Annotated in this window: 113 protein-coding genes and 1 tRNA gene (2 of these 114 cut by a window edge); 72 read left to right on the top strand and 42 right to left on the bottom strand. The window is 63.9% G+C overall.

Going from position 1 to position 113583, the window contains the following annotated elements; translation table 11 throughout:
- The 24 genes from B015_RS0123790 to B015_RS0123680 all read left to right on the top strand — a co-directional run.
- On the top strand, positions 1-422 hold the 3' portion of the coding sequence (locus tag B015_RS0123790; RefSeq protein ID WP_018430256.1) for an aldehyde dehydrogenase (NADP(+)). 1096 nt of this gene lie to the left of the window's left edge; only the last 422 of its 1518 coding nucleotides appear in the window; the start codon falls outside the window, past its left edge; it ends in the stop codon at positions 420-422.
- A 188-nt stretch (positions 423-610) separates the two neighbouring features.
- Positions 611-1417: a transporter substrate-binding domain-containing protein gene (locus B015_RS0123785; RefSeq protein ID WP_018430255.1), complete on the top strand. Its 807-nt coding sequence runs from the start codon at positions 611-613 to the stop codon at positions 1415-1417.
- 70 nt (positions 1418-1487) lie between these two features.
- Positions 1488-2153, top strand: coding sequence for an amino acid ABC transporter permease (locus B015_RS0123780; protein WP_018430254.1), 666 nt, complete (start codon positions 1488-1490; stop codon positions 2151-2153).
- 12 nt (positions 2154-2165) lie between these two features.
- A complete protein-coding gene (locus B015_RS0123775; RefSeq protein ID WP_026227651.1) occupies positions 2166-2819 on the top strand; it encodes an amino acid ABC transporter permease in 654 nt (217 codons plus the stop codon).
- On the top strand, positions 2812-3534 hold the full coding sequence (locus B015_RS0123770; RefSeq protein WP_018430252.1) for an amino acid ABC transporter ATP-binding protein: 723 nt from the start codon (positions 2812-2814) through the stop codon (positions 3532-3534). The genes B015_RS0123775 and B015_RS0123770 overlap by 8 nt, the downstream gene beginning before the upstream one ends.
- A 7-nt stretch (positions 3535-3541) precedes the next feature.
- Positions 3542-4786 (top strand): FAD-binding oxidoreductase, encoded by a 1245-nt coding sequence (locus tag B015_RS0123765; protein ID WP_040457090.1) that lies wholly within the window; start codon positions 3542-3544, stop codon positions 4784-4786.
- A 14-nt stretch (positions 4787-4800) separates the two neighbouring features.
- Entirely contained in the window at positions 4801-5802 is a 1002-nt protein-coding gene (locus tag B015_RS0123760) for a 4-hydroxyproline epimerase (RefSeq protein ID WP_018430250.1), read from the top strand.
- On the top strand, positions 5799-7490 hold the full coding sequence (locus tag B015_RS0123755; RefSeq protein ID WP_018430249.1) for an aconitase X: 1692 nt from the start codon (positions 5799-5801) through the stop codon (positions 7488-7490). The genes B015_RS0123760 and B015_RS0123755 overlap by 4 nt, the downstream gene beginning before the upstream one ends.
- A 61-nt stretch (positions 7491-7551) precedes the next feature.
- On the top strand, positions 7552-8580 hold the full coding sequence (locus B015_RS0123750) for a proline racemase family protein (protein WP_018430248.1): 1029 nt from the start codon (positions 7552-7554) through the stop codon (positions 8578-8580).
- A 204-nt stretch (positions 8581-8784) separates the two neighbouring features.
- On the top strand, positions 8785-9345 hold the full coding sequence (locus tag B015_RS0123745; RefSeq protein WP_018430247.1) for an RNA polymerase sigma factor: 561 nt from the start codon (positions 8785-8787) through the stop codon (positions 9343-9345).
- Positions 9342-9902 (top strand): hypothetical protein, encoded by a 561-nt coding sequence (locus tag B015_RS0123740; RefSeq protein WP_018430246.1) that lies wholly within the window; start codon positions 9342-9344, stop codon positions 9900-9902. Before B015_RS0123745 ends, B015_RS0123740 begins: the two co-directional genes overlap by 4 nt.
- 303 nt (positions 9903-10205) lie before the next feature.
- The gene (locus B015_RS33435; protein ID WP_157632820.1) at positions 10206-10373 is read left to right on the top strand and encodes a hypothetical protein; all 168 of its coding nucleotides are present in this window, start codon (positions 10206-10208) and stop codon (positions 10371-10373) included.
- A gap of 478 nt (positions 10374-10851) precedes the next feature.
- Positions 10852-12843: a methyl-accepting chemotaxis protein gene (locus B015_RS0123735; RefSeq protein WP_018430245.1), complete on the top strand. Its 1992-nt coding sequence runs from the start codon at positions 10852-10854 to the stop codon at positions 12841-12843.
- Between the two features lie 7 nt (positions 12844-12850).
- Positions 12851-13153: an STAS domain-containing protein gene (locus tag B015_RS0123730; protein ID WP_018430244.1), complete on the top strand. Its 303-nt coding sequence runs from the start codon at positions 12851-12853 to the stop codon at positions 13151-13153.
- Complete coding sequence (locus B015_RS0123725) at positions 13150-13515, top strand: response regulator (RefSeq protein WP_018430243.1); 366 nt, start codon at positions 13150-13152, stop codon at positions 13513-13515. The genes B015_RS0123730 and B015_RS0123725 overlap by 4 nt, the downstream gene beginning before the upstream one ends.
- A 24-nt stretch (positions 13516-13539) precedes the next feature.
- Positions 13540-15705: a chemotaxis protein CheA gene (locus B015_RS0123720; RefSeq protein WP_026227649.1), complete on the top strand. Its 2166-nt coding sequence runs from the start codon at positions 13540-13542 to the stop codon at positions 15703-15705.
- A gap of 4 nt (positions 15706-15709) precedes the next feature.
- Positions 15710-16174 (top strand): chemotaxis protein CheW, encoded by a 465-nt coding sequence (locus B015_RS0123715; RefSeq protein ID WP_026227648.1) that lies wholly within the window; start codon positions 15710-15712, stop codon positions 16172-16174.
- Entirely contained in the window at positions 16171-17067 is an 897-nt protein-coding gene (locus tag B015_RS0123710; RefSeq protein WP_018430240.1) for a protein-glutamate O-methyltransferase, read from the top strand. Before B015_RS0123715 ends, B015_RS0123710 begins: the two co-directional genes overlap by 4 nt.
- Complete coding sequence (locus B015_RS0123705) at positions 17064-18134, top strand: chemotaxis response regulator protein-glutamate methylesterase (RefSeq protein WP_018430239.1); 1071 nt, start codon at positions 17064-17066, stop codon at positions 18132-18134. The genes B015_RS0123710 and B015_RS0123705 overlap by 4 nt, the downstream gene beginning before the upstream one ends.
- Positions 18112-18501 carry a response regulator gene (locus B015_RS0123700; protein ID WP_018430238.1) on the top strand — a complete coding sequence of 130 codons (390 nt, stop codon included), beginning with the start codon at positions 18112-18114 and terminating at the stop codon, positions 18499-18501. Before B015_RS0123705 ends, B015_RS0123700 begins: the two co-directional genes overlap by 23 nt.
- Positions 18498-19040 (top strand): hypothetical protein, encoded by a 543-nt coding sequence (locus tag B015_RS0123695; RefSeq protein ID WP_018430237.1) that lies wholly within the window; start codon positions 18498-18500, stop codon positions 19038-19040. The genes B015_RS0123700 and B015_RS0123695 overlap by 4 nt, the downstream gene beginning before the upstream one ends.
- Before the next feature lie 23 nt (positions 19041-19063).
- The gene (locus B015_RS0123690) at positions 19064-19441 is read left to right on the top strand and encodes a hypothetical protein (protein WP_157632819.1); all 378 of its coding nucleotides are present in this window, start codon (positions 19064-19066) and stop codon (positions 19439-19441) included.
- 153 nt (positions 19442-19594) lie between these two features.
- Entirely contained in the window at positions 19595-20569 is a 975-nt protein-coding gene (locus tag B015_RS0123685) for an AraC family transcriptional regulator (RefSeq protein WP_245262259.1), read from the top strand.
- 325 nt (positions 20570-20894) lie between these two features.
- Positions 20895-22067 carry a MalY/PatB family protein gene (locus tag B015_RS0123680; RefSeq protein ID WP_026227647.1) on the top strand — a complete coding sequence of 391 codons (1173 nt, stop codon included), beginning with the start codon at positions 20895-20897 and terminating at the stop codon, positions 22065-22067.
- An 81-nt stretch (positions 22068-22148) separates the two neighbouring features.
- Here B015_RS0123680 and B015_RS0123675 read toward each other — a convergent pair whose 3' ends face one another.
- From B015_RS0123675 to B015_RS0123615, 14 genes are all read right to left on the bottom strand, one after another.
- Positions 22149-23600 (bottom strand): M81 family metallopeptidase, encoded by a 1452-nt coding sequence (locus B015_RS0123675; protein WP_018430233.1) that lies wholly within the window; start codon positions 23598-23600, stop codon positions 22149-22151.
- A 19-nt stretch (positions 23601-23619) separates the two neighbouring features.
- Positions 23620-24534 (bottom strand): CobW family GTP-binding protein, encoded by a 915-nt coding sequence (locus B015_RS0123670; protein WP_018430232.1) that lies wholly within the window; start codon positions 24532-24534, stop codon positions 23620-23622.
- Positions 24531-26024: an amidohydrolase family protein gene (locus B015_RS0123665; RefSeq protein ID WP_018430231.1), complete on the bottom strand. Its 1494-nt coding sequence runs from the start codon at positions 26022-26024 to the stop codon at positions 24531-24533. Before B015_RS0123665 ends, B015_RS0123670 begins: the two co-directional genes overlap by 4 nt.
- A complete protein-coding gene (locus tag B015_RS33940; RefSeq protein ID WP_018430230.1) occupies positions 26017-26838 on the bottom strand; it encodes an ATP-binding cassette domain-containing protein in 822 nt (273 codons plus the stop codon). Before B015_RS33940 ends, B015_RS0123665 begins: the two co-directional genes overlap by 8 nt.
- Positions 26831-27658, bottom strand: coding sequence for an ABC transporter ATP-binding protein (locus B015_RS33935; protein WP_018430229.1), 828 nt, complete (start codon positions 27656-27658; stop codon positions 26831-26833). Before B015_RS33935 ends, B015_RS33940 begins: the two co-directional genes overlap by 8 nt.
- A 2-nt stretch (positions 27659-27660) precedes the next feature.
- Positions 27661-28548 carry an ABC transporter permease gene (locus B015_RS0123650; RefSeq protein WP_018430228.1) on the bottom strand — a complete coding sequence of 296 codons (888 nt, stop codon included), beginning with the start codon at positions 28546-28548 and terminating at the stop codon, positions 27661-27663.
- Positions 28541-29530, bottom strand: coding sequence for an ABC transporter permease (locus B015_RS0123645; protein WP_018430227.1), 990 nt, complete (start codon positions 29528-29530; stop codon positions 28541-28543). Before B015_RS0123645 ends, B015_RS0123650 begins: the two co-directional genes overlap by 8 nt.
- A gap of 13 nt (positions 29531-29543) precedes the next feature.
- Positions 29544-31145 (bottom strand): ABC transporter substrate-binding protein, encoded by a 1602-nt coding sequence (locus B015_RS0123640; RefSeq protein WP_018430226.1) that lies wholly within the window; start codon positions 31143-31145, stop codon positions 29544-29546.
- Between the two features lie 27 nt (positions 31146-31172).
- Positions 31173-32729, bottom strand: coding sequence for a serine hydrolase domain-containing protein (locus tag B015_RS32285; RefSeq protein WP_198292876.1), 1557 nt, complete (start codon positions 32727-32729; stop codon positions 31173-31175).
- Positions 32730-32734: 5 nt separating this feature from the next.
- Entirely contained in the window at positions 32735-32863 is a 129-nt protein-coding gene (locus tag B015_RS34095; protein WP_267321273.1) for a hypothetical protein, read from the bottom strand.
- A 189-nt stretch (positions 32864-33052) separates the two neighbouring features.
- Entirely contained in the window at positions 33053-34264 is a 1212-nt protein-coding gene (locus tag B015_RS0123625; RefSeq protein WP_018430223.1) for an alanine racemase, read from the bottom strand.
- Positions 34265-34307: 43 nt separating this feature from the next.
- Positions 34308-35264 (bottom strand): ATP-binding cassette domain-containing protein, encoded by a 957-nt coding sequence (locus B015_RS33930; protein ID WP_018430222.1) that lies wholly within the window; start codon positions 35262-35264, stop codon positions 34308-34310.
- Positions 35261-36181, bottom strand: a complete 921-nt coding sequence (locus B015_RS33925) for an ABC transporter ATP-binding protein (protein WP_245262257.1) — start codon at positions 36179-36181, stop codon at positions 35261-35263. Before B015_RS33925 ends, B015_RS33930 begins: the two co-directional genes overlap by 4 nt.
- Positions 36182-36433: 252 nt before the next feature.
- Positions 36434-37387 (bottom strand): LysR family transcriptional regulator, encoded by a 954-nt coding sequence (locus B015_RS0123615; RefSeq protein ID WP_018430220.1) that lies wholly within the window; start codon positions 37385-37387, stop codon positions 36434-36436.
- 122 nt (positions 37388-37509) lie between these two features.
- On the opposite strand from B015_RS0123615, the gene B015_RS0123610 reads away from it, so the two are divergent.
- The 6 genes from B015_RS0123610 (at position 37510) to B015_RS0123585 (ending at position 45036) form a co-directional block, all read left to right on the top strand.
- A complete protein-coding gene (locus B015_RS0123610; protein WP_245262256.1) occupies positions 37510-39441 on the top strand; it encodes an ABC transporter substrate-binding protein in 1932 nt (643 codons plus the stop codon).
- A gap of 76 nt (positions 39442-39517) precedes the next feature.
- A complete protein-coding gene (locus tag B015_RS0123605; protein ID WP_026227644.1) occupies positions 39518-40555 on the top strand; it encodes an ABC transporter permease in 1038 nt (345 codons plus the stop codon).
- Complete coding sequence (locus B015_RS0123600; RefSeq protein ID WP_018430217.1) at positions 40552-41424, top strand: ABC transporter permease; 873 nt, start codon at positions 40552-40554, stop codon at positions 41422-41424. The genes B015_RS0123605 and B015_RS0123600 overlap by 4 nt, the downstream gene beginning before the upstream one ends.
- A 22-nt stretch (positions 41425-41446) precedes the next feature.
- Positions 41447-43123 (top strand): serine hydrolase domain-containing protein, encoded by a 1677-nt coding sequence (locus B015_RS0123595; RefSeq protein WP_018430216.1) that lies wholly within the window; start codon positions 41447-41449, stop codon positions 43121-43123.
- Between the two features lie 8 nt (positions 43124-43131).
- The gene (locus B015_RS0123590; RefSeq protein ID WP_018430215.1) at positions 43132-44223 is read left to right on the top strand and encodes a pyridoxal phosphate-dependent aminotransferase family protein; all 1092 of its coding nucleotides are present in this window, start codon (positions 43132-43134) and stop codon (positions 44221-44223) included.
- Between the two features lie 15 nt (positions 44224-44238).
- Entirely contained in the window at positions 44239-45036 is a 798-nt protein-coding gene (locus B015_RS0123585) for a M55 family metallopeptidase (RefSeq protein ID WP_018430214.1), read from the top strand.
- 80 nt (positions 45037-45116) lie between these two features.
- On the opposite strand, the gene B015_RS0123580 is transcribed toward B015_RS0123585, so the two are convergent.
- The 3 genes from B015_RS0123580 to B015_RS0123570 form a co-directional block, all read right to left on the bottom strand.
- Complete coding sequence (locus B015_RS0123580) at positions 45117-46760, bottom strand: ABC transporter substrate-binding protein (protein ID WP_018430213.1); 1644 nt, start codon at positions 46758-46760, stop codon at positions 45117-45119.
- Between the two features lie 102 nt (positions 46761-46862).
- The gene (locus tag B015_RS0123575; RefSeq protein WP_081623526.1) at positions 46863-47660 is read right to left on the bottom strand and encodes a fumarylacetoacetate hydrolase family protein; all 798 of its coding nucleotides are present in this window, start codon (positions 47658-47660) and stop codon (positions 46863-46865) included.
- Positions 47653-48642: a zinc-binding dehydrogenase gene (locus tag B015_RS0123570; RefSeq protein ID WP_018430211.1), complete on the bottom strand. Its 990-nt coding sequence runs from the start codon at positions 48640-48642 to the stop codon at positions 47653-47655. Before B015_RS0123570 ends, B015_RS0123575 begins: the two co-directional genes overlap by 8 nt.
- 144 nt (positions 48643-48786) lie before the next feature.
- Here B015_RS0123570 and B015_RS0123565 point away from each other — a divergent pair, with 144 nt between their 5' ends.
- Positions 48787-49644: a LysR substrate-binding domain-containing protein gene (locus tag B015_RS0123565; RefSeq protein WP_018430210.1), complete on the top strand. Its 858-nt coding sequence runs from the start codon at positions 48787-48789 to the stop codon at positions 49642-49644.
- Positions 49645-49912: 268 nt separating this feature from the next.
- Here the strand turns inward: B015_RS0123565 and B015_RS31490 are convergent, their stop codons facing one another.
- The 3 genes from B015_RS31490 to B015_RS33660 form a co-directional block, all read right to left on the bottom strand.
- Positions 49913-50368, bottom strand: a complete 456-nt coding sequence (locus tag B015_RS31490) for a cupin domain-containing protein (RefSeq protein ID WP_018430209.1) — start codon at positions 50366-50368, stop codon at positions 49913-49915.
- Between the two features lie 69 nt (positions 50369-50437).
- The gene (locus B015_RS33665) at positions 50438-50812 is read right to left on the bottom strand and encodes a cupin domain-containing protein (protein ID WP_018430208.1); all 375 of its coding nucleotides are present in this window, start codon (positions 50810-50812) and stop codon (positions 50438-50440) included.
- 40 nt (positions 50813-50852) lie between these two features.
- On the bottom strand, positions 50853-51026 hold the full coding sequence (locus B015_RS33660; protein ID WP_018430207.1) for a hypothetical protein: 174 nt from the start codon (positions 51024-51026) through the stop codon (positions 50853-50855).
- Between the two features lie 227 nt (positions 51027-51253).
- Here B015_RS33660 and B015_RS0123550 point away from each other — a divergent pair, with 227 nt between their 5' ends.
- Genes B015_RS0123550 through B015_RS0123520 form a run of 7 tightly spaced genes read left to right on the top strand, consistent with a single transcriptional unit; the run spans position 51254 to position 58935 of the window.
- Entirely contained in the window at positions 51254-52465 is a 1212-nt protein-coding gene (locus B015_RS0123550; RefSeq protein ID WP_018430206.1) for an ROK family transcriptional regulator, read from the top strand.
- Positions 52465-53718, top strand: a complete 1254-nt coding sequence (locus B015_RS0123545) for a M20/M25/M40 family metallo-hydrolase (RefSeq protein WP_018430205.1) — start codon at positions 52465-52467, stop codon at positions 53716-53718. The genes B015_RS0123550 and B015_RS0123545 overlap by 1 nt, the downstream gene beginning before the upstream one ends.
- A gap of 36 nt (positions 53719-53754) precedes the next feature.
- Positions 53755-54816 carry a substrate-binding domain-containing protein gene (locus B015_RS0123540; protein ID WP_018430204.1) on the top strand — a complete coding sequence of 354 codons (1062 nt, stop codon included), beginning with the start codon at positions 53755-53757 and terminating at the stop codon, positions 54814-54816.
- A 59-nt stretch (positions 54817-54875) separates the two neighbouring features.
- Complete coding sequence (locus B015_RS0123535) at positions 54876-55940, top strand: substrate-binding domain-containing protein (RefSeq protein WP_026227642.1); 1065 nt, start codon at positions 54876-54878, stop codon at positions 55938-55940.
- Between the two features lie 47 nt (positions 55941-55987).
- The gene (locus B015_RS0123530; RefSeq protein ID WP_018430202.1) at positions 55988-56965 is read left to right on the top strand and encodes an ABC transporter permease; all 978 of its coding nucleotides are present in this window, start codon (positions 55988-55990) and stop codon (positions 56963-56965) included.
- Positions 56966-56976: 11 nt separating this feature from the next.
- The gene (locus B015_RS0123525) at positions 56977-58176 is read left to right on the top strand and encodes an alanine racemase (RefSeq protein ID WP_018430201.1); all 1200 of its coding nucleotides are present in this window, start codon (positions 56977-56979) and stop codon (positions 58174-58176) included.
- 9 nt (positions 58177-58185) lie between these two features.
- Positions 58186-58935 (top strand): ATP-binding cassette domain-containing protein, encoded by a 750-nt coding sequence (locus tag B015_RS0123520; RefSeq protein ID WP_018430200.1) that lies wholly within the window; start codon positions 58186-58188, stop codon positions 58933-58935.
- Between the two features lie 152 nt (positions 58936-59087).
- Here the strand turns inward: B015_RS0123520 and B015_RS0123515 are convergent.
- Positions 59088-59163 (bottom strand) — tRNA-Ala (locus B015_RS0123515).
- 232 nt (positions 59164-59395) lie between these two features.
- Between B015_RS0123515 and B015_RS0123510 the strand changes: the two genes are divergently transcribed.
- The 3 genes from B015_RS0123510 to B015_RS0123500 all read left to right on the top strand — a co-directional run bounded on the left by B015_RS0123510 (position 59396) and on the right by B015_RS0123500 (position 60727).
- Entirely contained in the window at positions 59396-59686 is a 291-nt protein-coding gene (locus B015_RS0123510) for a YggT family protein (RefSeq protein ID WP_026227641.1), read from the top strand.
- A 10-nt stretch (positions 59687-59696) separates the two neighbouring features.
- Positions 59697-60011: a DUF167 family protein gene (locus B015_RS0123505; RefSeq protein WP_018430198.1), complete on the top strand. Its 315-nt coding sequence runs from the start codon at positions 59697-59699 to the stop codon at positions 60009-60011.
- A 107-nt stretch (positions 60012-60118) separates the two neighbouring features.
- Positions 60119-60727, top strand: a complete 609-nt coding sequence (locus tag B015_RS0123500; RefSeq protein ID WP_018430197.1) for a hypothetical protein — start codon at positions 60119-60121, stop codon at positions 60725-60727.
- 62 nt (positions 60728-60789) lie between these two features.
- Here B015_RS0123500 and ppa read toward each other — a convergent pair whose 3' ends face one another.
- The 5 genes from ppa to B015_RS0123475 form a co-directional block, all read right to left on the bottom strand.
- Positions 60790-61326, bottom strand: a complete 537-nt coding sequence (ppa, locus tag B015_RS0123495) for an inorganic diphosphatase (protein ID WP_018430196.1) — start codon at positions 61324-61326, stop codon at positions 60790-60792.
- 104 nt (positions 61327-61430) lie between these two features.
- Positions 61431-61937 carry a GNAT family N-acetyltransferase gene (locus tag B015_RS0123490; protein ID WP_018430195.1) on the bottom strand — a complete coding sequence of 169 codons (507 nt, stop codon included), beginning with the start codon at positions 61935-61937 and terminating at the stop codon, positions 61431-61433.
- 148 nt (positions 61938-62085) lie between these two features.
- Positions 62086-62724 carry a TPM domain-containing protein gene (locus B015_RS0123485; protein ID WP_018430194.1) on the bottom strand — a complete coding sequence of 213 codons (639 nt, stop codon included), beginning with the start codon at positions 62722-62724 and terminating at the stop codon, positions 62086-62088.
- A 6-nt stretch (positions 62725-62730) separates the two neighbouring features.
- Positions 62731-63588, bottom strand: a complete 858-nt coding sequence (locus B015_RS0123480) for a YgcG family protein (RefSeq protein ID WP_018430193.1) — start codon at positions 63586-63588, stop codon at positions 62731-62733.
- Between the two features lie 32 nt (positions 63589-63620).
- Positions 63621-64256 (bottom strand): LemA family protein, encoded by a 636-nt coding sequence (locus B015_RS0123475; protein WP_018430192.1) that lies wholly within the window; start codon positions 64254-64256, stop codon positions 63621-63623.
- Between the two features lie 102 nt (positions 64257-64358).
- On the opposite strand from B015_RS0123475, the gene B015_RS0123470 reads away from it, so the two are divergent.
- The 5 genes from B015_RS0123470 to B015_RS0123450 are packed head-to-tail and all read left to right on the top strand — an operon-like array spanning position 64359 to position 66935.
- Positions 64359-64616 carry a hypothetical protein gene (locus tag B015_RS0123470; protein ID WP_018430191.1) on the top strand — a complete coding sequence of 86 codons (258 nt, stop codon included), beginning with the start codon at positions 64359-64361 and terminating at the stop codon, positions 64614-64616.
- Entirely contained in the window at positions 64616-64840 is a 225-nt protein-coding gene (locus B015_RS0123465; protein ID WP_018430190.1) for a hypothetical protein, read from the top strand. Before B015_RS0123470 ends, B015_RS0123465 begins: the two co-directional genes overlap by 1 nt.
- Positions 64840-65742, top strand: coding sequence for a pyridoxal kinase PdxY (gene pdxY / locus B015_RS0123460; protein WP_018430189.1), 903 nt, complete (start codon positions 64840-64842; stop codon positions 65740-65742). The genes B015_RS0123465 and pdxY overlap by 1 nt, the downstream gene beginning before the upstream one ends.
- Positions 65739-66497, top strand: a complete 759-nt coding sequence (locus tag B015_RS0123455) for a DUF429 domain-containing protein (protein ID WP_018430188.1) — start codon at positions 65739-65741, stop codon at positions 66495-66497. The genes pdxY and B015_RS0123455 overlap by 4 nt, the downstream gene beginning before the upstream one ends.
- 33 nt (positions 66498-66530) lie before the next feature.
- Entirely contained in the window at positions 66531-66935 is a 405-nt protein-coding gene (locus tag B015_RS0123450) for a nuclear transport factor 2 family protein (RefSeq protein ID WP_018430187.1), read from the top strand.
- A 17-nt stretch (positions 66936-66952) separates the two neighbouring features.
- Here the strand turns inward: B015_RS0123450 and B015_RS0123445 are convergent, their stop codons facing one another.
- Together B015_RS0123445 and B015_RS0123440 are read right to left on the bottom strand one after the other, a co-directional pair.
- Positions 66953-68203: a multidrug effflux MFS transporter gene (locus tag B015_RS0123445; RefSeq protein WP_018430186.1), complete on the bottom strand. Its 1251-nt coding sequence runs from the start codon at positions 68201-68203 to the stop codon at positions 66953-66955.
- Positions 68200-68676: a MarR family transcriptional regulator gene (locus B015_RS0123440; RefSeq protein ID WP_018430185.1), complete on the bottom strand. Its 477-nt coding sequence runs from the start codon at positions 68674-68676 to the stop codon at positions 68200-68202. The genes B015_RS0123445 and B015_RS0123440 overlap by 4 nt, the downstream gene beginning before the upstream one ends.
- Before the next feature lie 130 nt (positions 68677-68806).
- On the opposite strand from B015_RS0123440, the gene B015_RS0123435 reads away from it, so the two are divergent.
- The 3 genes from B015_RS0123435 to typA all read left to right on the top strand — a co-directional run bounded on the left by B015_RS0123435 (position 68807) and on the right by typA (position 73787).
- A complete protein-coding gene (locus B015_RS0123435; RefSeq protein ID WP_040457073.1) occupies positions 68807-70855 on the top strand; it encodes a M3 family metallopeptidase in 2049 nt (682 codons plus the stop codon).
- A 19-nt stretch (positions 70856-70874) separates the two neighbouring features.
- Entirely contained in the window at positions 70875-71834 is a 960-nt protein-coding gene (locus B015_RS0123430) for a small ribosomal subunit Rsm22 family protein (RefSeq protein WP_018430183.1), read from the top strand.
- Positions 71835-71966: 132 nt separating this feature from the next.
- A complete protein-coding gene (typA, locus tag B015_RS0123425; protein WP_018430182.1) occupies positions 71967-73787 on the top strand; it encodes a translational GTPase TypA in 1821 nt (606 codons plus the stop codon).
- Positions 73788-73848: 61 nt separating this feature from the next.
- Here typA and B015_RS0123420 read toward each other — a convergent pair whose 3' ends face one another.
- Positions 73849-74163, bottom strand: coding sequence for a YciI family protein (locus tag B015_RS0123420; protein ID WP_018430181.1), 315 nt, complete (start codon positions 74161-74163; stop codon positions 73849-73851).
- 214 nt (positions 74164-74377) lie between these two features.
- Between B015_RS0123420 and B015_RS0123415 the strand changes: the two genes are divergently transcribed.
- The 3 genes from B015_RS0123415 (at position 74378) to B015_RS0123405 (ending at position 81474) form a co-directional block, all read left to right on the top strand.
- Positions 74378-74992, top strand: a complete 615-nt coding sequence (locus tag B015_RS0123415) for a LysE family translocator (protein WP_018430180.1) — start codon at positions 74378-74380, stop codon at positions 74990-74992.
- A gap of 184 nt (positions 74993-75176) precedes the next feature.
- Positions 75177-79982 (top strand): NAD-glutamate dehydrogenase, encoded by a 4806-nt coding sequence (locus B015_RS0123410; protein ID WP_026227639.1) that lies wholly within the window; start codon positions 75177-75179, stop codon positions 79980-79982.
- Between the two features lie 115 nt (positions 79983-80097).
- Positions 80098-81474, top strand: a complete 1377-nt coding sequence (locus B015_RS0123405; RefSeq protein WP_026227638.1) for an MFS transporter — start codon at positions 80098-80100, stop codon at positions 81472-81474.
- 43 nt (positions 81475-81517) lie between these two features.
- On the opposite strand, the gene purH is transcribed toward B015_RS0123405, so the two are convergent.
- The 4 genes from purH to htpX all read right to left on the bottom strand — a co-directional run bounded on the left by purH (position 81518) and on the right by htpX (position 87509).
- Complete coding sequence (purH, locus tag B015_RS0123400) at positions 81518-83134, bottom strand: bifunctional phosphoribosylaminoimidazolecarboxamide formyltransferase/IMP cyclohydrolase (protein ID WP_018430177.1); 1617 nt, start codon at positions 83132-83134, stop codon at positions 81518-81520.
- Positions 83135-83254: 120 nt separating this feature from the next.
- Complete coding sequence (locus tag B015_RS0123395) at positions 83255-84985, bottom strand: heparinase II/III family protein (RefSeq protein ID WP_018430176.1); 1731 nt, start codon at positions 84983-84985, stop codon at positions 83255-83257.
- Between the two features lie 104 nt (positions 84986-85089).
- Positions 85090-86493, bottom strand: coding sequence for an RsmB/NOP family class I SAM-dependent RNA methyltransferase (locus B015_RS0123390; protein ID WP_245262353.1), 1404 nt, complete (start codon positions 86491-86493; stop codon positions 85090-85092).
- Positions 86490-87509 (bottom strand): zinc metalloprotease HtpX, encoded by a 1020-nt coding sequence (gene htpX / locus B015_RS0123385; RefSeq protein WP_026227637.1) that lies wholly within the window; start codon positions 87507-87509, stop codon positions 86490-86492. The genes B015_RS0123390 and htpX overlap by 4 nt, the downstream gene beginning before the upstream one ends.
- 185 nt (positions 87510-87694) lie before the next feature.
- Here htpX and B015_RS0123380 point away from each other — a divergent pair, with 185 nt between their 5' ends.
- From B015_RS0123380 to B015_RS0123370, 3 genes are all read left to right on the top strand, one after another.
- Positions 87695-87907: a DUF1674 domain-containing protein gene (locus B015_RS0123380; RefSeq protein WP_026227636.1), complete on the top strand. Its 213-nt coding sequence runs from the start codon at positions 87695-87697 to the stop codon at positions 87905-87907.
- Positions 87908-87972: 65 nt separating this feature from the next.
- Positions 87973-88242, top strand: coding sequence for a PepSY domain-containing protein (locus B015_RS0123375; protein WP_018430172.1), 270 nt, complete (start codon positions 87973-87975; stop codon positions 88240-88242).
- Positions 88243-88286: 44 nt separating this feature from the next.
- Positions 88287-88742: a thermonuclease family protein gene (locus tag B015_RS0123370; protein WP_018430171.1), complete on the top strand. Its 456-nt coding sequence runs from the start codon at positions 88287-88289 to the stop codon at positions 88740-88742.
- Between the two features lie 300 nt (positions 88743-89042).
- On the opposite strand, the gene B015_RS0123365 is transcribed toward B015_RS0123370, so the two are convergent.
- From B015_RS0123365 to B015_RS0123355, 3 genes are all read right to left on the bottom strand, one after another.
- Positions 89043-89438 (bottom strand): carboxymuconolactone decarboxylase family protein, encoded by a 396-nt coding sequence (locus B015_RS0123365; RefSeq protein ID WP_018430170.1) that lies wholly within the window; start codon positions 89436-89438, stop codon positions 89043-89045.
- On the bottom strand, positions 89401-89802 hold the full coding sequence (locus tag B015_RS0123360; protein ID WP_018430169.1) for a MerR family transcriptional regulator: 402 nt from the start codon (positions 89800-89802) through the stop codon (positions 89401-89403). The genes B015_RS0123365 and B015_RS0123360 overlap by 38 nt, the downstream gene beginning before the upstream one ends.
- A gap of 118 nt (positions 89803-89920) precedes the next feature.
- Positions 89921-90745, bottom strand: coding sequence for a creatininase family protein (locus B015_RS0123355; RefSeq protein WP_026227634.1), 825 nt, complete (start codon positions 90743-90745; stop codon positions 89921-89923).
- 155 nt (positions 90746-90900) lie between these two features.
- Here B015_RS0123355 and B015_RS0123350 point away from each other — a divergent pair, with 155 nt between their 5' ends.
- A complete protein-coding gene (locus B015_RS0123350; RefSeq protein ID WP_245262254.1) occupies positions 90901-91233 on the top strand; it encodes an excalibur calcium-binding domain-containing protein in 333 nt (110 codons plus the stop codon).
- 50 nt (positions 91234-91283) lie between these two features.
- Here B015_RS0123350 and acs read toward each other — a convergent pair whose 3' ends face one another.
- Positions 91284-93239: an acetate--CoA ligase gene (gene acs / locus B015_RS0123345; protein ID WP_018430166.1), complete on the bottom strand. Its 1956-nt coding sequence runs from the start codon at positions 93237-93239 to the stop codon at positions 91284-91286.
- A gap of 309 nt (positions 93240-93548) precedes the next feature.
- Between acs and B015_RS0123340 the strand changes: the two genes are divergently transcribed.
- From B015_RS0123340 to B015_RS0123330, 3 genes are all read left to right on the top strand, one after another.
- Entirely contained in the window at positions 93549-93821 is a 273-nt protein-coding gene (locus B015_RS0123340) for an usg protein (RefSeq protein WP_018430165.1), read from the top strand.
- Positions 93822-93928: 107 nt separating this feature from the next.
- Positions 93929-95059 carry a DUF2235 domain-containing protein gene (locus B015_RS31480; protein ID WP_018430164.1) on the top strand — a complete coding sequence of 377 codons (1131 nt, stop codon included), beginning with the start codon at positions 93929-93931 and terminating at the stop codon, positions 95057-95059.
- A gap of 217 nt (positions 95060-95276) precedes the next feature.
- Positions 95277-96383, top strand: a complete 1107-nt coding sequence (locus B015_RS0123330) for a branched-chain amino acid ABC transporter substrate-binding protein (protein WP_018430163.1) — start codon at positions 95277-95279, stop codon at positions 96381-96383.
- 80 nt (positions 96384-96463) lie between these two features.
- Here the strand turns inward: B015_RS0123330 and B015_RS0123325 are convergent, their stop codons facing one another.
- Positions 96464-97126, bottom strand: coding sequence for a YggS family pyridoxal phosphate-dependent enzyme (locus tag B015_RS0123325; RefSeq protein ID WP_018430162.1), 663 nt, complete (start codon positions 97124-97126; stop codon positions 96464-96466).
- A gap of 143 nt (positions 97127-97269) precedes the next feature.
- Here B015_RS0123325 and leuS point away from each other — a divergent pair, with 143 nt between their 5' ends.
- From leuS to B015_RS0123310, 3 genes are read left to right on the top strand one after another with little or no spacing between them, the layout of a single operon-like run.
- Positions 97270-99888, top strand: a complete 2619-nt coding sequence (gene leuS, locus B015_RS0123320) for a leucine--tRNA ligase (RefSeq protein WP_018430161.1) — start codon at positions 97270-97272, stop codon at positions 99886-99888.
- Positions 99875-100438: an LPS assembly lipoprotein LptE gene (lptE, locus tag B015_RS0123315; RefSeq protein ID WP_018430160.1), complete on the top strand. Its 564-nt coding sequence runs from the start codon at positions 99875-99877 to the stop codon at positions 100436-100438. Before leuS ends, lptE begins: the two co-directional genes overlap by 14 nt.
- A 24-nt stretch (positions 100439-100462) precedes the next feature.
- The gene (locus B015_RS0123310; RefSeq protein ID WP_018430159.1) at positions 100463-101596 is read left to right on the top strand and encodes an AAA family ATPase; all 1134 of its coding nucleotides are present in this window, start codon (positions 100463-100465) and stop codon (positions 101594-101596) included.
- Here the strand turns inward: B015_RS0123310 and B015_RS0123305 are convergent.
- Positions 101593-102492 (bottom strand): DMT family transporter, encoded by a 900-nt coding sequence (locus tag B015_RS0123305; protein WP_018430158.1) that lies wholly within the window; start codon positions 102490-102492, stop codon positions 101593-101595. The genes B015_RS0123310 and B015_RS0123305 overlap by 4 nt on opposite strands.
- Positions 102493-102624: 132 nt before the next feature.
- Here B015_RS0123305 and B015_RS0123300 point away from each other — a divergent pair, with 132 nt between their 5' ends.
- Positions 102625-103062: an Lrp/AsnC family transcriptional regulator gene (locus B015_RS0123300; RefSeq protein ID WP_018430157.1), complete on the top strand. Its 438-nt coding sequence runs from the start codon at positions 102625-102627 to the stop codon at positions 103060-103062.
- Positions 103063-103123: 61 nt separating this feature from the next.
- Here B015_RS0123300 and fsa read toward each other — a convergent pair whose 3' ends face one another.
- Positions 103124-103777, bottom strand: coding sequence for a fructose-6-phosphate aldolase (fsa, locus tag B015_RS0123295; RefSeq protein ID WP_026227632.1), 654 nt, complete (start codon positions 103775-103777; stop codon positions 103124-103126).
- A gap of 90 nt (positions 103778-103867) precedes the next feature.
- On the opposite strand from fsa, the gene B015_RS0123290 reads away from it, so the two are divergent.
- Positions 103868-106051 carry a primosomal protein N' gene (locus tag B015_RS0123290; protein WP_018430155.1) on the top strand — a complete coding sequence of 728 codons (2184 nt, stop codon included), beginning with the start codon at positions 103868-103870 and terminating at the stop codon, positions 106049-106051.
- 1 nt (position 106052) lies between these two features.
- Here the strand turns inward: B015_RS0123290 and B015_RS31475 are convergent, their stop codons facing one another.
- Positions 106053-106571, bottom strand: a complete 519-nt coding sequence (locus B015_RS31475) for a class I SAM-dependent methyltransferase (protein ID WP_018430154.1) — start codon at positions 106569-106571, stop codon at positions 106053-106055.
- A 130-nt stretch (positions 106572-106701) separates the two neighbouring features.
- On the opposite strand from B015_RS31475, the gene B015_RS0123280 reads away from it, so the two are divergent.
- The 8 genes from B015_RS0123280 (at position 106702) to B015_RS0123245 (ending at position 113318) form a co-directional block, all read left to right on the top strand.
- Positions 106702-107406, top strand: coding sequence for an aspartate/glutamate racemase family protein (locus B015_RS0123280; RefSeq protein ID WP_018430153.1), 705 nt, complete (start codon positions 106702-106704; stop codon positions 107404-107406).
- A gap of 69 nt (positions 107407-107475) precedes the next feature.
- Positions 107476-107871 carry a DUF4345 family protein gene (locus B015_RS0123275; protein WP_018430152.1) on the top strand — a complete coding sequence of 132 codons (396 nt, stop codon included), beginning with the start codon at positions 107476-107478 and terminating at the stop codon, positions 107869-107871.
- Positions 107872-108098: 227 nt separating this feature from the next.
- Entirely contained in the window at positions 108099-108659 is a 561-nt protein-coding gene (locus B015_RS0123270; protein ID WP_018430151.1) for a F0F1 ATP synthase subunit delta, read from the top strand.
- Complete coding sequence (gene atpA, locus B015_RS0123265; RefSeq protein WP_018430150.1) at positions 108659-110188, top strand: F0F1 ATP synthase subunit alpha; 1530 nt, start codon at positions 108659-108661, stop codon at positions 110186-110188. The genes B015_RS0123270 and atpA overlap by 1 nt, the downstream gene beginning before the upstream one ends.
- A gap of 16 nt (positions 110189-110204) precedes the next feature.
- A complete protein-coding gene (locus B015_RS0123260) occupies positions 110205-111083 on the top strand; it encodes a F0F1 ATP synthase subunit gamma (RefSeq protein ID WP_018430149.1) in 879 nt (292 codons plus the stop codon).
- 65 nt (positions 111084-111148) lie between these two features.
- The gene (gene atpD, locus B015_RS0123255; protein WP_026227631.1) at positions 111149-112678 is read left to right on the top strand and encodes a F0F1 ATP synthase subunit beta; all 1530 of its coding nucleotides are present in this window, start codon (positions 111149-111151) and stop codon (positions 112676-112678) included.
- A gap of 2 nt (positions 112679-112680) precedes the next feature.
- Complete coding sequence (locus B015_RS0123250; protein WP_018430147.1) at positions 112681-112920, top strand: hypothetical protein; 240 nt, start codon at positions 112681-112683, stop codon at positions 112918-112920.
- Entirely contained in the window at positions 112920-113318 is a 399-nt protein-coding gene (locus tag B015_RS0123245; RefSeq protein WP_018430146.1) for a F0F1 ATP synthase subunit epsilon, read from the top strand. Before B015_RS0123250 ends, B015_RS0123245 begins: the two co-directional genes overlap by 1 nt.
- 80 nt (positions 113319-113398) lie before the next feature.
- Here the strand turns inward: B015_RS0123245 and B015_RS0123240 are convergent, their stop codons facing one another.
- A protein-coding gene (locus B015_RS0123240) for a CaiB/BaiF CoA-transferase family protein (protein ID WP_018430145.1) crosses the window boundary here: on the bottom strand, positions 113399-113583 show its end. 913 nt of this gene lie beyond the right edge of the window; the window shows 185 of its 1098 coding nt (coding positions 914-1098); its start codon lies beyond the right edge, outside the window; its stop codon occupies positions 113399-113401.

The raw sequence follows: 113583 nt of genomic DNA, 5'->3' as shown, positions 1-113583 counted from the left end.
GCAGCGCGACGCCGAACTTGTTCGAGACGACGGGCGCGCAGTTCGTGTCCGACCATCTGCTCGGCGAAGAGGTCTTCGGGCCGCTTGGCATGGTCGTTCGTGTCGGCTCGCTCGACGAGATGGAGCAGATCGCGCGCGGCTTCGAAGGTCAGCTGACCGCGACAATCCATATGGACGCCGCCGACCTCGAAGCGGCCCGTCGCCTGCGCCCGGTGCTCGAGCGCAAGGCTGGCCGTGTGCTGGTCAACGGCTTCCCGACCGGTGTCGAGGTGGCCGATTCGATGGTGCATGGCGGGCCCTATCCGGCCTCGACCAATTTCGGCGCAACCAGTGTCGGCACCATGTCGATCCGCCGCTTCCTGCGCCCGGTTTCCTACCAGAACATGCCGGAAGGCCTGCTGCCCGAAGACTTCCTCGGCTGATCTCTCGATTTGCCGGCTAAGTCCGGACCTCCCCTTGCGGGAGGCCCGGCGCCGGTGGCGTCGTAAGCCGACATTTCGGATACTTTTTGTATACGACTTGTATTTTTAATTTGATTTACGCTCTCCGACGCGGAATAGTGCGCCGCCGTCAACCGACAGACAGACCTACTCAGGGAGAGAGTGTGACAATGAAGACTTCGGTTCTCGCCTTCGGCCTCATGGCCGCCACCGCACTGACCGGCCAGGCTCACGCCGACAAGCTGGACGACATCATCGCTTCGGGCACGCTGCGCTGCGCCGTCGTGCTCGACTTCCCGCCGATGGGTTCGCGCGACGCGAGCAACAACCCGATCGGCTTCGACGTCGACTACTGCAACGATCTGGCCAAGGCGCTCGGCGTCACCGCCGAGATCGTCGAGACGCCGTTCCCCGAGCGCATTCCCGCGCTGATGTCGGGCCGCGTCGATGTCGGCGTCGCCTCGACCTCGGATACTCTGGAGCGCGCCAAGACCGTCGGCATGACGGTTCCCTACTTCGCATTCCAGATGGCCGTCACCTCCAACGACAAGACCGGCATCAAGTCATTCGAGGACATGAAGGGCAAAGTCGTGGGCGCCACCGCCGGCACCTATGAAGCCATCGCTCTCGAAAAGCAGGTCAAGGAATGGGGCGTGGGCGAGTTCCGTCCTTACCAGACCCAGGCCGACGTGTTCCTGGCTCTGAGCCAGGGTCAGCTCGACGCCACCGTGTCGACCTCGACGGTTGCCCAGGCCAACGTCAAGACCGGCAAGTTCCCCGGCATCTCCGTGGTCGGCAACGCGCCATTCGACATCGACTATGTCGCGCTGTTCACCAACCGTGAGGAATACGGCCTCATCAACTACCTGAACCTGTTCATCAACCAGCAGGTCCGCACCGGCCGTTACAAGGAACTTTACGAAAAGTGGGTCGGCGGCGAGCTGCCGTCTCTTGCGGTGAACGGCGTTTACCGCTGATCTGACCGTTTCTATGGCGGCGCGAGGCTAAGCCTCGCGCCGTTGATCCTTTTCGAAAGGTGAGACGGCAATGTTCAACTACACCTTCCATTGGAATCAGGCCCTCAAGGCCCTGCCGCAGATGCTTGATGGCGCGCTGGTCACCCTGCAGATCGCGCTGCTGTCGATGATCATCGGGATGGCGATCGCCATCGCGCTGACCTTGTTCCGGTTGTCCGGCAATCGCCTTCTTGGCGGTTTCGCCACCGCCTGGGTCGAAATCGCGCGCAACACGCCTGCGCTGTTCCAGATCTACATGGCCCATTTCGGCCTCGGCAATTTCGGCATCCACCTGAGCCCATTCATCGCGCTCCTGGTCGGCATCGCCTTCAACAATGCAGGTTATCTGGCTGAGAATTTCCGTGGCGCGCTCAAGGCGATCCCGGAGACGCAGACACGCGCCGGCCGCTCGCTTGGCATGACATCGCTGCAGGCTTTTCGACTGATCGTGATGCCGCAGATGTTGCGCGTCGCATTCCTGCCGGCCACCAACCAGATGGTCTGGGCGATCCTGATGACCTCGCTTGGCGTCACCGTCGGCATGAACACCGACCTCGCCGGCGTCACGCAGGAGCTGAATGCGCGCTCGTTCCGCACCTTCGAGTTCTTCGCCATCGCAGCAGTCATCTACTACCTCATCGCCAAGGCGGTGACGCTGGCTGCCCGCGTCTTCGCCGCGCGCATGTTCCGCTACTGAGAGAGGTGAGAGATGTTCAACACTGCCCTCTCGTGGAGTGACCTGGCCTTCCTTGCGCAAGGCGCGGGGATGACGCTTGCCGTCACCGCCGTGTCCGTCGCCGCCGGTACCGTGCTCGGCATCCTGTTCGGTATCATCCGTTTCCAGATCGGCCCTTACTGGGCCGCCCCGCTGACCTTCATCCTCGACGTCTTTCGTTCGGTCCCACTGCTCATCCAACTGGTCCTGGGCAATGCGCTGCAGGCCATCATGAAGCTGGGGTGGGCGCCGTTCACCACCTCCTGCGTGGTGCTGTCGCTCTACACGGCCGCTTATTGTACAGAGATCGTGCGCGGCGGCATCGATTCCGTACCGACGAACACGCGCCGTGCCGCACGCTCGCTCGGCATGACCTGGTGGCAGGACATGCGTTACATTGTGGCGCCGCTCGCCATCCGCGTTTCACTGCCTTCGTGGATCGGATTGACGCTGGGCGTGATGAAGGACTCCGCACTGGTGCTGTGGCTCGGGCTGATCGAGTTGTTGCGCGCCTCGCAGATCCTCGTCACCCGCCTGCAGGAGCCGCTGTTTATCCTGCTGATCTGCGGCGCCATCTATTTCATCATCAGCCTTCCCATCGCCCGACTTGGCGGGTATCTCGAGAAACGGTGGTCCCCCAATGATTGAGATCGAAAACGTCCGCAAATCCTTCGGCCAGCTGGAGGTCCTCAAGGGCATCAACCTCACCGTCCAGAAGGGTGAGGTCGTCACCATCATCGGCGGTTCGGGCTCGGGCAAGTCGACGCTTCTGACCTGCATCAACGGTTTGGAGTCGATCGCCGCGGGCCGTGTGGTGATCGACGGCACCGACGTGCATGCCAAGGGCACAGACCTCAACAAGCTGCGCCAGAAGGTCGGCATCGTGTTCCAGCAGTGGAACGCCTTCCCGCATCTGACGGTGCTGGAAAACGTCATGCTTGCCCCCCGCAAGGTGCTTGGCCTCTCCAAGGAAAAGGCTGAGGAAATGGCGGTGAAGCAGTTGACCCATGTTGGTCTTGCCGAGAAGCTTTCGGTCTACCCGAACCGCATGTCAGGCGGCCAGCAGCAGCGCATGGCCATTGCCCGTGCGCTCGCCATGTCGCCCACCTACATGCTGTTCGACGAGGTGACCTCGGCGCTCGATCCGATGCTTGTGGGCGAAGTGCTCGACACGCTGCGCATGCTCGCTTCCGAGGGCATGACAATGATCTGTGTGACGCATGAGATGAAGTTTGCGCGCGAGGTTTCCGACCGCGTCGCCTTCTTCCACCAGGGCATCATGGCCGAGATCGCGCCGCCGGAGCAGCTGTTCGACGCGCCCCAGCACGCCGAGACCAAGAAGTTCCTTGCGGCAACGCATTGAGGGCATGATGAACGAGCAGGCCGACGTCATCGTCATCGGAGCGGGAGTTGTCGGGCTCTCGGCGGCGATCGCCGCGCAGGCGCGCGGGCTGAAGGTTACGGTGCTGGACCGCGAGGGGCCGGCAGCCGGTGCCTCGGCCGGCAACGCCGGGGCCTTTGCCTTCACCGATATCCTCCCATTGGCCTCTCCAGGTATTCTGAAGAAAGCGCCGAAATGGCTGCTCGATCCGCTCGGCCCGCTGTCGGTGCCGCCAGCCTATGCCTTCCAGATCGCGCCTTGGATGTTCCGTTTCTGGCGGGCCTGCTCGGCGAAGCGCGTGGTGCATTCTACCACCGCCCAGACGGCGATGATGGACCTGTCCAAGGCCGAGCTCGAGCCCTTCCTGCACCAGACCGGCACGGCGCCGATGCTGCGCAAGGAAGGCAATCTCCAGGTCTATGAAGGCGAGGCCGAACTCAAGGCATCGCTGCCGGGCTGGCAGGCGCGTGAAGTGCATGGGATCGAGTTCCATCACCTCAACGCGGCCGACATGGCGGAGATTCAGCCGGGTCTCGCCAAACGCTTTACCCATGGCACGTTCACGCCGGGCTGGTTTTCGATTTCCGATCCCAGGCTCTATGTGCTGGCGCTTGCCGAGTATTTCCTGACGTCGGGCGGTTCCATCGAACGCGCCGAGGTGACGGCATTGCGGCCGGTCGAGGGCGGGGTCGAACTCGCCACGGCAGACGGCAGTGTCCGCCGTGCCGGCAAGGTCGTGCTGTCTGCTGGAGCCTTCTCGCACCGGATCGCCAAGACCCTTGGCGAGAGCATCCCGCTGGAGACCGAGCGCGGCTACAACACCACGCTGCCTTCCGATGCCTTCGACCTGCGCACGCAGGTGACCTTCGGTGGCCACGGCTTCGTCGTCACCAGGCTTTCGACGGGCATCCGCGTCGGCGGTGCGGTCGAACTCGGTGGCCTGAAGCTCGCGCCGAACTTCCGCCGCTCCGAAGCCATGCTGAAGAAGGCGCAGGCCTTCCTGCCGGGCCTCAAGCCGGGCGGCGGCGTGCAATGGATGGGTTTCCGCCCGTCGCTGCCCGACAGCCTGCCAGCCATCGGTGCTGCGCGCGCCACCGACCGCGTCATCTATGCATTCGGCCATGGCCATCTCGGCCTGACCCAATCGGCAGGCACTGCTCGGATCGTCGCCGATCTTCTGACCGGCAAGACGCCCGCCATCGACATCGCATCCTTCTCGCCTCAAAGATTCTGACAGGGGTCTAAACTATGGCCAATCATACTTTCTCGTGCCTCGACGGACACACATGCGGCAATCCCGTCCGTCTCGTTTCGGGCGGCGGCCCGCGCCTCGAGGGCGCCAACATGCTGGAAAAGCGCGCGCATTTCCTGCGCGAGTTCGACTGGATCCGCACCGGGCTGATGTATGAGCCGCGCGGCCACGACATGATGTCGGGCTCGATCCTCTATCCGCCGACGCGCCCGGACTGCGACGTTGCCGTGCTGTTCATCGAGACTTCGGGCTGCCTGCCTATGTGCGGACACGGCACCATCGGCACCATCACCATGGCCATCGAGAACGGCCTGATCACCCCGCGCGAGCCCGGCAAGCTGTCGATCGACGCGCCGGCCGGCAAGGTCGACATTACCTACCGCCAGGAAGGCCGTTTCGTCGAGGAAGTGCGCCTGACCAACGTTCCCGGCTTCCTCTATGCAGAGGGCCTGACCGCTGAGGTCGAGGGCCTGGGCGAGATCGTCGTCGACGTCGCCTATGGCGGCAATTTCTACGCCATCGTCGAGCCGCAGAAGAATTTCCGAGATATGGCCGACCACACGGCCGGTGAAATGGTGGGCTGGAGCCCGAAGCTGCGCGCAGCGCTCAACGCCAAATACGAGTTCGTCCACCCCGAGCACCCGGAGATCCAGGGACTCAGCCACATCCAGTGGACCGGCAAGCCGACGGTCGAAGGCGCGCATGCGCGCAACGCCGTTTTCTACGGCGAGAAAGCCATCGACCGCTCGCCCTGTGGCACCGGCACGTCGGCGCGCATGGCCCAGCTCGCGGCCAAGGGCAAGCTGAAGGTCGGCGACGAGTTCTGGCATGAATCGATCATCGGCTCGATCTTCAAGGGCCGGGTCGAAGCGGCGACCAAGGTGGCCGACCGCGACGCGATCATCCCGTCCATAGCCGGCTGGGCTCGGCAGACCGGCATCAACACCATCTTCATCGATGACCGCGATCCATTCGCACACGGCTTCGTGGTGAAATGAGCCAGGAAGCACCCGCTCGCAGCATCCTGGGCGGCGCGGCCAGCGGGCCGGTCATCGCCTCCCGCGAAGCGTTGAGTTTCTGGGGCGGGGTTAATCCCGCCACCGGAAGCGTCATCGACGTTCACCATCCGCTGCACGGTACGTGCCTGACCGGCAGCATCCTGATGATGCCGTCGAGCCGGGGCTCGTGCACAGGCTCGGGCGTGCTTCTGGACCTCGTCCTGACTGGCCGCGCGCCGGCGGCGCTTGTGTTTTCCGAAGCCGAGGATGTGCTGACGCTTGGCGCGCTGATCGCTTCCGAGCTGTTCGGCAAGCCGCTGCCGGTGCTTCGCCTGGCGCCCGAGGCTTATGAGGCTCTGTCGCGGGCCAAGTCGGCGAGCATCACCGACGCGGCCATCGAGGCCGACGGCCTCGTGCTGCCGGTCAGTCCGCCTGCCACATCCGAACTCGAACTTACCGAGACCGACCGCGCCATGCTCGACGGCGACGAGGGCGTGGCCGTGCAACAGGCGATGCGCATCATCTCGGCCATGGCAGCGCAACAGGGGGCGCGCCGACTGGTTGATGTGACCCAAGTCCATATCGACGGCTGCATCTATGCCAGCCCGGCGAACCTGACCTTTGCCGAAAAGATGGCCGACATGGGCGCGCGCGTCCGTGTTCCCTCGACGATGAACGCCATCTCTGTCGACCGCGCCAACTGGCAGGTGCAGGGCGTGCCCGACGACTTTGGCGATCCGGCCGCAAGGCTGGCCGATGCCTATGTCCGCATGGGCTGCCGGCCGACCTTCACCTGTTCGCCCTATCTGCTCGACAGCGCGCCCGGACGGGGCGAGACGATCGCCTGGGCGGAATCCAACGCGGTGATCTTTGCCAACACCGTACTTGGCGCTCGCACGGCGAAGCACCCTGATTTCCTCGACCTCTGCATCGCGCTGACGGGCCGTGCGCCGCTATCGGGCGTCTATCTCGACATCCACCGCAAGGCTATGCGCGTCATCGACGTCGAATTGCCCGAAGCCGTGGATGACGCGTTCTGGCCGCTGGTCGGCTATCTCGCCGGCAAGGCGGCGCCCGATCGCATCCCGCTATTGCGTGGGCTCGCCGCCGGAAGCCCGTCGCGTGACGACCTCAAGGCACTCTGCGCGGCCTTCGGCACGACATCGGCGGCCCCCATGCTGCACATTGATGGTGTGACGCCGGAGGCAGAAGGTGCTGCTGACAGGGAGGCGGAGCGCGTGGCGATTACGCGAGCCGACATGACTGCCGCATGGAAGGTGTTGAACGCCGGACCGGCAGAGGTTGAGCTGGTGGCCATCGGCAGCCCTCACGCTTCACTCGACGAATGCCGCTCGCTTGCTGCAGCGCTCGACGGCCGCAAACGCAGGCCCGATGTGTCAGTGATCGTTACTGCCGGCAACCAGGTGATTTCGGATGCCCGTGCCGACGGCACGCTGGCGCAGCTTGAGGCGAGCGGCGTGCAGGTGCTCCCCGACCTGTGCTGGTGCTCGATCTCGGAGCCGGTGTTTCCGACGCGGACGCGGGCGCTGATGACCAATTCCGGCAAATACGCCCATTACGGCCCTGGCCTTTCCGGGCGCGCTGTACGTTTCGGCAACCTCGCCGATTGCGTCACCGCAGCCCTAACCGGGCATGTGCCCGAGCGTTTGCCGGCCTGGCTTTCCTAGTTCGTCTTACGCAGTTCTGTCCGGGAACCGCTCCGATCAGGAATTGCCCCGAGGAGGTAACATGCGCAGTACAAAGACCATCCATGTGATTTCGGCCCATGCCGAGGGCGAGGTCGGCGACGTCATCGTCGGCGGCGTGACGCCGCCGCCAGGCGATACGATCTGGGAGCAGAGCCGCTGGATCGCCCGCGACAACACCTTGCGCAATTTCGTGCTGAACGAGCCGCGTGGCGGCGTGTTCCGCCATGTCAACCTGCTGGTGCCGCCGAAGCATCCGGAAGCAGACGCGGCCTTCATCATCATGGAGCCGGAAGATACCCCGCCCATGTCTGGCTCGAACTCGATCTGCGTGTCGACGGTGCTGCTCGACAGCGGCATCGTGCCGATGCAGGAGCCAATCACGGAAATGACGCTCGAAGCGCCCGGCGGCCTCGTCCGCGTCCGGGCCGAGTGCCGCAATGGCAAGGCCGAACGCATCTTCGTGCGCAACCTGCCGAGCTTCGCTGATCGACTGGATGCCAAGCTCGAAGTTGAGGGCCTTGGCACGCTCACTGTCGACACCGCTTATGGCGGCGACAGCTTCGTCATCGTCGACGCTGCTGCCCTGGGCTTCAGCCTGAAGGCGGACGAGGCTCACGACATTGCCAGGCTTGGCGTGAAGATCACCAATGCTGCCAATGCGTCACTCGGCTTCCATCACCCTGAGAATCCAGACTGGAAGCATTTTTCCTTCTGCTTGTTCGCTGGCCCGGTCGAGCGCACGGCCGAAGGCCTGCGTGCAGGGGCGGCAGTCGCGATCCAGCCCGGCAAGGTCGACCGCTCGCCGACGGGTACGGCGCTTTCTGCCCGCATGGCGGTGCTGCATGCCCGCGGCCAGATGGGGCTGGAAGACAGCCTGACGGCGGTTTCGGTGATCGGCTCAACCTTCACTGGCCGTATCGTTGGTACCACTGAAGTCGGCGGCCGCCCGGCCGTGCTGCCGGAAATCTCCGGCCGCGCCTGGATCACCGGCACGCACCAGCACATGCTTGACCCGTCGGACCCATGGCCGGAGGGCTATCGCCTGACCGACACCTGGGGCGCCCGGTAGAGCGCCATACATCGAGCCATACAGAGAAAGGGCGGGGCATTCCCGCCCTTTCTTGTTTTCGTAAAGGAGTTGCGGCCGGGCCTGTTTCAGCAAAGCGGCGGGGTACCCAAGTTAAAGGCGCCTCCACTTCGATTGTTGGGGTGGGTGGCAATTCAATAAGAAGAAATCCCGTAAGAAATCCTGTCCGAAGGCGACTACCTATTCATGACGACAGCGCCGGCAGATCTGAAGGACATCAGCGGCATCCCTGGGGATGCAGACGGGCGTTATCGTCTTGCCATCGACCTGCTCGGCACTGCGCTGGCTCGCCTGGCGGCAGGGTATGAGGCGAATGCGGCGGACCGGCAGGATCTGTTGCAGAACATCCATCTGCAGGTCTGGCGTAGCATGGCGTCCTTCGACGGCCGCTGCTCGCTGAGAACGTGGGTTTACCGTGTCGCCCACAATGTCGCCGCGGATCATGTCGCCATACAGCGGCGGCAGGGTGGCACGATCAGCCTCGGGGATCCCGACGGGGCCGGCGTAGAGGGGCGGGTGGAGTCGCATGAGGCTGTGGTCTCCGATCGCCTCGCTTTGGAGCAGATTCATGACCTCCTGCACCAGATGGCGCCAATCGACCAGCAGGTGATGCTTCTCTACCTGGAAGATGAAAGTGCCGCGACCATCGCCGAGGTCACCGGTCTATCGGCCGGCGCGGTCGCAACCCGAATCCATCGTCTCAAGCGCCGTTTGGCGGGCACCTTCGGCACGGAGGCAGGCTTATGAAGAAACTTCAGGACCATTGGAAGGATCAGGAGATGACCACGATCAGCCCCTCGCTTGATGATCTCAGGCAGCGCGAGGCGGAACTCGGCCTGATCACGCGCCGTCGCAACACCAGGGAGTATGTCGCCGGCGGCGTTGCAGCGGCCTTCTTGGCTGTGATGGGCGTGCTTGCTTTCGTGCGCGGCGAGGCGCCTGCCGACTTTGTCATGGCAGCCGGCTTCCTCGCGCTCACGGTGGGGCTGCTGCTGGCAGGCTGGCATCTGTTCCGCAGCAGCGGTCCTGTTGCTGGCGACCTCGCCGTCAGCGGCCGGGCGCATCTGCGCGCCCGGCTGGAACGGGAACACCGGCTGCTTGCCAGCGCCTGGCTGTGGTATGTCGGCCCGATGGTGCCTGGTTTCGTGCTGATCTATCTCGGCGCGTGGATGATCGATCCGGGCAAGCCGCTCTTTGTTGCCATCGCTGGCGGCCTGACACTGGTGCTGATGGCTGGTGTCGTGCTCGCCAATCGCCATGCCGCCAGGAATATCGAGCGCGAGATCCGCAAGCTCGACGAGTAGGAGGCGATTTATCGACATGTATAGGTTGCCGTCGAGATATCCGCTGCCTGTGTCGCCGACGGTAAAAACCCTTTGCGGCACAACCGTTTGGTGGGTTCGTTCTTGATGGATTCAACCGGCGGCAGCGGAAGGCAAAAGCCTTGATTCCACGCAATGGAGAGTCCCCCGAGCCGGCTTACAACCCCGGCGCGCAGGGGGCTCCTGGTGCGGCTGACTCAACGTCACCGACGAGGGCTGACGACGAAAAAAATCTGGCCCGGCCGGCGGAATCTTTGTCGCTCTGGCAGTGTGGATACAATCAAGTTGACATCCGTATTCATCAAGATCGCTGCTGATGTCGCCTTGCCTTTACGTGGAGTCATCCGTCAGCATCCGTCCGACGATGTATGCAAGGCGAAAGCCTCGACTATCGCTTTCGGAATGAATGAATCGTCGGCGACTGCGATTCAACGCGATTCAATTGATGAATGACCTTATCAGTGTATTGGATTTTCTTGAGGCATTCATTGCGGATACCGGAAGTTTATCTTCTTGTCGTTTCTTCGAGATTGCTAAAATTGCTTGCCGTACAAGTACCGAAGACTCGAAGCCTTCGCGGTGTTGTCGCTAATTTACAATTGGGTAATTTCTTGTGACTACGCCGAGGCATCGGGATTGCTAAATTTTTAAGTACAGGGAGGGGTTCCTGTCGGCGCTCTCGGGGGAACGGATACGCAGGCAAAGCATGAGCAGCTTTTGACAAGCCACGTTTGAAAACCTTCTTTTAGATCTCCCTTTTCGAAGAAAATCCACACGCTGGCGCCGCCGCCGGCGTCGCCTTTCCAATCACATTCTGCATGTCCTCAGCCGGTGCGAAGCAAAAAAGCTTTTCCCCGGACGGCCGAGATTTGCCGGCAAACAAGGTGTGCAGCCAGGCCAATTCGCTATCTCTACGGCAAGGAAACGCCACATGAGTATCACCTTCGACCAATCAACAGCCCACTATGGCGCACCGCCGCAGAGACGGGGTTTCTCACCCACCAATCTCAGCATCACGCGCAAGCTGGTGATGAGCTTCTCGGCGATCGTGCTCGTCAGCATCGTCGTCGCGCTGCTGCTGATGCGGGCGCTCAACCAGCTCGATGCCGCCAGCGCCGAACTGCAGGTGGCGAGCCGCGTGCTTACCACCATCGGCAAGGCGGAAGCGCTTCATCTCGATCGCGCCAACATCGCCCGTACCTACGTGCTGAGCCTGCGCGAGGACGTTGCCAAGCGCTATCACGACACGTCGCTGGCCGTCGACAAGACGATCGCCGATGCAAGGAACCAGCCGATCACGGACAAGGACGTGATCACGGCGATCGACAATTTCGAGACCGTTGCCAACAACTGGCGCATCGAGATCGGCGACCCGATCGTGCAGCTCGCCGGCAAGCCGGAAACCTATGAGCGCGGACGCGAGCTTGCAGCCTCGACGCGTGCATCAGAGGTGCAGAACACTGTCCGCAAGGCAGTCGCGGACATGCAGACCGAGATCTCCCGCTGGGAACAGCAGATCGCTTCGGTCAAGGACGAAGCCATCGCAACGGCGAAGTATCTGCAGCTTGGCGGCGCCGGCGTGACCATCGCCATTCTCATTGTCATCGCCATGTGGCTGTCGAGCCAGATCGCAACGCCCGTCAACCGCATGACCCAGGCCATGCGCAGCCTGGCTGCCGGCGATCACAAGGTTGCCGTTCCGGCGATCGGTCGCCAGGACGAGGTCGGCCAGATGGCGGCCGCCGTGCAGACCTTCAAGGAAGCAGCGATCGAAAAGGTGCGCCTCGAGGCTGAAGCCGCCGACACGCGTCGCCGCGTCGAGGAAGACAATGCAGCCCGTGCTGCACAGAAGGCCGAGGAAGACCGCCAGGATCACGTCGCCATCGTTGCGCTCGGCAATGGTCTCGATGCCCTGTCGAAGGGCGACCTGATGCACCGCATCGACGCACCGTTCCCCGACAAGCTGGTCAAACTGCGTTCGGACTTCAATGAATCGGTCGAGAAGCTGCAGCAGACCATGCTCAGCATCACGTCTTCCGTGAAGGCGATCCACGCCGGCACCGGCGAGATCTACACCGCAGCCGACGACCTGTCGCGCCGCACCGAACAGCAGGCAGCCAGCCTCGAAGAGACCGCAGCCGCGCTCGACGAGATCACCGCGACCGTCAAGAAGACGGCCGAAGGCGCGGTGCATGCCCGTGACGTCGTCTCCACGGCCAAGACCGATGCCGAGACCAGCGGCGTTGTGGTGCGCAAGGCAATCGATGCCATGGGCACGATCGAGAAGTCGTCCGAGCAGATCAGCCGCATCATCGGCGTGATCGACGAGATCGCTTTCCAGACGAACCTGCTGGCGCTCAACGCCGGCGTCGAAGCGGCACGTGCCGGCGATGCGGGACGCGGCTTTGCCGTGGTTGCCTCGGAAGTGCGTGCACTGGCTCAGCGTTCGGCCGAAGCCGCTCGCGAGATCAAGAGCCTGATCTCGGCGTCGACGACCCAGGTTGGCGAAGGCGTCAAGCTTGTCGCCGAAACAGGCAAGGCACTGGAACGCATCGTGCAGCAGGTGGCCGAAATCAACTCGGTGGTCACCAACATCGCGGCCAGCGCGCATGAGCAATCGACTGGCCTCGACCAGGTCAACTCGGCGGTCAACCAGATGGACCAGGTTACCCAGCAGAACGCTGCGATGGTCGAGGAATCGACTGCCGCCAGCCACTCGCTGTCGCAGGAGACCGAAGAGCTGTCGCGCCAGATCAGCACCTTCCGGCTCGGCAAGCTCTCGGTCGTCGAGACGAGCCGTCCGGCCAGTGCAAAGGCACCGGTGCGCGCGCCGCGGCCTGAGCTGAAGGTTGCGGTTGCCAGCTACGGCTCCAATGCCGCCCGGGCGATCGCCCCGGCCGCCGACGACTGGCAGGAGTTCTGAGCCGGCCATGACGACCGTTTCCGATCCATCGCCACGGATACTCGAGCTTGCCGCAGTGCTGGACTTCAGGGCGGCAGCGCCCCTGACAGAAAGCCTGCTGGCAATGCGCGGAACCGCGCTGACCATCGATACCTCGCGTGTGGAGCGGATCGGCGGCCAATGCCTTCAGGTTCTTCTGTCGGCAAAACAAACCTGGAGCGCGGATGAAACCGCGCTCTCCTTCACCAACCTGACGCCCGGCTTCGTCGAAAGCCTGAGGCTGCTGGGAATAGCCGAAGCGGATCTCACTAGGGAGGCAATGTCGGAATGAGCGCGACCATTTTGACCGTCGATGATTCTCGCACCATGCGCGAAATGCTCAAGCTCGCGCTGACGCAAGCCGGCTACCGGGTCGTCCAGGCCGAGGACGGCGTCCATGGCCTCGAGGTGCTGAAGGGCGAGACCCCGCAGGTGATCGTCACCGATATCAACATGCCCAGGATGGATGGCTTCGGCTTCATCGAGCATGTCCGCGCCGACGAGGCCTATCGCGGCATTCCGATCCTGGTCCTGACGACCGAGAGCGATGCCGAAAAGAAGGATCGCGCCCGGCGAGCCGGGGCGACCGGCTGGATCATCAAGCCCTTCGACCCTGCCAAACTGATCGACGCCATCCGCCGCGTGTCGGCCTGAACGAACGAACTGGGGAACATGTCCGTGGACGCAATGGCAGCGGTCAAGCAGACCTTCTTCCAGGAGTGCGAGGAGCAACTCGCCGAACTGGAAGCTGGCCTCCTCGCTATGGAGCGCGGGGAAGCCGAATCCGACACCGTGAATGCGGTCTTCCGCGCGGTGCATTCGATCAAGGGCGGCGCAGGCGCCTTCAGCCTCGAAGATCTGGTGCAGTTCGCCCATGTCTTCGAAACCACCCTCGACCATGTCCGCAATGGCGGTCTGGAGCCCACGGCCGACGTGATGGCCGTCATGCTGCGCGCCGCCGATCTTCTCGCCGACCTGGTTGTGGCGGCTCGCGACGGCCTTTCGGTCGATGGCGAGCGCAGCGCCGTGCTGGTTGCCGAGCTCAACGCGCTCTGCCCGGGCGGCTCCGCCGATGCGGCCGAAGAAGAAGACGACATGAGCGACTTCTCCTTCACGCCCGTCGGCGTGTCGTTCGACTTTTCCGATGCCGTGCCCGATGCAGGGCGCAGCTACACCATCACCTTCAAGCCCAGGCCGGAACTTTATGCCAAGGGCAACGAGACGTCGTTGGTGCTGCGCGAGCTGGAACGCCTTGGCGAGCTGGACATCACCTGCGACGCAAGCGGCCTGCCGTCGCTCGCCGAACTCGATCCGGAAGGCGCCTATCTCGAATGGACGATCAGGCTCACCACGGAAAAGGGCGAGGACGCGATCCGCGAAGTCTTCGAGTTCGTCGAGTGGGACAGCAGCCTGACCATCCAGGCCGACGGCGCCGAGGTCGGTTCGACCGAGGACGCGTTCGCCGCCTTGATGCGGTCGATCCAGGCGGATGCGGAGGTCGTTTCGGCTGAACCTGCAAACGTCATTTCGCTGCCGCTGGCCGAGGAGCCGGAAGCCGTGGCCGAGCCCGAGGCGCAGCCGGCCAAGGCAGCAGCTGCACGCAACAACGAAGGCGGTGCCAATGCCGGCGCTGCCGCCCCCCAGACAATCCGCGCCGATCTCGAACGTGTCGACCGTCTGATCGATCTCGTCGGCGAGCTGGTCATCAACCAGGCGATGCTGTCGCAGCGTGTCATGGAAGCCGGGCACGTTCCCGGGTCTGCCGTGGCTCTGGGTCTCGACGAACTCGAGCACCTGACGCGCGAGATCCAGGATTGCGTCATGGCGATCCGCGCCCAGGCGGTGAAGTCGGTGTTCCAGCGCATTCCGCGCCTGGTGCGCGAAGTCGCCGGCATGACCGGCAAGCAGGTTCGCCTGATCACCGAGGGCGAGGGCACCGAAGTCGACAAGACGGTGATCGACCGCCTTAACGACCCGCTGACCCACATGATCCGCAATGCCATCGACCATGGCCTGGAAAAGCCCGAAGTGCGCATTGCCAACGGCAAGCCGGCGGAGGGCGTCGTGCGCCTTTCGGCGATGCATCGCTCGGGCCGCATCGTCATCGAGGTCGCCGATGACGGCGCCGGCATCAACCGCGCGCGGGTCAAGGCGATCGCCGCCGAGAAGGGCCTGATCGCAGCCGATGCGGTGCTCTCCGACGAGGAGATCGACAATCTGATCTTCCTGCCGGGCTTCTCCACGGCGTCGGAAGTTTCGAACATCTCGGGCCGTGGTGTCGGCATGGATGTGGTCAAGCGCTCGATCCAGTCACTGGGCGGCCGCCTGTCGATCACCTCGCGGCCGGGCAAGGGCTCGACCTTCACCATGAGCCTGCCGCTGACGCTTGCGGTGCTCGACGGCATGGTGGTGACGGTGGCAGACCAGACATTGGTCGTTCCGCTCACCGCCATCATCGAGACGTTGCAGCCCAAGGCTCCCGATGTGCACGGCCTTGGCGGCAGCGCCCGTGTCATTGCCATTCGCGATGCCTTCACGCCGCTGGTCGACGTCGGCCGCGAGCTCAGCTTCCGCAGCCAGGCAACCGATCCGCTGGCGTCGGTCGCCATCCTCGTGGAAACCGAAGGCGGCCGCCGCAGCGCCCTGCTCGTCGACACGATCCAGGGGCAGCGCCAGGTCGTGATCAAGAGCCTTGAATCGAACTACAGGCACGTGCCGGGCATCGCCGCCGCCACCATCCTCGGCGATGGCCGCGTCGCCCTGATCATCGATGTCGACGCAGTGATCGCCAACTCGCAGTCCGACGCGACCATTCTTGAACCCGTTCTTGCAGCAGCAGGGTGAGGCCATGACCGAGACCACCAAACACGACAACAGCAGCCGCGAACTCATCGCGTTTCGTATCGGCGAGCAGGAATTCTGCGTCGACATCATGTCGGTGCGCGAGATCAGGGGCTGGGCGCCGGCCACCGTGCTGCCGAAGTCGCCGGCCTATGTCCGCGGCGTCATCAACCTGCGCGGCGCGATCCTGCCGATCGTCGACCTCGCAGCGCGTCTCGGCTTCCAGCCGCCGGAGCCGACCGTGCGCCATGTCATCATGGTGGCCCAGGTCGGCACGCAGGTGGTTGGCCTCCTGGTTGATGCGGTTTCCGACATCCTGTCGGTGACCGACGACGCCATCAAGCCGACGCCCGACGTCGCCTCCGACATGGCCAAGACCTTCGTGCGCGGCGTGCTTGCCATCGAAGGCCGCATGATCAGCCTGATCGCGCTCGACAACGTCCTGCCGACGCTTGAGCCGATCGCGGCATGACGAGTCTGCAGAACGTCGACAAACCGCGCAACCAGCGCCAGAGTCTGGTGGCCGGTGAGTTCGTGCTCACCGGCGAGGACATGCGGCAGATCGCGGCGATGCTGCATGCCGATGCCGGCATCCATCTGACAGAGGCCAAGGCGGCCCTGGTCTATTCGCGACTGTCCAAGCGCTTGCGTGCGCTTGGACTTGAAAGCTTCCGCGATTACTGCGCGCTCATCGCTTCCCGCGAAGGTCTCGACGAGCGCCAGAAAATGCTGGCGGCGCTGACCACCAACGTCACCAATTTCTACCGCGAGCCGCATCATTTCGAGCATCTGGCCAAGCAGGTCCTGCCGCCGCTGCTCGATGCGGCGCGGCGCGGCGGACGCGTCAGGATCTGGTCGGCGGCCTGCTCCAACGGCGCCGAACCCTATTCGATCGCGCTCACCATCCTGTCGCTGATGCCTGAAGCCGCCAACTACGACATCAGGGTTTTGGCGACCGACATCGACCCCAACATGGTCGCGATGGGCCGAGAGGGCGTCTACAGCGAGGCAGCGTTGCGCCCGGTGCCTCCGGATCTGCGCCGGCGCTGGTTCGCTCCGGTGCGTTCGGGCGACGGCAACTCGTTCGGCGCAAGCGAGGAAATGCGTACGATCGTGGCCTTCCGCGAACTCAACCTCATCGGCGCTTGGCCAATGAAGGGCCGGTTCCAGGCGATCTTCTGCCGCAACGTGGTGATCTATTTCGAAGAGGCGACCCAGTCGCGCATCTGGAGCCGTTTCGTGCCTCTGCTGACAGCGGGGGGTACCCTCTATATCGGCCACTCCGAACGCGTCTCGGGACCCGCCTCCGACGACTTCCAGCCGGAAGGCATCACGACCTACAAGCTGCGCGAGGGCGCCGCATGAAGCCGGTTCGCGTTCTTATCGTCGACGATTCCGCCACGATGCGCACCTTGCTTTCGGCGGTGCTGCGTCTCGACCCGGCCATCGAGGTGGTCGGCCATGCCGCTGACCCGCTGGAGGCACGCGCCAAGATCAAGGAGCTCAATCCCGACGTAATCACCCTCGACGTCGAGATGCCGAACATGAACGGTCTAGAGTTCCTCGAGAAGATCATGCGCCTGAGGCCGATGCCCGTCATCATGGTGTCCAGCCTGACATCGAGGGATGCCACGGCCACGATCACTGCGCTCGAGATCGGCGCTTTCGACTGCATCTCCAAGGCGTCGTTCAGCGATGACCGGGCCTTCGGCGCATTGCAGGCGACGGTGAAGGCGGCGGCACGTGCGCAGATCCGACCGCTGGCAACGAGCCAGCCGAGTGCCGTGCGCGAGCAGCCCGCTGCGAATGCCGACTATGTGCCCAACGGCAGCGTGGTTGCCATTGGCTCGTCCACCGGCGGCGTCGAGGCTCTGATCACTGTTCTGTCGCAGTTCCCGGAGAATTGCCCGCCGACCGTGATTACCCAGCATATGCCGGCCGCGTTCACCAAGAGTTTCGCCGACCGCCTCAACCGCATGTCGAAGCCACGCGTCAGCGAGGCCGTGGATGGCGCTCCGCTGACCACCGGACAGGTCTACCTCGCTCCGGGCGGCGCCACGCATCTCGAGATATCGGGGCCAGGGCAGCTGCGCTGCCGGCTGCGTGCCACCGATCCGGTCAACGGCCACCGGCCCTCGGTCGACGTACTGTTTGCCTCGGTCGCCAAGGCAACGGGCTCCAAGTCCGTCGGCGCGATCCTGACCGGCATGGGTCGCGACGGTGCCGCCGGCATGCTGCAGATGCGGCAAGCCGGTGCTCACACGCTCGGCCAGGACGAAGCCACCAGCCTCGTCTACGGCATGCCCCGGGTCGCCTTCGAAATCGGCGCGGTCGAGCGGCAGGCGCCGCTGGAGAAGATCGCCTCCCACATCCTCGCGCTGACGCGCTCGAATTCCAATGGAGCTAAAAATGTCCTTCCTCGAACACTTTAAGGTTCTCGTCGTCGACGACACGACGACCAGCCGCATTCTGATCACCGACGCGCTGCAGGAAATGGGCATCCGCAAGATCGCAATCGCTAAGGATGGCGAGCAGGCGCTGCGCGCGATGATGGAACAGCCCGCGCATATGGTGATCTCCGACTTCAACATGCCGAAGCTCGACGGACTGCAGCTGCTCAAGGCAATCCGTTCCTATGGTCCGACCCGCGCGACGCCGTTCATCCTTTTGACTGGCAAGGGCGACCGCAAGCTGCTGGAAGCCGCGGTTGCGCTTGGCGTCAACAACTTCCTGACCAAGCCGTTCACCGTTGAGCAGCTGAAGAAGGCCATCGAGGCCATCGTCGGAGTGCTTAAGTGACGCTTGCCGGCAAAAGCCACCGCGTCACCGTCATGCGCGGCGAGTATCATGTGGTCGATGAAGGGGACGTCGTGCTGACGACCATCCTGGGGTCGTGTGTTGCTGCCTGCATCCGCGACCCCTTCGCCCAGACCGGCGGCATGAACCACTTCCTCTTGCCCGGAAACAATGGTCGCGCCTCGCTCGATGCCCAAAGCTATGGCGTTCACCTGATGGAACTGCTCGTCAACGGCCTGCTGCAGCGCGGCGCTCATCGCCACCGGCTGGAGGCCAAGCTGTTCGGCGGTGCGCGCACCATCGAAGGCCTGTCCGACATTGGCGCGATGAATGCCGAGTTCGCCGAAACCTTCCTGCGCAACGAAGGGATCAGCATCGTCGGTGGCGATCTTGGGGGGGATCGCGGCCGCCGTGTCGAATATTGGCCTCAGTCCGGTCGCGCCCGCCAGGTTCTGCTCTCCGGCGACAAGGGCTTCGTCGCCCCGGCTCAGCCCAAGCAGCCGCTTGTTGCGCCGTCGAGCGGCTCTCTCGAACTCTTCTGATCTCCTGAACAGGTCATCCCGCCATGCCTTTGCGAGCCAGCATGTTACCCCAGCCGACGCTTACGCCCGTTGCCGAGATGCTCGGACGGGTAAGTTCCGAGCTGCAAGACCTTGCCGCCCAGGTGGAGCGGCTGCATCCGCTGGTTTCTGCCCAGGGCGGACAGGCTTCCAGCGAACCGCAACTGGTGCAGGCGCTGCAAAGCTTCGATCACATCGAACAGAAGTTGCGTTGCCTGGCCGGTTTTCTTGCTGACCTTGGCGATGCGGCGGCGCCTGGCTGGCAGCTCGACCCGGAGGCTGCCCTGGTTGCCGTGAACCTTTCGGAGCTCGCCACGCGCCTGGCCGGCAGGAGGCCCCTGGCGCAGGATGATGCGTCCTTCGGCGACTACGAGTTGTTCTAAGCTGAGCGACGGCCGAATGGCGGGCGCGGTAGAGCGGCGCGATCATGTGCTATTCATGGTTGCAATTTGGTGTTTCGGCAATTAAGAGTGGCGCGCATCGTCGATGGTGACTGCCCTCACCTGAGCTAGTCTTGGATTGCAGGAGCACACGCGTTGACCGCATATGAATTTGCGATGCAGCGCCTGACCACCGAGGATGTTCCCCGGCGCGAGCGGATGGCGTTCGTGCACGATTTCGTCGGTCGTCACATTGGCGGGTTGGATTTTCGGCCGCTCGACCGCGACAACATCCGCATCGACCTGGAGGCCATGTTCCTGCCGGGCGGGCTGACGGTCGGGCAGGGCCGGTTCGCACCTGTGCATGGCGCGCGCACCCGCGACCTGCTCCAGGACGGGCGCCAGCATTTCCTCATGTCCATTCACTATGAGGATTACGAGATCTCCGCCGACGGCAAGGCGCCGATCAAGGTGACCGCCGGCGACGTTACGCTGGTCGACGAGGGCGTGTGCTCGGAGTTCTGGTTCGGTCAGCCGATGGCGGTCGATGTCGTCGCGCTCGACCGGCGGCTGCTTGCCAAGCTGGCGCCGCGCGTCGACATGGAGGCGCTCTACATCCTTCCGGCTTCCGGGGCCGACATGCGGCTCCTGACGAGCTATGTCGGCGTGCTCCGCGCCAATCCACCGGGTTCGGAGAAAGCGCGCGAACTCGCCTCCCGCCATCTCTACGACCTCACCGCAATGGTTCTCGATAAGGTCGTTCGCGGCGGGGCCGAGCGCAACGAGCGCAGCATCGCCACAGCACGGTTAAAGATGATCCGGAGGGATATTCTCGAGCGCCTTTCCGACCAGGACCTGCACATCGACGCTGTCGCCCGGCGCCAAGGCGTCACGGCGCGCTACGTCCAGCGGCTCTTCGAACGCGAGGGCACGACATTCTCGGATTTTGTCCGCGAGCAAAGGTTGGACCTTGCATCCAAGCTGCTGCAAACGCGCGACCTCGCGGCCTCCACCATCACCGAGATAGCCTTCGACGCCGGGTTTTCGGATATCTCGGCTTTCAACAGGGCGTTTCGCCGTCGCTTCGACGCCACACCCTCCGACATCCGCGCAACGATCCTCCCCAGATAACATTTTTTTGGGAGCAGCCCGGGAGTTGCGCCATGCGGCCTCGCCAGCGCGCGCGATGCCGTATGCCACGCGCCCTGATGGGCCGTGTTCTTGCTGCCGACCTTTCCTGCATGACCGAAGCCAGCGCGGGCACCTCGCACCCGCGTGACGGCAAACGCTGTGCGGGGACGGTTTGCCGTGAGCCTGCTTCGGCGGCAGTCTGTCTGTCGTTTTCGCCCTGCCGTTGTCACGGACGGGGTTGCGGGCTCAGGCAACACGCGATCTAAGGCTTACCTTCACTGAAGACGATCGCCATTCCAGAATTCTGTGCATCCCGGAGAAACCCATGATTTTTGACGAGCAAATAGATCGTCGCGGAACCAACTGTTCGAAATGGGACATGATGGAGCCGCTCTACGGCCTGTCGCCCGACGATGCGTTGCCGATGTGGGTTGCCGACATGGATTTCCGCCCTCCGGCGGCGGTGCAGCAGGCCCTGGAGCGGATGCTTCGCCATGGGGTCTATGGCTATTTCGGCGACGAAACCGCCTATCGGGAGGCAATCTGCTGGTGGATGGCGAACCGTCATGGCTGGCAGCTGGACCCAGCCACGATCTTCACGACCCACGGCCTCGTCAATGGCACGGCCCTTTGTGTCGACACCTGGACCCAGCCGGGCGACGCAGTGGTTCTGATGACGCCGGTTTACCATGCATTCGCCCGCGTTGTGCGTGCGGCAGGGCGTGAAGTGCGCGAGCTTCCGTTGGTCCAGCAGGATGGCCGTTATCGGATGGACTTCGACAATTGGCACGGGCGCATGACCGGTCGGGAGAAGATGCTGATCCTGTGCTCGCCTCACAATCCCGGCGGACGCGTCTGGACGCTGGAGGAACTGCGCGGGGTGGCCGATTTTGCCGCGCGTCACAACCTCATTCTGGTGTCCGATGAGATCCATCAGGATCTGGTGTTCCCTGGCCAGCGGCACATCCCCATGACCATCGCGGCGCCCGAGGCGGCCGAGCGCCTGGTCATGATGACCGCCTCGACCAAGACGTTCAACATCGCAGGCGCCCATATCGGCAATGTCATCATCGCCGATGAAAAACTCAGGAAGGCCTTTGCGGGGCGTCACTCAGCGCTTGGGATCTCGCCCAACTCCTTTGGCATGCACATGGTCACGGCGGCCTATTCGCCTGATGGGGCGGCGTGGCTCGACGATCTGGTCCGGTACCTGGACGGCAACCGGAAGGCCTTCGACGCGGGCATTGCCGCCATCCCGGGCCTGCGGTCCATGCCGCTGGAAGCGACCTACCTGGCCTGGGTGGACGGTTCAGGCGCAGGTCTGAGCAGCGAAGAGTTCATCGCGCGCGTCGAAAAGGAAGCCCGCATCGCGTCAAACCATGGCCACACGTTCGGCATGGGCGGCGACGGTTTCCTGCGCTTCAACTTCGCCTGTCGCCGGGCAATGGTCGATGACGCGATAGCGCGCCTGAAGGCCGCGTTCTCGGACCTGCAGTAGTCAGGATTGGCAGCAAATGCTGCACCCGTCACGCCAACGGGTGCAGTGCCACAACCGGTGCATCAATAGCTCCCCGCGACGTCAAGCGCGCTCAATCGGCCATTTCGGCAGCTTGATGCGGGTGTAGGGGAGGCTGGAGAGGTTGCTTGTGAGCGTGCCGGGCGAGGCCGCGTAGATGACGGCGCTGGCGACGCGCTCGTAGGAGGCGCGGAAGTGCTGGGTCGATTTAACCACCACGATCCGCTTCTTGCCGAGATCGCAGCCAATGCCCGTGAACAGGTCGGTGTCGATTGCTTGCGACCGCTCGGAGGAAATCAGCACCTCGACGCCGCCACAATCGAGCCAGGCGCAGTCGCCCATCGGCTGGGGCACGCCGCCGAGGCCGGTCATGACAAGGCCGCGCTTGAGGCCGAGCACGCGGCAGTTGGCATCGACCGGATCGCCAGAGGATGGGCCGACCTTGCCGCCTATGCGCAAGGGCAGAACCGCGCCTGCGCCCGCCTCGAAAGCCATGCGCACCGCGCCGGGATCCCACAGCGGCCCGACGATCGCATCGGTCATCTTGCGCTCAATCATGCGCCGCAGGAAGAAGGTCGAGTCGCTGGCCGCGCCACCTCCGGCATTGTCCGACGTATCGGCAACGACCACCGTGCCGGCCGATGAAGCCAGCGCCTCGTCGAGGGCCTCGTCGATCGACGGCATGGCCGGCGCGATCTGGTGGCGGTTGTCGTAGAGGTCCCGCGCCAGGTCCTTGGCGAGCGTTTGCGCCAGCGCCTGGTCGCCATCGGTGTAGACCACCACGCGGGTACCCATCTCCGGCACGTCGGCCCAAGGGAAGCCCTGCGCGATGGAAACCGACAGCACCTTGTCCTGCTTTTCGAGCTCATGCATGCGGCGGACGATGGAGAGGCCCGGCTCGGTGGTGGTGCGGATCAGGGTGATCATGCCGGTGTCGGCCAGCGCCGCAACGGGCTTGGCGCCGCCGGCCGCGATGCGCGCGCAGAGGTCGACCAGCTGGCCCCCGCATTCATAAACGTCGGTATGGGGATATTCCTTGTAGGTCAAAAGCACGTCGACGCTGTCGATCATCAGAGGAGTCATGTGGCAATGCGGATCGAGTTCGCAGCCAACCACGACATCGGGCCCAACGATCTCGCGAATGCGAGCCAGGGTGTCGCCTTCGCAATCGTCGTAACCGTCGGCGACCATGGCGCCGTGCATCGACATCAGCACCATGTCGACCGGCAGGACGGCGCGCAGGTCGTCGAGCAGCTGGTCACGCAAGGTCTCGTAGGCATGGCGGGTGGTTGTGCCGCCGGGTTCGGCCGAGGCGCTCAAGCCTTCGAACAGGGTCCAGCCCTCGCGCTTGCCGCGCTCGCGCGCCGCCCACAGCTGGCCGCCATAGAGCGTCATGTGATCGGGGTGCTGGCCCGCCGGATAGTAGTCGCCGCCATCGATGAAGGCCGTCAACCCGGTGGGGATGGGCGAGAATGTGTTGGTCTCGGTCGCCAGGACGGCACTGAACACGCGCATTTCCAAACTCCGTTTGCGGCTACTGCGCCGCTTCAAACATGTCCGACAGCAGGGTATAGGCCGCTTCGGAATTGAAGATCGTGGCTTCGCCGATCAGCACCAGGCGGCACTCCGGCTCACATCTCGAAAAGGGCTGCAGCGAGGCGCGACGGCCGACCATCTGCAAAAGAAAGCTCCTGCCCGGCTGCTCGACAAAATTGACGATGCCCTTGGCGCGGATCAGTTGGGTGGCGAGTTCGCCCATGGCCGCCTGGAAGCGGTCGAGATGCACGGCCCCGGTCGATTGCCATTCAACCGAAGTGAAACGCGATGCAACGACGGAAGAAGCGTCCTGCGTCGGCTGCGAACGGCCAGCGACGAACAGGGCCTCGATGGGCAGGTCGTCGTCGGCATCGAAGACCAGCGCTTTGGCTGCAAGCTCCGACCGCAACAGATTTGCGGTCTCATCGGCCTCAGGTGAAAGCCGGGTCTTGGACAGGGCGACGAAATCGGCCGCGGCAAGCTGGGCGTGCCAGAGTTCGTCTTGCCGGCGCCCCGGCGTGGCGGCGATGTCGTCGGCATCGACGACGGATAGCACGGCGTCCAGCCGGGTCGCGTCCCACAGGATTGGGTCCATCAGCGCGTCGACGATGCCTCGGGGGTCGGCGACCCCCGAGGCCTCGACGATGATGTGGTCGGGTTTCACCGGCTGCGATAGCACCAGCTTCAGCGTGCGCAGCAGATCGCCTTGCAGCGAACAGCAGATGCAGCCGTTCTTGAGACCGACCACCGTGTCGGCGGCATCAGCGATCAGTTCGGCATCGATATTTATGGCGCCGAAATCATTGACGATGGCGCTGATGCGCCGGCCTTCGGAGCGGGCCAGAAGGCGGTTGATGAAGGTGGTCTTGCCGGCGCCCAGGAAGCCGCTGACCACCAGCACCGGGACGGTCATGCGTCGCCTCGCCGGATGGGCCGGCCCGGCGCAGCGGAGACGTCGAGAACGCCGTCGGCGACGACCGACTGACCGTTGACGATGACATGGCGCATGCCCTCGGCTGGCAGGTTCATTTCGGCGAACGTCGCGCGGTCGGCGCTGCTGGCGAGGTCGAAGACGACGATGTCGGCATCGCAGCCAGGTTGCAGGCGGCCCTTGCGGCGGAACAGCGGGGCGCAGCTCTCGACGATCCTGGCCGGGATCACAGTGCATTTGGCGATCGCCTCGACAAGCGGGATCGCGTCGCGCTCGCGAACCCATTGGCGCAGGAAGCGCGTGAAGGTGCCCGACGAGCGCGGATGCGCCGTCTTGTCGGGACCGAGCGGCCACTCGTCGCCCTCATAGGGCGTGCCGTCGGCCTGGCTCCACGGCATGGCATCGGAGGCGATGGCGCCGCCGGGATACATGACCGAGACGTCGAGCAGGGCGCGGTGGCGCGGATTGTCTTCGGTGTCGAGGAAGTGCCACAAAACCAGCGCGGAGGGATCGGCCTGCCGGACAGCCTTCAGGTCGTCCACGCCTTCGAGGCGTCGATGGCTGGCGACCAGCTCGATGGCGTTGTAGCCGGTGCCGGTGCGCGCCGAAAAAGCCGGGTCGACAAAGAAGCCGGCGCTGACCACGGTCGAGCCGGTGCCATAGGGATAGGCCTCGGTGGTGATCTTCAGCCCTTGCGCCTGCGCCCTGGCGATGACGGCCGCGGCACGCTCGACATCCTGCAGGCTGGTCGAGTTGAGGTGGCAGATGTGCATATGCGCGCCGGTCGCTCCGGCCAGCCCGATCAGCGTGACATAGGCCTCGATGGAACTCTTGGGGTCGATGTTCGACATCTGGGCGATGTGGGTATAGGTCGGCGTGTCGGTCTCGGCGGCGAGATCGCAGACGAGGCTCATTTCCTTGGCGCCTGCGCCCGGCGCATAGCCTGCGGGAATGCCGATGCCCAGCCCGCCCTCGTCGATGCCCTTTCGGGTCAGCGCAACGATCTCGGCGGCCTGCAATTCGGTGGCGGCATCGGTCGACCAACGCGGATCGTCAAAGCCGCGCCCCATGACGGTGATCGGCGCTTCGCCGGCCTTGAGCTCCAGTCCGATCATCACGGCCTTGCGGGCAAAGATCCATGCGGATGCGGTGCCGTAATTCAGCAGGCGCGCAGTCTTGGCCTGCGCCTCATACCAGCCGCCGACCGGCAAGGCGCCGACCTCTAGCTCCAGCGCCGTCGTCACGCCGTCGAAAGCCTGCATGCGGTCGGCGGGCACCGACTGACCATGGGCGTGCAGATCGATGAAGCCGGGCGCGACGACGAGGCCGGTCGCATCGATCACCTTGCGCGCCGGGCCAAGATCGGTGCCGATGGCGCTGATGCGGCCGCCTGAAATGGCGACATCTGCCATCTCGTCGCGACCGGTCTCAGGGTCGATGACGCGGCCGCCCTTGATCAGCAAATCATGCATGGGCGGTCTCCTCGACGGTGCGGCGCTTCCTGCCGGGGACGGCATCGATCAGCCGCCGGGTGTAGTCGGTCCGGGGCGAGCGGAAGATTTCCGATGTCGGCCCCATCTCCTCCAGGACGCCGTGATTGAGCACGCCGACACGCTGGCAGAGATGATCGACGACAGACAAGTCATGTGAGATGAACAGCATCGCCAAGCCATGCTCCTGGCAGATACGGCGCAGCAGCTTGAGCACTTGTGCCTGACTGGAGACATCGAGCGCCGATACCGGCTCGTCCGCGATCAGCAGGCGCGGGTTGGAGGCAAGCGCACGAGCAATAGCGATGCGCTGGCGCTGGCCGCCGGAAAACTGATGCGGGAAGCGGTCGAGCCAGTCGGGGTTGAGACCGACCTGATCGAGCAGTTCGGCGGCTCGATGCGTCAGCGCCGCGCCCGTGAGATCGGTGTAGGATTTGAGCGGTTCGGCGAGGATGTCGCGCACCCGCCAGCGTGGATCAAGCGAGGCATAGGGGCTCTGGAACACCATCTGCACGTCACGGCGCTTGTCGCGCAGGGCCCGGCCGCGCAATGCCAGCCAATCCATGCCGTCGAAAGTGACTGATCCGGCGGTGGGTTCGGTCAGGCGGGCAACGATCCGGCCGATGGTCGACTTTCCGGACCCGCTTTCGCCGACCAGTCCGAAGGCTTCGCCGCGCCGGATCGAGAAGCTGACGTCGTTGACGGCAGTCAGGGTACGTGGCTTCTCGAACAGCCGGCCGGACAAGGTGAAGGTGCGGACAAGGCCGCTGACTTCAAGCAGCACGTCGTCAGACATGGACGGCCTCCGCCATATGGCCGGCGCCGAAGCTCGGCCGCGCCGAAAGGAGCTCGCGCGTGTAGGCATGCCGCGGACGGCCGAGCACATCATCGACACGACCCGTCTCGACGATCACGCCGTCCTTCATCACGGCCACGTCCTGGCAGACGTCGCCGACGACATCGAGGTCGTGGCTGATCAGGATCATGGCGGTGCCTTGTTCGCGGCTGAGGTCGTTCATCAGTTTCAGGATCTGCGCCTGGACAGTGACATCGAGTGCCGTGGTGGGCTCGTCGGCGATCAGCAGCGCCGGCTTGAGCGCGATGGCTGCAGCGATCACCACGCGCTGGCGCATGCCGCCGGAGAGCTGGTGCGGGTAGGCATCGATGCGGCGCGACGCCTCCTGGATGCCGACGCGTTCGAGCAGCTCCAGGCTGGCGGTGCGGATCGCCTTGCGCGACATGTCGGGGCGGTGCCAACGGAACACCTCGCCGATCTGGTCGCCGACAGGCATGACCGGGTTCAGCGTCGCCATCGCGTCCTGGAACACCATGGCAATGCGGTTGCCACGCAGCTGGCGCCATTCCTTGCGCGACAGGGCGAGCAGGTCGCGGCCTTCGAAGCTGACACGGCCGCCCAGCGTTGCTTTCGAGGCATCGGTCAACCCCATCAGCGCATAGCCGATGGAGGATTTGCCGGAACCGCTTTCGCCGACTACGCCGAGCACGGAGCCCGGCGCGACGGAGAAGCTGACGCCATTGACGGCGCGCACCGGACCGCTGCGGCTGGGGTAGTCGACGGTCAGGTCGCGGACAGACAACAAGGACGAGGCTGTCATCGTCACATCCTCTCCAGTCGCGGATCGAAATAGTCGCGCAGGAAATCGCCGAACAGGTTGATGCCGACAGACGAGATCAGCACGGCTATGCCGGGTGCAATCACGATCCAAGGCTGCTCGTAGAGGAAGTCGCGGCCTTCCGAGATCATGACGCCCCAGGATGCGGTGGGCGGTTGCACGCCGAGGCCGAGGAACGACAGGGCTGCCTCGGAGATGATGACCAAAGCGATGTCGAGCGTGGCCACCACCAGCACCGCCGGCAGCACGTTGGGCAGGACGTGGGTGAAGATGATGCGGAGCTGCGACACGCCCATGGTGGTGGCCGCGTCGACATAATCAAGGGTGCGGATGCGCATGGTTTCGCTGCGGACGATGCGGGCGAAGTTGATCCACAGGGCGAAGGCCAGGGCCATGACCAGCGTGGCAAAGCCGGGGCCGAGCACCGCCATGAAGATCAGCGCGAGCAACAGGAACGGGAACGCGAGCTGGAAGTCGACCAGCCGCATGATGATGGTGTCGATCAGTCCGCCGAAATAGCCGGCCAGCGCGCCGAGGAGCGATCCGACGACCAGTGCGATCGACACGACGATCAGCGCGACCTGAACGGAGACGCGCGCGCCCATGACAGTCCGGCTGAAGATGTCGCGGCCCATATTGTCGCCGCCGAAGAGGTTGGTCAGGCTGCCGCCGTCCTGCCAGGCCGTCGGCACATAGCGCCATTCGATGACCTGCTGGGCATGGTCATGCGGGGCAATAACGGGGGCAAAGATGGCGCAGAACACGATGATGCCGATCAGTGCCAGTCCGGTCGTTCCCTTGACGCTGCGGCCGAGGCTGCGGAGGAAACGGCGCTCGCCCTTGGCGGCAGGTATGACAGCGGCCTCACTCATCACGCACCCTCGGATCGATGAAGCGGTAAAGGATGTCGACGATCAGGTTGAGCGAGATGAACAGGATCGCCGAGATCAGCACCACTGCCTGGATGATCGGATAGTCGCGCACGTGGATGGAATCGACCGCGAGGCGGCCGATGCCCGGCCAGGCGAACACGGTTTCGATGACCACGGTTCCCGACAGCAAGGCACCCATCTGGAGGCCGGCAAGCGTGACGATCGGCAGCAGCGCATTGCGCAAGGCATGGCGCAGGATGATGGTTCGCCTCGGCACACCCTTGGCCGTGGCGAAGGTGATGTAGTCCTGCTGCAGCACTTCGAGCATGGCCGAGCGGATCAGCCGCGCATTGACGGCGACCAGCACGAAGGCGAGCGAGATCGACGGCAAGATAAAGTAGCGGAAGGCGTTCCAGAAGATCGAGGCATCGCGCTCGACCACGGCGCGCCCGAGGGCGGCAAGTGCCGAGCCGCGATAGCCCGATGCGGGCAGCCAGCGCAGCTCGATCGAGAACCACAGGATCATCAGCACCGCCAGCAGGAAGCCGGGCATCGACACGCCGAGCACGGCAATGAAGGTGCCGGTGTAGTCGAGCCAGCTGTCGCGCTTCAGCGCCGTGGCGATGCCCAATGGGAGGGCAATCGCGAAGGCGACGAGCAAGGTCCAGAAGGCCAGTTCGGCCGTCGCCGGCAGACGCTCGGCGATCAGCGTGCTGACCGGCACGCCCTGGCGGATCGACATGCCGAGGTCGCCCTGGATGGCATGGCCGAGATAGGTGACGAACTGCTCCGGCACCGAACGCGTCAGCCCCATCTTCTCGCGCAGGCCGTCCATGTCCTGGACACTCATGCCGGGATTGCCCGCCGCAATCACGTCGACGGGGTCGCCGGGCACGAGCTTGACCAGCGAGGCCACCACAAGGATGACCCCGAGCAGGATGACGCAGGCATAGAGCAGCCTGGAGACGATCAGCCTCAGCATTCTGTGGCGCGGACTATGACGACATGCCGAGCAGGTCGATGCGCAGCTCGCCGCCGGCATTGATCTGCCCGTCAACAACGTCCTTGGAGACGACCGCGAAGTTGAGCGGCTCGAACAGCGGCTTCCAGTAGGCTTCGGTCACCACCTTGGCCTGGATCTTGTCGAGCAGTGCCTGCCGCGCCGCCGGATCCGAGGTGACGCGCTGCTCGGCGATCATGCCGTCTAGCTCCGGGTTCTCGTGGAAGGCGCGGTTCAGCGCGCCCTTGGTGTGGAGCACCGGATAGAGGATGTCGGCGTCGGTGTAGGAATAGGTGCTGATCACCATGTCCTGCCCGCCCTTGGCGGTGAGTGCCGCCCATTGTGCGATCGGCAGCGTCTCGATGGCGATCTCGACGCCGATCTCGCGCAGTTGTGCCTGCACGACTTCGGCGGTACGGCGGATGACCGGTGTGTCATTGGCGACCAGCGTGGCCTTCAGGCCGCTGCCGACACCGGCCTCGGCCAGCAGGGCCTTGGCCTTTTCGGGATCGTAGCCGTAGCTGAGTTCGGCAGTCTTGGCGGAATAGCCGGGAATGGCGCTGGCCACCGGTGACGTTGCCGGCACGGCAAGGCCGTCGAGCGCAAATGCGATCAGGCGCTTCTGGTCGATGGCATGGGCAAAGGCCTGACGTACCTTGGGATTGTCGAAGGGTGCATGCTTCTGGTTGAAGACGAGCGCGCGCATCATCTGGGCAGGACGTTCGAGCAGCACCGCATCCGGGTTACCGCGCAGGCGACGGACGCTGTCCAGAGGAACGGACGAGCCGCCATAGATGGCATTGATCTCGCCGGTTTCAAACGCGGCGAGGCGCGTCGAATCCTCGGGGTAATGGAAGAACTCGACAGCATCGATGCGCGCCGGCGTGGTTGCCTTGTAATCATTGTAACGCTCCAGCCGCATGCCGCGATCGGTTGACCACGAGACGAAGCGGAAGGGGCCTGCGCCAACAGGATTGCGGCCGTACTGGTCGCCGGACGCTTCGACCGCCTTGCGCGAGACAGGCGCGGAATAGCCCAGCGTGAGCCCGACCCAGACCGGCACGAACGGTTCCTTGAAATGATAGGCAACGGTGAGCGGATCGACGGCCTCGGCGCTTTCGAGCGGTCCGAGGAAGAAGGCGCTCGGGGAGGCGGCTTCCGGCGCGAGGTGACGCGCAACCGTCCAGGCCACTGCCTCGGCATCGCATGGCGTGCCGTCATGGAAGGTGATGCCGGGTTTCAGCTTGAAGGTCAGCGTCTTGTTGTCGTTGGAGAATTCCCAGCTTTCGGCGAGGCCAGGCACGACTTCGCCCTCAAGGCTCATGCGCGCCAGCGGCTCGTAGATCAGGTCCATCGTGGTCGACGAGACCGACAGCGTGGTCTTGTGCGGATCGAGCGTATCGGGCTCTTCGGAACGGCCGACGCGCAGCGTGCCGCCGGTCTGCTGCGCCAAAGCATCGCCGGGCAGGCCAATGGCGGTCGCGGCGGCAAAGGCCGCGGCACCCGCCAGGAAGCTGCGCCGCGACAGGGTCGCCTGGCGCAGGTAGTCGCGCGCCAATGCGTCGAATTCCTTGGGAGAAAGGCTCTTCAGAGACATGGTGGACCTCGCCGTGATGATTATTGGTCAGGCGCGCGTGAAGCGCAGTTTCTTGATCCGGTCCGAGTTCATTTCGAACCCGTCGGCAGTTACGCTCAGCGTTGCGTTCCAGGGCAGGCCCGGGCGCATGTCGGTGCCGGGCTGGAGCAGGAACCAGAGATCGCTGTCGGCCGCGACGATGGGGGCTGACATCGCGCCCAGACCCGAGCGCAGGCGGAATTCGCCCTGCTGGGCATCGCCTGAAATCTCGACCTCAAGGTCCTGGGCCTTGTTGGTGTAGTGCCCGGCCAGCGGGCGGGCGGCGGTGGCGTTTGCCGGAAGCGGTGTATAAAGGCGCGGCGTGCCGCAGAACATGCCGTCGACCTTGCCGTCGGCGCGCGGGCTCAGCACCAGATCGGTGATGGCGCGTTCGGGTTTGGCGCCGCCTTCATGACCGAAGTCGAAACCGCCGACACCGCCGGAGTTGAGGAAGGTCGGCACGCCGTCCTTGGCGACGATCTCGAAGACGTCGGGGCCGCCTTCCTGGCGATAGCGACCGGGAGCAAGTGCGATGGGTGCAGGCGACTTGTCGCCGAAATAGATGTCGGCGATGCGCCGGCCAAGCGCGAAGGAGGCGACCTGGTCGTTGTTGGCGATGATGACGACGCCGAAGCCATCATCGACGAAGCGGGTCGATTCCGATTTGCCGCCGGCGACCGTGCCGCCATGGCCAATTGCACGGCGTCCGCGATAGACGTCGGTGACAAGGCCGAGGCCATAGAAGCCGGTGGCGCCATTGTCGAAGACGCAAGGCGTGGCCATGCGTTCGTACATCTCGATAGTGCCGACCTTGGGATCGAACAGGTTCTGCTGCCAGACGATCATGTCATCGAGGGTCGAGATCATGCCGCCCTCGCCACCGAGATCGAGGCCCCAGTTGAGGTTGGCCCAGCCTTCCGTACGCTTGGTGTAATGCGCTGCAAGCCGCTTCATCGCCGCGCCGTCGCGGATCAGAAGCGATGTGTCGTCCATGCCGAGCGGACCGGTGATGCGCTTGCGCAGCACCTCGTTGAAGGTGGCGCCCTCGATCTGCTCGATGATCTCCGACAGCATGAAGAAGCCGGCATTGCAGTAGGTCATGGCGCTGCCGGGCTTGAAATTCAGCGCGTCCTGGCGGGCGATAACATCACGGCCGGTCTGCCGGTCGGACGGGGTGAAGATCGACATGCCGGCGAAGATCATGGCTTCGAGATGGTCGCGGAAGCCCGACGTGTTCGACGCGAGATGCGCCAGCGTGACCGGCCGCTCGAGCCGCGGCACGTAAGGCAGGTGCTTCTGCACTTCATCCGACAGGCTGAGCTTGCCCTCGGCTTCCAGCATCAGGATCAGCAGGACGGTGAACTGCTTGGTCTGCGAGCCGATGCGGATGATGGTCTTTCGTCCCATCGGTACATCGTTGTTGATGTTGGCGAGACCATAGGCATTGGCGAAGATCTCGCGGCCGTTCTCGGTGACCGCAACGACTGCGCCTGGCATCTCAGGGCCGGTGAACTCGCTGAACAATGCGTCGATGCGCTTGGCAAAATCGGCGGGTGCCCTGGTCATGGTCGTCATTCCTCGGTGATGATGCTGGTGGAGGCGCTTCCCGCCCGGCGGTTGGCAAGGTCGGTGGCGGAAAACAGGCAGAGGACCGCGCCGAATATGCGCGCCGGAAGGTGCCTGTGGTGTTCGCTGTGCATGAATTTGCCTCCCGGCCGGCGCAGCGCGCACGACATCCCTCGGCGCAGGAGCAACCCCACGCTTCCTCTCGATTTCCAGTTCCCGGTTTCTTGTTGCCTAATCGGTAAGTCGTATTTTTCTATACGTCAATAATTTTCGTAAACGCTAAATCCTGCAGTGATCAGGAAAGTGCTTCCAACGCCGGTAGCTCAGGTCTGGCCGGAGCGGGCGTCGACAGGGAGAGTGACGGCTTCGCCGTCGGCACGGCGCAGGGTAAATCGATCGAAATTGGCGATCGTGGCGCAGGAGTGGTTGGGAAAGATGCGGACCCGGCTGCCAAGAGGCAGCGGGCGGCCGGCGACAGATACAAAGCCGTGCTCTTCGGAAAGACGCTCGAGCGTCCAGACTTGCCCGTCGGTATTGTCGTCCACGGCCACCACCATGCCGTAGCCGGGGCCGCCCAGGCCATGAGCGCCACGATCCGAACTCATGCTCTTCGAGCCGGCATCGACAATGAAGTGATGCTCGTTGGCGGCCACGACGCGGGCAACGACCGACAGCGCCAGATCGTCTTCCGAGCAGATGCCCAGCCTGAGTGCCGTGCCATCCAGAAACACGTAGTTGCCGGGGCGGATGCATTGAGCGCCGGCCGGGAGCGGGGCGGCAAGGCAGGTCGGCGTGGCCCCGACTGATATGCAGGGGACGGCGATTCCCGTGCTTCGCAGTTGTTCGGCGAGTGCCGATAGCGAGGCCGCTTCGTCGTTGGCGATCGATGCCAACTGCGCGCGGTTGGCAGCTGCATAGGCGTGGCCGGCATGTGAAAGCAAGCCGGCAAAGTGCAGGCCTTTTGCAGCAACGATGCGCTGGCACAGCGCCACTGCCAATGGGTCGTGCGGCTTCACGCCGACGCGGCCGAGGCCGACATCGACCTTGAGGAATACGCCGATTTCGACGCCATGGCGCATGGCAGCGGCTGACAGCGCGTCAACGCCTGTTTCGCTTGCCGCGATCGTGCGCAGCTCGGTGCCATGCGCCTTTACCGCCGGCAGCAGGCGATCGAGCGAACCGGCACTGACGATCGGGTAGGCGACGATGATCGAGGGGATGCCGGCCTCGACAAATACCAGAGCCTCGCTCGGCTTGGATGCGGTGATGCCCCTCGCGCCGAGCTGGAGCTGCTGCTTGGCGATGTGTACGCTCTTGTGGGTCTTGATGTGCGGAAACAGGGCCACGTCTGCCGCATTGGCGCGGTCCTGCATGACGCGCATGTTGCGCTCGAGCCGCAACGCGTCGACTTCGACGTAGGGCGTGGGGAGGTCGGCGGGAAGGGAGCGCCTGAGTCCGTTCGTTGCAGGCTTGTCGTGAACGCGTGTTGCCGCGCCGGCCGCCGCAGGCGGCCGCGATACTTCGGAAGTGGCCATTTTCGGAATTCTCGATCTGGAGGTTGGTCTGGCGGCCCGGCCGTCAGGTCGCGGCAGCCTGTCTTGCAAAATGGGTCGAGGAAATCTGCAGCATCGGAAGCTCGACCGGGACAAAATCCGGTGCCCGCAAGGCACTCGGTATTTCGTCCGACATCGGCTGTCGCAGCTCCGGCCTCAACTTGGGATCGGCGACCGGAACCGTCGACAGGAGTTTGCGGGTGTAAGGATGCTGCGGGTTGTTGAAGACCGAGCGGCGATCGCCGATCTCGACGATTTCGCCGAGATACATCACCGCGACCCTGTGTGCGATTCGCTCGACCACGGCCATGTCGTGGCTGATGAACAGAAGCGCGATCTGCATGTCGCGCTGCAGGTCCATCAGAAGGTTGATGACCTGCGCCTGGATGGTCACATCAAGCGAAGCGACCGCCTCATCGGCAACGATGAGGCGCGGGTTGAGCGCCAGGGCACGGGCAATGCAGATGCGCTGGCGCTGGCCGCCGGAAAACGCGTGCGGATAGCGCTCCAGATGCTCCGCCGAGAGCTCGACCTTGGCAAGCAACTCGGCAGCACGGGCACGCAATGCCTCCGCCGAGCCCAGCTTGTGGACCCGCATCGGATCCATCAGCGACTGGGCGATGGTCATGCGCGGGTTGAGCGACGAAAACGGATCCTGGAAGATCATCTGCGCTTCACGCCGGAAGCGCGTCAGCACCGGTCTTGGGGCGCCAACAAGCTCGACGCCGTCGAAACGGATGGAGCCGGAGCGTGGCTTGTCGAGTTGCATGATGCTGCGGGCGACCGTCGACTTTCCGCAACCGGATTCGCCAACAAGAGCGAGCGTTTCGCCAGGAAAAATGTCGAAGGAGACATTCTCCACCGCATGGACGCGACCCGAGACATGGCCGAACAGACCTGCCTTGAGATCGAAACGCGTAACCAGATTGCGGACTTCGACGAGCGGGCGGCGGTCGCCGGCAACGCGCGAGGGGGCTGTCATTGTGCGGCCTCCACAGCCAGGGGCTCGGGCTGGTAGACGACCAGCGGAAATTTCTCCGGCGCGTCCTTGTCCTTCATGCTGCCAAGACGGGGCACCGCCGAGATGAGTGCGCGGGTGTAGGCATGCTTCGGCGCTGCAAAGATGTCGTAGACCGAACCCGTCTCAACGATCTCGCCTTTCAGCATGACGCAGACCCGGTCGGCGATTTCGGCGACCACGCCCATGTCATGGGTGATGAACAGCACCGACATGCCGATCTCCTGCTGCAAGGCGCGCACCAGATCGAGGATCTGTGCCTGGATGGTGACGTCGAGCGCTGTCGTCGGCTCGTCGAGGACCATCAGCGACGGGCGACAGGCCAGCGCCATGGCAATCATGACGCGCTGGCGCATGCCGCCGGAGAGCTGGTGAGGGTACTGGTCGAGGCGGCGTTCGGCATCGGGAACGCGCACCAGCTTGAGCGTATTGAGCGCGATCTGGCGGGCCTGATCCGGCGTCTTGTCCTGGTGGTGGGTAACAGCCTCGGCAATCTGGTCGCCGATGGTGAACACCGGATTCAAGCTCGACATAGGGTCCTGGAAGACGATCGAAATCTCGGACCCGCGAAGGGATTCGACGCGCTTTTCGGAAAGCTTGACGAGATCGGCGACGTTGCCGTCCTTGAAGCGCATCATGATCCGGCCGCCGGTGATCGATGCGCCATCATGTTCCGTCAGCCGCATGATGGTCATGGCGGTCACGGATTTGCCCGATCCCGATTCTCCGACCAGCGCCAAGGTTTCACCCCGGGCGATCGAGAACGACACCCCGCGTACCGCACGGACGCTGTTTCTTGCTCTGGCGGCGAAGCAGACCTCGAGATTCTCTACCGACAGGATCACATCTGGCGGCAATCGGTTGGCTTCGGTGGATGTCATCGGCACATATACCCGCATCTGCGATTGGTGGGTCGTGGATGCCGCCATCGAAGGCAACGGGGCCTGTTGCTGTCAATAGGCCGGCAGGTGCCGGAAAGGTCGACGGCCGCCGGGTGGGGATCTGTCGACTTTCTGAGTTCGACCTAAAAGCGAGGGAAATCAAAGCGTCAGGGCATATTGCGCGCAAACTATGCGTGTCACGCATTGCATCGTCTGTCTTCGCATATCGACTTCGGCGACGTGGCAGCTGCTTCAGGCTGCGTCAGAAGCCGGCTCCAGGCTGTTCCGATACTGGGGAAGCTCGGCGCATTGCTTGAGATGCTGCCACAGCGCCTCGCCATCATGGCTGCCGGACCCGGTGCGCCTGAATATCCTGACCTCCATTTCGAGCGACATCTGAGGGCCGCCGATCTGGATAAGCTGCCCTTGCTTGATGGCTTCGCCGGCGCAAATCTGGGGTAGCCAGGCCACGCCGCGGCCGGCCACCGCCATGTGCTTCAGCCCATCCGCCAGGCCCGACTGATAGACGGTGCTGAGGTTGAGCGGCCGGCGCCAGCGCGACTGGATCAGCGACGTCAGCTTGCCGATGTAACCGTCACTCCAGGAGTAGGCGAGATAGGGAATTTCGGCGCTTTCGGGCACGTCGATGTCATAGAGCGCACGGCCGCTTTCGTCTGTTCCTGAAACCAGCATCAGCCGGTCCTTGCCGATGAGCAGGGACTCGAAAGGCCCATTTTCAAGCACTGGCGGCCCATCGGGGTGGTCATAGGTGATGGCGAAATCGCATTGGCCCGAGCACAGGTGGTCGACGCATTCGAGGAAGTCGGCAGCATGCATGCTCGTGCGAAGCGGCATGCGCGAGATCAGCGGCGAACTGATCCAGCGCGGGAAAAAATACATCGCCAGCGTGTGCAGCGACGTGAAGGTCAGCAATTGCGAGCTGGCGCCGGCAACGTTGCGGCAGTCGGTGCGCAGGCGGTAGGCATCACGGACCAGCCGTTGGCAGCCTTGCAGGAACATGTTGCCTGCCCTGGTCAGCTGCACGGGATAGGTGCTGCGATCGATGAGGTCAGTGCCGATCCAGTTCTCCAGAGACTTGATGCGGCGACTGAAGGCCGGCTGGGAAATGTTTCGTGCGGCAGCGGCGGTAGAGAAGTTCCGCGTAGCAGCGATTTCCAGGAAATCTTCGAGCCATTGCAGCTCCATGCCTCACCTCATGCGTCTTTTGCATAACCGATCCTATCTACACATTGGACAGGACGGCAAGCGCTCTTCTAGCCTTCCCGTAACGAGAAGAAGAAAACTTCCTCCGCCACCAGAAGGGAACGATGATGAAACTAGCCTTAGCGTTGGCTATGGGCCTGGGGCTTGCCATGACGGCTGCACCTGTTATGGCCGAGACCAAGAATCCCGGAACATTCGTCTTCATGTGGACCGACGACATCCAGTCGTTCGATCCAGCCTACATCGCCAACACGCCGAGCTCCTATGGCTCGCTGAACATCTACAGCCGGCTCCTGAACTTCAATGGTTCGAAGATTTCCGAATTCGTGCCGTCGCTGTCGACCGAGGTGCCGTCTCTGGAAAACGGCCTGATCAAGCAAGGCGACGACGGCTCGGTGAGCTACACCTTTCCGATCCGCAAGGGCGTCTTTGCCCACAAGGTCGGCGTCAAGGGCGCCGACGGCAAGATCACCTGGGAATATTACGACAAGCTGACCGACGCTCAGAAAGCGGCCATCGAGCCGGGTTATGGGCAGATCACGCCTGATGACGTGCGCTACTCGCTGCTGCGCGCCATCCTGCAAGGCCAGTCTTGGATGTCGAACGCGATCACCGAGGTGATCACCGCCGGCAAATACACTGACATAGCCAAGTGGGTCGAGACGGAAGGCAAGGTCAAATCCGTCAACGACGCCTCGCCCGAGACGCTGCGCGCCGTCTATGACCAGCTTGCGTCGCAGATCGTCGTCGACGGCGACAATGTCACGCTCAAGCTGCCCAAGTCGTTCCCGGCAACGCTCGGCGTCATCGCCCTGCCTTTCGGCACCTCGATCGTCGACAAGGAGTGGGTCGCTTCGGTTGGCGGCTGGGACGGTTCCGGCGACACCTGGAAGGCTCACTATCGTCCGGAACTCGGCGCAAACCCGCTGTTCGCCGAGGAAAACGGCACCGGTCCATTCATGCTCGAGGAGTGGGATCGCACCGACCGCCGCATCACGTTGAAGCGCTTCGACAACTACTTCATGGGCCCAGCCAAGCTCGAGCGCGTCGTCATGCGCACCGTGCCTGAGTGGACGACGCGGCGCCTGCAGCTCCTGTCAGGTGATGCCGACTTCGTTGCGGCGCCGGTCGAGTTTATCGACGAGCTGAGCAAGACCGAAGGCGTCAAGGTCATCGACGGGCTGCAGAAAGTGTTCTCGCGCGGCATCTTCTTTGCCTGGCCGCTCGACGACAACGACAACCCGGCCATCGGCAGCGGCAAGCTGGACGGCAAGGGCATCCCACCGGACTTCTTCGCCGACATCGACGTCCGCAAGGGCTTCAACTACGCGCAGAACTACGACGCCCTGATCAATCAGGTGCTGCTCGGCAAGACCGTGCAGTCGCGTGGTCCGACGGTGCGCGGCATCATGGGCTATCGCGCGGATTCGCCTGTCTACAGCTACGACCCCGCCAAGGCCGAGGAACATTTCAAGAAGGCGTTCGACGGCAAGCTCTGGGACGTGGGCTTCACCTTCACCGCCTACGTGACCGAGGGTAACCCGCAGCTGACGGCAGCGCTGTCAGCGCTGCAGATGGGCCTGTCGCGTATCAATCCGAAGTTCAAGATGCAGATCCAGGCGCTGCCATGGGCGTCCGTTTCCGACAAGCTCAACAATCGCGAGAAGCCGGCAGCACCGCTGACGGTGATGGGCTGGGGCCCTGATTATTCCGATCCGGGCGGCCCGCTGGGCGCGGCATCCTACTACCTCTCGCCCACCGGTCTGGTCGGCGGCATGGTCGGCCAGGGCTATCGCGACCTGATGGCGGAGAAGTTCAAGCCGTTGCTGGATGAGGCCTGGGCCTCGAACGATCCTGCCGTGCGCGAGCCTATCTACGCCAAGCTCCAGGAGATGTCGTACGACTACGCCACCACCCAGTTCCTCTGGGAGGACTTCGGCTTCGTCGTCACGCGCAGCAATATCGACGGCTATGTCGACAACATGATCCTCTACGGCGCCTGGGACTTCTACCCGGTGACCAAGGCCAACAACTGATTGGCAGGGCATGCCGGGCGGCTGCGGTCGCCCGGCATGCCGCTGTTACATCCCCTGAAATCGGAACGTGTGGCCCGTGCTGAACTACGCACTCAGACGACTGATGATGTTGCCCGTCGTCCTGTTCGCTCTGTCGCTGATGATCTTTGCGCTGCAGATGTCGCTTTCGCCGACGCAGCGCCTGGCGGCTTATGCGCCGTCACCTGACTACCTCAAGGGCGGTCAGGAGAGCATCCGCAGAATGATCGAGCAGTACGGGCTCAACGATCCCTTCTACGTCCAGTATGCCCGATGGATCGGCGGTGTGCTGAGCGGCAATCTCGGCTGGTCGGAAACGGCACGCCAGCCGGTCTCGACCGCGCTGACGTCGTTGTTTCCAGCGACGCTGGAGCTGGTCGTGCTGGCGTTCATTCCATGCCTGCTGCTCGCCGTGTTCCTCGGCTCGCGAGCCGGCATCTATCTCAACCGCTGGCCCGATCACATCATCCGCATCTTCACCATCCTCGGCTGGTCGTTCCCGGTTTACGTCTTCGGCCTGTTGATGCTGCTGATCTTTTACTCGGCACTCGACTGGTTTCCGCCCGGCCGGCTCAGCCAGTGGGCTCAGACGATCGTAAGTTCGGACGAATTCGTGCGTTACACGGGCGCCAACACGGTCGATGCGCTCCTGAATGGCAATTGGGCGATCTTTGGTGACTCGCTTCGCCACCTCGCCGCCCCTGTCATCACGCTGACCTATGTCAACGTCGCCTCCATGACGCGGGTGATGCGCACCTCGATGCTGGAGACGCTGCGCCAGGATTATGTGCGCACGGCCCGCGCCAAGGGCCTGCCGCGTCGGGTGGTGGAGCTCAAGCATGCGCGGCGCAACGCGCTGCTGCCGGTGGCGACCATCGCCGGCATGGAGCTTGCCGTCATGATGGGTGGCGTCGTCATCACCGAAACCATCTTCGACTATGCCGGCCTCGGCCAGTTTGCTGCCAAGACGGCGGCCAATCTCGACTTCCCGGCGGTCCTTGGTTTCGGCCTCTATTTCGCGGTCGTTCTCGTGCTGATGAACCTGCTCGTCGACCTCATCTATCCGCTGCTCGATCCGAGGGTGAAGACGCAATGAAGTTTCTTCGCTACCTCGGGCGCAATCCGGTGTCGCTGCTGGGTGTCGCCATCCTCTTGGCCTTTGTGCTGATCGCCATCTTCGCACCCTTGCTGGCGCCGCCGCAGAGCTTTCAGCTTTCGCCTTACGACACGCCGCGCGCCGGCTTCCTGGCGACGCCTCAGCCGCCGTCGCGCGATGCGATTTTCGGCACCACCCAAGGCCAGTACGACATCTTCTACGGTGTCGTGTGGGGCACGCGCACGGCCTTCAAGATCGGCCTCGGCGTCGTTGCCATCTCGGTGCTGATCGGCACCGTGGTCGGTGCGGTCGCTGCCTATTATGGCGGGCTCGCTGAAGAGATATTGATGCGCATCGTCGACGTGTTCATGGCGGTGCCGTTCCTGATCGCGGCGATGGTGCTGACCGCACTTCTCGGCAAGGGCATCTGGCCGATCACGATTGCCCTGACGACGTTCGGCTGGATGAGTTACGCCCGCATCGTGCGCAGTGAAATCCTGCGAATACGCGAGATGGATTACATCCACGCCGCCAGGAGCTACGGCGCCAGCGATCTCCGACTGATCGTCCTGCACATCCTGCCCAACGCGATGTTCCCGGTATTGGTGCTGGCGACCATGGCCACCGGCTCTATGGTGCTGTCGGCATCCGCACTCAGCTTCCTCGGCGTCGGCACCGAAGAGGGCTACGCCGATTGGGGCCAGTTCATCGCCTATTCGCGCAACTGGATCGTTGGCCAGCCGGGCAACCCGTTCCAGTTCTGGTACACGCTGGCTTTCCCCGGCGCTGCCGTTTTTCTGTTCGTGCTGTCGTGGAACCTCGTCGGCGATGCGCTGCGCGACATGCTCGACCCCCGCCATTCCCATTGAGATACCCCAAGGAGCATTTGCCATGCCTTCGCTCTCCGCCGCATCGATCGAGCTGTTCGAAGACCTGATCCGCTACGAGGTCGAGGACAAGGCGATCCCGTCGATCTCCTACGCGCTTGTCGACCGCGACGGCGTGCTGGCTCAAGGCCATATCCAGCGCCACGACCGTGATTTCGACATGCGCGAAGACACCTGCTTCCGCATCGGCTCGATCACCAAGACCTTCACCTCGCTGGCGCTGATGCAACTGGCGGAAAAGGGGCTGGTCGACCTTGATGTCGACGTCTCGACCTACCTGCCCGGCTTTCACCCGATCAACCCGTTTGCCGGCGCCGAGGGCGGGCCCAACGGTTCTCACATCAGCCTGCGCAAGCTGCTGACGCATACCGCCGGCCTGGTGCGTGAGCCGAAAAGCGGCCACTATCTCGACGCGACCCGCCCGCCGCTCGAGGATACGGTCAACGAACTGGCCAGCTCGACCCTCAAGCAGGATCCGAGCATTGGTATCATGCATTATTCCAATGCCGGCATTGCGGTTGCAGGCCGGGTCATCGAGGTTGTAACCGGCCAGAGCTATTCCGACTACGTCGCTGAAAATATCCTGAAGCCGCTCGGCATGAACAACTCGTCATGCGGCATGGCGCCTGGCATCCGCGAGCGGCTTGCGCCCGCCGACATGTGGACGCTGGATGGCGACACGCCGGCGCCGGTGTTCAGCCTTGGCGGGTCGCCTGCGGGCAACATCTTCTCCACCACCGACGACATGTCGCGCTACGTCCAGTGCCTGCTGCGCGGCGGCTTCGACGCCGCGGGCAACTCGATCGTTTCGCCGGCTTCGCTGCGCGAGATGTGGACGCCGTTCGGCAAGCGGCCTGACAGTCTGGACAAGTCGATGGCCGGCTATGGCTTGTGTTTCGGGGCGGGCGAGGTCGACGGCTGGGAGTCGGTGGGCCATGGCGGCGCCGTCTATGGCTATGCCTCGCACATGCTGATCCTGCCTGGCGCAGGTATCGGCGTGCTGGTGTTCGCGACGCTCGACTTCGCCAACCAGATAGCCTCGCGGCTTGGCATTGACGGGCTGCGCATCGCGCTGTCCGAACGCAACATGGGCAAGCCGTTGCAGCGCATGCAGCGACCGCCTGTCATCGCCGACGAGCAGTTCAGGACCTTGCCCGGCTACTACCGCGACGACGCCACCAAGGAGGTCGTCGAGGTCAAGGCCAAGGACGGCAAGCTGTATCTGATGGGCGATGGCGTGCCGCTGCAGATCCGGCCAGTATCAGGCAAGGATTTCGTCATCGACGGCCGCATCTACGGCCGCGGTGCCGGCTATGCGCACATGAACCTGTCCTTCCCCGAGCCGGGCAAGCTGGCGTGGAAGGATGCCAGCTGGAGCCGCATCGAGGCGCCTGCCGACGAGGCGGTGCCGGAGGCGATTGAGCCGCATCTCGGCGAGTACGGCCCTGACTTCAACATCACCTATCTGAGCTACAGCCATGGCGGGCTTAAATGCCTGATCGAATATTTCTGTACCCACAACTGCGAGCCGGTGGGCGAGGGGCGCTTCCGCATGCATGGCAAGCTCTACGAGGATGAAATCCTGGAGCTCGACGCTGTCGACGACCATGGCAGGCGCGGTATCCGTGTCGGCCCGATGTTCCTTGAGCGGCGTCCCTTGTCCCAGGCAGAGGCGGCCTGAGCAGCAGCATGACCGTACCCTTCAAGATGGAATCGCCAATCGGCGCCCGCATGGTCATCGGCGGGCGTGAGGTCGATTATTATTGCGGCACCTCCTATTTCTGCCTGCACGGCCACCCCGAGGTAATCGAGGCGGCCTGCGCCGCCACCAGACAATACGGTATGGGGCCGGGCACACTGGCGCACATGCAGGTCTATGCTGACCTGGAGGACCGATTGCGCCAGTGGTTCGGCACCGACGAGGTCGTCTACATGATCTCCGGCTACACCAGTCCGATGGTGCTGCTGCAGGGCCTGCGCGAGGATTTTGACCTCATCTTCATCGACGCCGCCACGCATTACAGCACGCGTGACGCGATCCCGACGCTGGGCAAGCCGGTGCATGAGTTCCGTCATGGCGATGCCAATGACCTGGCAGAACAGCTGGCCCTGCATGTTGGCGCCGGGCAGCGGCCGGCGGTGCTGACCGATGGGGTGTTTCCATCCTCCGGGCGGCTGGCACCGCTCAACGACTTCCGGCAGGCAATGGCGCCCTATGACGGCGCGCTTTTGTGCATCGACGATTCCCACGGCGTCGGCGTGCTCGGAGGAAGCGGGCGCGGTTCGCTGCAGCATTTCGGGCTCGAAGGCGATGGCAACTTCCTCGCCGGCACGATGAGCAAGGCGTTCGGTGCGCTTGGCGGGGTCGTTCCCGGCGACGCCGCATTGGCCGAGAAGATCAAGCGCAACGCGATGATCATGCGCGGCGCCTCGCCGGCCCCGCCCGGCCTTGCTGCTGCCGCAGCCGCCTCGTTGCGAATCCTGCAGACGACGGACAGGCGCGCCAGGCTGGCCCGCAATGTCAGCCAGATGCGCAACGGCCTGCGTGACCTCGGCTTCGAGGTTGCCGACACGCCGGTGCCGGTCGTCACCATCAACGGCGTCACCGACCTTGAGCTGCTGCGCGACTGTCTCGCCGAACGCGACATCATCGTCAGGGTCCAGCAGCCGGGCGGCTATTCCGACGCATCCGACGTGCCCAGCATGCGGCTGGCGGTGTTTTCCGAGCATTCCCCCGACCAGATCGACCGTTTGCTGCGGTCGATGGCCGAGCTACTCTAACCGAGGATTACGATCATGAAGGTGTTCATCAGTGCCGACATCGAAGGCACCGCCGGTATCACCGTGTGGGACGAAGCCCGGAAGGGGCACGCGGCCTATGAAGAATTCCGCGAATACATGACCGACGAGCTGGTGGCGGCCTGCGAAGGCGCCAAGGCGGCCGGCGCCAAGGAAGTGCTGGTCAAGGACGCGCATTCCACCGGGCGCAACCTGATCCTGTCGAAGCTGCCGGACTATGTCACCATCGTGCGCGACTGGAGCGGCCACCCCGACATGATGATGTTCGGCATCGACAAAAGCTACTCGGCCGCCCTCTATACCGGCTACCACAACAAGGCCGGCACCGACACCAACCCGCTGGCGCACACGCTGACGGGCACAGTGTCGCGCCTGTTGATCAATGGCGAGGTGGCGTCCGAATACACGCTCAATGCGCTGTGCGCGGCGCGCTACGGCGTCCCGTCGGTGTTCCTGTCGGGCGATGCCGGCATGTGCGCGGAGGCCAAGCTTCTGGTGCCGCGCATCGGCACTGTGGCGACCAGCGAGGGCTTTGGCCCGGCCACGAAGTCGCTGACGCCGAAAGCCGCTGTCGCCGCCATCCGCGCCGGCGTCGAGGAAGCGCTGTCACGCGACCTCAAGGCCTGCATGCCGAAACTGGCCGACAGCTTCGAGCTGGTCGTCGAATACACCAACCCGCACGAGGCCTACCGCGCGAGCTGGTATCCCGGCGTCGAGCATGTAGCGGCGCGCACGCTGCGCTTCCGCGCCAACGACTTCTTCGAAATCCAGCGCGCCATTCGCTTCATCGTTTAGGGGGCTCGTCCAGGGGCGCCCGGGTTCCATCCCGGGCGTATCTGTCCATTCGACGCCAACTTTTTGTTGTGCTCGCGACTTCAGGACTCGAGCCAGACCTTCTCGAGCTGGATCTGGAGAAGCGGATGGGCGTGGTGATCTTTGACCTTTGGAACAAAGTGGGCAAAGACCTTGCGCCAGTATGGCTGGATGATGACGCCCGACCCCTGCAGGATCTTCTCGATGTCCTCCATGGCGCTGCGGCGTTTCTCGACGTCGGCGATCGAGAGCGCCTCGTTGAGCTTCGTATCGAACTCGTCGCTGGCAAATCCAGTTTCGTTCCAGGCTTCGCCGCTCCGATAGGCAAGTGCCAATATCTGGACACCCAGCGGACGCATCGTCCAGCCGGTCAGCGAAAACGGATACTTCGTCCAGTCGTTCCAGAACGTGGAGCTAGGCAGCACGGTACGCTTGACCTTGAAGCCCGCTTCCCGCAGTTGACCCGCGATCGCGTCGGCCGTCCCTCGGTGCCAGTCGTCGTCGCTGCTGATCAGTTCATGTTCAAAATCCATCATGCCGGCTTCCTTCATGAGGGCCGCCGCCTTTTCGAGATTCCGTTCGAGCTTCGGCAATGGGAAGTACTCGGGGTGGATTGGGCAGACATGGTGGTTTTCAGCGACATTTCCGCGGCCGCTGTAGCCAAGTTCGAGGACCGCAGCGTTGTCGACGGCAAGTTGCATGGCGTTGCGCACGCGCTGATCGTCGTACGGTTTGTTTGTCACATTGAACCTGGCAACTGCGGTTGCCGCGGTCTGCGCTTCGCTGCGTGCGAGCCCCATCGAATCCAGCACCTGAATCTGATCGCCGGTGGTTTCGAAATTGGCGTCGACTTCGCCTGCCTCGAATGCACTGGCGAGTGCATTGGGATCAGTGCCATAGTCAATGAACTCGACGCCATCGAGGTAGGTTTCGCCGCCCCACCAGCCGTCCCGGCGTTTGTAGACGGCGCGCACGGATGTATCAAAGGAAACGAGCTCGAACGGCCCGGTCCCGATAGGATGCTGTACCAGATCGGAACCTGTTTCCTCGTAACTCCGGTGGACGATGAGTGCGGGGAAATCGGCGAAATTTGCAATCAGCGAGATGTCCGATTTCGACAATGACAGCTTGACCGTATGATCGTCGAGCTTCGCGATGGCGCCGTCACGCGCCTTGCCGGTTGCAGGATCGACCAGTGCGGCCATGCGGCCGGCCATGGAGTTGCCCGGCGTTTTCTTGTCGCACCAGCGGTTGATGTTGAACATCGCATCGTTAGCCGTGAAATCATCTCCGTTGTTCCATTTCACGCCCTTGCGCAGATGCAGAACGTACTCGGTTGCATCGTCGTTGACGTCCCAGCTCTCAAGAAGCATGGGCTCGAACGTGTAGTTGGCGGTATATTTGACGAAGGGCTCGAGAAATTGCCTGCCAAGATTGCCCATCTCGCCCCAGTCGAACGTACGCGGGTCCTTCAGTTCCTTGACGGGCATCGCAATCCGGAGCACGCCGCCTTTTTGCGGTGTCGCCGCCAGCGCGGTGACGGGCATCGCCACGCCCGCAAGTGCATAGGCGGTTGCGGCGCTCAGCCCCATCGTGCTTGCGATGGTCAGAAACTCACGTCGGTCCATTCGGCCAGCCTTGGCCATTCGCGCCATCTGCACGACCGCCGCAGGTATCGGCTTTTCATCGCGATTGCGGTTGCTCATTAACATGCTACTCCCGAGGAATGTCGGCACCAGGAAATCGTGGTGGCTGGCGACAGTGGTGGCTATTGATTGGGCTGCTTGAACCGAAAGCTGCGGTTTGCTTCAGAACGATGCCTTGACGCTTCCATATGGACCAAAATCCGCCTCGATCTGATCACCGCTGGCTATGGCTACCGCTCTTGCGAAGGCTCCGGACATGACGATGTCGCCTTTGCGAAGGCACTCTCCGGCCTCGACAAGCGCGTTTGCCAGCCACGCGACACAGGCGGCCGGATGGCCCATGCCGATTGCTGAAACACCTGTTTCTTCCACGATGCCGTTGCGCGACAGGGTGGCGCCGACCCAACTGATGTCGACGTTCTCTGGCCGGAAGCGCCGTTCAGAAAGAACGACGGCGGCGAAGGCCGAATTGTCGGCAACCGTGTCAGCGACAATTCGCGGCGGAGCCATTCGATGATCGACAAGCTCCAGGGCCGGGACGACGTAATCGGTAGCCTGCAACACCTCATCGATCGTTGCGCCTGGCCGATCGAGGTCACGCCCGATGATGAAGGCAAGTTCCATTTCGATGTGCGGCTTCACCAACCGCGCGGCTGGAATCCTTGCACCGCTGTCGAAGACGAAATTGCCGAAGATCCTTCCTCGGATCGGCTCGGTCAGACCGCACGCGATCTGGGTTGAGCGCCAAGTCAAACCGATCTTGTGGCCAGCGAAACGAAGCCCCTGCTTCAGGCGCATGCCGTTCAGCAGGTTCTGGATGCCATATGCTTCATCGAGTGTGAGATTTGGACGTTCGCCGCTGAGCGGCGGCATGCTTTTGGCATTGCGTTCAGCATTCAGGATTGCTTCTGCCGCCTTGTGCATATCGAGGCGTTGCAAGGGTACGGGTGTTTCAAGCATCGAAATGTCCAGCTATTTCAACAACGACTTTGCCGAGCGCCCGGCCACTTTCAAGATGGCGAAAGGCATCGGGCAGCCTGTCCAGAGGAAAGCGTTCGGGATCGATCAGGGGGCGAACCTTCCCGTCTTCGACGAGGGTCGCCAGTTGACGGAGGATCCGGCCATGCTCCTCCCTGCCAATGCCCGAAAGCATGGGGATAAGCATGAACACGACGTGCAGAGACAACGCCTTGGCATGCATCGGCGACAGGTCGTGGGTGCTTCGCGCAGCGGTCGCAACGACGCGTCCCTGCGGCGCGGCCGCCTGCAACGAATGGTCCAGGTTGGCGCCGCCAACCGTATCGACGACGACATCGAAGCCATGTCCCCCTGTCAGCCTGTCGACGTACTCCTGCACCGTTTCGCGTGGATAGAGGATCGTGTCATCCGCCCCCAGTTCACGAACAAGTGCTGCCTTTTCGGCTGACGAGACGGTCGCTGTCACGCGCGCGCCGCGTGCTTTTGCCAGCTGGATGGCGATATGGCCAACTCCGCCGCTGCCACCATGAACCAGGACATGGTCGGATGCGGAAATGGCTGCGCGCGTCATGCAGTTCCATGCGGTGATCGACACCAGGGGCAGTGCCGCGGCCTCCGTCATCGAGAGGTTTCCAGGCTTTGGTGCAAGCAGGCGGGCATCGGCGGCAATGTATTCGGCGAACGTCCCGCCAAGGTCCTTCACACCACCTGCGCAGCCATAGACCTCGTCTCCCGGCACCAGACCGGCCACGCCTTCGCCAACGGCTTGCACGGTTCCTGCCAGATCGGCGCCCAGCACGGCAGGCAGAGCAGGTCCGATGGGCAGACCGTTTCGGATGCGGACATCGACCGGGTTGATCGAGGCGGCCTCCACGCGCACCAGCACCTCTCCCGAGCCAGGCCGAGGTGCCTCAAGCTTGCCAAGGCTGAAGTTCTCCGGGCCCCCGTAAGCCCTCAAGACCATTGCACGCATCCACAATTCCCAACACGTTATCGTCTTTCGGGAGTGTGCCGTCAGCGCCGTATCAGAGGAAACGCATAAATCTAATGCTATCGATCTGGAACGCTTCTAGCTTATGGTGGCGCTTGGTGACTGACAGGGGCCGCAATGAGATATCCCGATCTAGAAATCGATCTGCTCCGGGCATTCACGACGGTCGCCGAAACAGGCAGCTTCACAGCTGCAGCTGACGTCGTCGGGCGTTCGCAGTCCGCGGTCAGCCAAAAGATCATCCGACTGGAGGACCTTCTGGGTCGGCCGCTGTTCAGGCGAACCAGCCGTTCCCTTGTTCTCACCGGCGAAGGCGAGCGGCTTCTCTCGGCGGCAAGGCGCATGCTCGAGTTCAACGACCTGGCAGTTCGCACGCTCGTCGATTCTGCTGACCTCGAACGGCTGCGTATCGGCATTTCGGAAGATTTCGTGCCGCACCATCTGCCTGCCTTGTTGTCGAAATTTGCCAGCTTGTGTCCGGCAGTAAGGCTGGAATTGATGACCGGCCTCAGCTGCAACCTCCTGGCAGCCTATGATGAGGACCGCCTCGACATCGTCATTGCCAAAAAGGATGGGCGCGCTCAGCGCGGCAGGGTCATCTGGCGCGAACCCCTGATGTGGATTTCCTCAAAGCAATATGATCGCGATCCAGGCGAGCCGGTGCCGCTGGTTCTGCTGCCCGCCCCTTGCACCTATCGCGGCGTTGCCATCAAGGCGCTCGATTCGGTTCGGCGCGATTGGTATGTGGCCTGCACGACAAATAGCCTGGCCGGCGCGCGGGCAGCGGTTGCCGGAGGGTTCGGCGTAACCGTGTTGGGCAGATCGTTTGTCCAGGATGGAATGCAGGTCATCCGCCCCTCCGATCAGTGGCCCGCCCTTCCGATGACCGAGATCGTGGTTATCGGCGAAGAGAAGAGCGAAGCGCGGATTGTGCAGCCTCTGCTCTCGTTTCTCACCGACAATCTTGCCCATTGATGTTCGGCAACTTCCGCACCGAGGGCGACAGAAATCTGTGAAAGCCGGGTGATGAGCCGTGTGGAGGCGACTGGCGCTGCTGCGTGAGCAAGCTGTCACAACAGGATCATGAGACTCTTGTCACATGTGGACGAGATCGGAGGCCAACGTCAGTCGGATTTTTCGAGTGACTTTCTGTGTCCGACCCGCTGGCAGGGGCAAAAGGCCGGCAGCAGGCGAGCTGCTGCCGGCAATGTGGGTGTTCCAGGGAATGCAGCGATAGGCTGTTTCAGTCGGCAGGGGGGACCCAGAGGTCTTCGAAGCCCTTGGCGGGTTCGAGCTGGTCGAACCAGTCGAAGCCGATCGCCTTCATGATGCGGCTGTTGACGACCACGACGCGCGCCTCGGTGTCGGCGGTGTTGAAGCGCTTGTGGGCGCAGTAGGGCGGGATGTAGATGAAGTCGCCCGGACCCCATTCGAACTTCTTCAGCGTCTTGTCCCACTCCCAGATGAACGCGTCCTTGCAGTCGAAGCGCACATCATGGTGCAGGTCGTAGCCGGTGCCTTCGATCACATAGGCGACTTCCTCGGTGAGGTGGCGGCTGGCGCCGGTTGCGCCTGCAGGCGGGATGAATTGCATGTAGATGTCGAGGGCGCATTCCTTGGTGTTCATGCGCTCGTTGATGATGTGCTTGATCAGGCCATCGGCAGACCGCTCCATCGGCATGTCGTGCCACTTCACCACGCCGGTGCGGTCTTCGTATTCGCGGCGGAACTCCTTCGAGGCTTCGAGGGTATCGGCATAGAAGTTGACCTAGGTGTCGCCCGATCGTGCGCGCTGGCGTTCAGTCAGGTCGAGGAAGGAATTGCGGACATTTGTGACGTCTCCCTGAAATCCGATCAAAGCTCTGCCGGCGGTGCGTGGTGCTCCTGGCCCGCAACCGGTTCCTTGGGCGGGTATTCGACCACCTTCTGGAAGATCAGGTACGCAGCCGTTCTCGACGATCAGCGCATCGCCGGTTTCCCAGTCGAGGCGCTTGCCGACATGGATGTCGTGGCCCTTGCCCTTGAGGACGAAGAACACGGCGCTGTTCATGTGGCCATGCTTCTGGCCGTAGCCGCCTGGCGCGAAAACGTCGATATGCGTTTCGATCGACTGCGCGACCTTGACTGCCTGCGGATTGATCACCTTCTTGCCGAAGTTCTGGGGGCCGCCTTTCCACTTGAGGTCACGGGTTGTGGTAGACCCGCGGCTGCGAGAAAAGCTCGGACATAAGCTCGCCATATGTGCCTTCGAGGGCGCGGACGAAGGTGCGTTTCTTGGTCCACCGTTCCCAGACAACCTCCCCAGGCTGATCGCCACTTTTGTGGCCGGTCTTGGCTGTCTCTGCGTCAGTTGTCATCGTCTCATCCCAGTCGATTTGGCCAGTCGATTTGGCGTCTTTGGTCCGGCCGTCACCCGCCGGCTTCTCCCCTGGCGACGGCGGAGTGCGGTTGTCGCATCCGCTCCGGTCAAAGGGTTCTCGGCAAAGGCAATTTCGTGCTGCACCGCATGGACGAACAATACCGATTGACAAGCCGATATCCTCGCTAATAAGTTCGGTTATAGAACGAATTAAATGAGGTCGGTGTGAACGACAGCCTGCGCATTTCCCGGAAGTTCTCGCAGCGCTCCGTCATGGAAGCGATCGTGCAGGGCGGTCCCATTTCGCGGGCGTCGATCTCCAAGCAGACCGGCCTCTCCAAGCAAACCATCTCCGAGATCGTCCGCGTCTTGGAACAGGAAGGTTGGGTGCAGGAGACGGGTCGCACCAGCGGCCATGTCGGCCGCACGGCCGTGACCTACGAACTCGTCTACGACGCCGCCTACATCGTGGCCGTCGACCTCGGTGGCACCAAGGTGCGCGTCGCGATCACCGATCTGGCCTGCCAGATCTTTGCTGAGGACACTGCGTCGACAGATCCGCGTGGCGGCCAGTACATCGTCGACCAGATCGTCGCGCTCGCCTTCCAGGCGGCGGCCAGGCAGGGCATAGCACGCGACAAGATCAAGCTGGCGGTGATCGGCGTGCCCGGCGCGCCCGATACTGTCACCGGTCGCGTGCTGCTTGCACCCAACATTGCCAATTTCGACAAGATGGACGTGGTCGGTGCGTTCTCCGACGCCTTCGGTTTCGGCGCGATGCTGGAGAACGACGTCAACCTTGCCGTGCTCGGCGAGAACTGGCTGGGGCAGGGTCAGGGCATCGACAATCTCGCCTATGTGGCACTCGGCACCGGCGTCGGCAGCGGCCTCATGGTCGGCGGCCACCTCGTGCGCGGCGCCATCAATGCCGCCGGCGAAATGGGCTTCCTGCCGCTGGGGGCCGATCCGTTCGAGGCTGAGTCGCTGCGTACAGGCGCCTTCGAACGCGCGGTGGCGTCACACGGCATCATGGACCGCTACGCGGCACTTGCCGGCCGTCGGCGGTCGGTGCCGGAAATCTTCGAGGCCGCCGATGAGGGCGACCAGTCGGCGCTGGCGGTGCTCGACGAGATTGCAAGACACCTGGCCCGCGGCATCGGCGCTATCGCGGCCATCGCCAATCCGGAGAAGGTCATCCTAGGCGGCTCGATCGGCCTGCGGCCGGAGGTGCTGTCTCGCGTCAAGGTCTTCCTGCCGCAGTGCTTCCCCTATCCTGTCAATGTCGAGACCGGCGAACTCGGCTCGCGTGCAGCGATCATCGGTGCCGCGGCGATCGGGCTCGGGCAGTTGCACAACACGCTGTTCGGAGTCGATGCCCCGGAAGGCCGCATCTCGCTGCCGAAGGTCGAACTGCGTGCGCTGAGGGAGGCTGTGTGATGACGGACCAACTGACCAGGCGCCTCGAGGCCGCGCTCGACCGCGACGCGGCACTCGCCCTGTTCCGCGGCGCCATCGGCTGTGACAGCATCACCGGCAACGAGGCAAACTTCGTCGCCTATCTCGGGGAGCAGATGGAAGCACTCGGGCTTTCCGGTCTGCGCACCGCGGAGTTCCTGCCCGGGCGACCCAACATCTGGGGTGAGCGCCAGGGTAAGGGTAGCGGCAAGCGACTGCTGTTCATCGGACATACCGACACCGTACATGTCGACGGCTGGCGCGCGCATTGGGCCGGTACCGAGCGCGAGGACCCGTTCGCAGCTCCGATCATTGACGGCGCTGTCTGGGGGCGTGGCTCGGGCGACCTCAAGGCCGGCATCTCGGCGTCGCTCGCCGCGCTCGCGCTGCTCGACAGAGCCGGCATTCGCCTCGCCGGCGACGTGGCGTATGCCTTCGTCGGCGACGAGGAGAGCGGCCAGCCGGGCACAGGCGTTTCCGCCGGCATCAAGGATCTTGCCGTCCGTATCGAGAGCGGCGAGGTGCGGCGTCCCGATTTCACCGTCTATGTCGAGCCGACCCGGCTTGCCGTCTATCCGGCGCAGATCGGCTTTTTCATCACGGACATTACCATCACCGGCAAGTCTGCCTATTTCGGCGTACCGGAACTGGGCAAGGATGCGCTCAAGGCGAGCCACGCAGCGATGAGCGCGCTGTGGCAGCATTCCGATGAGATCGCGGCGCGGGCACAGCACTCGCTGGTCGGGCGCGGTTTCCTGCTCATCACCGGGCTTTCCGGCGGCGGCTACATCGCGGTGCCCGAGCGCTGCACGCTGTCCCTGATCCGCAAGCTGCTGCCGGGCGAGTCCCTCGATACTGCCGCCGCCGAGATCGAGGCGACCGTGTGCGGCGCGATCTCCGATCCCGAGATCAAGGTCGAGTTCGCCTATCCGGCGGGACGCGACCATGTGCTGGGCGGAACCGCCGCCGAGATCGATGCCAATGCCTCGGAGGTTGCCATGCTGTCCGATGCGCTCGGCCAGGCTCTGCTAGGGCGCGGCACGATCGAAGGCGCGCCGTTCTGGTCGGAATCGCCGTTCTTCGTCAATCGGCTGGGCATTCCCGCCGTCTATTGCGCGCCGGGCGATATCCGCAACTGCCACACCTACGAGGAGCACGTCGAGGTCGAGGAATATCTCGCCGGCGTCGTTGCCTTCGCTGCCTTCATGGCCCGCTACTGCGGGGTCATCGAGTGAACTGCCTACTTTGCTAGATATGATCGGGAGGAAAACATGATCATTAAGAAGATGCTTGCCGCTGCCCTCGCAGGCAGTCTTATGCTGGCTGCCGGATCGGCCATCGCCCAGACGGTCGGCCCTTCGGGCGAGGCGGCGACGCCGAGCGCCGACGTCGCCCTGTCGGATGCCGACATCGGTACCCTGAAGGACAAGGGCTACAAGGCGGCCCTGCTGTGGCACACCTCGTCGGACTTCACCAATGCGGTGTCGGCCGGCGCCAAGGACGAGTTCGCCCGCGCCGGAGTAGAGGTCGCGGTGACTACCGATGCAGGCTTCGACGCGGCGCGCCAGCGCAGCGACATCGAGACCGCGCTCGCGGCCAAGCCCAATGTCATCCTGGCCCTGCCGCTCGACCCGGTAACCTCGGCCGAAGCCTTCCGCCAGGCGGTCAAGGACGGCACCAAGCTGGTGTTCTTGTCCAACCTGCCGAGCGGCTACAAGCACGGCTCCGATTATGCCGCGATCGTCACCGACGACCTGTTCCAGATGGGCAAGCAGGCAGCCGACGCACTTGCCAAGTCCATCGGCGGTAAGGGCAAGGTCGGCTACATCTTCCATGACGCCACCTATTACGTCACCAACCAGCGCGACCAGGCGTTCAAGACGACGATCGAAAAGAGCTACCCCGACATCAAGATCGTCGCCGAGCAGGGCATCTCCGATCCGGCGCGGGCCGAGGAACTGGCCAATGCCATGCTGCTGCAGAACCCTGATCTCGACGGCATCTACGTGACCTGGGCGGAGCCCGCCGACGGCGTGCTCTCGGCCCTGCGCTCCAGCGGCAACGCCAAGACCAAGGTGGTGACGCTCGACCTCGCCGAGCCTGTGGCGCTCGACATGGTCAAGGGTGGCAACGTGACCGCGCTTGTCGCCGACAAAGCCTACGAACTCGGCCGCGCCATGGCCGCCGCCGGCCTCAAGTCGCTGCTTGGCCAGCAGACGCCGGCCTTCGTCGTGGCTCCGGCGCTGACAGTGACCAAGGACAATGTTGCCGAGGGCTGGAAGGAATCTCTGAACCGCGACGCGCCGAAGTCGGTGCTCGGCGCAGCCAAGTAGGCCATCCGTCCCGGTGGCCAAAGCGCCGCCGGGGCACCATCTGCCAGGGAGGAACAGTCATGCGCATGACATTGAGGGCACTCGCCCTTTCCGCAGCAATGCTATCTGTGACCGCGGCCCTTGCCGCTGACGGCACCACCAAGGGTCCGAATGGCGAACAGCCGACGCCGGCAAAGAGCGTGGTGCTGACGCCGGACCAGGAACAGAAGATCAAGGACGGCAAGTTTACCGCAGCGCTCGTCTGGCACGAGATGAGCGAATACACCAATGCTGTGAATTCCGGCGCGCATGACGAGTTCAAGCGCTTGGGCATCGAGGTGATTGCCCAGACTGACGCCGGCTTTGATGCTGCGCGCCAGAAGGCCGACGTCGAGACGGTGATGGCGAAGAAGCCGTCGATCATCGTCTCGTTGCCGGTCGACCCGGCGACCGCCGCCGTCGTCTACGATCCGGCGCGCAGCGCCGGCGTCAAGCTCGCATTCGTCGACAATTCGCCGGCTGGCTACGTGCACGGCAAGGACTATGTGACCATCGTCTCCGACGACCTGTTCCAGATGGGCAACAAGGCGGCCGTCGCCATGGCCGACGCGCTCGGCAAGAAGGGCAAGCTCGGCTACATTTTCCACGACGCCGATTTCTACGTCACCAACCAGCGCGACAGCGCCTTCAAGGCGACCATCGAGCAGGATTATCCGGAGATGAAGATCGTCGCCGAGGCTGGCATGGCCGACCCCGCCCGCAGCGAGGAAATCGCTCAGGCGATGGTGACCCAGCACCCCGATCTCGATGGCATCTACGTGACCTGGGCCGAGCCGGCGCTGAGCGTGCTGTCGGCACTGCGCAATGCTGGCAACAGCCACACCAGGATCGTCACGCTTGACCTCAACGAGCCTGCGGCGCTCGACATGGTCAAGGGCGGCAACATCGCAGCACTGGTTGCCGACGAGGCGTACAATATCGGCGTGACGGCAGCGCGGTCGGCCGCGGGCGCGCTTGTAGGTGTCGACCAGAAGCCGTTCCTCGTCGTCGACTCGCTCGCCGTGACCAAGGCGACCGTGGCCGAAGGCTGGAAGACGTCGCTCAACAAAGATGTGCCGGCGAGCGTCGCCGAGGCCGCGAAGTAGTTGTCAGGGCAGGGGGGTGGCACCCCCTGCCACCAGGAGGAAGAAAGATGCCCCCAGCCAACACCAGCCTCACCGGCCAGCAGGCCGGCCCGGCCAGTCGCATCAACTTGCAGCAATATGTCGTCTATCTTGGCTTCCTGGCGATCTTCCTGTTCTTCGCCATCGTGCTGAAGGACAGCGGCTTCCTGACGGTCCGCAATCTCTCCAACATCGTGCTGCAGACCGCGCCCGCCACTGTAATGGCCATCGGTCTGGTGTTTGTCATGTCGGCCGGTGAGATCGACCTCTCCATCGGATCGACAGTGGCCGTCGCGGCCCTTGCCGCAGCAGTGACGATCAACGAATACGGGCTGGTCGCAGGCGTTCTTGCCGGCCTGGGCGCTGGCCTGCTGATCGGTCTGCTCAACGGTGCGCTGGTCGCTTATGTCCGGCTGCCGTCGTTCCTTGTGACGCTGGCTACAATGGGATTGTTTGCCGGCGTGGCGCGGTCAATGACCAACCTGCGCTCCATCCCGGTCACAGACAGCACCTTTACCGGCTTCTTCGGTTCGGGCGTGTTCCTCGGCATCCCGTCGCTGATCTGGTGGACGGCGATCGCGGTCGCGTTCGGTCACATCATCTACCGCGAGACGCGCTTCGGCGCCCATGTGCTGGCGACCGGCGACAATGCGCGCGCGGCCAGCGTGTCGGGCATCAGCGTGCCGCGCATTCGCCTCGCAGTCCTTGCCATCAGCGGCGGCCTCGCAGGTCTTGCCGGGTTGCTTTACGCCGGCCGCCTGCAGGCGGCGAAATACACGCTCGGTGAAACAGACCTGATGACGGTGATAGCTGCCGTCATCGTCGGCGGCACGCTGCTCAACGGCGGCAAGGGGTCGGTCATCGGCGCGCTCGTCGGCTCGCTGATGATGGGCATGCTCAACAATGGCCTGATCCTGATGGGCCTTTCCGTCTCCGACCAGATGATCGTTCGCGGTCTCATCATACTTGCCGCAGTCGCCGTGTCGCTGCGCGAAAAGTCCCGCTGAAGGAAGCACACATGTTTCTCGACGTACTGCGCCGCCGCAACCCGGCCTTCATCGAAGCGGCGATGACCCTGCACCAGCAGGGCAAGATTCCGGCCAATGCCTATGTGCTCGATCTCGATGCGGTCGAGCGCAACGCCGGCGTTCTCGGCGCCGAAGCCCGCCGTCTCGGCCTCAAGATATTCGCCATGACCAAGCAGGTCGGTCGTTCCAGTTCGTTCTGCCAGGCGGTCAAGCGCGGCGGCATTGACAGCGCGGTAGCCGTCGACATGGCCTGCGCCCGCGCCACCCACAAGGCGGGGCTTAAGGTCGCGCATCTCGGCCACCTGCAGCAGGTGGCCCGCCACGAGGCCACAGCCGCGGCCGTAACCTTCAAGCCCGACTACTGGACAGTGTTCAACGACAGCAAGGCCGAAGAAGCGGCCTCAGGCGCACGGGCTGCCGGCCGCACGCAGGACCTTCTGGCCCGCATCCACGCCGAGGGCGACACCTTCTATCGCGGGCATGAGGGCGGTTTCGCCGCCGCCGACGTGACTGCGGTCGCCGACCGCTTCGACGCGCTGGAGGGCGGCCGCTTCGCTGGCATCACCACCTTCCCGGCGCTGCTTTTCGACCACGCCAGTCGCAAGGTGGTACCGACCCACAATCTCGCGACGCTGACCAAGACCGCCGCAGCGCTGGCCAAGGCAGGGCGCAGGGATATCGAGGTGAACGCGCCGGGCACGACATCATCCGTCATGCTCGCCGCACTCGCCGAAGCAGGTGCTACGCAATGCGAGCCGGGCAACGGCCTGCACGGCACCACTGCGTTGCATGTGATGGAAGATCTGCCGGAATTGCCGGCGGTGCTCTATTTGACCGAGGTTTCGCACCTGTCGGGCGGCAAGGCCTATTGCTTCGGCGGTGGCTTCTACATCGACCCGATCTTCCCCGACTACGACGTCAAGGCGATTGTCGGTTCGGAGCCGACGACGGCGTCAGCAGCGTTGCGCAGCGTGGAGGTGCCGCCGCCCTCGGCCATCGACTATTACGGCATGATCGACGCGACCGGTCCCGGCGCGCCGAAGCCAGGCGACACCGCCGTCTTCGGCTTCCGCGGCCAGGCCTTCGTCACCCGCGCCTATGTGGTCGGCGTATCCGGCACCTCGAAGGGCGCGCCCAAGGTGGAAACGATCGAGACCGGCTTCGGCGAAACCGCCGCGTGGCCGGTCTAGGAGGGTGACATGACTACGACGCAAGCAGCCCCCATCCTTAGGCTCACAGACATCCGCAAGACCTTCGGCGGCATCACCGCGATCGAGAGTTTCTCGCTCGAGGTGCGTGCGGGCGAGATCGTCGCGCTGGTCGGTGACAACGGTGCCGGCAAGTCGACGCTTATCAAGATCATCTCGGGCGTCTACACACCGACCTCGGGTACGATCACCATAGAGGACGAGACGGTGACCATGGCGAACGCGACGATGGCTCGCGCCCACGGTATCGAGGTGGTCTATCAGGATCTGGCGCTGGCCGACCAGCAGTCGGTCTACATGAACATGTTCCTCGGCCGCGAACCGGTGAACGGATTCGGACTGCTCGACCGCCGCAGGATGATCGCCGAAACCGAGAAGCTGGTGAAGGAGCTCGACGTCCGTATCCCCTCTGCCCACGCCACCATCCGCGACCTCTCGGGCGGCCAGCGCCAGGGCGTGGCGATCGCCAGGGCCACGCACTGGGCGAGCAAGCTGATCCTGCTCGACGAGCCGACAGCGGCACTCGGCGTCGCCGAGACGGCCAAGGTCGAGGAGATCGTCCAGTCGCTCAAGCAGCGCAACATCGGCGTTCTGATCATCAGCCACAGCCTCGACCAGGTGTTCAAGCTGTCGGATCGCATCTGCGTCCTCCGCCGCGGCCGCCAGATCGGTATCCGCGAGACGGCCAAGACCGACAAGAACGAGATCATCGCCATGATCACAGGACTGCAGCAACACTAAGCACGGGAAATGCATTAGAGAGACAAGAGGCCGAGACCGGCCCATGAATGCGTCTCTCCAGCTGACCTAGGTCGCTGCTTCCAAGCCAAAAGCCTGAAAATTAACGACAACACGGAAGCCCGGTATGAGGGCTGTATTTTGGTGATTTCCGCTGGTGGAGCTGAGGAGGATCGAACTCCTGACCTCGTCATTGCGAACGACGCGCTCTCCCAGCTGAGCTACAGCCCCATCCAGCGGATGGCGCATTTATTGACGCTCGAGGGCCGATGTCAAGCAAGCGTTTTCCGTAAGGGCATTGCAGTTGCCGCTGCGTTTTGTTGTTGCTCCTGCCCATTGCGCCTCCTCCAGCCAGCAGCCGATACCCGGCTCGAGAGCAGTGGTTGTCGGTCGGCACAGCACCGCCGGGTCTTGCCGCAAAAGCGTGCAATGGCTAAATGTCGGCAATTCATTGGAGAACGGCATGCTCGCCCTCATTCAGACTGTTGTCCTGGCTCTCGACCTTTACTGGTGGATCATCATCGCCTCGGCGATCTTCTCGTGGCTTTATGCCTTCAACGTGGTCAATCCGCGCAACCAGTTCGTCGGCACCATCGGCAACATGCTCTACAAGCTGACCGAGCCGGCGCTCCGGCCGATCCGCCGTTTTATGCCCGATCTCGGCGGTATCGACATCTCGCCGATCATCCTTTTGCTCATCTTGTTCTTCATCCGCCAGTTCATCGCGACCACCATCGCGCCGATGGTGCTCTGACCGGGCTGTTGTGTCCGGTTTCTTCCGCGACCGCGACGACGGCGTCGATCTGTTCGTCAGGCTGACGCCGAAATCGTCGAAGGATGCGGTTGAAGGCGTGGAGACGACCGCCGACGGGCGCAGCCATCTGGCGGCGCGGGTGAGGGCGGTGCCCGAAAAGGGCGCTGCCAATGCGGCGCTGGAGAAGCTGCTCGCCAGGGCGTTGGATATTCCCAGGAACTCCGTTTCAGTGGTCGCCGGCGGGACGTCGCGGCTCAAGACCGTGCGCGTTTCCGGCGATCCGGCCGAGTTGGCCAAGTCGGTGGCGGCCCTGGCAAAAGCCTGAGCAGGCATCTCAGGCTAAAGCCTTCATCCAGTTGCTCGCCTTTTGCGTGCATATTGTGCATGGCTCGCGCCGTGGTTATCCTCCCCCGTGGCGCGAGGGAGGCTGGAATGCGGAAGCTGTTGTTGGCGATGGCTCTTGCCATGCCGTGGCATCAGGTGGCGGCGGAAGAGATTTCGAGCGCCTATGTCGAGACCAGGGCCGAGGCCGATTGCGTCATCTTCGAACAGGCTGATAGCGAAGACGGCGGTTTCGTCCACCGGGTCTGTCCGGGATATGGCGGCTATCCGGTGCTGGTGTTCGAGAGCGACCTCAGGGAAAACATCTTTTACGGTTTTCCGCCGGCGGACTTCGTCGACATAGCCTGGCAGAGCTTCGAAACGTTCAACGGAGCCATGGACAAGACCGAGTGGCGCGTCTCAACCCATGAGGGGAAATCGACGCCCTTTGCCACCATCCGGCGCTGGCATGTCCAGGCCGATCTGGAGGGCAAGGAAAAGGATATCGAGGTGCTGGTGGTGTCGAAGGTCGGCCAGCCCGGCAAGCCGGAAGGCTGCGTGGTCGCCCTGGTGTTGGCATCGGGCAAGCCCGACGCCAACGATACCGCCCGCAAGATCGCCGACGAACAGGCCCGGGACTTCGCCTGCGGCGCCGACGAGCGCGTGCTGGTCGGCGAGCCGATGCCGGTGTTCTATTCGGAAGGCAAGACGCAAAACTAAGGCGCGGCCGGCAGAGCCGACCGCGCCTTACATTTACCTGGCCGTGCGTTAAGCCGGAGGCCTCAGGCCTTCAGGGCGTTGGCGCGTTCGATGGCCTCGACGATCATCTTCTTGGCATAAGCGGCATCGTGCCAGCCGCCGATCTTGACCCACTTGCCGGGCTCGAGATCCTTGTAATGGGCAAAGAAGTGCTCGATCTGCTGGAGGGTGATCTCCGGCAGGTCGGTGTGGTTGAAGACATTTTCGTAGCGGCGGGTCAGCTTGGGCGACGGCACGGCGATGACCTTCTCGTCTTCGCCGGCATTGTCTTCCATGACCAGAACGCCGATCGGGCGCACGTTGATGACGCAGCCGGGGATGAGCTGGCGGGTGTTGCAGACCAGCACGTCGATCGGGTCGCCGTCACCCGAGAGCGTATGCGGAACGAAACCGTAGTTACCCGGATAGGTCATCGGGGTGTAGAGGAAGCGGTCGACGACCAGCGTGCCGGCTTCCTTGTCCATCTCGTACTTGATGGGCTGCCCGCCGACGGGCACCTCGACGATGACGTTGACGTCTTCAGGCGGATTCTTGCCGATCGAAATCGCATCGATGCGCATGGGGAGGCTCCAGAATTAAAGGTGCCTCCCGATAAACGCCTTGGGCCGCGCGTGCAATGCAATATTGATATCGGGCTATTGCGACGAAAGGCGTGCCCGGGGCGTCACTCCCAGACGAAAGCGACCTTCTTGAGGGCTTTCTGGTCGAAGACCTCGACGCCTTCGGCTATGTCGCGGCCACCGGCACCGGCATAAAAGGCGAGCGCGTTCTCATTCTCCTCAAGCGCCCACACCACCATGCCCTTGAGACCGTGGTCGGAAAGGCGCTGGCGGGCGGCGGAGAACAGGCGGCTGCCGAGGCCGATGCCCTGGCATTCCGGACGCAGGTAAAGCTCGTAGATCTCGCCCTGCTGCTTGAGTTCGCGGGCGCGGTTGCGACCGAGCGTGGCATAGCCGGCAATCTTGCCGCCGATCTCGATCACCAGCACGGTTGCAGCGCGACGGATCGCATTGGCCCACCATTCGCCGCCGCGGCGATTGATCATCGAGGTCAGGGCGCGATGCGGGATGATACCGGCATAGGCGCCGCGCCATGCTTCGTGATGGACCTCGGCGATGGCATCCGCGTCGCGGGGTTCGGCTTTCCTGATGTCGATTGTCAGCGTGTTCATGGTTTTTTAACCATAAACCGCTGATGGCGCGTTGCAAAGTGTCGGGCGCCGGCGGCCGAAGCCCTTTCACGCGATTGGGAACAGTTGTGCAGGCGGTGTGTCCAAATGGACTCACCGGACGCGGCGATGCCCTGACGTCCGGTCTGGGTCAGATTTCGACGAGATGGTCGTCGAGTTCGTTGACGTCGTCGGTCGTGACGGGGAAATGCTGCGACAGCAGGGCGCCGACACTCGATATGGCGCCGACGAAGCCGTCGGCGAGGCGATCGCGGCGGGCGTGATCGATGAGATCGCGCACCACGCCGTCCCATTTTTCCTGCTCGACCCTGGCATCGATGCCGGCATCGGCGATAACAGCGGCGTAGCGCTCGGCGAGCGAAACGAAGACGAGCACGCCTGTCCGCGCCGTGGTCAGGTGGACGTTGCGGGCATAGAACTGCCTGAGCGCATTGGCGTGCGATGCGCGATAGGCGAGGCCGCGCGGCACCAGCCACAGCCTGAGGCCGGGCAGCCACCAAAGCAGCGCGCAGGCGGCGGCGATGGCGAGCAGTTGCACGGCTACGAAGTGCGACAGGCGCACCGCGATCCACCAGTGTTCAAGTGCAAAGGCCGCCGCGAGGCTGACGAGCACGATGCCGAGTGTCGTTGCAAAGGCGGCGGGGAAAAAATAGCCGTCGCTGCGGCGGGCGACCACGCAATAGATTTCGCCCGAGGTCTCGGCCTCCGCCGCACGTATCGCTGCGGCGATGCGCGCGTGGTCGTCAGGGTTCAAGGTCGGTTCGCTCATGTCGCCCTACCAGCTTCCCGAGGAGCCGCCGCCGCCGGAGGAGCCGCCCCCGCCGGAAAAGCCGCCGCCGCCCGAAGACCAGCCACCACCTCCACCCGAGAAGCCGCCGCCACCGGAACTCCAGCCGCCTGAACCACCGCCCGAGCGCTGGTTGTAGTTGAAGGTCATGCCCAGCCAGATGTAGCGGCCGGGGCCGAGCTTGCGGCCATAAATACGCGGCAGGATGGCCATGGCGATGCCGCCGACGAACAACGTCGCCCAAAGCGCTATGAAGACGAACATGAGGATGTCGTCTTCGCTGAGGCCCGAGAACTGGCTCTGTTCGTTGCGCTTGGCGCGCGCCTCGAGTTCAGCGCCGTCGCCTTCGATGACCATGATGATGTCGTCGACGGCCTTGGAGATGCCGCCGGAAAAGTCGCCGCCGCGGAAGGCGGGCACCATTGTGTTTTCGATAATCAGCTTGGTGTGCAGGTCGGTGAGCGAACCTTCGAGGCCGTAGCCGACCTCGATGCGCATGCGCCGGTCATTGGGCGCGACAATCAGCAGCACGCCGTTGTCCTCGCCGGCCTGGCCGAGCTTCCAGGTGCGGAACAGGCGGTTGGCGTAGGGTTCGATCTCCTCACCATCGAGGCTCGGGATTGTGGCGACGACGATCTGGTCGGAGGATTTCTGCTGGAAGGCCTCGAGCTTCTGGACGAGTTGGGCCTTGGTGGCGGCGTCGATGATGTTGGCGTCGTCAACGATGCGGCCGGTGAGGGCGGGGAGTTCGGCGGCGAAAACCGGGGCGGCGAACAGCAGAAGCAGGAACGCCAGAAGCGCCGGCAGGCCAGAAGGGGGTGTCCAGGCGCCCGCTTTCAAGGTCATTGCTGCCACTTCACTTGGGGTGCAACGCTACATCAGCCGCCCTGCTTGGTGCCGAAATTCACCTTTGGCGCTTCGAGTTTGTCTTCGGCGACGGTGAAATTCTGGAACGGCTGGTTGCGGAACCACAGCGAGTTCCAGATCATCGACGGGAAGGTCTTGAGCGTGGTGTTGTAGACGCGCACGGCCTCGATGTAGTCGCGGCGGGCGACTGCAATGCGATTTTCGGTGCCTTCGAGCTGGGCCTGCAAGGCGAGGAAGTTCTGGTTGGCCTTGAGGTCGGGGTAGTTTTCGACCACGGCGAGCAAGCGCGACAGGGCGCTGGTCAGGCCGGCCTGGTTGTCCTGGAATGCCTTGAAGGCGTTGGGGTCGGTGAGCGTTTCGGGCGTGACCGTCACCTGGGTTGCCTTGGCGCGAGCCTCGACGACGCCTTCGAGCGTGTCCTTTTCGTGCGAGGCATAACCCTTCACCGTCTCCACAAGGTTCGGGATCAGGTCGGCGCGGCGCTGGTACTGATTCAGCACTTCGCTCCAGGCTGCCTTCGCCTGTTCTTCCTGCGTCGGGATGGTGTTGTAGCCGCAAGCCGAAAGCAGCGGCACGGCAAGCATCATGAAGATGAATGCCGGGAGGAGACGGAAGGAAGGAAGTGCCGACGAAGCGCGCATCTGCATGTGAATGTCCTCGACAAAGCAGCGAATGCCAAAGCATTATCACAAACGCGCGCCGAGAAAACCGGTATGCGCTCAGGCGATGGTGCCGGGAGACGTTTGACTATGGCATCGCCCAGGGACAGCGATGGCGAAAAGGAATCGCGCCGCATCCTCGATCGCATCGCACGGGAGAGCGAGGGCGGCGGCACGTCCTATGTGACGCGCAAGACCGGCCAGTTCCGTGACCATCTCAATGCGGCCGATGTCGACAAGACCGATGCCATCGAGCATATCGGCACGCGCATCGGGCGCATTCTCGGCGTTGTGCTGACGGTTGGCCTGCTGCTGTGGCTGATCAATTTTCTCGTTCGAGGCGGATAATGGCAACGGGCAGTGAGGACGAGGGGCAGGCGGAGTCGCGCCGCGCCCTCGAACGGCTGTCACGCGAGAGCGACCATGGCGGTCGCTGCTTTGTCGCACGCCACAAATATGCTGCGGAGGAAAAGGGAGAGACGTCCAACGGCCTGCACATTCTGCTGGGCGCTGTGTTGGCCGTCGCGCTTTTCTTTTGGCTATTGTCTTACTTAGCGGTGGTAAAAACCTGATGAGCATTGAACAGTCTGTTGCGCCACGCGCGGTCATCGTCGTGTCGAGCCATGTGGCGCGCGGATCGGTGGGCAACCGCGCGGCGGTGTTCGCGCTTGAGACGCTGGGCCATCCGGTGTGGGCGGTGCCGACCGTTGTTTTGCCCTGGCATCCTGGGCACGGCCGGGCCACCCGCATCGTGCCGCCGACCGAACAGTTCGCAGCGCTGATGGCCGATCTCGAACGGGCGCCGTGGCTCGGCGAGGTGACCGCGGTGCTGTCGGGCTATCTCGGCGAGCCTGGCCAGGTGGCGGCGGTCGCGTCGCTGGTAAAGGCAGTGAAGGCGCGTAACGAGAAAGCGCTTTACGTCTGTGATCCCGTCATCGGCGACAAGGGCGGGCTGTATGTCGCCGAGGCGTTGGCACAGGGCATGCGCGATCAACTGCTGCCGCTGGCCGACATCGCCACGCCGAACCGCTACGAGCTGGAATGGCTGACCGATACCAAGCTCGACGACATGCGCGCGACGATGGCGGCAGCGCTCGCCGCGCCGCCGCCGACAATGCTGGTGACGTCGGCGCCGGCGATGATGGCCAGTGGCACCGGCAACCTGCTTGTCACGCAGACGCAGGCACTTTTGGCAGAGCACCGTACCGTAGATCGGCCGCCCAACGGCCTGGGCGACCTCAGTGCCGCCGTGTTCCTTGCCCGCCTGCTTGCCGGCCAGCCGATGGCCAAGGCACTGCAGTCGACCACGGCGGCGGTCTACGAGATTCTGGCACGCACCTCCAAGCGTGGTGGCGACGAGCTGCAGCTCGAGACCGATGCACAGAGCCTGTCGCATCCGATGGCGCAGGTCGAACTTCGGACGCTCATCCACCCGTCGCGGAGCCGGAAAGCCGGCGCGGAACCAGGGGTGTGACGGTTGCCGGCGTCGATGGCTGCAAGGCCGGCTGGGTCGCGGTGATCCGGCGTGACGCGGGAATGATGCCTGAGGCGATGGTGTTCTCAGCCTTCTCCGAACTGCTGGCGGCGTTGCCAGACGATGCGATTGTTGCTGTCGACATGCCGATCGGCCTGCCTGACTTTTCCGGTCGCGGCGGGCGCGGGCCTGAAGCACTGGTGCGGCCGTTGCTCGGCCAAAGGCAATCGAGCGTATTTTCGATCCCGTCGCGGGCCGCCGTCTATGCCGACACCGCTGAATTCACCGACCTCGACGCCTGGTATGCCGCCCATCGCCGTGCGAGCGAGGTGGCCTTCAAGACGTCGGAGCCGCCGCGCGGTGTGTCGATCCAGGCCTTTGGCATCTTCTCCAAGATCCGTGAGATCGACGCACTCATGGTCGAAAGGCCTGCGTTGCGCGAGCGGGTGATCGAGTCGCATCCCGAGGTGGCCTTCTGGCGGCTCAATGACGAGCGGGCGATGAGCCTGCCCAAGAAGATCAAGGGGAGGGTCAATCCTGATGGCATGGAAGAGCGCAAGGCGCTTCTGGCGCGCGTCGGCCATGAACGCGGCTTCCTCGACCGTGTGCCGCCGCGCGGTGCTGCCGAAGACGATTTCCTCGATGCCTGCGCCATGATGCTTGTTGCAGATCGGCACCGCCGGAACGAAACCCGTTCATTCCCGACGCCACCGGGGCGCGATAGCTATGGCATTCCAGTGGCCATCCGGGCTTAAGTCTACTGGAAGGTTCATTGCGGAGGCGCGGCGATGAAGACGATCCAGGCGATGGCGGCTGCGGTTACCATGTTTGCGGCGCTGGAGGCTGTGGCGCAGGAAAGTGTCGTCGACCGCTGGTATGACGCGCTTTTGGTGGCCGACAGGGCCGCATTGTCCGAGCTTCTCGCCAGAGACGCCACCATCAGGCTCGACGATCTCGGCGTCACCCAGACCAAAGAGGAGTTCATCGCCTCGATGGACGAATGGCAGACGGCGGTCAAAGGCGCCAAGATCCGCCACAGAGTCGAGAGCGAGATGGGCGACACCGTCGCCGTGCTCGCCTGCTACGATTTTCCCAACAACGACATGACCATGCGCGAGACGTTCACCACCAAGAATGGCCTGATCGTCGCCAACACGCAGATGACCATCGGCGAGGATTGCGACGGCATCTAGCTGCCGTCGCCAGATCGCTATTTCAGCCGAGTCATGATGGACGGTTCGGGTAACCGGCTCCATGTCAGCCAGGAGACGATGGCCATCAGCCCCATGATCGGGATGACGGTGGCGAGCGCCGTCACCGGATCGCCGATCATCGCCGAGATCGTACCGCCGACGAGGCCCGCGCCCATCTGGAAAAAGCCCATCATCGCCGATGCCGCGCCGGCATTCTTGGGGAAGGGCGCAAGGGCTGCCGTCATCATTGCCGGCAGGACCATGGCGATGCCGAAAGCGTAAATGCCGATCGGACCCATGACGAGCAGGAAGGTCGGCTCGTACAGGCGCAGCACCACGGCCATCGAGATCGAGCCAAGCGCGACGAAGACGAGACCGACAGGCACAAGGCGCGGGGCGCCGAAGCGCGGCATCAGCCGGCGCGTGATGAGCGCGCCGAGCATGAAGTTGGCCGTCTGCATCAGCATGCCCAGGCCGAACTGCGTTGCGGTCAGGCCGACACGCTCCATCAGGATGAAGGCGAGCACGGTCGCTTGCGTATAGATGGCGCCCGAGGTGCCGGCGATGACGAGACTGCAGAGCACGAAATAGGGGCTCGACAGCAGCGACCCGTAGGACCGGAAGAGAGCACCGGGGCGAATGCGGCTCAGGTCGCGCTGCACCGTTTCGCGCAGGGCGAAGACCGTCACCAGCATAACGACGACACCCAGCAGCACCATGACGATGAAGATGGCATGCCAGCCGAAGAACTCCATCGTCAGGCCGCCCAGCGTCGGCGCGATTGCAGGTCCGAGGGCAAGCAGGATGCCGATCATGTTCATGATGCGGGCGGAGCGCTCATGGGTGAAGACGTCGCGGACGACCGCGCGGGAAACCGAAACGCCCACCGCAGCACCCACACCCTGCAGGAAGCGGGCGGCGACCAGCGTTTCGATGTTGGGGGCGAGCAGCGCCAGCACGCTGGCGGCGAGATAGATCGCCATGAAGACGAGCGTGATCGGACGGCGGCCGAAACCGTCGGACAGCGGTCCGCAGACGAGCTGGGCGAAGGCAAAACCGCCGAAATAGAGCGACAGCGTCATCTTCACAGCAGCTTCGGTGGTGCCGAAGGCGTTGACGATCTCCGGCATGGCCGGGGTGAACAGGGCGAGCGAGATCGGGCCGATGGCAACCATCAGGCCGCCGATCAGCGACACCCGGCGCTCGCTCATGATCGGTTCGGGCGCGGCTACGGACTCTGCGGCGGCGATGTCAGTACGCATGTTCATGCCGCCGCGCTCTCACTGGACTGGGTTTCGGCGCGCGCTGCAACGAGGTTCGCGCGGGCGGCGCGCAATGCCAGGAGCAGGCGCTGCCACTCGTCGGGGTCGATGCCGCGGGCGGCATCGCTGCGGATGCCCGAGGCGATGGGCTCGATCTGCGCGACCACTGACGTGCCCGCATCCGTCAGCGTCACCAGCTTGGCACGGCGGTCGGCCGGATCGGGCTGGCGCTCGACGAAGCCCTTGGTTTCCAGACGGTCGAGCGCGCCGCTCAGCGTCATCGCCTCGATGCCCAGGCGTTCGGCGAGCGCTGCCTGGCGGATCGGACCGGTGCGGCTGACATTGAGCAGGACGCGGCCTTCGCCAGTGGTCAGGCCGAGGCCGGCATCGGCGCAGCGCTGGTCCATCTCGGCACGGATGAGCCGGGCAATGTCGTTTACGATGAAGCCGAAGGTGTCGGTGTCACTGGAATTGACCATTTTAGTAAGTAAACCTTATTATATGGGTTCCTTAGTTTGGCGCCTGGCGCAAGTCAAGGCGGTTGCGCCGCATCGAGCGCGGCCCTACATCGTGACGGTCCGCACCGAATGCCAATCAAGGAAGCTGTTCATGTCCGCCACGATCGATCTCGCGCGCCATCCGCTGACCCATTGGACCGGGCCGCTTGGCCTGCCCGACTTCAACAGGATCGAAGACGGCGATTTCGGGCCTGTGTTCGACGCAGCGCTTTCCGCGCATTCCGCCGAGGTCGAGGCGATCGCCAGCAATGCCGAGCCGGCGACGATCGCCAATACGCTCGAGGCGCTGGAGCTGGCAGGAGAGGCGCTCGACCATGTGTCGTCGATCTTCTGGTGCCGCGCCGGTGCCCACACCAATGATGCGATCCAGGCGATGGAACGCGAGATTTCGCCGAAAATGGCTCGGCACTTCTCGGAAATCTCGATGAACGAGAAGCTGTTTGCCCGCATAAACGACCTCTATTCCCGCCGCGCCTCGCTCGGTCTCGACGCCGAGGCACTGAGGGTGCTGGAAAAAACCTGGAAGGGCTTCGTCCGTTCGGGTGCCAAGCTCGACCCCGAAGGCAAGAAGCGCCTCGCTGCGATCCAGGAGGAGCTAGCCTCGCTCGGTGCGAAGTTCGGCCAGAACGTGCTCGCCGACGAGAAGGAATGGGCGCTGTTCCTCGACGAAAGCGACCTTGCCGGCCTGCCGGAATTCGTTCGCGGTGCGATGGCCCAGGCGGCGGAGATGCGCGGACAGAAGGGCAAATACGCCGTCACCCTGTCGCGTTCGATCTATGAACCCTTCACCACCTTCTCCGAGCGGCGCGACCTGCGCGAAAAGGCTTTCAGGGCCTTTGCCGGCCGTGGCGAGACGGGCGGGACCACCGACAATGCCGGTGTCGTGCGCGACACGCTCAGGCTGCGTGCCGAGAAGGCGAAGCTGCTCGGCTATGACAGCTATGCGGCGCTGAAGCTCGACGACACCATGGCGAAGACGCCGAAGGCCGTGATGGAGCTGCTCGAACCGGTGTGGAACAAGGCGCGCGAGAAGGCCGCCGCCGACGAGGCCGAGCTGCAGCGCCTGGCAGCCCGCGCCGGCAGCAACGACAAGCTTGCGGCATGGGACTGGCGTTTCTACCAGGAAAAGCTGCGCGCCGAGAAATACGCCTTCGACGAAGCCGAACTGAAGCCCTACCTCCAGCTCGAACGCATCATCGACGCCTGCTTCGACGTGGCCACCCGGCTGTTCGGCATCACCTTCAAGGAAGTGCCCGGCATTGCCGCTTGGCATCCCGATGCCAGGGTGTTCGAGGTGTTCAATGCCGACGGCAGCAAGCGGGGGCTGTTCCTGGCCGACTATTTCGCCCGTCCGTCCAAGCGCTCGGGTGCGTGGATGAGCTCGCTGCAGTCGGGCTACAAGCTCGGCAAGGGCGCTACGCCGATCATCTACAACATCATGAACTTCGCCAAGCCGGCCGCAGGCGAGCCGGCCCTTCTGTCGCTCGACGAGGCGAAGACGCTGTTCCACGAGTTCGGCCACGCGCTGCACGGCATGCTGACCGACGTCACCTGGCCGTCGGTATCGGGCACTTCGGTCAGCCGCGACTTCGTCGAACTACCGTCGCAGCTCTATGAACACTGGCTGACGGTGCCGGCGGTGCTGGAGAAGCACGCGCTGCATTACAAGACCGGCAAGGCGATGCCGAAGGAGCTGCTCGACAAGATGCTGGCGGCCAAGACCTTCGGCGCGGGCTTTGCCACCGTCGAGTTCACCTCATCGGCGCTGGTCGACATGGCTTACCACGCGCGCCCCGATGCGCCGGCCGACCCGGTTGCCTTCGAGGCAAAGACGCTTGGTGATCTTGGCATGCCTGAGGCCATCGTCATGCGCCACCGCACGCCGCATTTCCTGCATGTGTTCTCGGGCGAGGGCTATTCGGCCGGCTATTATTCCTACATGTGGTCGGAAGTGCTCGATGCCGACGCATTCGCCGCCTTCGAGGAAACCGGTGACGCTTTCAATGCCGACATGGCCGAGAAGCTGCGCAAGCACATCTATTCTGCAGGCGGTTCTGCCGATCCTGAGGAACTCTACAAGGCCTTCCGCGGCAAGATGCCGTCGCCCGAGGCGATGATGGAAAAGCGCGGTCTGGTTTAGGTCGCGGACGAGCAGGCACATGGAACTACCGGCAGCATTGCGGGCGGCGGTCGATCGGGCGCTGGAAGGCGTGCCGCTGGCCGAGTTGCAGCGTGCTGCCGACACGCTGTCCGTCCGCTACCGGGCCGAGGTGCGTGACGGCCGGCTGCATCTGTCGGACGAGATGTATGCCCGCGCCTATCTGGCGACGCGGCTGCCGGCAACCTTTGCAGCGGTCAGGGCCAGCCTCGAAAGCGCTGCCGAGCTGATGCCGGATTTTGCGCCGAAGACCCTGTTCGACGTCGGAGCAGGGCCGGGCACGGCACTCTGGGCCGCGGCCGATTGCTGGTCGTCGCTGGCATCCGCCAGGATGCTCGAGGCCAGTCCGTCGATCCGCGAGGTCGGCGAGGCGCTTGCAGCCCATTCCGGACTGGACAGCGTCGAATGGACGGTCGCCGACGCAAGCAAGGCCATCGAGGCGGGCAAGGCCGATCTGGTGACGCTTGCCTATGTGCTGGACGAGCTGTCGCCGGCGGAAGGGCAAGCGCTGGTCGGGCGGCTCTGGGCGGCGACGGAGGGCCTGCTTGTCATCGTAGAGCCCGGCACGCCGGCCGGATGGAAGCGTGTGATGGCCGTGCGCGAACAGCTGGTCGCGCTGGGCGCCCACTTGGTTGCGCCATGCCCGCATTCGAAACCATGTCCGCTTGTCGAGCCCGACTGGTGCCATTTCTCGCGCCGCGTCGCCCGTTCGCGCCTGCATCGTCTGACCAAGCGCGGCGATGTGCCGTGGGAGGACGAGAAGTATATTTTCCTCGCGGCATCCCGGCAGCCGGCGGAAGCCTTTGGCGCCCGGGTGCTAGCCCCAGCCCACGGCGGCTCAGGCAAGGTCGGCCTCAAGCTCTGCCTCGCCGACGGTTCGGCCGAGGAGAAGCTCGTGACCAAACGCGACGGCGATCTGTTCAAGCGCGCGCGCCGCGCCGACTGGGGCGACATTTTGTAACCTTGCCGGCGAGCGGAAAATCGGCGGATTTGCTCGCCCCCCTTTCGCATCTGCGAAAAAACCTGTATGAGCCCGCCAACCGAAAACGCGGCGCGTCGACAGGCAGTGCCGGCAACGCTCCCGAGTAGATATATGAACCTCCGCAATATCGCGATCATCGCGCACGTCGACCATGGCAAAACCACGCTCGTCGACGCGCTCCTTAAGCAATCCGGCTCGTTCCGTGAAAACCAGCGTGTCGCAGAGCGCGCGATGGATTCGAACGATCTCGAAAAGGAACGCGGTATCACCATCCTGGCCAAGGCGACTTCGGTTGACTGGAAGGACACCCGCATCAACATCGTCGACACCCCTGGCCACGCCGATTTCGGCGGTGAGGTCGAGCGCATCCTGTCGATGGTCGACAGCGCCATCGTGCTGGTCGACGCGGCCGAAGGCCCGATGCCCCAGACCAAGTTCGTGGTCGGCAAGGCGCTGAAGGTTGGCCTGAAGCCGATCGTCGTCATCAACAAGATCGACCGTCCCGATGCGCGCCACCAGGAAGTCATCAACGAGGTGTTCGACCTGTTCGCAGCGCTCGACGCCACCGACGAACAGCTCGACTTCCCGATCCTCTACGGTTCGGGCCGCGATGGCTGGGTTTCCGAGAATCCGGAAGGCCCGAAGGACCAGGGCCTCGCGCCGCTGTTCGACCTCGTGCTCAAGCACGTTCCGGCACCGGCAGTTAACCCCGGCCCGTTCCGCATGATCGGCACCATCCTCGAGGCCAACCCGTTCCTCGGCCGCATCATCACCGGCCGTATCCACTCCGGCACGCTGAAGCCGAACCAGGCCGTCAAGGTCCTGCATCATGACGGTTCGCTGCTCGAAAACGGCCGCGTCTCCAAGATCCTGGCCTTCCGCGGTCTCGAGCGCCAGCCGATCGAGGAAGCGCAGGCAGGCGACATCGTCGCCATCGCCGGCCTTTCCAAGGGCACCGTCGCCGACACCTTCTGCGACCCGGCCGTGACCGAGCCGCTGCATGCGCAGCCCATCGATCCGCCGACCGTCACCATGTCCTTCATCGTCAACGATTCGCCGCTGGCCGGCACCGAGGGCGACAAGGTTACCAGCCGCGTCATCCGCGACCGTCTGATGAAGGAAGCCGAGGGCAACGTCGCGCTCAAGATCGAAGAGTCGGCCGACAAGGATTCGTTCTTCGTGTCGGGCCGTGGCGAGCTTCAGCTGGCCGTTCTGATCGAGACGATGCGCCGCGAAGGCTTCGAACTGGCCGTGTCGCGTCCGCGCGTCGTGATGCAGAAGGACGAAGACGGCAACCTGCTCGAGCCGATCGAAGAAGTCGTCATCGACGTCGATGAGGAGCATGCCGGCGTCGTCGTGCAGAAGATGTCGGAGCGCAAGGCCGAGATGGTCGAACTGCGTCCTTCGGGCGGTAACCGCCAGCGCCTGGTGTTCCATGCGCCGACGCGCGGCCTGATCGGCTACCAGTCGGAACTGCTCACCGACACGCGCGGCACGGCGGTCATGAACCGCCTGTTCCACTCCTACCAGCCCTACAAGGGCGAGCTGCCCGGCCGTACCAACGGTGTCCTGATCTCCAACGAACAGGGCGAATCGGTCGCCTATGCGATGTGGAACCTGGAAGACCGCGGCCCGATGGTCATCGACGCGGGCGTCAAGGTCTACCAGGGCATGATCATCGGCATCCATAGCCGTGACAACGACCTGGAAGTGAACGTGCTCAAGGGCAAGAAGCTGACCAACATCCGTGCCGCCGGCAAGGACGAGGCGGTCAAGCTGACCCCGCCGATCCGCATGACGCTGGAACGCGCTCTCGCCTGGATCCAGGACGACGAACTGGTCGAAGTGACGCCGAAGACCATCCGCCTGCGCAAGCTCTATCTCGACCCGAACGAGCGCAAGCGCTTCGAAAAGTCGAAGGGCGCGGCATAAGCCCCGGCTCTCCGGAACATCGAAAGGGCGTCTCCACCGGAGGCGCCCTTTTTGTTTGCGGCTACATCTGCACGATGGGTGCTAGTTCCACCGAGCCTCCTGCCTGCAGGATTGGGCAGCCCTTGGCCATGCGGGCTGCATCAGCCGCATCCTTGGCATCGACGATGGAATAGCCGCTCGTCGGGTTCGCGCCGCCGTCGTTCGTCACAGAACCATTGGTGGCAACCGTTTGCGACTTGCCGACCGGCGCGCCGCCGTCGACGACGGCGGCGCCGAGCGTGGCGAACCAATCCATCCAGGCTTTCATCACCCGGGCGCCCTCTTCTTCCGACTGCGGCACCGAGCCGCCGTGGTAAATGTAGAGAAACTTGGCCATGACCTGCTCTCCCTGACGCCGCCATGCCGGGCCTTCCGGTATCGGGCCGGCGCAGGCAAATCATCCGCCCGAAGCTTGTCGCGAGCAAGGTTCGTCACGCGCGGCGCCTCATCAACTTGCGCCGTCGGGCCTGGCTCTTTTCCGCAGGTTGCAAGTTTTTGCCGTTGCCATAAATTCTCGCGGGCGGATTGAGGGCCAGATTGAGGGAACGACTGTGGAACCGACTTCGCTTCTGATCTTTGCCGGCGCCCTGTTGGTTGCGGCCGGCTCCCCCGGGCCTTCGATCGCGGCCCTTGTGGCGCGTGTCATCTCTAAGGGCTTTCGCGATGTGCTGCCGTTTCTGGCGGCGATGTGGATCGGCGAGGCAATCTGGCTGTCGCTTGCCGTGTTCGGCCTGGCTGTCGTCGCCCAGAGCTTCCACTACGCCTTCGTTGCGGTGAAATGGGCCGGCGTCGCCTATCTGGTCTATCTCGCCTGGAAGATGTGGACCGCACCGGTCGAAACCGAAGGCAACGAGATGCCGCGCGAGGATTCGCCCTGGCGGTTGTTTGCCGCTGGCATGGCGGTGACACTCGGCAATCCCAAGATCATGATGTTCTATCTCGCACTGCTGCCGACCATCATCGACCTCGCTGCGGTGACCGTTGTCGGCTGGCTGGAATTGACGGTCACGATGGCTGCCGTGCTGATCGCCATCGATTTCGGCTGGGTGTTTGCGGCGGCCCAGGCACGCAAACTCCTGCGCAGCAAAAGGGCGATGCGAATCGCGAATCGGGTGAGTGCCGGCACCATGGCCGGGGCCGCGGCGGCGATTGCCGCAAGGTCATGATGAATATTTGATCGAGCGTGCTTGTGCAGTGACCCTTGCGGACGCTGCGTAAGCCTTGTTTTTAGGCAGTTCTTGCCCTGTTTGCGGGCATTTTCCCAACCTTCCGTCAAACCTTTGTCGCTATAGGCAGGCCTTCTGCTACGATAGTCTCAAAGCATATGACGGGACGGGAGATACTGACGTCATGGCCGCATCCGTGAAGTCCAAGGCAAAAACCGCCAAGGCCGCTTCTTCTTCATCGAAATCCACCAAACCCGCCAACAGACCGCCCCAAGTGCTCGAGCTCCTGCTTGCCCGCGCGCCGGCAGAGGACGTGGCCGATTACGAGCCCGGCATGCTCGAGCGTGCCGCCGAGCTGGCTGAAAAGGCGGTCATGAAGCACCGCAAGGGCTCGTCGGTCATCGACATCGAGACCGACGCGGGTGTCGTCCGCCACGGACGCCCCGTCACGGTCGTGACCGTCGTCAACGACAACATGCCGTTCCTGTTCGATTCGGTGCTGGGCGAGATCACCGACGCCGCCGGCGAGCCGGTGTTCGTCACCCATCCGGTCATCCATGTGCGCCACGGCCGCTCGAACGTCGAAGAGATCCTGAGCGACAGCGGTGCCCACAAGGGCGACGAAGGCGCCGACAAGATCAGCGTCATCCATGTGCATATCCCGGCCCAGGGCAAGGAAGCGGCGGAAGCGCTGCGCGAGCGACTGAAGAAGCTGCTCGGCCAGGTGCGCGCCTGCGTGACCGACTGGAAGCGCATGCTGGCCCGCCTCGACCAGGCCATTTCCGAGTTCCGCTACGCGCCGATCCCGCTCGAAAAGAACGCGGTGACGGAAGCCATCGCCTTTCTCGAATGGCTACGCGACGACAATTTCACCTTCCTCGGCATGCGCGAGTTCAAGTACACCGGTGGCGAGAAGAGCGGCACGCTGGAGCGCGCCGAAAAGCAGGGCCTCGGCATACTGGCCGATCCCGACGTCCTGGTTCTGCGCCGCGACACGGTCGATGCGACCTCGACGACCCCTGAAATCCGCGCCTTCCTGCATGGGCCGGATCCGCTGATCGTCACCAAGGCCAACGCCAAGTCGGCAGTGCACCGCCGCGCCTATCTCGACTACATCGGCGTCAAGACCTACGACGCCAAGGGCCAGCTTTCGGGCGAGTTGCGCATCGTCGGCCTGTTCACCTCGACGGCTTACACGCGTTCGGTGATGAAGATCCCCTATCTGCGCTCCAAGGCGGAGACCGTGCTCCACAAGTCGGGCTTCGACCCCGCCGACCATTCGGGCAAGGCGCTCATCAACGTGCTCGAATCCTATCCGCGCGACGAGCTGTTCCAGGTTGCCGTGCCGACGCTGCGCAAGCATTCCGAGGCGATCCTCGGTCTGATCGAGCGTCCCAGGGTTCGCGCCCTGGTGCGTGTCGACCAGTTCGACCGCTTTGTCTCCATCCTCGTCTTCGTGCCGCGTGACCGCTACGATTCGGTGGTGCGCGAAAAGATCGGCGCCTATCTCAAGACCGTGTTCGAAGGCCGCCTGTCGGCCTATTATCCGGCCTTCCCGGAAGGCGGCCTGGCGCGTGTCCACTTCATCATCGGCCGCTCCGGCGGCAAGACGCCCAAGGTCGAGCAGTCGGACATCGAGGCAGCGATCCGCGACATGGTTCGCACCTGGGAGGACGGCTTGCGTGAGGCGTCCGCCGAAGCAGGTTCATCCGCTTCGCTGGTCGGCCTCGCCAATCACTTCCCGCAGGACTACCAGAACAGCTTCTCGCCGGCGGCCGCCCTTGTCGATGCCGGGCGTATTGCCAGCATCGGCCCGTCCAACCCGATCGTCATCGACTGCTATCGCGATGCTGGCCAGGCGCCCGAACAGGCGTCGCTGAAGATCTATCACCACGGCGCGCCGGTGGCGCTGTCGCGGCGCGTGCCATTGCTCGAGAATATGGGCTTCCGCGTCATCAGCGAGCGCACTTTCGAGCTCGGCGAGAAGGGCGAAGACCAGATCTTCATCCACGACATGGAGCTGGAGAACGCCTACGGCCAGCCGATCGACCTCGACGACGGGGGCGCTCTGTTCGAAGAGGTGTTCCTGTCGGTCTGGAACGGCGATGCCGACAATGACGGCTACAATGCGCTCGCCCAGACCGCCGGCCTCGGCGCCAACCAGATCGTCATCCTGCGCGCCTATGGCCGCTATCTGCAGCAGGCCGGGATCCCGCAGAGCCAGGACTTCATCGCGGCAGCGCTGAACCGCTATCCCGATATCGCGCGCGGGCTGCACCAGCTGTTCGTCGCCCGGCTCGACCCGGCGCAGGAGAACGATGGGCTGGTCACGGCCAAGCATCTCAAGGCCAAGATCAAGGACGCGCTGGAAGGCGTGCCCAACATCGACGACGACACCATCATCCGGCGCTACGTCAACCTGATCGAGGCGTCGCTGCGCACCAACCACTTCGTGACCGGCAAGAAGGAGCGGGGCCAGTCACTGGCGATCAAGCTCGATTCGCGCAGTGTCGAGGGGCTGCCGGAGCCGCGGCCGTGGCGCGAGATCTTCGTCTATGGCTCGGAGGTCGAGGGCGTGCACCTGCGCTTCGGCCCGGTCGCACGCGGCGGCCTGCGCTGGTCGGACCGTGCCCAGGACTATCGCACCGAGGTGCTGGGCCTGGTGAAGGCGCAGCAGGTCAAGAACGCCGTCATCGTGCCGGTGGGTGCCAAGGGCGGCTTCTTCCCCAAGCGGCTGCCCGTGGGCGGCAGCCGCGACGCCGTCTTCGAGGCGGGCAAGGCGGCCTATGTCAACTTCGTCTCGTCGATGCTGTCGATCACCGACAACATCGAGGGCGACCATGTCGTGCCGCCTGTTGGCGTGATGCGCCGCGACGTCGACGATCCGTATTTCGTCGTCGCCGCCGACAAGGGCACGGCGACCTTCTCCGACACGGCAAACGGTATCAGCGAGAAACACGGATTCTGGCTGGACGATGCCTTTGCCTCGGGTGGTTCGGCCGGCTACGACCACAAGAAGATGGGCATCACCGCGCGCGGCGCCTGGGAAGCGGTCAAGCGGCATTTCCGCGAGATGAACCGCGACATCCAGACCTCGCCATTCACCGTGGTCGGCGTCGGCGACATGTCGGGCGACGTGTTCGGCAATGGCATGCTGTTGTCCGAGCAGACGAAGCTGATCGCGGCCTTCGACCATCGCGACATCTTCATCGATCCCGATCCTGACATGGCGGCGTCGTTTGCCGAGCGCAAGCGTATGTTCGACCTGCCGCGCTCAAGCTGGCAGGACTACGACAAGACCAAGCTGTCGGTCGGCGGCGCGATCGTGTCGCGGTCGCAGAAGTCGGTGACGCTGTCGCCGGCGGCCGCAGCCGCAATCGGCCTCGACAAGACGACGGCCTCGCCGACCGAGATCATGAACGCCATCCTCAAGGCGCCTGTCGATCTCCTGTGGTTCGGCGGCATCGGCACCTATGCCCGCGCGGCCGGCGAGACCAATGCCGAAGTCGGCGACCGCGCCAACGATGCCATCCGCGTCACCGCCAACGAGGTGCGCGCCAAGGTGATCGGCGAGGGCGCCAATCTCGGCGTGACCCAGCGGGCGCGCATCGAGTTCGGCCTCAAGGGCGGACGCTGCAATTCGGATGCCATCGACAATTCGGGCGGCGTCAACTCGTCCGACGTCGAGGTCAACATCAAGATCGCGCTGGCATCGGCCATGCGGAAGGGGGCACTGCAGCGCCCAGCCCGCAACAAGCTGCTGGCCGAGATGACCGACGAGGTGGGCGGCCTGGTGCTGGCCAACAACTACGAGCAGACGCTGGCGCTGTCGCTGGCGCAGCGGCGCGGTTTGCAGGACATCGCTCATCAGGGGCGCTTCATGAGTGCGCTTGAAGGCCGTGGCCTGCTCGACCGTGCCGTGGAAAACCTGCCGAGTACCGCAGCGCTGGCCGAACGCCAGACACGCGGCGAGCCCCTGACGCGGGCCGAACTCGGCGTGCTGCTTGCCTATGCCAAGATCGTGCAGTTCTCCGACATCATCGCCAGCGACCTGCCCGACGATGCACATCTGGTGCGCGATCTGATGGCCTACTTCCCCAATCGCATGGCGAAGAAATACGAGGCCGAGATCGGCGGCCACCGGCTGCGTCGCGAGATCATCACCCGGGTACTGGTCAACGACCTGGTCAACCGTGGCGGTCCGTCCTTCGTCAATCGCCTGCAGGAGGCCAGCGGGCGGACGGCGGCCGATGTCGCGCGTGCATTCGCTGTCATTCGCGACGGATTCGGGCTACCGGCGCTTTATGCCGAGATTGACGCCCTCGACAATGTCGTCGACGGCACGCTGCAGCTCGACCTCTACCAGGCAGTCAGCCGCCTGATCTTTGCGACCAGCGGCTGGTACCTGCGCAACGACCACAGCGACGCGCCGTTGGAAGTACGTATCGCCGAACTGCAGGAGGTCCGCACGGCCCTCGAGCACAAGCTAGCCGGCATGCTGCCCGCCTTCACCCGCGACCGTATCCAGAACCGCAAGGCCGGTTTTGCGGCTGCGGGTGCGCCGGAAAAGCTGGCCGAGCGGCTGTCGCTGCTCGAGGTCGGCGAGTTGGTTCCCGACATCGCGCTGGTGGCAAAAACTGCCAAGGCCGACATCGTTGCCGCCGCCAAGGCTTTCTTCGGCGTCAGCGAAGCGTTCCGCATCCCGCGCATCGAAGATGCCGCGAACACCATCACCGCCTCTGACTATTACGAGGGGTTGGCACTGTCGCGTGCGACCGACACGATCGGCGCGGCACGTCGGGGTATCGCGGTTGCGGCGCTGACGGGACATGCCGGCGCTGCCGATCCGGTGGCGGCGTGGCTCGAGGCAGGCGGTGAAGGCATCGGCCGCATCCGCGAGCGGTTGCAGGCGCTGACCGAAGGCGGCGACATCACCGTGTCCAGGTTGACGGTGGCCGCCGGGTTGATGACAGACCTGTCTGCCCGCTGACCAGTTCCCAATATGGCCCGCCGCGCTTGTCGCGGCGGGCTTTTTCGTCAAGGGTCGTGCAAGCCAACTGCGCTATGGCATTGTCGGGCGCATCAGGGGAGCGCGCGGAGGAACGATGGCTGACGTAATGGTTGCTGAACGCACGCCGCGCCGCGGCATCTGGGGCTGGATGTTCTTCGACTGGGCAGCCCAGCCTTTCTTCACCGTAGTCACCACCTTCATCTTCGGACCCTATTTCGTCTCACGCATGGCGACCGACCCAGCCATGGGCCAGGCCGCCTGGGGTTACGGTATCGCCATTGCCGGCCTGGTAATCGCCATCCTGTCACCGGTGCTCGGCTCGATTGCCGACCAGACCGGCCCGCGCAAGCCGTGGATTGCCTTCTTCGCGGCGATCAAGATCACCAGCCTTTGCATGCTCTGGTATGCCGAACCGGGTTCGCCGCTCGTGCCGATCGTGCTCTTGTTTTCGCTCGCGTCGGTGGCCGCCGAATTCTCCATCGTCTTCAACGATTCGATGATGCCGCGGCTGGTGTCCAAGCAGGAGATCGGAAAGATTTCCAACATCGCCTGGGGGCTCGGCTATCTCGGCGGCATGATCGTCCTGATCTTTGTCATCGGCTTCCTGGCTGCATCGCCGGATACCGGCAAGACCATCATCGGTGCCGACCCACTGTTCGGCATCGACCCCAAGCTGGGCGAAGATGCTCGCGCCACCGGTCCGATCTCGGCGCTGTGGTACTTCATCTTCATCCTGCCGATGTTCTTTTTCACGCCCGACAGCGGCAAGGGCATGGCCATCAGGCCTGCCGTGCGCGAGGGGCTCTCCGAGCTCAAGTCGACACTGGGCGAAGTCCGCAGGCGCAGCGGCATCTTCCGCTTCCTGATTGCCCGCATGATCTACCAGGATGGCGTCAATGCGCTGCTCGGCCTCGGTGGGGCGTTTGCTGCGGCGATGTTCGGATGGACGATCACCGAGATCGGCATCTACGGCATCATCCTCAATGTCGTTGCCATCTTCGGCTGCCTGGTGGCAAGCCGGCTCGATACGGCACTGGGATCGAAGGTCGTGGTGCTGGTGTCGCTGGTGCTGCTGACCATTGCGACGATAGGCATCGTCTCCACCGGCCCTGGCTATACGTTGTTCGGGGTCTGGCAGATGCCGGGCAGCGACACGGCCGGCCTGTTCTCGACGCCGGCTGAGAAGGCCTACATCGCCTTCGGCCTGCTCATCGGCATTGCTTTTGGCCCGGTGCAGGCGTCGTCGCGTTCCTACATGGCGCGCAGTGTCTCGGCCGACGAGGCCGGCCGCTATTTCGGCATCTACGCGCTGTCGGGGCGGGCGACAAGCTTCCTTGCGCCGTTCATGGTCGCCACGGTCACAGCAACCAGCGGCTCGCCGCGGCTCGGCATGGCGACGATCATCCTGTTCCTCGCCATCGGGTTGCTCGTGCTGCTGCGCACGCCCTATCCGGCTGATCAGGTGAAGTAGCCTTTACCTTCTCCCACAAGGGAAGAAGGTAAAGTGGCTTGCTTCAGTGCCTGAAGTGTCTGACGCCGGTGAATACCATGGCGATGCCATGCTCGTCGGCGGCAGCGATAACGTCGTCGTCGCGCATCGAGCCACCCGGCTGGATAACGGCGGTGGCGCCGGCTTCTACGGCTGAAAGCAGGCCGTCGGCGAAGGGGAAGAAGGCGTCGGAGGCGACCACCGAACCCTTGGTCAGCGGCTCTGCCAGACCGGCGGCTTCGGCCGCATCCAGCGCCTTGCGGGCGGCGATGCGAGCCGAATCGACGCGGCTCATCTGGCCGGCGCCGACGCCGACGGTGGCGAGGTCGCGGGCATAGACGATGGCGTTCGATTTGACGTGCTTGGCGACGCGGAAGGCGAACTTCAGGTCTTCCAGCTCGCGCTGGCTCGGCGCGCGCTTGGTGACGACCCTGAGGTCCAGGCCGTCGACAATGGCATTGTCGCGCGACTGGACAAGGAGGCCGCCGGCCACCGACTTGACGGCAATGCCGGCGCGATCAGGGTCGGGCAGGCCGCCTGTGACCAGAAGGCGCAGGTTCTTCTTGGCGGCGACGATGGCCTGCGCCTCGGGCGTGGCGTCGGGTGCGATGATGACTTCGGTGAAGATCTTGACGATCTCCTCGGCAGCCTCGGCGTCGAGAATGCGGTTCAGCGCGACGATGCCGCCGAAGGCCGACACCGGATCGCAGGCGAGCGCCTTCTCATAGGCTTCGCGGAGCGAGCCACCTTCGGCCACGCCACATGGATTGGCGTGCTTGATGATGGCGACGGCGGCGGTGCGGACCGGATCGAACTCGCCGACCAGCTCGAAGGCCGCGTCGGTGTCGTTGATGTTGTTGTAGGAGAGCTGCTTGCCCTGGAGCTGGGTTGCGGTGGCAACGCCCGGGCGCTTGTCGCCGGTCAGGTAAAAACCGGCCTGCTGGTGTGGGTTCTCGCCATAACGCATGACGCTCTGCAGGCGGCCACCGAAGGCGCGCCAATCGGGATTCTCGATCTCGAGCGCGTCGGCGAACCAGCCGGAGATGGCTGCGTCATAGGCTGCGGTGCGGGCAAAAGCCTTGGCTGCGAGCTTCTTGCGGAAAGCGAGCGGCAGGGCGCCGTTGTTGGCGACGATGGCGTCGAGCACGTCCTTGTAGTCGGCCGGGTCGGTGACGATGGCAACATAGGCGTGGTTCTTGGCCGAGGCACGCACCATGGCGGGGCCGCCGATGTCGATGTTCTCGACGATGGAAGCGTAGTCGCCGCCGGCGTTGCGGACTTCCTCAAAGGGATAGAGGTTGACCACCACAAGGTCGATCGGCTCGATGCCGTGGGCGGCCATGGCGGTTGCATGCTCGGGATCGTCGCGGACGGCGAGCAGCGCGCCGTGCACCGACGGGTGCAGGGTCTTGACGCGACCGTCCATGATCTCGGGGAAGTTGGTGAGTTCGGAGACGTCGCGAACGGCAATGCCTTCGGCGGCGATGGACTTGGCGGTGCCGCCTGTCGACACCAGCTCGACGCCGACATTGGCGAGGCGGCGGGCAAAATCGATCAGCCCTGTCTTGTCGGATACCGACAGCAGGGCGCGGCGGACCGGCACCAGATCGGGAGCGGGAATCTTCTTGGAAACGACGGCCATGGCTGGGGGCCCTTCAAAGTTGGGAGGGGAAACTTTGCTTGCGCGCGGCCTAGCACATGAGGCCCGGAAATCAAGGCGCGCAGCCGGCCGACCACCTATTTCCCTAGGGACGTCGCCTGTTCAGAGCCGGTCGTTGTCGATGCGGCCGATGATGCGGGTACGCGAGAACTGCCAGTGCACCTCCGAAATCTCGGAGGCCTTGAAGGCAAGCACGATCTGGCGCGAGCGGCGCGGACCGCCGAGGCCGGCGAAATAGATCGATTCCTCGACCTCGGCCGGCACGTCGGGCGAGATGAAAACCCAGGTGTCGATGTCGGGGCCGGTCAGCACCAGCCGTTCCTTCTGGTCGCGGAACAGCTGGACGTCGGGGTGGATGTGAAAGCGCACCGTGACGAGGTCGCGGCCGTCGTTCTTTATCGGCGCTGTGCCCGAGCGCAGGATGCGGTCGCAGCCCTCCAGGATGTTGCCGCCCGCCGCAAGCGACAGTTCGCGCTCGTGATGCAGGCCGAAGCGCTGGGCGTAGCCATCGTGGCGGGCGACGAAGCCGTGAATGCCTGGCCTGTCCGAGCGTTGCACCGGCACCGCCTTGGGGCCGGCGACAAGCGGGCTGCCGAGCAGGCCGCTGACACGCTGGGAATGCGAGAAGCTGGCGGACGAGGTGTCGTTGATGGTGACGGTCGAATGCGCAGCGGTGGCACGCGCCAGGGGCCTCAGCTCGGCGATGCCATATGTGTCGACGCCGGCATTGACGATGTAGTGCTGGCGGCCCGACGACATCTCGAAAGACAGGCAGCCGGCGTGGGCGTAGCTGGACACGTCTATGGGCGGCGGCGCACCAGTATCGGCGATGACTGTGGTGCCGCCCAGCGCCAGTCGCTCATAACCGGAATGGGTGGCATGCAAAGGCGGCGCGCCGCCGGTGTCGTCATGGCGCAGGATGGCAGCGATGCGGTCGTGGATGGTCGCGCCCATGCCGTTGAAGCGGGCAAGACTGCCATCCTGATGGCGGAAGAAGCGCAGCGCCGGCAGCATGCGGTCGACTGCGTTGATCAGTGCCGCCGGTGGCTGTTCGGCCTGGTTGGCGTAGGTGTGGCGCAGCGGCAGAAGGTCGGCAAGGATCTCGAGCACCGCCATGGGATTGCGCGAGATGTGGCCGCCGTCAGGCAGGATCTGGCGGTCGAGTTCTTCGGCCAGGCTGCGTGTCGCGGATCGCAGTGCTGTGGCCGGCACCGGCAGCGACAGCGCGGCAAAGGCGAGTGCCACCCGCGCCCGCAGCCTGTCCTTGCCATTGGGCATCTCGCGCACGATCGAGCGCAGATAGCGGATCTGGACGGCAAGCGAGCGCAGAAAGGCGCGATAAAAGGCGAACTCGGCGCCCTGCAGGACCACTGACGAATGCTGCAGCCAGGCGATGATGCGCTTGGCCGTGGTGGCTGGCTCCCAGGCGACACCAGAGATGCGACCGCCATGCATGGTGATCCAGTCGGAGACGAGCGCCCGGGCATTGGCCGCGGCAAGCTCGGTGCCGGCGGCGCGCATATGGCGCAGCCAGCGGAAGCCGTGCAGGCTGCGCTGCCAGCCGCGGTTCGGCACCTCGACGAGGAAGGGCGACTGCCCGCCGGTCTCGACCAGATGGCCCGACAGCGGGAAGCGGCCGTAATAGATCTCGAGCGCGATCTGCGGATCGGCGAGGCGCAGGTCAGGCGGCGCGATCAGAACGCGTTCGGGGGTGCGGCCGGAATAGCGCCAACGATAGATCGGGCCGGCGCGCAAGCGCCGGCGCGTCTTGCGCCAAAACTCCTTTGCGACGAGCGCCCAAAGGCGCGTCGTGCTGTCCGCCGCGATTGACAAGGTCCCTCCTGCGCCACCCAGGCCAGGTCAAATTAAGTGGTTTCAGAGGCGGGCGCGAGAGTGAATTTTGCGTTAACAACCGCTGGATGAACTAGGCCGGCCTTTCAGGCGACGCGGCGGAACCGTGCGGCAAAAAAGCCGTCGAGCCCCGAAAGCGCCGGGTTGCCAAGGTCTAGCCCGGCAGGAGTGGTGCGCAGATAGCCTTCAGATGTGATGAAGGCGGAGATGTCGGGCACTTCGTCGCGACGAATCGGATCGAGTTCGATCTTGCCCTTGTGGTCGACCAGGAAGGCCTTGGCGAGCGATTCGCCTTCCTCCGGGTCGAGGGAGCAGTTGGAAAAGACGATCGCTCCGCCCAGCTTCACCAGTTCGACTGCCCCGTCGAGCAGCTTGCGCTGGACGGCTGCGAGCTTGGCGATGTCGGCCAGCGACTTGGTCCACAACACGTCGGGATGGCGACGCACCGTGCCGGTCGACGAACAAGGCGCGTCGAGAAGCACGGCGTCGAAAAGCTCATCCGGCTTGTAGGCCAGCAGGTCGGCATTGACCTTTTCCGCCTCGAGCCCAAGCCGGTCGAGATTGGCGGCGAGGCGCACAAGTCGGTTCTTCGAGGCTTCGACTGCGGTGACCTTGGCGCCCGACAGCACCAGCTGGGCCGTCTTGCCGCCGGGGGCGGCGCAGAGGTCGGCAACGCGCTTGCCCTTGATGTCGCCGAACAGGCGTGCCGGCAGGGCGGCCGCGGCGTCCTGGACCCACCACTCGCCCTCGGCAAAGCCCGGAAGGTCGGAAACCGGCCCGCTGAGCTTCTCGAGGCGGACGGTGCCGGTCGGCAGGACGATGCCACCAAAGGCCCCGGCCCATTTCCGAGGATCGGATTTGACGGTGAAGTCGACGGGGGATTCGAGCCTGTGGGCGGTGAGAATCTTTTTTGCCTCGTCCGCGCCGTAGGCAGCGTTCAGCCTTTCGACGAACCAGTCGGGCGCGTCGGCCGTTTCGGCGAGCACTGCCGGCAGTTCCGCGTCCTTGGCGCGGACAATCGCCCTCAGCACACCGTTGACCAGGCCGGAGAAGCGCACCGTGCGCGGGTCTGACTTTGCATGGGTGACGGCGAGGTCGACGGCGGCACTGTCTGGAATGTCGAGGAAAAGAATCTGGGCGGCCGCCACATGCAGGATGTGAGAAAGAGCTGTGGCGTTGGCAGGCAGCGGCTTTTCCAGGCGGTGAGAGATCAGCTTGCCGATGGTGACGCGATGGCGAAGCGCCGTTGCCAGGATGGCGCGGACGAGGCCGCGATCGCGCATGTCGAGTGCGCGGAACTGCGGGTGGCCGTGCTCATGATCGGTAAGTCCGTCAAGCGGCGTCTTGGCGTCGATCGTTGCGGCAAGCAGGCGCGCTGCCGCCATACGTGCGGCGAGGCCGGGTGCGCTCGGCGCGGCATCAGGTCTCGATGGCTTGTTGTTGCCTGCGTTCGGGCGATGTCGCGGGCGGCCGCGTGCGGCGTCCGTCACGACCACGGGCCCTTCGGTCCGGAAGGATTGCGGCCCCACGGACCCGATTGGCGCGGCTGCTCAGGCTGCTGCTGTGGCTGGGCAGGGCTGCTGCCCCACGGCTCTTCGGTCGAGGGCGCGGACTGCTGCGGCGTTGCCGGCTGCTGCGCCTGGCGCTGGGCGGGGCGGCCAACACCTTCATTCGCCATGGCCTGAAGCGCAGCGATGCGATTTTCGGTGTTGGGGTGGGTCGAGAAAAGATTGTCCATACGCTCGCCGGAAAGGGGATTGATGATGAAGAGAGGCGCCATCGCAGGATTGCGCTCTGCTTCGGGGTTGTGGATGCGTTCGACGTTGCGGGCGATCTTGTCAAGGGCAGAGGCGAGCCACAGGGGGTTGCCGCAGATTTCGGCGCCCCGGCGATCGGCGGAGTATTCGCGCGTGCGGCTGATCGCCATCTGCACCATCATGGCTGCGAAAGGCGCCACGATCATCGCCACCAAGACGCCGACGAGGCCGAGCGGATTGTTGTTGTTGCGGTTGCCACCGAAGAAGAAGGCGAAGTTGCCGAGCATCGAGATCGCGCCGGCAAGCGTGGCAGTGATCGTCATGGTCAGCGTGTCGCGGTTCTGCACATGGGCGAGTTCGTGGGCCATGACGGCTGCCACTTCCTCGTGGCTGAGACGCTGGAGCAGGCCCGTGGTGGCAGCGACTGCGGCGTTGTCGGGGTTGCGGCCGGTGGCAAAGGCGTTGGGCTGCGGATTGTCGATCAGGTAGACCTTGGGCATCGGCAGGCCGGCATTGGCGGCAAGGCCGCGCACGATGGCGAAATATTCGGGTGCATTGCGCTCGTCGACCTCGACGGCGTTGTTCATGCGCAACACCATCTTGTCGGCGTTCCAGTAGCTGAACAGGTTCATGGCCGCCGCCATGAAGAAGGCGATGGTCATGCCGCCGCTGCCGCCAATGAGGTAGCCGACGCCCATGAACAGTGCCGTCATGATCGCCAGCAGCATTGCCGTCCGCATCATATTCATCGTCTACTCCTGTGGAGCGCCGCACGCTTATTCGAACGAGCAAGGACGCCTGACACTTCTGGGCCCGTAATCGTCGGAGATTTCGGGCCGATACGATGGCCGCGCGAGGGGGTGCAGATCACGCTGGCCTTCGCTATATGATGGGCAAGGGCAGGCCCCGTTTCAATCATCTTTGCAGGATTCCCATGAGCGACGCCAAGCCAGAGACCATTCCGGAAACGCCGGCGCCGAAGGAGCTTTCGCCTGCCGCCAGGCGTGCCCTGGCGGAGGCGGAAGCACGCCGTGAAGCCTATAGGGCGGATGAGGCGAAGCGGCCCCGCGAGATAGGCGGGCGCGGCGGCAAGGAGCCGGGGCGCTACGGCGACTGGGAAATCAAGGGACTGACCAGCGACTTCTGAGCGTCGGACGGAACCGAAGGCAGGGTCGTTCGTTCTCCTCCTCGCAAGCGAAGGAGGGGACGGTCATGATGAAATCGACGATCCTTGCGGCGCTGATCGTGGCGCTGTTTGTGGCGACGCAGGTTCAGGCGCAGACCAAGGAGCCGCCCATGCCGGCGGAGAAGTCGCTGAAGCTTTCCGAAATCATCGCCAGGATCGAGCAGCGCAGCCAGTTCCGCTATGTCTCGGAAGTGGACTGGAGTACGGACGGCTATTACGACATCGTCTACTACACGACAGACAAGGCCAAGGTCGAAATCAAGATCGATGCGGTGACCGGTGAACCCAGGCTTTGATGCCTGTGATTGCAAACTCCATCCTGTAGGAATAAATACCTTGAATGGATTATCGTCCGTTCAAGAGTTTGGCTGCTGCTGCGCTGGCGGTTACCCCGCTGGTGCCGCCGGATGTGCAAGCCAAGCGCGGTCAGAACTTCGCAGGCCCGGTCAGCGCGCAGGTGGTCGAAGTGCTCGACGGCGATACGTTTGTTGCCGACGCCGAAATCTGGCCGGGGCAGACACTGCGCGTCAACGTCCGCATCCGCGGTATCGACGCGCCCGAGATGAAGAGCCGTTGCCAGGCGGAGCGCGACGCGGCGCTCATGGCGCGCTCCGCGCTGGCGGACCTCGTCGCCGAACGCGCCGTCAGCCTGACCAACATCGGCAGCGCCAAATATTACGGTCGCGTGCTGGCCGACGTCAGCACCGAGACAGGTGCTGCAATCGGTGCGGCCATGCTCAAGGGTGGCCTTGTGCGTCCATATGGCGGCGGCAAGCGCGCAGGCTGGTGCGGCTGAGCGGCCGTCTTCAGCGGTTCGGTCAAAGAAAAAGGCCGCCCTTCTTGCGAAGGTGCGGCCTTTCCGTGTTTCCGTCCATGGCGCGGCTCAGGCTGCAACCCGATGGGTCACCAGCCGCGCTTCTCGCGCCTTAACGGGAAGACTGCTTCCCGAAAGGGCAATCCGCTGAGGCCACGTTCTGGAAAACGAAATCACTCGACATCGGATCACCTCCTTTCAGTTCGTTGAACACAAGCCCAAGGTGGGGTGCTTTTGTCGAATGTGCAAGTGCGACATGCACACTACCGATTGCTTGGCCGATTATGCGGCCAGGCTGTGTTCCCCATGAAACACCTCCTTGGCGGCGAACAGGCCGTTGAGCGCGGCCGGGAACCCGGCATAGACGGCCATCTGCATGATGGTTTCCACGATCTCGTCGCGGCTGAGTCCGACATTGATCCCGGCCTGGATATGGACCTTGAGCTGCGGGGCGGCGTTGCCGAGCGCGGTCAGTGCTGCGATCGTCGCGATCTCGCGCGACCTGAGGTCGAGGCCGGGGCGCGAGTAGATGTCGCCGAACGGGAACTCGATGATGTAGCGGGCGAAATCGGGCGCGATGTCGGCCAGCGAATCCACGACCTTCTGCCCGCCTTCGCCATCGATCTCAGCCAGGGCGCGCTTACCGCGCTCGAAGCGGCTTTCGTTGCTGATGTCCATTGGTCTCGATCCTTTTTTCTGCGTCGCCATAGCCGGCAATCTTGGCGTCGAGAACGAGGAGGTTAGACTGGAGGTCGGCGATATGCGCCCGCACCTTGTCGCGGTGTGTTTCGAGCAGGGCGCATCGCTCGGCGTCGGTGGCCGGCCCCATCTGTCGAAGAGCTGCATAACGCAGCATTTCGCGGATCGGCATGCCGGTGGTCTTGAGGTGACCGAGGAACTCGATCCAGGAGAGGATCGAGGCATCGTAGTCGCGCTGCCCCGATGCATCCTTGTCGGCGACAGGCAACAAGCCGATCTGCTCGTAGTAGCGGATGGTGTAGGCGGTCAAACCGCTGCGCCTGGCAAGCTCGCCGATCTTCATAGTCAACCTTGTCTCGTTACGACGCTCGCGATGCTAGGTGTTCGAGCGCACTCTAAGTCAAGGCCGTTTTCAGAAGACGCGGCGAGCGCCATCCAAGCGCGGCTGCGTGTGTGGATTGTCAGTCGGCGCGGCCGTCGCGCGTGCCGAGGCCGCGTCCTGCTCTCCAGACGGGATCCGGTCGGGTCCACAGGATCGGATCGACGATCAGCTTGGCCAGTTCCCTGGCGTGCAGGTCGAGGAAGAGCTCGCCTTTCTCAACCGTGCCCTTGGCCGGAACGCCCCATGTGCCGGTGTTGGGCGCGCGTTCGGAGAACGAGTAGAAGCGGTGCGCGCCGTCGGGCGCCTCGCGCTTGCCGGCCTCGGCGGTGAAGGCCTCCTCGAACTTGTCCGATTTCACCGTGTCGGGAGAAATCGCCAGCATCACCGAAGCCTCGCCCTCGCAAGCGTGCTTGGGGCCGTTGTCGGTTTCAAACAGCGCCGCCGTTTCCTCGGGCGCCAGCATCCAGGGCGTCGTGTAGACGATGGGCATGGCGAACTCGACCGCCAGTTCGCGCGTCGACATCGCCAGCGGGTCGATGTTGCCGCCATGACCGTTGACGATCAGGAGGCGCTCGAAGCCGATGGCCTTCAGCGACCGGACGATCGACTTCAGCACATGGAAATAGGCGGTGTAGTCGAGGCTGATCGTGCCGCCGAAAGGCAGGTGGTGCTCGCTCATGCCGAGCCACAGGCCGGGAAGCACGGCCAGCGGCACGTCATCGGCGATCAAGCGCGCCGCGCGCCGGGCTGCCGCTTCGGCGCTGGCGGTGTCGGTGATGACAGGCAGATGAGGGCCGTGCTGCTCCAGCGAGCCGACAGGCAGGATCGCCATGGCGTTGCCGCGCGCCGCGATCTCGCGCAGGTCCGGCGCGGTCATCCGTGCCCACTCAACTTCTCGTGCCATCCGGCAACTCCTTTGGAAATTATCGTATAGGAAAATATTTTTCCAATATGCAATGTTGTCAATGGGCGCGCCGGAGAAGGCGTTGGACCAGATAAGGTGAGGCCTGTTGGGCGGGTGCAGATCGCCGGCCGAGGATTGGCGCCGCGCGGCTTTGATTGAGCGAACCTCAGGGCTATCGTGTGCCGGGCTTTTGGGGGATGAAATTGCTTCAGACGTGCATGCGGATCGCGCCGATCCTTGGATTTCTTCTGATCACATCGATGGAAACGGGTTCTGCGGCGCGCATGGAATTGGACCGTTCAAACGGCCTGCCTGTTGTGCTGGCCCAGGCTCGAAGCTGCAAGCAGGTTAGTTCATGCGCCGAGGCTGTCGAGTTGTGGTGCAACGGCTATCGGCGCGCCGATGCCGACAATGATGGCATTCCTTGCGAGAACGTCTGCCCGTCCAAGGAACTGGTCGATCAGTTGCGCGACCGGATCGGCTGTTGATGCCGGAAGCAAAATCCCCCGCATCGATGACGCGGGGGAGAGCGTGTTCGTCAGGCTTTCTTGTTTTGCCTGTTGGCGACCAGGTCGTCGACCACAGCCGGATCGGCCAGCGTCGAGGTGTCGCCGAGTGCTGCGAAATCGTCCTCGGCGATCTTGCGGAGAATGCGACGCATGATCTTGCCTGAGCGGGTCTTGGGCAGGCCTGGCGCGAACTGGATCTTGTCGGGCGAGGCGATGGCGCCGATCTCCTTGCGGACATGGGCGACGAGTTCCTTGCGCAGGTCCTCGGTGGCCTCGATGCCGGACATCAGCGTGACGTAGCTGTAGATGCCCTGGCCCTTGATGTCGTGCGGGTAGCCGACGACGGCGGCTTCCGAGACCTTGTCGTGGCTGACCAGCGCCGACTCGACTTCCGCCGTACCCATGCGGTGGCCGGAGACGTTGATCACGTCGTCGACGCGGCCGGTGATCCAGTAGTAGCCGTCGTCGTCGCGGCGGCAGCCGTCGCCGGTGAAGTACTTGCCCTTGTAGGTTGAGAAGTAGGTCTGGATGAAGCGCTCATGGTCGCCATAGACGGTGCGCATCTGGCCTGGCCAGGAGTCGGTGATGCAGAGGTTGCCGTCGGCCGCACCCTCGAGCACCTTGCCCTCGTTGTCGACCAGTTCGGGAACCACGCCGAAGAACGGCCGTGTCGCCGAGCCCGGCTTGAGGTCGGTGGCGCCCGGCAGCGGCGTGATCAGGATGCCGCCTGTTTCGGTCTGCCACCAGGTATCGACGATCGGCACTTTCTTGTCGCCGACGACGTTGTAATACCACTCCCAGGCTTCCGGATTGATTGGCTCGCCGACCGAACCCAGAACGCGCAGCGACTTGCGCGAAGTCTTCTTCACATGGTCGTCGCCGGCGCCCATCAAGGCGCGGATGGCGGTGGGGGCGGTGTAGAAGATGTTGACCTTGTGCTTGTCGACGACGTCCCAGAAACGCGAGGCGGACGGGTAGTTGGGCACGCCCTCGAACATCAGCGTGGTAGCGCCATTGGCAAGCGGGCCATAGACGATGTAGCTGTGGCCGGTGACCCAACCGACATCGGCCGTGCACCAGTAGATGTCGCCGTCATGGTAGTCGAAGACATACTGATGGGTCATCGAGGCGTAGACGAGATAGCCGCCTGTCGTGTGCAACACGCCCTTCGGCTTGCCGGTCGAACCCGACGTGTAGAGGATGAACAGCGGATCCTCGGCCTTCATCTTCTCGGGCTTGCATTCGGCTTTCACCGAACGAACCTCGTCGTGATACCAGTGGTCGCGGCCCGGCGCCCAGCCGATCTTGCCGCCGGTGCGGCGCACCACCAGCACGTCCTTGACCATGACATGATGCTTGGCGGCAATGTCGATTGCCTTGTCTGTGTTTTCCTTGAGCGGAATGGCCTTGCCGCCGCGCAGACCCTCGTCGGCGGTGATGACGAAGGTCGATTCGCAGTCGACGATGCGGCCGGCGAGCGCGTCTGGCGAGAAGCCGCCGAAGACGATCGAATGGATGGCGCCGATACGCGTGCAGGCAAGCATCGCATAAGCCGCTTCAGGAATCATCGGCATGTAGATGGTGACGCGGTCGCCCTTCTTGACGCCGTGCTTCTTCATCACGTTGGCAAGACGGCAGACATGCTCGTAGAGCTCGTTGTAGGTGATCTTCTTGTCGTCGTAGGGGTTGTCGCCTTCCCAGATGATGGCGGTCTGGTCGCCGCGCTTCTTCAGGTGGCGGTCGATGCAGTTGTAGGAGACGTTGGTCAGGCCGTCCTCGAACCACTTGATCGAGACCTTGCCGGTGAAGGAGGTGTTCTTGACCTTGGTGTAGGGTTTGAACCAGTCGATGCGCTTGCCGTGCTTGCCCCAGAACTTGTCGGGGTTCTTGACGCTCTCGCCGTACCATTTCAGGTAGGTGTCGTTGTCGATCAGCGCATTCTTCTTCCACGCCGGCTGGACGCGGTGGACACGGACTTCGGACATTTCTCTCCCTTCCTCCCGGAAACGATCCCGCGGCTCCTTGTGGCCGGCGGACGGCGGCACTGGAGCCGCGTTGGCGCGCATTATTATCAATTCGCGCCTCGCCACAATATTAGACCTTGGATTTGGCCGCGGTCTTTCCGCAGCGGCAAATCGCCGCCGCTATATAGCGATCAGCACTGCCTTCGGTCGAGTGCTAAACTGCTGATTTCTTGGAACTATCATATACGATTTTCGTTGATTTAGCAGACGGTTAACTGCTGCGGCGCAGAGTTGTGCCGTGGAGGAGCTGTTCGACACGGAAGGCTTGCAATGCGCGACGCTTCTGAACTGGAACTTATGCTCAAGGGCTACGGCCTAACCACGGCCGAAATCCTCTATCATCTGCCCGACCATCCTCATGTGCTGCAGACCTACATCTGGCAAGACTACGATCTGGCGCCGAAATTCCCGATCCTGTTCGGCTTCATCGAGTTCTGGCGGGCCAAGCTGGAGGGGCCGCTGCATTCGGTGCATTACACCCACCGCAAGCTGATTGCTCCCAACGAGTGGCGCAGAGTCGACGGCGAGTTCGTGCTGCACTGAGGCCGTCTCCAACCCCGATTAACCCAGTTGACCGCAGGCAGGCGCATGTCGCCCTGTCGGCATGCTAACATCCTGATGTGGCGGGCTGGCAATCGGGGGAAGGCGGCATGTCTCAGACAAGCGATGCTTGGGTTCTGGTCTTTTCAGACGGCACCGGCCAGCGCGGCGTCAGGGCCGACGAGGTCGAGCAGATAGGCGACCAGCACTTCAAGAACACCAATGTCTTCCAGATGTATTCGGCCATCGACGGCAGGCCGGGCATCAGGGCCTTCTACGATGCCGGGCTCGGCGCGCCGGAAGAGGGCGAATGGGACTGGACGCGCACCTTGCGCAACCTCTGGAGCAAGGCCACTGGCTGGGGCATCACCGCCAACATCGTCGATTGCTACGAGGCGCTGCTGCGGGAATGGCGCCCTGGCATGAAGATCGGGCTGTTCGGATTTTCCCGCGGCGCCTACACCGCCCGCTGCGTCGGCGGCGTGCTTTCGGTCTGCGGCATCGCCATGACCGACAAGGGCGCGCCGATTTCACGCGACGAAACCGGACCAGGGGCGATCAGGCGACGGGCGATCGCGGAGGAGGCCGTCAAGGCCTACAAGATCAAGAACAGTTCGGAGCGACGGAAAGCCGGCGCGGATTTCGCCGCCCGGTATGCCGGGCAGGCCGTGGTGCCCGATGTCATCGGCGTGTTCGATACGGTGCGGGCGCTCGGCCTGCCAGGCATCATGAACGTGGTCAATCCGTACCAGCACGAGTTCCACGATAACGAACTGTCGACGCGCGTGCCGGTCGGTCTGCACGCATTGTCGGTCGACGAGAATCGCAAGACGTTTGCGCCGGTGCTGTGGGCCGACCCCGATGCCGAAAGCCGTACCGCCGGCCAGGTCATCGAGCAATGCTGGTTTCCCGGCGTGCATTCCGACATTGGCGGCGGTTATGCCGACGACGACCGCCTTGCCCTGCTCAGCCTCGGCTGGATGGTCGACCGGCTCCGCGTCCTGTCGGGCCTCGACTTCCCGATAGCGGTCGACCTCGATGGCAAGGTGCTTGGCGAGGTCCATGACGAGCGCACCGGCCTCGGCATCTTCTGGCTGCCCGGCGAGCGCACGGTGCGCGGCAAGGCCCAGGATCTCGACAGGCTGTGCGCCAATATCGAGCGTCGCTTCGACGATTATGCGCTATCCTACCGGCCCGAGCCGCTCAGGCGGCACCCGCGTGTAAGCCACTATTTCGGCTAGCTCTTGTCAGCAGGAGCGCTGCTGGCACAAATCAAAAGCCTGTTCTCGACGGCTGGGCCGATTGCAGCCGGAACGCCGGGAGGGTATTGCCCGATGCAGTGCATCGGCCCGGCGATTGGGCGATGCGTAAGTGTCAGAGCGCACATGCGTCCCATGCGGCGCTCGGCTCGGAACTTCCGCCGCACCCGTTGGGAGTGGCGGTCAAAGGGAGAAAACCATGAACTTGAAAATCCTCGCGGGCGTCTCGCTCGCTGCGCTGGTTGCCTTCGGTTCGGCGGCGCGCGCCGACATCACCATCGGCCTCGTCGCCCCGCTCACCGGCCCGGTGGCCGCCTATGGCGATCAGGTCAAGAACGGCGCCCAGGCGGCGGTCGACGCCATCAACGAAAAGGGCGGCATCCTTGGCGAGAAGATCGTGCTGAAGCTCGCCGACGACGCTGGCGATCCCAAGCAGGGTGTTTCGGCGGCCAACCTTCTGGTCGGCGAAGGCGTGAAATACGTCGTCGGTCCGGTCACTTCGGGCGTGGCAATTCCGGCTTCGGACGTTTTTGCCGAGAACGGCATCCTGATGGTCACCCCGACCGCGACGGCGCCTGACCTGACCAACCGCGGCCTGACCAACGTGCTGCGCACTTGCGGCCGCGACGACCAGCAGGCCGAGGTGGCTGCCGCCTATGTGCTCAAGAACCTCAAGGACAAGCGCATCGCGGTCGTTCACGACAAGGGTACCTACGGCAAGGGTCTGGCCGATGCCTTCAAGGCAGCGCTGAACAAGGGTGGCGTGACGGAAGTGCAGTACAACTCGCTCACCCCAGGTGAGAAGGACCTGTCGGCACTCGTCACGCGCCTCAAGGCCGACAATGTCGACGTGATCTACTTCGGCGGCTACCACCCCGAGGGCGGCCTGCTGGCCCGCCAGCTCAAGGATGGCGGCGTCAACGCCGTGATCATCGGCGGCGAGGGCCTGTCGAACACCGAGTTCTGGGCGATCGGCAACGAAGCTGCGGCCGGCACGCTGTTCACCAACGCTTCCGATGCGCTGAAGAACCCGGCCTCGGCCGACGCTGTCAAGATTCTGAAGGACAAGGGCATTCCGGCCGAAGCCTTCACGCTCAATGCCTACGCCGCGGTCGAAGTGCTGAAGGCCGGTATCGAGAAGGCCGGCAAGGCCGACGACACGGCGGCAGTCGCCACGGCACTGAAGTCGGGCGAGCCGATCGCCACCGCCATCGGCAACCTGACCTATGGCGAAACCGGCGACCTGACCTCGCCGAGCTTCTCGCTGTTCAAGTGGGAAGGCGGCAAGATCGTCGCGGCCGAATAAGCCTGAGCGACTTGTCTGGAAAGGGCCGGGGCGAAAGCTCCGGCTTTTTTGTTGCCCAATTGTTGCTGGCCAGGCGCTGCTCAGCGTGTTCCGAAGATCGCCGAGCCGACACGAACACTGGTGGCGCCGAATGCAACTGCCAGCTCATAGTCGCCAGACATGCCCATCGACAGTTTTTCGACGCCGGCTTCGCGCGCCAGCTTCGCAAGCAGGGCGAAATGCGGACCCGGGTTTTCTTCGGCCGGCGGGATGCACATCAGGCCTTCGATGGCGAGGCCGTGGATCTCGCGACAGCGCTTGACGAAGGCCACCGCCTCGCGCGGCTCGATTCCGGCCTTCTGCGGCTCGGAGCCGGTGTTGACCTGGACATAGAGTTTCGGGGCGCGGCCCTGGCGCTCGATTTCCCTGGCAAGCTCGGCGGCGATTTTCTCACGGTCGACGGTTTCGATGACGTCGAACAGGGCGACCGCCTCCTTGGCCTTGTTGGACTGGAGCGGGCCGATGAGGTGGAGATCGATGTCGGAGAATTCGGCCTTCAGCGCCGGCCACTTGCCCTGCGCCTCCTGGACGCGGTTTTCGCCAAAAACGCGCTGGCCGGCTTCGATGACGGGGCGAATGTGCTCGGCGTCGAAGGTCTTGGAGACCGCGACGAGCGTTGCCGATCCGTCCTGCCTGTTGGCTTCGCGCTCGGCCGCACCTATCTTATGCTTCACCAGCGTTAGCTGTTCGACCGAGTTTTCCATGCCGCTGGCCCTGCTGCTTTTTGCCCGCCCCCGGGCTGCCGGAGTTGACGGGTCCGGGAATCCATGATGAACACCCGGCAACGATTTCCTGAACCGCGGGTTTTCGCCCCGGTCCACGCACGCTTTTAAGTGAAAAACATCCGATGGCAACCGAACGATACAATCCGCGCGCGTCCGAACCCAAATGGCAGAAGGCCTGGGCCGACGCAAAGCTCTTCGAGACCGTGAACGACGATCCACGGCCGAAGTACTACGTGCTCGAGATGTTCCCCTATCCGTCGGGCCGCATCCATATGGGCCACGTCCGCAACTACACGATGGGCGACGTCGTGGCGCGCTATCGCCGGGCGCTGGGCTGCAACGTGCTGCACCCGATGGGCTGGGACGCCTTCGGCATGCCTGCGGAAAACGCGGCGATGCAGAACAAGGTCCACCCCAAGGCGTGGACCTACCAGAACATCGACACGATGCGAACGCAGCTGAAGTCGATGGGCCTGTCGCTCGACTGGAGCCGCGAGTTCGCGACCTGCGACGTCGACTATTATCACCGCCAGCAGATGCTGTTCATCGACTTCGTCGAGAAGGGCCTGGTGACGCGCAAGTCCTCGAAGGTCAACTGGGACCCAGAGGACATGACCGTGCTCGCCAACGAGCAGGTGATCGACGGACGCGGCTGGCGCTCGGGCGCGCTGGTCGAACAGCGCGAGCTGACGCAGTGGTTCTTCAAGATCACCGATTTCGCGCAGGACCTGTCCGATGCGCTCGATGGCCTCGACGAGTGGCCCGAGAAGGTCAAGCTGATGCAGCGCAACTGGATCGGCCGCTCGGAAGGCCTGCTGATCCGCTGGCCGCTGGCTGAAGGTACGGCACCCGCTGGCGAGAGCGAGCTGGAAGTCTATACGACGCGTCCGGACACGATCTTCGGCGCCTCGTTCATGGCGATCTCGGCCGACCATCCGCTGGCCAAGAAGGCTGCCGAGAGCAAGCCCGAGCTCGCCGCCTTCATGGAAGACGTGCGCCGCATGGGCACGTCGGTCGCAGCGCTCGAGACCGCCGAGAAGAAGGGCATGGACACCGGCATCCGCGTCGTCCATCCATTCGATCCGAGCTGGACGCTGCCGGTCTATGTCGCGAACTTCGTTTTAATGGACTACGGCACGGGCGCCATCTTCGGCTGCCCGTCTGGGGACCAGCGCGACCTCGATTTCGCCAACAAGTATGGTCTGCCGGTGGTTCCGGTGGTGATGCCGGAAGGCGGCGATGCCGCGACCTTCCAGGTCACCGAGGAGGCTTATACCGACGACGGCGTGATGATCAATTCGCGCTTCCTCGATGGCATGAAGCCGAAGGACGCGTTCAACGACGTCGCCACCCGTCTCGAGCAGATCTCGATCGGCAACCGACCGATGGGCGAGCGCAAGGTGCAGTTCCGCCTGCGTGACTGGGGCATTTCGCGCCAGCGTTACTGGGGTTGCCCGATCCCGATGATCCACTGCGACGATTGCGGCGTGGTGGCGGTGCCAAAGGCCGACCTGCCGGTCAAGCTGCCTGACGATGTCGAGTTCGACCGTCCGGGCAATCCGCTTGACCGTCATCCGACCTGGCGCCATGTCGCCTGCCCGAAATGCGGCAAGGATGCACGCCGCGAGACCGACACGATGGACACGTTCGTCGATTCGTCGTGGTATTTCGCGCGCTTCACCGCACCGTGGGAGAACGAGCCGACCGATCCGAAGGCCGCCAACGAGTGGCTGCCGGTCGACCAGTATATCGGCGGCATCGAGCATGCGATCCTGCACCTGCTCTATTCGCGCTTCTTCACTCGGGCCATGCGCGAGGCCGGCCATCTGAATCTGGCCGAGCCGTTCAAGGGGCTGTTCACGCAAGGCATGGTCGTGCACGAGACCTATAAGGGTCCGAACGGCTGGGTCACGCCGGCCGAGATCAAGATCGAGGAAGTCGATGGAAAGCGCCGCGCGGCGCTGCTCTCCAACGGCACGCCCATCGAGATCGGCTCGATCGAGAAGATGTCGAAGTCGAAGAAGAACGTGGTCGACCCCGACGACATCATCGCCAGCTACGGCGCCGATACGGCCCGCTGGTTCATGCTGTCGGACTCGCCACCCGAGCGCGACGTCATCTGGACCGAGGCCGGCGTCGAAGGCGCCCACCGTTTCGTGCAGCGCGTCTGGCGCCTGATCTCCGAATCGGCAGACGTGCTGGCCAAGGCCGAGCCGAAGGCCGCGCATGACGGCGATGCCGCAGCGGTCTCCAAGGCGGCGCACAAGGCGCTGAAGGCGGTCGGCGAGGACATCGGCAAGCTGGCCTTCAACAAGGCCGTCGCGCGCATCTACGAGCTGAGCAACACGCTGCAGGCTCCGCTGGCCGATGCGGCTGCAGGCAAGGCTTCGGTCGAGATGGTTTCGGCGCTGCGCGAGGCGGTCGACATCCTGATCGTGATGATCGCGCCGATGATGCCGCATTTGGCGGAAGAGTGCTGGACGTCGATCGGCGGTGAGGGAATGGTTGCTGACAGGCCGTGGCCGACATTCGATCCGGCACTGATCGTCGACAACGAAATCACGTACCCGATTCAGATCAACGGCAAGAAGCGGGCGGATTTGACAATTGCCCGCGACGCAGATCAATTGACCGTCGAAAAAGCGGCGCTGGCACTGGAAGCAGTGCAGAAGGCGCTGGATGGTAAGTCGCCGCGCAAGGTGATCGTTGTGCCGCAGAGGATCGTCAATGTCGTTGCCTGAGGCGCGTAAGTCCAACGGTTCGTTGCGTGCTGTCGCGCGCGTCGCGTTGCTTTCTTCCATCGTGCTCGCTTCGGCCTGCACGGTCCGCCCGCTCTATTCGGACGGACCGGCATCGGCGGGCGTCGAGGCCGGAACGGCAACGCAGCTCGCTTCGATCAACATCAAGCCGGTCAACACGCGTTACGGCCAGGAAGTCCGCAACCATCTGATCTTCATGTTCAATGGCGGGGCAGGGCAGCCGGCCACAGCATCCTATTCGATGGACCTTTCGGTCGCGTCGCTGACGGAGTCGTCGCTTCTCGCCCAGGTGACGAGCAAGGACGACGAGCCGACCGCAGGCACAGTGACCCTGACGGGCACCTATGCCGTGACCGACATCAAGACGGCCAAGGTCGTGGCCAGCGGCAGGCGCAGCGTGACGTCGTCCTATGACCGGCCGCGCCAGGAATACGCCAACATGCGGGCCCAGCGCGATGCGGAAAACCGTGCGGCGCGTGAGCTGGCCGAACTGCTGCGGCTCGCCATCGCCCAGGAAATGACCAAGCGCTAGGGCCGTTATGAAGCGGAGCGGTCGATGCGGCTGACCTCGTTTTCAGCCGCCGGCTATCGGTCGCTTCGTTCGATCCGGCTTGATATCGGCCAGGTCGCCGTCTTCGTTGGCGAAAACGGCGTCGGCAAGTCCAACCTCTATCGCGCGCTCCAGCTCATCAAGGCTTCGGCCGAAGGCACGCTCGCTCGCGAGATTGCCGGCGAGGGCGGCATGAGTTCGGCCTTGTGGTCGGGCAAGCGGCGGGTGGGACAACCGGTGCGCGTCATCATCGATGCTGCGTTCCTCGATGACGAGACGGCGGCATGTTACGCCTACAAGGTCGAGATCGGTTTGCCACCGCCTGTTTCGGCCGGCTTTGCCTTCGAACCCCACCTCAAGGAAGAGACGCTCAGCGTCGAGGCAGGGCGGCGCCCGGTCGAGATGATGTCGCGCAAGGGCCAGACGATTTATGCCCGCGACGCCGACGGACGTCGGGTGGAACATCCAGAGCGCGTGCTGAACTCTGAGACGGCACTGGCGCTGCTGGGTGGGGCAGGGCGCTACCCCGAGGTCGGCGACATGCGCGCCGCAGTCAGCGGCTGGCGCTTCTATCATGGCTTCCGCACCGACGCCGATTCGCCGGTGCGCCGACCAGCGCTGGCAACGACGTCGCCGATGCTCGACGAGGATGGCGCCAACCTTGCCGCCGTGTTCGCGACGCTGAAGCACATTCGCGAAGACACCGTTGATCTCGATCGCTGCATCGCCGAGGCGCTGGGCGGGGCGCAACTCGTCGTGCCCGTGCCCGAGGAAACAGCCACTTTCGGACTGGTGTTGCCGGAGTTTCCGCAGCGCGTGTTCAGGCCGCAAGAGTTGTCGGACGGACAGATCAGGTTCCTGGCGCTTGCCGGGGCGCTGTTGTCCTATCGCTTGCCGAAGCTGATTGCGCTGAACGAGCCCGAGGCGAGCCTGCATCCGCGCATGATGCCGGCGCTGGCCGAAATGATCGCCAAGGCGGCCGAGCGGACACAGGTCTGGATCGTCACCCATTCGCGCGAACTGGCCGACCTTGTTCGTGATCGCACCGGGGCGCGGCCGCTCACCGTGGTGCGCAACGAAGGCGCGACCAGCATCGAGGGAATGCGCATCACAGGTGAGATGCCAGACGACGAGGATTAACCGGCTTCGTGCCAGGCGACCCGACGTCGCGTGAACGTCCAGCCCAACGTCATCGCCGCGGCGGCAAGCAGGATCGCGGCAGCGCCGGCCAGTTGCAGAAGCTGCAGGCGCTGGCCGAAGGCGATGTAGTCGGCGGCGATGGCCACTACCGGATAGATGAAAGACAGAGCGCCGACCAGATTGGTCGGCAGCTTCTGGATCGCGCCGTACAGCAGGATGTACATCAGGCCGGTGTGGACGACGCCGATGGTCACGAGGAGCGCCCAGCTGCCAATATCGACCGGCGGGTTGGCGAGATTGGCGAAGGGCGCCAGCATGACGACACCGACCGCGACCTGGATCAGTGCAATCAGATGCGGCGGCACGCCCTTCAGCTTCTTCGCCACGATCGCGGCTATGGCGTAGAAGAAGGCGGCACCGAGGGCGAGCAGGATGCCGCCCAGATAGTCCGTGCCGACATGGGCCGTGCCCGACTTTCCCTGGACGATCATCAGCATGCCGGCGAAGGCCACCAGCAGCCAGCCCAGCTTGGCCAACGTGATGCGCTCGCCGAAGAGCAGCGCACCGAGCGCCACCAGCATGAAAGGCTGGGTGTTGTAGACGGCGGTTGCGATGGAGATCGAGGCGCGCGGAAAAGCGGCGAAGAGCAATACCCAGTTGGCGACGATGGCCACGCCGCCGATGATGGCATAGACGATCTGCCTGCGAGAGACGATGTCAGGGCGAAACAGGCCGAGCCCGGCGCAGATGGCCAGCAGGGTGAGCGTCCCGAAGGCGCAGCGCCAGAACACCACCGACATGACGGGCTGGCCGGAGAGGACGACAAACAGTCCGATCGTGCCTGAGATCACCATTGCCGCGGTCATTTCGATCGTACCGCGCGTCTGGTCCGTCATGTTCCTGCTCCTTGCTGAATGAGGCGTATTGTGCGCAGGGAGACTGCGGAAATATATGAGTCGGCGCAGCCATTTGCCCGGAATAGCCTAACAATGTAAGGTGGTTCTCCCATCTTGGCTCAGGAGCGAAAAATGCTTGACGACCTCGACAGGCGCATCGTCGAAATCCTGGTCGAGGATGCCAGGATTTCGCTCAAGGACCTTGCCCAACGCGTCGGCCTGTCGTCGCCGAGCGCATCGGAGCGGCTGAAGCGGCTGGAGGAGCGGGGCGTCATCCGCGCCTTCACCATCGAGGTGGACCCCGCAGCCCTCGGCTACACCTTGCAGGCGATCGTCCGCATCAGGCCGCTGCCCGGAAAGTTGCATGTGGTGCAGGACCTGATCCAGCAGATCGCGCAATTCTCGGAATGCGACAAGGTGACGGGCGACGATTGCTTCGTCGCGCGGCTGCACATCCGTTCCATCGACGAACTCGACAAGATTCTGGACCGCATCGCCGACAAGGCGGAGACGAGCAGCTCGATCGTCAAGGCGCAGCCGGTCAAGCGGCGTCTGCCGCCGCTTCTGTGAACTGCAGATACGAAAAAGCCGGCGCTGGGGGCGCCGGCTTTGGTCGTCTTAACGAAAAGGATCAGCCGATCTTCTGGCCGGTCTTGGCCCAGTCGGCCAGGAACATCTCGAGGCCCTTGTCGGTCAGCGGGTGCTTGACCAGCGCCTTCAGCGTTGCCGGCGGGATGGTGGCGACGTCGGCGCCGATGAGGGCGGCGCGCTTGACGTGCTCGGTCGAGCGGATCGAGGCCGCGAGGATCTCGGTGTCGAAGCCGTAGTTGTCATAGATGTGGCGGATCTCGGCGATCAGCTCCATGCCGTCGACAGCCATGTCGTCGAGACGGCCAATGAAGGGCGAGATGAAGGTGGCGCCGGCCTTGGCGGCGAGGAGTGCCTGGTTGGCGGAGAAGCACAGTGTAACATTGACCATGCGGCCTTCCGAGGTCAGGGCGCGGCAGGCCTTGAGGCCGTCGAGGGTGAGCGGCACCTTGATGCAGATGTTGTCGGCGATCTTCGACAGAACCGCAGCTTCCTTCATCATCTCGGCATATTCGGTGGCAGCCACTTCCGCGGAGACCGGGCCGTCGACGATGTCGCAGATTTCCTTGGTCACTTCGGCGATGTTGCGGCCGGACTTGAGGATCAGCGACGGGTTGGTGGTGACGCCGTCGAGCAGGCCGAGCTCATTGAGCTCGCGGATGTCCTTGACGTCGGCGGTGTCGACGAAAAACTTCATGGTGGTCTCCTTGGCAATGGAAGCATGCCGCTGGGGCACGGCACGTGTCGGCCTTTGCTCTAAACCAAGTTCGGGGCAAGGTCACGCGTCATGACCGCCGATTCGCCAACAAGAAGGGCCGCACCCGTGCTCGTGCCGATGCCGGCCGAGCGGGCGTACTCCTATGCAGTCCCCGAAGGCATGGATGTCGTGCCCGGTTCGATCGTGCGCGTGCCGCTGGGGCCGCGCGAAGTCGCCGGCATCGTCTGGGATGGGCCGGTAGAGGCCGTTGACCCGAAAAAGCTGCGGGCGATCGCCCATGTCTTCGACTGCCCGCCTGTCAATGCCGATATGCGGCGTCTGGTCGACTGGGTAGCCCAATACACGATCTCGCCCCCTGGCATGGTGGCGCGCATGATCCTGCGGGCGCCGGAGGCCTTCGATCCCGAGCCATGGACGGAAGGCATCGTGCGCACCGAGGCGAGCCCGGACCGGATGACCTCGGCGCGCGAGCGCGTGCTCGAGATGGCCAATGACGGCATGGCTTGGACGCGCTCGGGCCTGGCGCATGCGGCCGGCGTGTCGTCGACCGTCGTCGACGGGCTCAAGGCGCAGGGCGTGTTCGAAACGGTGATGATCCCACCGCGCCCGGTGGTGGCGGCGCCCGACACGTCCTACGCGACGGCAGAGCTCGTTGGCGAACAGCAGGCGGCCGCCCAGGATCTGCGCGAACTGGTGGCAGCCGACCGCTTCGGCGTCAGCCTAATCGATGGCGTCACCGGCTCAGGCAAGACCGAGGTCTATTTCGAGGCCGTGGCGGCAGCGCTCGACAAGGGCAAGCAGGTGCTGATCCTGTTGCCGGAGATCGCGCTGACCCAGGCCTTTCTCGAACGTTTCCAGAACCGCTTCGGCGCCAAGCCGGCGGAATGGCATTCTGACCTGCCGCCGCGCATGCGCGAACGCGTCTGGCGCCAGGTGGCGGAGGGTGGCGTTCGCGTCGTCGCCGGGGCGCGTTCGGCGCTGTTCCTGCCGTTCAAGGAGCTTGGCCTTATCGTCGTCGATGAAGAGCACGACCCCGCCTACAAGCAGGAGGACCGTGTTTTCTACAACGCCCGCGACATGGCCGTGGTGCGCGCCCATATCGGCGGCTTCCCCGTGGTGTTGGCGTCGGCCACGCCATCGGTCGAGAGCCGGGTCAATGCCGAGCAGGGCAAGTATCGCCGCACCGTGCTGTCGGCGCGCTTTGCCGAAGCAGCGCTGCCGCATCTCGCCACCATCGACATGCGCCGGTCGCCGCCGGCACGTGGCGGCTTCCTGTCGCCCGTCCTGCTCGGCAAGATGCGCGAGAACCTCGGCCGGCAAGAGCAGTCGCTGCTGTTCCTCAACCGGCGCGGCTATGCGCCGCTGACGCTGTGCAGGGTCTGCGGCCATCGTTTCGGCTGCCCGGTGTGCTCGGCCTGGCTGGTTGAGCACCGCTTTCGCGGCCAGCTCGTCTGCCACCATTGCGGCCACAACGAGAAACGGCCCGAAGCCTGCCCGGAATGCGGCACCTTCGATCACCTGGTCGCCTGCGGCCCCGGTGTCGAGCGCATCGCCGAGGAGGTGGTTCATCATTTCCCCGAGGCCCGCACCATCGTCTTGTCGTCGGACATGCTTGGCGGCGTGAAGCGGCTCAGGCTCGAGCTGGAAGCCATTGCTAATGGCGAGGCCGACATCGTCATTGGCACGCAGCTCGTCGCAAAGGGCCACAACTTTCCGAACATGACGCTGGTCGGCGTGGTCGATGCCGATTTGGGCCTCGCCAATGGCGACCCACGCGCCGCAGAACGCACCTATCAGCTGCTGTCGCAGGTGACGGGCCGCGCCGGCCGCACCGGCAAGAAGAGCCTTGGCCTGCTGCAGACGTTCCAGCCCGACCATCCCGTCATGCGGGCGATTGTCTCGGGCGATTCGGAGGCCTTCTACGACCGCGAGATCAATGAGCGTGAACGCGCGGCGTTGCCGCCTTTCGGCAGGCTAGCTGGCGTCATCGTCAGTGCCGCGACGCGGGCTGAGGCGGAGAGCCATGCGCGCGGCCTGCGCCGTGCCGCCAAGGTTGCGCAGGATGTGCATGTGCTGGGACCGGCCGAAGCACCGCTTGCAATGGTCGGCGGGCGTCACCGTTTCCGCCTGCTTGTCCAGGCCGACCGCAAGGCGGACATCCAGGGCTACATCAAGGCGATGCTTTCAGAAGGGCCCAAGGTCCGCGGCTCAGTGCGCGTGCAGGTCGATATCGACCCGCAGAGTTTCCTGTAGCTCAGTTCGCCGGCCGGGCAATGATGCCCAGAAGCGGCGTGTTCGGCGTCGGGCCAGCGACGACCTCGTCGACCAAATAGCCGGCACCCTTCAGCCTGATCTCGACGGCGCGCCTGATGGTCTCGATCTGACTGATGCCGGGCGGTTCGAAGAACAGGAACAGCCCGCCGCCGGGAGCAAGCATCGGCTTCAGCACGGCCAGCTCGCGCATCGCCTCGAGCCAGAACAGGTTGACGTTGATGGCGAAGACCTTGTCGAAGCGACCGGCCTCGGCGGTGTAGTCGGCGAGCGTGGACTCCACGATCTCCACCTTGCCCGAGGCAATGGCGTCGACGTTCCGCTCCTTCGCCGCCTTTACCGCGCTGTCGGAGCGGTCAAGCCCGACGACGTGACCGTCGCCAAGTTTTTGGGCAATCATCGCAATCGCGACGCCGCGGCCACACCCGACTTCCAGCAGGCGATCCACAGGTTCGAAGCCAAGATGCGACAGGGCCCAGGATATGCGTTCGGGAACGGTCATCAGGCCAAGTCCTCCCCTCGGCAGCCGCCAACAGCGTATGACGGCACGAGCGGCGAGGCTATATCCCCGCATGAGGTGTCGTGCTATCGCCCAGACTCCTTGGCAATCACCTGTTGTCGGCGGGGAAAAGATGCGGAAAATCGGCCTTATTGGCGGCATGAGCTGGGAATCGACGGCGATCTACTATCGCTTGATCAACGAGGAGGTCCGCCGCCGCGTCGGTGGGCTGCACTCGGCCAAGCTTTTGCTGTGGTCGTTCGATTTCGCGGAGATCGCCGAGCGCCAGCATGCGGATGACTGGGCGGGAGCGACCGACATGATGGTCGAGGCGGCCCGCACCCTTGAGCAGGCGGGCGCTGAGGCCCTGGTGATCTGCACCAACACCATGCACCGCATGGCCGACGACATCCAGGCAAGGGTGTCCGTTCCACTGATCCACATCGCCGACGCCACCGCCGAGGCGATGAAGGCTTCAGGCGTCTCCAGGCCTTTGCTGTTGGCGACGCGCTTCACAATGGAGCAGGACTTCTACCGGGGCAGGCTCGCGGATGGGCATGGGATCGTCGCCACGGTTCCTGACGAGGCGGGGCGCGAGATCGTCCATCGCATCATCTATGAGGAATTGGTGCGGGGCGTGGTCAAGCCCGAGTCCAAGGCGGCTTACCTCCAGGAGGTCGAGCGATTGCGCAGCGCGCCGGAGGGCCGCGACGTAGACGGGCTGATCATGGGCTGCACCGAGATCACCATGCTGATCGGCCGGGATGATTTCGATATCCCGGTCTTCGATACCACCGCAATACACGCAACTGCCGCCGTCGATTTTGCGCTCGCCTGATACCGGCGCCTGTTGCGCCTGCCGGGCGCTCGGGTAAATTCACGCCAGCAACCGTCGGGGGACAATCCAATGGCATTTACCTTTCCGTGGCCGGTCAGCCAGGGCGAATGGCTGGCCTGGAGCTCGGCCGTTGCGACGCTGCTGTTCGGCGCCATCCTGTTTTTCGCGCCGAGAATCGCGTTCCGCATTCTTCGGCTCCAGGCACGGCCCGACAATCCCGAAGCCATTGCGCAGGGGCGGGCGACCATGGCCGGCTTCTTCCTTGGCGTCGGTCTGTGCACGATTTTGCTGGCCCAGCCTTGGCTTTACATCGCGCTCGGCGTGTCCTGGCTGTTCACTGCCTTCGGCCGCATCGTGGCGATGATGTCCGATGGCGCCAACACGCCCTATAATTGGGTGGCTATCGTTATCGAACTGGCGTTGGCGGCCCTGCCTCTGGGCTTCGTTTTCGGCTTCTGGCCGTGAATCGGCAGATTCATCCCCAGGATGCGACAATAGTGCCCGATGAGCCTGTTAGAGGACGTGTTGCGGTCCTCAAAAGCCTGTGCTAGACGGCAATCGACTTTCGGCCGGGGGGATGCGGCTGTCGCTAGCTCCGGGGTCAAAAAACGCAGTAAGGTCAAAGATTTAGCCGGAGTCTCACGCTCGCGCCAATAATCTTGCGGCCTGTCAGACAAGAGAAAAGACGGTCCGTGACCCAATCTTCCTCGCCAATCTCCGGTGTTGCTGAGCGCTATGCAGGCTCGCTGTTTGAGCTTGCGCTTGAATCCAATGCCGTTGCCAAGGTCGAAGCCGATCTCGGTGCCTTTTCCGCCCTGCTGGAAGGCAGCGCCGATCTCGACCGCCTGATCAAGAGCCCGGTGTTCTCCGGCGAAGAGCAGGAAAAGGCGATTTCGGCTATCGCCGACAAGGCCAAGATCACTGGCCTCGCGGGCAATTTCCTTCGTCTCGTGGCGCGCAATCGTCGCCTGTTTGCTCTGCCTGGCATGATTGCGGCCTTCCGCAAGATCGCCGCCGAGCATCGTGGCGAGGTTTCCGCCGAGGTGACGTCGGCGCACGAGCTGACGGCAGCCCAGCAGACCGAGCTCAAGACGGCGCTGAAGAGCGTTGCCGGCAAGGACGTCGCGATCTCCGTTTCGGTCGATCCGTCGCTGCTCGGCGGCCTCATCGTCAAGATGGGCTCGCGCCAGATCGATACGTCGCTCAAAACCAAACTCAATTCGCTCAAGCTTGCACTGAAAGAGGTCGGCTGATGGACATCCGCGCCGCGGAAATCTCCGCAATTCTGAAAGACCAGATCAAGAATTTCGGCAAGGAAGCCGAAGTTTCCGAAGTCGGTCAGGTTCTGTCGGTGGGTGACGGTATCGCCCGCGTCTATGGTCTCGACAACGTCCAGGCGGGCGAGATGGTCGAGTTCCCGGGCGGCATCCGTGGCATGGCGCTGAACCTCGAAAGCGACAATGTCGGCGTGGTTATCTTCGGCGCCGACCGCGACATCAAGGAAGGCGACACCGTCAAGCGCACCGGCGCCATCGTCGACGTGCCGGTCGGTCCTGGTCTGCTCGGCCGCGTGGTCGACGCCCTTGGCAACCCGATCGACGGCAAGGGCCCTATCGTTGCAGCCGAGCGTCGCCGGGTCGACGTCAAGGCTCCCGGCATCATCCCCCGCAAGTCGGTGCATGAGCCGATGTCGACCGGCCTCAAGGCCATCGACGCGCTCATCCCGGTCGGTCGCGGCCAGCGCGAGCTGGTCATCGGCGATCGCCAGACCGGCAAGACCGCCATCATCCTCGACACCATCCTGAACCAGAAGGCGATCCATGTCGCCGGTCCGGAAAAGGAAAAGCTGTTCTGCGTCTACGTCGCAGTCGGCCAGAAGCGCTCGACCGTCGCGCAGTTCGTGAAGGTGCTCGAAGAGCGCGGCGCGCTCGAATATTCGATCATCATCGCTGCGACCGCTTCGGACGCTGCCCCGATGCAGTTCCTGGCACCGTTCGCCGGCTGCGCCATGGGCGAGTACTTCCGCGACAACGGCCAGCATGCCCTGATCGCCTATGACGATCTGTCCAAGCAGGCTGTCGCCTATCGCCAGATGTCGCTGCTGCTGCGCCGCCCGCCGGGCCGCGAAGCTTACCCGGGCGACGTCTTCTATCTGCACTCGCGTCTGCTCGAGCGCGCTGCGAAGCTCAACGACGAGAACGGCGCCGGTTCGCTGACCGCTCTCCCCGTCATCGAGACGCAGGCCAACGACGTGTCGGCCTACATCCCGACCAACGTGATCTCGATCACCGACGGCCAGATCTTCCTCGAGACCAACCTGTTCTTCCAGGGCATCCGTCCTGCCGTGAACGTCGGTCTGTCGGTGTCGCGCGTCGGCTCGTCGGCCCAGGTCAAGGCGATGAAGCAGGTTGCAGGCTCGATCAAGGGCGAGCTCGCGCAGTACCGCGAAATGGCTGCTTTCGCGCAGTTCGGTTCGGATCTCGATGCCGCTACCCAGCGTCTGCTCAACCGTGGTGCGCGTCTGACCGAGCTGCTCAAGCAGCCGCAGTTCTCGCCGCTCAAGACTGAAGAGCAGGTCACGGTGATCTTCGCCGGCGTCAACGGCTACCTCGACAAGCTGGCCCTCAACAAGGTCGGCAAGTTCGAGCAGGGTCTGCTGGCGTACATGCGCTCCGAAGGCAAGGATGTCCTCGACGGCATCCGCACCGAGAAGGCGCTCAGCGACGACCTGCGCGGCAAGCTCAAGGCGCACATCGACACGTTCGCGAAAAACTTCGCCTGACACTGACGGATAAGGCATGGCCTCGCTAAAAGACCTCCGCAACCGCATCGCCTCGGTCAAGGCGACGCAGAAAATCACCAAGGCGATGCAGATGGTCGCCGCGGCGAAGCTGCGTCGCGCCCAGGAAGCTGCGGAAGCCGCGCGTCCCTACTCGCAGCGCATGGGTGCGGTTCTCGCGAACATCGCCCAGGCGGTCGGCAATGATGGCGAAGCTCCGGCCCTGATGACCGGAACGGGCAAGGACAACGTGCACCTGCTCGTCGTCTGCACGGCCGAGCGCGGCCTGTGCGGCGGTTTCAATAGCCAGATCTCTCGTCTGGCTCGCGATCACGTCCGCAAGCTGCAGGGCCAGGGCAAGACGGTGAAGATCATCACCGTCGGCAAGAAGGGCTACGATGTCCTGCGCCGCGATTTCGCGTCGCTGATCATCGATCGCGTCGAGTTGCGCGATGCCAAGCAGGTCGGCTTCGTTCATGCCGACATGATTGCGAAGAAGGTGATCACCCTGTTTAACCAGGGCGCCTTTGACGTCTGCACGCTGTTCTACTCGGAGTTCAAGTCGGTGATCAGCCAGATCCCGACGGCACAGCAGCTCATCCCTGCTGCCGCTGCCGGAGCTGCCGACACGTCGGCCTCGGGCGCCATCTACGAGTACGAGCCTGAGCCTAACGAGATCCTGGGCGACCTCATTCCCCGCAACATCTCGGTGCAGATCTTCCGTGCGCTGCTCGAGAATGCGGCCGGTGAGATGGGTGCCAAGATGAGCGCGATGGACAATGCCACGCGCAACGCCGGCGACATGATCAACAAGCTGACGATCACGTACAACCGCCAGCGTCAGGCCCAGATCACCAAGGAACTGATCGAAATCATTTCGGGCGCCGAAGCGCTCTAGGCACGCAGGGCCCCGCCGCAGGGCGGTCCAGCGTGAAACAAGGAACGGACACAGAGGTTACAACGATGGCTAAAGCAGCTACTCCGAAAGCGGCGGCGGAAAAGGCCCCGGCAGTGAAGAAGGCGGCGCCTGCGAAGGCGGCTGCCGCCAAGGTCAGCGCCTCGGGCGCGGCAGGCCGCGTCGCCCAGGTCATCGGCGCCGTTGTCGACGTTCACTTCGATGGCGAACTGCCGCCCATCCTGAACGCGCTCGAGACGATGAACGGCGACAACCGCCTGATCCTCGAAGTGGCGCAGCATCTCGGCGAAAACACCGTCCGCTGCATCGCCATGGACATCTCGGAAGGTCTCGTTCGCGGCCAGCCGGTCAGCGATACGGGTTCGCCCATCATGGTTCCGGTCGGCGACGAGACGCTCGGCCGCATCATGAACGTCATCGGCGAGCCGGTCGACGAAGCCGGTCCGGTCAAGACCAAGGCGCGCCGCGCCATCCATCAGGAAGCTCCTGCCTATGTCGACCAGTCGACCGAAGCGCAGATCCTGGTCACCGGCATCAAGGTCGTCGACCTGCTGGCTCCCTACGCCCGCGGCGGTAAGATCGGCCTGTTCGGCGGCGCCGGCGTCGGCAAGACCGTTCTGATCCAGGAACTGATCAACAACGTCGCCAAGGCGCACGGTGGTTACTCGGTGTTCGCCGGTGTCGGCGAGCGCACCCGCGAAGGCAACGACCTCTATCACGAGATGATCGAGTCGGGCGTCAACAAGGACCCGCACGAGAACAACGGCTCGACCGAAGGTTCGAAGTGCGCCCTGGTGTTCGGTCAGATGAATGAGCCGCCCGGTGCCCGCGCTCGCGTCGCTCTCTCGGGTCTGACCATCGCCGAGCATTTCCGCGACCAGGGCCAGGACGTTCTGTTCTTCGTTGACAACATCTTCCGTTTCACCCAGGCGGGTTCGGAAGTGTCGGCTCTGCTCGGACGTATTCCGTCGGCCGTGGGTTACCAGCCGACGCTGGCGACCGACATGGGCGCGATGCAGGAACGCATCACCACCACCAACAAGGGTTCGATCACCTCGGTGCAGGCCATCTACGTGCCCGCCGACGACTTGACCGACCCGGCGCCGGCAACGTCGTTCGCGCACCTTGACGCGACGACCGTTCTCAACCGCGCGATTTCGGAAAAGGGTATCTACCCGGCCGTTGATCCGCTCGACTCGACCTCGCGCATGCTCGATCCGCTGATCGTCGGCGAAGAGCACTACTCAGTCGCCCGCCGCGTCCAGGAAATTCTCCAGCGCTACAAGTCGCTGCAGGACATCATCGCCATCCTGGGCATGGACGAGCTGTCGGAAGAGGACAAGATCACGGTCGCCCGCGCCCGTAAGGTCGAGCGGTTCCTGTCGCAGCCGTTCTTCGTCGCCGAAGTGTTCACCGGCTCGCCCGGCCAGCTCGTGCCGCTCGAAGACACGATCAAGAGCTTCAAGGGCCTCGTCGAAGGCGAGTACGATCACCTGCCCGAAGCTGCCTTCTATATGGTCGGCGGCATCGACATGGCGATCGAGAAGGCCCAGCGCCTGGCTGCGGAAGCGGCGTAAAGATGGATGAAGATGCCGACTTCGAGTTCTGCTGTGACGCTATGCAAGCGGCTACGGCGGACCTTCCAGAGCCGGCATCTCCGACCATTTTTGTGTCAGAAGATGAAGTTCTGATGATGGTCGTGGGGCTCGTCGAGACCGAGGACGGTCTGGGCTTCATGGAGCAAGCAGTGGCGTACTGCCCATTTTGCGGTACCCACATTCAGGACGTGGAAGCACTAGCCAAAGAGGCGCGGCAATAATGGCCGAAGCATTCAAATTCGAACTGGTCTCTCCCGAGCGTCTGCTCGTTTCGGAGCAGGTCGAGTCAGTCGTCATCCCCGGTTCGGAAGGCGAGATGACTGTCATGGCCAATCACGCGCCGCTGATGACCACGGTCAAGCCGGGCGTCGTGACGGTCAGGACCGCCGGCGGCAAGGAAGAGCGCTACGTGGTGTTCGGCGGCTTCGCCGACATCGTGCCGGCCGGCTGCACGCTGCTCGCCGAATCGGCGATGGCCGTGAAGGACATCGACCGTGCTGCACTGCTGCGTCGCATCCAGAACGCCCGTGAAGATGTAGCAGACGCCAAGGACGACAATGCGCGTGCCAAGGCGGATGCCTATCTGAACCACCTTTCGACGCTGGAAGCAGCCGTCTGAAAGTGACATCGCCGACCTAGGTCGCGATCTCGATTCCCAAAAGCCGCTGGTCATTGCCGGCGGCTTTTTTGCGTTCAGGGCTATGGACGGGTGTCCCAACCCTCGAGGGCATCGGCGAGCGCCAGCGTTTCGCGCGGCCTCGGCCTTGCCTCGGTCGGTGTGCCCGAAAAGCGCGGTGCCGGTGCCGGCTGGACGAAGCCGTCGAACTCGACGAAGCTATTTCGAGCGACGAGGTGCGGGTGCACGGCCGCCTCCTTCATATCGA

The sequence above is a fragment of the Hoeflea sp. 108 genome, from assembly GCF_000372965.1.
GTDB lineage: Bacteria > Pseudomonadota > Alphaproteobacteria > Rhizobiales > Rhizobiaceae > Aminobacter.
Note: the sequence above shows the minus strand (reverse complement) of the source record. Positions and strands in the feature narration are given on the sequence as shown.

Coding starts and splice junctions, on each gene's coding strand:
- B015_RS0123785 (WP_018430255.1), top strand. CDS start 611: ATGAAGACTTCGGTTCTCGCCTTCGGCCTCATGGCCGCCACCGCACTG.
- B015_RS0123780 (WP_018430254.1), top strand. CDS start 1,488: ATGTTCAACTACACCTTCCATTGGAATCAGGCCCTCAAGGCCCTGCCG.
- B015_RS0123775 (WP_026227651.1), top strand. CDS start 2,166: ATGTTCAACACTGCCCTCTCGTGGAGTGACCTGGCCTTCCTTGCGCAA.
- B015_RS0123770 (WP_018430252.1), top strand. CDS start 2,812: ATGATTGAGATCGAAAACGTCCGCAAATCCTTCGGCCAGCTGGAGGTC.
- B015_RS0123765 (WP_040457090.1), top strand. CDS start 3,542: ATGAACGAGCAGGCCGACGTCATCGTCATCGGAGCGGGAGTTGTCGGG.
- B015_RS0123760 (WP_018430250.1), top strand. CDS start 4,801: ATGGCCAATCATACTTTCTCGTGCCTCGACGGACACACATGCGGCAAT.
- B015_RS0123755 (WP_018430249.1), top strand. CDS start 5,799: ATGAGCCAGGAAGCACCCGCTCGCAGCATCCTGGGCGGCGCGGCCAGC.
- B015_RS0123750 (WP_018430248.1), top strand. CDS start 7,552: ATGCGCAGTACAAAGACCATCCATGTGATTTCGGCCCATGCCGAGGGC.
- B015_RS0123745 (WP_018430247.1), top strand. CDS start 8,785: ATGACGACAGCGCCGGCAGATCTGAAGGACATCAGCGGCATCCCTGGG.
- B015_RS0123740 (WP_018430246.1), top strand. CDS start 9,342: ATGAAGAAACTTCAGGACCATTGGAAGGATCAGGAGATGACCACGATC.
- B015_RS0123735 (WP_018430245.1), top strand. CDS start 10,852: ATGAGTATCACCTTCGACCAATCAACAGCCCACTATGGCGCACCGCCG.
- B015_RS0123730 (WP_018430244.1), top strand. CDS start 12,851: ATGACGACCGTTTCCGATCCATCGCCACGGATACTCGAGCTTGCCGCA.
- B015_RS0123725 (WP_018430243.1), top strand. CDS start 13,150: ATGAGCGCGACCATTTTGACCGTCGATGATTCTCGCACCATGCGCGAA.
- B015_RS0123715 (WP_026227648.1), top strand. CDS start 15,710: ATGACCGAGACCACCAAACACGACAACAGCAGCCGCGAACTCATCGCG.
- B015_RS0123710 (WP_018430240.1), top strand. CDS start 16,171: ATGACGAGTCTGCAGAACGTCGACAAACCGCGCAACCAGCGCCAGAGT.
- B015_RS0123705 (WP_018430239.1), top strand. CDS start 17,064: ATGAAGCCGGTTCGCGTTCTTATCGTCGACGATTCCGCCACGATGCGC.
- B015_RS0123700 (WP_018430238.1), top strand. CDS start 18,112: ATGTCCTTCCTCGAACACTTTAAGGTTCTCGTCGTCGACGACACGACG.
- B015_RS0123690 (WP_157632819.1), top strand. CDS start 19,064: ATGCCTTTGCGAGCCAGCATGTTACCCCAGCCGACGCTTACGCCCGTT.
- B015_RS0123680 (WP_026227647.1), top strand. CDS start 20,895: ATGATTTTTGACGAGCAAATAGATCGTCGCGGAACCAACTGTTCGAAA.
- B015_RS0123675 (WP_018430233.1), bottom strand. CDS start 23,600: ATGCGCGTGTTCAGTGCCGTCCTGGCGACCGAGACCAACACATTCTCG.
- B015_RS0123670 (WP_018430232.1), bottom strand. CDS start 24,534: ATGACCGTCCCGGTGCTGGTGGTCAGCGGCTTCCTGGGCGCCGGCAAG.
- B015_RS0123665 (WP_018430231.1), bottom strand. CDS start 26,024: ATGCATGATTTGCTGATCAAGGGCGGCCGCGTCATCGACCCTGAGACC.
- B015_RS33940 (WP_018430230.1), bottom strand. CDS start 26,838: ATGTCTGACGACGTGCTGCTTGAAGTCAGCGGCCTTGTCCGCACCTTC.
- B015_RS33935 (WP_018430229.1), bottom strand. CDS start 27,658: ATGACAGCCTCGTCCTTGTTGTCTGTCCGCGACCTGACCGTCGACTAC.
- B015_RS0123650 (WP_018430228.1), bottom strand. CDS start 28,548: ATGAGTGAGGCCGCTGTCATACCTGCCGCCAAGGGCGAGCGCCGTTTC.
- B015_RS0123645 (WP_018430227.1), bottom strand. CDS start 29,530: ATGCTGAGGCTGATCGTCTCCAGGCTGCTCTATGCCTGCGTCATCCTG.
- B015_RS0123640 (WP_018430226.1), bottom strand. CDS start 31,145: ATGTCTCTGAAGAGCCTTTCTCCCAAGGAATTCGACGCATTGGCGCGC.
- B015_RS32285 (WP_198292876.1), bottom strand. CDS start 32,729: ATGACCAGGGCACCCGCCGATTTTGCCAAGCGCATCGACGCATTGTTC.
- B015_RS34095 (WP_267321273.1), bottom strand. CDS start 32,863: ATGCACAGCGAACACCACAGGCACCTTCCGGCGCGCATATTCGGCGCG.
- B015_RS0123625 (WP_018430223.1), bottom strand. CDS start 34,264: ATGGCCACTTCCGAAGTATCGCGGCCGCCTGCGGCGGCCGGCGCGGCA.
- B015_RS33930 (WP_018430222.1), bottom strand. CDS start 35,264: ATGACAGCCCCCTCGCGCGTTGCCGGCGACCGCCGCCCGCTCGTCGAA.
- B015_RS33925 (WP_245262257.1), bottom strand. CDS start 36,181: ATGACATCCACCGAAGCCAACCGATTGCCGCCAGATGTGATCCTGTCG.
- B015_RS0123615 (WP_018430220.1), bottom strand. CDS start 37,387: ATGGAGCTGCAATGGCTCGAAGATTTCCTGGAAATCGCTGCTACGCGG.
- B015_RS0123610 (WP_245262256.1), top strand. CDS start 37,510: ATGATGAAACTAGCCTTAGCGTTGGCTATGGGCCTGGGGCTTGCCATG.
- B015_RS0123600 (WP_018430217.1), top strand. CDS start 40,552: ATGAAGTTTCTTCGCTACCTCGGGCGCAATCCGGTGTCGCTGCTGGGT.
- B015_RS0123595 (WP_018430216.1), top strand. CDS start 41,447: ATGCCTTCGCTCTCCGCCGCATCGATCGAGCTGTTCGAAGACCTGATC.
- B015_RS0123590 (WP_018430215.1), top strand. CDS start 43,132: ATGACCGTACCCTTCAAGATGGAATCGCCAATCGGCGCCCGCATGGTC.
- B015_RS0123585 (WP_018430214.1), top strand. CDS start 44,239: ATGAAGGTGTTCATCAGTGCCGACATCGAAGGCACCGCCGGTATCACC.
- B015_RS0123580 (WP_018430213.1), bottom strand. CDS start 46,760: ATGAGCAACCGCAATCGCGATGAAAAGCCGATACCTGCGGCGGTCGTG.
- B015_RS0123575 (WP_081623526.1), bottom strand. CDS start 47,660: ATGCTTGAAACACCCGTACCCTTGCAACGCCTCGATATGCACAAGGCG.
- B015_RS0123570 (WP_018430211.1), bottom strand. CDS start 48,642: ATGGTCTTGAGGGCTTACGGGGGCCCGGAGAACTTCAGCCTTGGCAAG.
- B015_RS0123565 (WP_018430210.1), top strand. CDS start 48,787: ATGAGATATCCCGATCTAGAAATCGATCTGCTCCGGGCATTCACGACG.
- B015_RS33660 (WP_018430207.1), bottom strand. CDS start 51,026: ATGACAACTGACGCAGAGACAGCCAAGACCGGCCACAAAAGTGGCGAT.
- B015_RS0123545 (WP_018430205.1), top strand. CDS start 52,465: ATGACGGACCAACTGACCAGGCGCCTCGAGGCCGCGCTCGACCGCGAC.
- B015_RS0123540 (WP_018430204.1), top strand. CDS start 53,755: ATGATCATTAAGAAGATGCTTGCCGCTGCCCTCGCAGGCAGTCTTATG.
- B015_RS0123535 (WP_026227642.1), top strand. CDS start 54,876: ATGCGCATGACATTGAGGGCACTCGCCCTTTCCGCAGCAATGCTATCT.
- B015_RS0123530 (WP_018430202.1), top strand. CDS start 55,988: ATGCCCCCAGCCAACACCAGCCTCACCGGCCAGCAGGCCGGCCCGGCC.
- B015_RS0123525 (WP_018430201.1), top strand. CDS start 56,977: ATGTTTCTCGACGTACTGCGCCGCCGCAACCCGGCCTTCATCGAAGCG.
- B015_RS0123520 (WP_018430200.1), top strand. CDS start 58,186: ATGACTACGACGCAAGCAGCCCCCATCCTTAGGCTCACAGACATCCGC.
- B015_RS0123510 (WP_026227641.1), top strand. CDS start 59,396: ATGCTCGCCCTCATTCAGACTGTTGTCCTGGCTCTCGACCTTTACTGG.
- B015_RS0123500 (WP_018430197.1), top strand. CDS start 60,119: ATGCGGAAGCTGTTGTTGGCGATGGCTCTTGCCATGCCGTGGCATCAG.
- ppa (WP_018430196.1), bottom strand. CDS start 61,326: ATGCGCATCGATGCGATTTCGATCGGCAAGAATCCGCCTGAAGACGTC.
- B015_RS0123490 (WP_018430195.1), bottom strand. CDS start 61,937: ATGAACACGCTGACAATCGACATCAGGAAAGCCGAACCCCGCGACGCG.
- B015_RS0123485 (WP_018430194.1), bottom strand. CDS start 62,724: ATGAGCGAACCGACCTTGAACCCTGACGACCACGCGCGCATCGCCGCA.
- B015_RS0123480 (WP_018430193.1), bottom strand. CDS start 63,588: ATGACCTTGAAAGCGGGCGCCTGGACACCCCCTTCTGGCCTGCCGGCG.
- B015_RS0123475 (WP_018430192.1), bottom strand. CDS start 64,256: ATGCAGATGCGCGCTTCGTCGGCACTTCCTTCCTTCCGTCTCCTCCCG.
- B015_RS0123470 (WP_018430191.1), top strand. CDS start 64,359: ATGGCATCGCCCAGGGACAGCGATGGCGAAAAGGAATCGCGCCGCATC.
- B015_RS0123465 (WP_018430190.1), top strand. CDS start 64,616: ATGGCAACGGGCAGTGAGGACGAGGGGCAGGCGGAGTCGCGCCGCGCC.
- pdxY (WP_018430189.1), top strand. CDS start 64,840: ATGAGCATTGAACAGTCTGTTGCGCCACGCGCGGTCATCGTCGTGTCG.
- B015_RS0123450 (WP_018430187.1), top strand. CDS start 66,531: ATGAAGACGATCCAGGCGATGGCGGCTGCGGTTACCATGTTTGCGGCG.
- B015_RS0123445 (WP_018430186.1), bottom strand. CDS start 68,203: ATGAACATGCGTACTGACATCGCCGCCGCAGAGTCCGTAGCCGCGCCC.
- B015_RS0123440 (WP_018430185.1), bottom strand. CDS start 68,676: ATGGTCAATTCCAGTGACACCGACACCTTCGGCTTCATCGTAAACGAC.
- B015_RS0123435 (WP_040457073.1), top strand. CDS start 68,807: ATGTCCGCCACGATCGATCTCGCGCGCCATCCGCTGACCCATTGGACC.
- B015_RS0123430 (WP_018430183.1), top strand. CDS start 70,875: ATGGAACTACCGGCAGCATTGCGGGCGGCGGTCGATCGGGCGCTGGAA.
- typA (WP_018430182.1), top strand. CDS start 71,967: ATGAACCTCCGCAATATCGCGATCATCGCGCACGTCGACCATGGCAAA.
- B015_RS0123420 (WP_018430181.1), bottom strand. CDS start 74,163: ATGGCCAAGTTTCTCTACATTTACCACGGCGGCTCGGTGCCGCAGTCG.
- B015_RS0123410 (WP_026227639.1), top strand. CDS start 75,177: ATGGCCGCATCCGTGAAGTCCAAGGCAAAAACCGCCAAGGCCGCTTCT.
- B015_RS0123405 (WP_026227638.1), top strand. CDS start 80,098: ATGGCTGACGTAATGGTTGCTGAACGCACGCCGCGCCGCGGCATCTGG.
- purH (WP_018430177.1), bottom strand. CDS start 83,134: ATGGCCGTCGTTTCCAAGAAGATTCCCGCTCCCGATCTGGTGCCGGTC.
- htpX (WP_026227637.1), bottom strand. CDS start 87,509: ATGAATATGATGCGGACGGCAATGCTGCTGGCGATCATGACGGCACTG.
- B015_RS0123380 (WP_026227636.1), top strand. CDS start 87,695: ATGAGCGACGCCAAGCCAGAGACCATTCCGGAAACGCCGGCGCCGAAG.
- B015_RS0123375 (WP_018430172.1), top strand. CDS start 87,973: ATGATGAAATCGACGATCCTTGCGGCGCTGATCGTGGCGCTGTTTGTG.
- B015_RS0123370 (WP_018430171.1), top strand. CDS start 88,287: ATGGATTATCGTCCGTTCAAGAGTTTGGCTGCTGCTGCGCTGGCGGTT.
- B015_RS0123365 (WP_018430170.1), bottom strand. CDS start 89,438: ATGGACATCAGCAACGAAAGCCGCTTCGAGCGCGGTAAGCGCGCCCTG.
- B015_RS0123360 (WP_018430169.1), bottom strand. CDS start 89,802: ATGAAGATCGGCGAGCTTGCCAGGCGCAGCGGTTTGACCGCCTACACC.
- B015_RS0123355 (WP_026227634.1), bottom strand. CDS start 90,745: ATGGCACGAGAAGTTGAGTGGGCACGGATGACCGCGCCGGACCTGCGC.
- acs (WP_018430166.1), bottom strand. CDS start 93,239: ATGTCCGAAGTCCGTGTCCACCGCGTCCAGCCGGCGTGGAAGAAGAAT.
- B015_RS0123340 (WP_018430165.1), top strand. CDS start 93,549: ATGCGCGACGCTTCTGAACTGGAACTTATGCTCAAGGGCTACGGCCTA.
- B015_RS31480 (WP_018430164.1), top strand. CDS start 93,929: ATGTCTCAGACAAGCGATGCTTGGGTTCTGGTCTTTTCAGACGGCACC.
- B015_RS0123330 (WP_018430163.1), top strand. CDS start 95,277: ATGAACTTGAAAATCCTCGCGGGCGTCTCGCTCGCTGCGCTGGTTGCC.
- B015_RS0123325 (WP_018430162.1), bottom strand. CDS start 97,126: ATGGAAAACTCGGTCGAACAGCTAACGCTGGTGAAGCATAAGATAGGT.
- leuS (WP_018430161.1), top strand. CDS start 97,270: ATGGCAACCGAACGATACAATCCGCGCGCGTCCGAACCCAAATGGCAG.
- lptE (WP_018430160.1), top strand. CDS start 99,875: ATGTCGTTGCCTGAGGCGCGTAAGTCCAACGGTTCGTTGCGTGCTGTC.
- B015_RS0123310 (WP_018430159.1), top strand. CDS start 100,463: ATGCGGCTGACCTCGTTTTCAGCCGCCGGCTATCGGTCGCTTCGTTCG.
- B015_RS0123305 (WP_018430158.1), bottom strand. CDS start 102,492: ATGACGGACCAGACGCGCGGTACGATCGAAATGACCGCGGCAATGGTG.
- B015_RS0123300 (WP_018430157.1), top strand. CDS start 102,625: ATGCTTGACGACCTCGACAGGCGCATCGTCGAAATCCTGGTCGAGGAT.
- fsa (WP_026227632.1), bottom strand. CDS start 103,777: ATGAAGTTTTTCGTCGACACCGCCGACGTCAAGGACATCCGCGAGCTC.
- B015_RS0123290 (WP_018430155.1), top strand. CDS start 103,868: ATGACCGCCGATTCGCCAACAAGAAGGGCCGCACCCGTGCTCGTGCCG.
- B015_RS31475 (WP_018430154.1), bottom strand. CDS start 106,571: ATGACCGTTCCCGAACGCATATCCTGGGCCCTGTCGCATCTTGGCTTC.
- B015_RS0123280 (WP_018430153.1), top strand. CDS start 106,702: ATGCGGAAAATCGGCCTTATTGGCGGCATGAGCTGGGAATCGACGGCG.
- B015_RS0123275 (WP_018430152.1), top strand. CDS start 107,476: ATGGCATTTACCTTTCCGTGGCCGGTCAGCCAGGGCGAATGGCTGGCC.
- atpA (WP_018430150.1), top strand. CDS start 108,659: ATGGACATCCGCGCCGCGGAAATCTCCGCAATTCTGAAAGACCAGATC.
- B015_RS0123260 (WP_018430149.1), top strand. CDS start 110,205: ATGGCCTCGCTAAAAGACCTCCGCAACCGCATCGCCTCGGTCAAGGCG.
- atpD (WP_026227631.1), top strand. CDS start 111,149: ATGGCTAAAGCAGCTACTCCGAAAGCGGCGGCGGAAAAGGCCCCGGCA.
- B015_RS0123250 (WP_018430147.1), top strand. CDS start 112,681: ATGGATGAAGATGCCGACTTCGAGTTCTGCTGTGACGCTATGCAAGCG.
- B015_RS0123245 (WP_018430146.1), top strand. CDS start 112,920: ATGGCCGAAGCATTCAAATTCGAACTGGTCTCTCCCGAGCGTCTGCTC.